The organism is Streptomyces sp. NBC_00086, assembly GCF_026343255.1.
Classification (GTDB): domain Bacteria; phylum Actinomycetota; class Actinomycetes; order Streptomycetales; family Streptomycetaceae; genus Streptomyces.
On record NZ_JAPELZ010000001.1, the window covers coordinates 5,920,718 to 6,035,271 of the forward strand.

Here is a 114,554-nt window from a genome sequence, read left to right on the forward strand (position 1 = left end):
CCGGCACGAAGTCGGCCTCCTGGAGGTCGTGGACCCCGTACGCGAGCACGCCCGCGGCGACCACGACCAGCATGCCGCCGGTCCACGTGAAGAACTTCGACAGGTTGATCTTCAGTGCGCCCCGGTAGAACAGCCAGCCCAGGACGATCGACGACCCGATGCCGAGCAGCACGCCGATCAGCGGGCCCGCGCCGTCACCGGCCGCGTGCACCGAACGCCACACGAACAGCGAGGTCTCCAGGCCCTCCCGGCCGACGGCCAGGAACGCCGTCGCCACCAGGGCGCCGGTGCCCATCGCGAGCGCCGCGTCGAGCTTGCCCTGGAGCTCGGCCTTCAGGTGCCGCGCGGTGCGCTTCATCCAGAAGACCATCCAGGTGACCAGGCCGACCGCGACGATCGACAGGGTGCCGCCGATCGCCTCCTGCGCCTTGAAGGTCAGTTCCTGCGTGCCGAATTCGAGGCCCGCGCCGAAGGCCAGGGACAGGGCGGCGGCCAGGCCGACGCCCAGCCACAGGGCTCCCAGCCTGTCCTTGTTCCCGGTCTTCACCAGGTACGCGATGAGGATGCAGACGACGAGGCTGGCTTCGAGCCCCTCGCGCAGTCCGATCAGATAGTTGCTGAACACTTCGGTTCTCCCCGTCCCCTACGCGAACAGCGCCCGGCCCCACCAGTCGTCCTTGTCGCGGACTCCCGGCGGGACGGCGAAGACGGCCGAACCCACGTGCTGGATGTATTCGTTGAGGACGTCGGACTTCGCCAGCCTGCGCTGGATCGGCACGAAGCCCGTGCGCACGTCGCGCTGGTAGGCGAGGAAGAACAGGCCCGCGTCGAGCCGGCCCAGTCCGTCCGTGCCGTCGGTGAAGGAGTAGCCGCGGCGCAGGATCGTCGCACCGTCGTTGGTGTCCGGGTGCGCGAGGCGGACGTGCGCCTCGGGCTTCATCGCCTTCAGGAACGGCTCGTCGCGCTCCTTGGACTTGCCCACGGGGGCGCCCTCGCCCTTGTCGCGGCCGAAGATGTCCTCCTGCTCGCCCAGGGGCGTGCGGTCCCACGTCTCGATGTTCATCCGGATCCGGCGCGCCACGAGGTACGAGCCACCGGTCAGCCAGTCGCTGCCGTCGCCGGCGCCGACCCACACGTGCTTGTCCAGGGCGGCCTTGTCGGTGCCCGAGATGTTCCGGGTGCCGTCCTTGAAGCCCATCATGTTGCGCGGGGTCTGCTCGTCGGGCGTGGTCGAGGAGGTCTTGCCGAAGCCCAGCTGCGACCAGCGCACCGCCGTCTTGCCGAAGCCGATGCGGGCGAGCTGGCGGATGGCGTGCACCGCGACCTGCGGGTCGTCCGCGCAGGCCTGGACGCACAGGTCGCCGCCCGAGCGGGCCGGGTCGAGGTTGTCGCCGGGGAAGAGCTCCAGGTCGATGAGGGCGCCGGGGCGCTTGCCCTCCAGGCCGAAGCGGCCCTTGGCGAACAGGCCCGGCCCGAAACCGATGGTCAGGGTGAGGCGGGAGGCCTTGAGGCCCAGCGCCTCGCCCGTGTCGTCCGGCGGGGCCTCGGGGAGGCCGCCGTAGCCGCCCTCGCCGACCGGCTGACCGGCCGTCATCAGGCGGGCGGCCTCGGTCCAGTCCTTGAGGAGCTGGATCAGCTCGCCGCGGTCCTTCGTCTTCACGTCGAAGGCGGCGAAGTGCAGGCGGTCCTGGACGGCACTGGCGATGCCGGCCTGGTGCTCGCCGTGGAACGGCACGGCCGCGCCGGCCGCGGCCGCCGAGACCATGTCGGGGCCCGAGCCCAGGGCGATGGCCGTACCGCCGGCCGCCGCGGCGCCGAGCGCGAGGCCCGCGCCGCCCCAGCCGAGGACGGCCCGGCGCGAGGGCGCACCCGGCCCCGCCTGCTCCGGGGCGCCGTCGTGCGCACCGTCGGGTGCGCCATCCTGCTCGGACACCGACTCGCTCATGTGAGGATCTCCCGCCTGCTCTGCTGTTCCGGAGTTACTTCGCGACCGCGGCGGCCAGCTTCGAGAGCGGCTCGGCCAGCGCGTTGACGCCGTCGGAGAGCTCCTTGCGCTCGGGCTCGCCGACCTTGTCGTACGAGGTGAACTCGTACGCGGCCTTGTTCGGGCGGTACTTCTCCAGCAGGTTGTTCAGCGCGGCGAACTGCTTGTCCAGCTCGGCGGTGAGCGCGGGGTCGGTCTTCGAGGTGACCGGCTTGAGCAGCTCGTACGCCTTCTCCGCGCCCTCGACGTTGGCCTTGAAGTCGACCAGGTCGGTGTGGCTGTAGCGCTCTTCCTCACCCGTCACCTTGCCGGTGGCGACCTCGTCGAGGAGCTCCTTGGCGCCGTTCGCCATCGAGGTGGGGGTGATCTCCGCCTGGCCGACCTTCTTCTGCCACACGGCCAGGTCGGCCATCAGGGTCTCGGCGAGCTTCTTGTCCGCGTCGTCGATCTTGTTGTCGGCGAAGAGGGACTTCTCCAGCTTGTGCCAGCCGGTCCACTCCTGGTTCGGCTCCAGACCGTCCTCGCGGACGTCGACCTTCGGGTCGATGTCACCGAAGGACTCGGCGACCGGCTCGGTGCGCTCCCAGCCGATGCGCGAGGGGGCGTACGCCTTCTTCGCGGCCTCGACGTCGCCGGCCTTGACCGCGTCCGCGAAGGCCTGCGCCTTGGGGATGGTCTCGTCGGCCTGCTCCTGCACGTACTTGCGGTATGCGGCGACCGCGGCGTCGGCCTCGGGGCTGCGCTTCTCCACGGTGCCCGCGCCGGTGGCCTTGACCGCCTGGCGGATGCCGTCGCCCTTCATGCCGGGCTTGCAGGCGATCTCGTAGTCGCCCGCCTTGAGCTCGGCGGTGATGGTGGCCTTGGTGCCGGGGCCGATGTTCTCGCGCTCGGTGACGATGCGGTCGTCAGGGAACAGCACGTAGAGCTCGGTGACCTTGGAGCCCTTGTTCTCGACCTCGATGGTGACCTTGCCCGCCGGGAACTCCTTCGTGGACACCTCGCAGGCCGAGTCGGAGGCCGCCACCTTGATGGTGCCGTCGCCGGACGCGTCGCTCTTCTCGGAGCAGCCGGTGACCGCGGTGAGGGCGGCCACCACGGCTGCCGCGGTGACGACGGTGAGGCGGGCGGGGCGCATAGGGGGCTCCTGGCAGTCTGGCGTTCGGCAGACGACCGCCCCGATCGGGTGGGGGCGGCCGGTGAGGCGGACCTAACTTAACCGAGGCTTACCTGACCCATACCCGTACGTCCAGTGATTCAGCCCACACCTTCGAGACCCGGACACGGGGCCATTACGGGCGCCCCACGCCGGGCCCATGGCCAGGTCAAGCCGAGGTCAAGCCCGGGTGACCGTTCCGTACGGCGGAACCCGCTCCTCCGGGAGCCCCGCTCCGGCGTCCCGTACGGGGACCACCAGCGGCGCCCCGGTGCGCGGGTGCGGGAGGACCTCCACCGGCTGGCGGTAGACCCGGCTCAGCAGCCCGTCCTCGAACACCTCCGCGGGCGGTCCGTGCACCGCGATCCGGCCTTCGTGCAGGACGGCCACCCGGTCCGCGTACGCCGCCGCCAGGCCCAGATCGTGCAGGACCACCACGACCCCGTCCCCGGCCGCCGCCCGCTCCCGGCAGATCCGCAGCACCAGCTCCTGGTGGCGCAGGTCCAGGGCCGCGGTCGGCTCGTCGAGCAGCAGCAGCGGGGCCCGCTGGGCCAGTACGCGGGCCAGCGCGACCCGGGCCCGCTCGCCGCCCGAGAGCGCCGAGAACGGGCGGGCCGCGAAGCCCGTCACCTCGGTGGCGGCCATGGCGACGGCCACCGCCTCCTCGTCGGCGTCGGCCAGCTCGGTGCCCACCCAGGGGGCGCGGCCCATCCGTACGACGTCCTCCACCGGAAAAGGGAAGGCCAGTGCGGCCGATTGGGGGAGCACCGCCCGGCGCAGGGCCAGCTCGGGGGCCCGCCAGTCGCCCACCGGACGCCCGTCGATCCGGACCTCCCCGCCGTCCGCCGGCAGGTCCGCGGACAGGGCCGCCAGCAGGGTGGACTTGCCCGCGCCGTTCGGTCCGACCAGGGCCAGCACCTCCCCGGCCCGCACGGTCAGCCCGATCCCGGCGAGCACCTCGCGCCCACCGAGCCGTACGCGCAGGTCCGTGACCTCGGCGAGCGGCGCGCCGGGGGCCGGACGGGCGGGGAGGGCCTGCTTGCTCCCGCGCAGCGCGGCGAGGCGGGAAAGCAGCCGGACGCTCATGCCCAGCCTCCTTGCTTGCGGCGGGTGCGGCGCAGCAGCCAGAAGAAGAACGGGCTGCCGAGCAGGGCGGTCAGCACCCCGAGCGGCAGTTCGGCGGGCTGGGCGAGGGTCCGCGCGGCCAGGTCCCCGGCGACGAGCACCACGGCTCCGGCGAGCGCGCTGCCGGGCACCAGGAACCGGTGGCCCGGACCGTTGGCCATGCGCAGCAGGTGCGGCACGAGCAGCCCGACGAAGCTGATGATCCCTGCCACGGCGACGGCCGCCGCGGTGAGCAGCGCGACGAGCAGGATCAGCGCGAGGCGCAGCCGCTCCACGTCGACACCGAGGTGGCGGGCGGGGCGCTCGCCGAGGGCCAGCAGGTCCAGCTTGCGGGAGTAGAAGGGGGCGACGGCCAGGCCGGCCAGCGCGCAGGGCAGGACGGCGAGCACCTTGGGCCAGGTGGCCTGGGCGAGGGAGCCGAGCTGCCAGAAGGTGATCTGGTTCACCTGGCCGCTGTCCGCGAAGAAGATGAACAGGCCGATCAGGGCGCCCGCGAAGGCGTTGACGGCGATGCCGGTGAGGATGAGGGTGACGACCTCCGTCTTCCCGCCGTTGCGGGAGAGCAGGTAGACGGCGCCGACGGTGACCAGCCCCGCGACGAACGCGCAGGCGGTGATGGTCCAGTTGCCGAAGAAGGTCAGGCCCAGCCCGATCGCGGCGACCGCGCCGACGGCCGCGCCCGCCGAGATCCCGATGACCCCGGGCTCGGCCAGGGGATTGCCGAACACCCCCTGCATCAGCGCCCCGGCGCAGCCAAGGCCGGCCCCGACGAGCAGGGCGAGGACCACGCGCGGCAGCCGTACGTTCCACAGCACGCTCTCCCCGACCCGGTCGAGGGCGGCGCCCCCGAGCCCGAGGCGGTGCTGCACCGACCCGACCACGTCCGCGAGCGGGATCTCGTAGGCGCCCACTCCGGCGGAGACCAGCGCGAGCAGGACGAGTGCGGCGGCCAGCGCGCCGGTGAGCCAGGCGGAGCCCCACCGCCGCCGGGGCGGTGCGCCGGCGGCGGTGGGGGCGGCCCGGGACGCCGTCGGCTCGGGAGCGGGAAGGGGATCCGCTCCGGGTGCTCCGGGCGGCGTCCCGGGGGCTTCGTAGGAGAGGGACACGTCAGGAGGCCTTGCCGTAGAGCTGGGTGATGAGGGAGGTCAGGACCTGGTCGGTGCGCGGGCCGTAGTTGAGCAGGACCCCGTCGTCGACGGTGATCACCCGCCGGTCCATGCCGGCCGGGGTCTGGGCCACGCCGGGGATCTTGACCAGCCCGTCCACGCCGCCGACGGACTCCAGGCCCTTGGACATGACGAGGATCGCGTCGGGCGCGGCCGCCGCCAGGGCTTCGCTGGTGATCGGGGTGAAGTCCTTGCCGAGCCCCGACTCCGGGCCCGTGTCGAGCGCCCCGGCCGCTTCCAGCAGGGAACCGGCGCCGGAGTCGGAGCCGCCCATCAGGTACACGGAGGCCGTGCCGCGCAGGTAGAGGAAGGCCACGCGCGGCTTCTTGCCCGAGGCGGGCAGGGCCCCCCGGGCGGCGGCGATGCGGTCGGCGGTGCGCTGGTTCAGCTGCGCGCCGGCCTCCTTGACGCCCAGTGCGGCGGCCACCGCGTCGGTCCGCTTCGCCACGTCCTCCAGGGACTTGGCCGGGGCCACCACCAGCAGCGGGACACCCGCGTCGCGGATCTGCCGGATCGCCTCGGCGGGGCCCGAGGTGGTCTCGGCCAGTACCAGGGTCGGACGCAGCGACAGCACGCTCTCGGCGGAGACCTCGTGGCCCCGCGTCACCACCGGGAGCTCCGCCGCCTGTTCGAAGGTGGCGGTGATGTCCTTGGCGACGACCTTGGGGCCGAGTCCCAGGGTGTACACGATCTCGTTGAGGCCGCCCGTCAGCGGCACCACCCGGTCCGCCGAGGTGACGGTCACCCGGGCGCCGTCCGCCGAGGCCACGGTCGCCGGAAGGACGGGTACGGGCGTCTGGGCGAGCGGTTCCACCCGGTCCGGCACGGCCGGGGCGCCCGCTCCGGTGGCGGGGGAGGGGGCAGCCGTACCTCCGCAGGCGCTCACGCCGAGGGCCAGGACCACGGAGGTCAGGGCGACGGCGAAGCGGGACATGCGGGTTGACGCGGCGGGCGTAGGCACGAAGGCACCGTCCTGATCGTCCGACTGGGGTGGTGGACCCGGTTCGCTGGGGGTGGGGTCCCGGTTCGAGGTTCCGGGGGCCAGGGGGTTTCACACCCGGCCGAACGTAGCTTAGGTTAGCCTAACCTCGCTCGCTAGACCCTGGAGGGGACATTCATGTCCGCTGGATCCATCCGTGCGTCCGCCGTCGCCCTGCTGGCGACCCTGGCGGCTCTGGGAGCCGTCCTGCTCCCGGCGACCGCCGCCCAGGCCGCGGGCCGCACCGTGGACGGGGGCCGGCTCGACTGGGGCATCAAATCCTCCTTCCAGAGTTACGTCACCGGGCCGGTGGCGAAAGGTGGGTTCAAGCTGAAGAACGGAGCCGCCACGGCCGGCGGCAGCCTGTTCCGCTTCCACTCCGCCAGCGGCTCCTACGACCCGGACAGCGGCTCCCTGCAGGCCTCCTTCAGCGGCGGCGTCTCCTTCCAGGGCCACCAGAAGGCGGACGGCACGTACGAGCTGGACATGAGCGTCAGCCGCCCCACCGTCAAGATCAGCGGTGGCAGCGGCACCCTCTACGTGGACGTCTCCAGCAAGGCCAAGGAGGGCGGAGCGGTCACCACCGCCGCCCAAGTGCCCTTCGCCAAGCTGGGCCTGGGCGGGGTGAACATGAAGGGCGGCGGCAGCCCCGTCGCCCTCGCCAACATCCCGGCCACCCTCACCGAGCAGGGTGCCAAGGCCTTCGCCGGCTACTACGCGGCCGGCGCGCAGCTCGACCCGGTCTCGCTGTCCGTGGACGTCAAGGCCGTGGCTCCGGCTGCCGAGCAGCCCGCCTCTTCCTCGCCCTCGTCCTCGCCGGCTGAGGGGGCCGCTTCCCAGTCCCCGCAGGCCGCCGGGCAGTTCGCCGACGCCGCCGTGGACTGGGGGGTGCGGCGCACCTTCCGCGAGTACGTCTCCGGCTCCATCGGCCAGGGCAAGTGGGAGCTGGCCGAAGGCGCCCAGGACGGCGGCGCGCTGTTCCGCTTCCCGCAGGGCAAGGGCGCGTACGACGGCGCGAAGGGCACCCTCGACGCCGCCTTCGCCGGGTCCGTGCACTTCACCGGGGCCCACCTCGACCTGAAGCTCGCGAAGATCACGGCCAAGGTGGAGAACGGCAAGGGCGTGCTGTCCGCCGACGTCACCACCGGCGCGGACACCAAGACCGCGGTCCCGCTCGTGGAGTTCGACGCCAAGGCCCTCAAGACCGAAGGCGGCCTCGCCACCCTCACCGAAGCCCCCGCCACCCTGACCGAGGGCGGAGCCCAGGCCTTCAACTCCATGTACAAGGCCGGCACCGAGATGGACCCCGTCTCCCTCGCGGTCGCCCTCGACGCCACCGCGAAGCTCCCGGCCCTCCCGAACCTCGGCTCGACGGCCACCCCGGCGGCCCCGCCGGCCCCTGCTCCGGCGGCGGCCGTCGCCGCGAAGGAATCCTCGAACACCGGCCTGTACGCCGCCCTTGCGGTGGCCGTGCTCGTCCTCGCGGGCGGAGCGGCCTTCCTGGTCCTCCGCAGCCGCCGCAAGGAGCCGATGCCGACGGCGACGCCGGGCATCGAGACCACGAGCCCCGACTCTCCGGCCTCTCCCGCGTCTTCCGACTCCGGCGACTCCGCCGACCCTTCCGACTCCTCCGGGACCGACGGGGCCGCTCCGCGCGGCTGACCCGCTCCCCGAACCGGAACCGCCCGGCCCGCAAGCCCCGTACCGGCACTCACCCGCAAGCCCCCGTACCGCACTGACCCGCAAGCCCCGCCGGGACCCTCAGGGCCCCGTACCGCCGGGGCTCGGCTTCGCCCTGCCCTCGCAGGGCACCACACCCCCTTACGCCCCTCCTCCACCCCCCCGTTCAGGAGCACCGCCATGTCTTCGATCAGCCGTCCGCTCGCCCTCGCGGCCGCCGTGGCCACCGCCGCGGCGATCGGCGCCACCGCGTTCGTCCTGCCCGCCACCGCGGCGGGCGGCGCACCGGCCGTCTCCGCGGCGCAGGGCGCCCCCGCGACGATCCCGGTCGTCGGCGGCACCCTCGACTGGGGTGTCCTGGAGAGCTACCGCACCTACGTCACCACCATCGCCCAGGGCGAGATCACCGTCGCGGACGGCGCGAAGAAGACCGGCAAGGGCTTCACCTTCGGCTCGGCCACCGGTCAGTACGACCCGGCCACCCACCTCGTGACCGCCGCCTTCAAGGGCAGCGTCACCTTCAAGTCGGCCGCGCACCGCTTCGAGGTGAAGCTCGCGAACCCGCGCATCGACACCGGCACGAAGACGCTGGTCATCGACGTCACCCGGGACGGCGTCCTGACGAAGGACGTCGGCTTCGCCAAGGTCGCCTTCACCGGGCCGTCCATGGCCAACCTGTCCACCACCCTGACCGCGGACGCCGCGAAGCTCCTCGGGTCGGACGGCTACAAGGACAAGGCGGGCGACCCGCTGACGGCCGTACTGGAGTTCCCGCCGCCGCCCAAGCCCAGCCCCTCCCCGTCCGCCTCGGCCTCCGCCTCCGCCTCCGCCTCCGCCTCCGCCTCCGCCTCGCCCTCGCAGAGCGCGTCCCCGTCGGCGTCCGTCCCGGCGTCCCCCTCGCCGTCGAAGCCGGCCTCCCCCTCCGCCTCCACCAGCTCCCCGGCCGCCGAGGGCCCCCGGCAGATCCTCGACGGCAAGCTGGCCTGGGGCGTCAAGGAGTCCTTCCGCAAGTACGTCCAGAGCGCGGGCGGCACCGTCACCCCCGCCGGCGGCGCGGTCGCCAACGGCGACAGCTTCGCCTTCGCCGGCGGCAAGGGCGCCCTCGACACCAAGGCGCGGAAGCTGACCGCCACCTTCGCGGGCAACCTGCGCTTCCAGTACGCGGCCCACGGCATCGACATGACCTTCGGCAACGTCCGCATCACCACCGAGGGCGCCAAGGGCACCCTGGTCCTGGACGTGAAGACGGCCGCCGGGGTCAAGGCGAACGTCCCCTTCGCCACGCTCGACCTCTCGAACGCCGAGTACAAGACCAAGGACGGCGTGCTCACCCTGAACGCGGTGCGCACCGCGCTCACGGCGGAGGGCTCCGCCACCTTCGCCAACGACACCACCGGCTCCATGTACCCGACGGGCACCCGGGCGGACGACGTCAACCTGACCGTCTCCGTGGACAAGGGCGCGGTCCTGCCCACGCCCCCGGCCGGTACCGGTGGTACCGGCACCACGGGCGGCACCGGCACCACCGGAGGCGGCGGCACCGTCGGTGGCAACCTCGCCGCCACCGGCGCCGAGATCCCGGCCGACGCGCTGCTCGGCTCCTCCGCGCTCATCGTCGCCGCGGGCGCGGGTGCGGTCTACGTGGCACGCAGGCGGCGTACGGCCCAGAACTGACCCGTGCTTCAATTCGCGCGTGAACGATCTGGACGTGCTCAAGGTCTTCTGCGCGGGTGACGGCAGCCACGGCAACACGCTGGGCGTCGTACGCGACGGCCGGTCCTGCCCCGACGATGCCTCCCGGCAGGCGCTGGCCGCCGAACTGGGCTACAGCGAGACGGTGTTCGTCGACGATCCCGAGCGCGGGATCGTCGACATCCGCACCCCCGGCACCCGGATGTCCTTCGCCGGGCACCCGTTGGTCGGAGTCGCGTGGCTGCTCGACATCGAGGAGCTCCAGCCCCCGGCGGGAGCCGTATGGGCGCGCGACGACGGGGAGTTCACCTGGATCACCGCCCGCCCCGAGTGGGTCGAGGGCAAGCGCACCGAGCAGTACGCGGACGCCGCCGAGGTGGACGCGCTGCCCAGCCCGCCGCCGGGCGAGGGCTGGCTGTACGCCTGGGCCTGGGAGGACGAGGCCGCGGGCAGGATCCGGGCCCGCGGCTTCCCGCGCCGCCCCGACGGCGTGATCGCGGAGGACGAGGCCACCGGCTCGGCGGCGATCGTGCTGACGGCCGAACTGAACCGCGCCCTGAACATCACCCAGGGCAGGGGCTCCCAGATCCTCACGGCCCCGGCCCCGGACGGCACCGTGGAGATCGGCGGCCGCGTCCGCTTCGCGAGATCCGGCCTCGCCGGCGCTTGAGGCGCGGGGTCCGGGGCTGAGCCCCGGGGAGCGGGAAGCCCGGAAGGGGGGCGGGCCCATCGGGCCCACCCCCCTTCCCCGTTCAGCCCGCCGCAGGCGTCACGCGCTCAGCGGGAACTGCCGGCCCAGCTCGCGGAAGACCGCGCCGTTGTAGTCGAAGGCGCGCTTGCACTCGTCGATGATGCGCTGCTTCTCCAGGTCGTCCGCGGCGATCGTGTCCAGCAGCTCGCGGTAGGTCCGCTTGAAGGCGGCCGGGTTGGAGATGTCCGCGAAGACGTAGAAGCGGACGCCGTCGCCCTTGCGCTCGAAGCCCCAGGTCCGCTCGGCCTTGTCGCGGATGATCTGGCCGCCGGAGAGGTCGCCCAGGTAGCGCGTGTAGTGGTGGGCCACGTACCCGCCCGGCCAGGATTCGGCGCACTCGGCCACGCGGGCCGCATAGGCCTCGGTGGCGGGCAGCGCGACCAGGGTCTCGCGCCATTCGGGACCCCGCAGGTGGGCCAGGTCCCGCTCGATCTCGGCGAGGCGCATCAGCTCGGGCTGGATGAACGGGCCGGCCACCGCGTCGTCCCTGAGGGCCTCGGCGGCGTCCTCCAGGGCCTTGTAGACGAACCACAGCTGCTCGGTGTAGCGCGTGTACGCGTCCACCCCGAGCCGGCCGCCGAGCAGGTCGCTCATGAACGTCGAGGTCTCTGCCTCGGTGTGCTGCTCGTGCGAGGCGACACGGATGACGGTGGAGAAGGCGTCCAAGGCGGACCTCCGAGAGATCGGAAGGAAAAGGGGGAGCCGGGTACGGCGGCCGTGCCGCCACACCCGATCCTCCTGCTTAGGCTTACCTAAGTCAATGCGTTGCCGACGCCTTGTCGGTAAAAACCTCCGCGAGTCGATTTCCTCGGTTCGGGGTCAGGGGAGCGTCAGGATCTCCGCCCCGGTGTCCGTGACCACCAGTGTGTGCTCGAACTGCGCGGTCCGCTTGCGGTCCTTCGTGACCACGGTCCAGCCGTCCTCCCACATGTCGTACTCGTGGGTGCCCAGGGTCAGCATCGGCTCGATGGTGAAGGTCATCCCGGGCTCGATGACGGTGGTGGCGTGCGGGCTGTCGTAGTGCGGGACGATCAGGCCGGAGTGGAAGGACGAGTTGATCCCGTGACCGGTGAAGTCCCGGACGACGCCGTAGCCGAAGCGCTTCGCGTACGACTCGATGACCCGGCCGATGATGTTGATCTGCCGGCCCGGCCTGACGGCCTTGATGGCCCGGTTCAGGGACTCGCGGGTGCGCTCGACGAGCAGCCGCGACTCCTCGTCCACGTCCCCGCAGAGGTACGTGGCGTTGTTGTCGCCGTGCACCCCGCCGATGTAAGCGGTCACGTCGAGGTTGACGATGTCGCCGTCCCGCAGGACGGTCGAGTCGGGGATCCCGTGGCAGATGACCTCGTTGAGCGAGGAACACAGGGACTTGGGGAAACCGCGGTAGCCCAGCGTCGAGGGGTAGGCACCGTGATCGCACATGAACTCGTGGGCGACCCGGTCCAGCTCGTCGGTGGTCACCCCCGGTGCGATCAGCTTGGCGGCCTCTTCCATCGCCTGGGCGGCGATCCGGCCGGCGATGCGCATGGCCTCGATGGTCTCGGGCGTCTGCACCTCCGGTCCGGTGTACGGAGTGGGCGCGGGCTTGCCCACGTACTCGGGCCGGCGGATGTTTCCGGGAACGGAACGGACGGGAGTGAGCTCGCCTGGTACGAGCAGCGACTGGCCAGACATACGAGCGAGTGTATCGAGCGGGTATGGGGCAGCATGGCGACAGAGAGAGGAGCCTGACGATGGCCCTGTTCAAGAAGCGCCAGGTGGGCAAACCCGGCGAGTGGTACTACTGCCTGGTCCACAAGAAGGTCGAGGAAGGCCCCGAGTGCCCGGCGAAGGACCGTTTCGGCCCCTACGCGACACCCGAAGAGGCGAACCACGCCATGGAGACGGCGCAGGAGCGCAATCTCGAATGGCAGAACGACCCCAAATGGAACGACAAGACCCGCGAGACCGAAGAGGGCACCGGAACCCCTTAGGGACTCCGTAGGCCCCCGTAGCCTCCGGCCGGCGCTCCGGCTACCAGCGGCTGGGCGGCGGCGCGGCCAACTGGTCGGCCAGCCGCGCCAGCCGGTCCCGGAACCGCCTCGGCCCGCGCTGCACCGGCAGGCTGTTCTCCCCGGCCGCCGCGCTGACCAGGTGCTGCACGGTGTCCAGGTCCAGCTCGGCGGCCCCGTCCGGTACGGACAGCACCTCGTGCGCGAGCGTCCCGAGATCCGCGTCCCCGCCGTCCATGGACAGTACGGTCGCCCCGGCGCGCCGGGCGTCGTGCACCCGCTCCAGCAGCCCGCCCCCGGGCCGCTCCGGAGCCACCACCAGCAGCGTGTGACCGCGCCGGGCCGCCTCCAGCCGGCTCAGCCCGACCGACAGGTGCGGGGCGTCACCGGGCAGCACCTGGTGGCGTACGAGCGTGGGCGCCAGCTCCGGCAGCCCCGACCAGGCGGCCTCGTCGACCAGGTGCGCCGCCAGGTGCCAGGGCTCGTACTGCTCGGTCCCGACCAGCAGCAGGTTCCCGCCGGCCGGCACCACCGACCGCCGCAGCGTCCCGGCGAACCGGCGCGCGGCACCGGGCCACTGCGTACCGGCGAGCACCTCGCGCAGCAGCGCGACTCTCACGGCGTCCATACCCGGCATCCTGCCGCATGGAAGGGACAAAGAGGAGCGGTTCCCCCCATCTCCCACCCCATCTCCCACCCCGCCCCACCCCCCGTCTCCCCGGGCATCTCACACCGTCCGCGCATTCGCCTCTGACGATCTCGCCGCTACCCTCGCCCCCATGACCTCCACAGACAGCACGCAGCAGCCCGCGAAGGCCCCGGCCAAGGCCCCCGCCAAGGACCCGTGGGACCTTCCCGACGTCTCCGGCCTCGTCGTCGGCGTCCTCGGCGGCACCGGCGACCAGGGCCGTGGCCTCGCCTACCGGCTCGCCCGCGCCGGCCAGAAGGTGATCATCGGCTCCCGCGCCGCCGACCGCGCGCAGACCGCCGCCGACGAGCTCGGCCTCGGCGTGGAGGGCGCGGACAACGCCGAGTGCGCGCGCCGCAGCGACATCGTGATCATCGCGGTGCCGTGGGAGGGCCACGCCAAGACCCTGGAATCGCTGCGAGAGGAGCTCGCCGGCAAGCTCGTGGTCGACTGCGTCAACCCGCTCGGCTTCGACAAGCAGGGCGCGTACGCCCTCCAGGTCGAAGAGGGCAGCGCGGCCCAGCAGGCCGCCGCCCTCCTCCCGGACTCCCGCGTCACCGCCGCCTTCCACCACCTCTCGGCGGTGCTCCTCCAGGACGAGTCGATCGACGAGATCGACACCGACGTGATGGTCCTCGGCGAGGTCCGCGCGGACACGGACATCGTCCAGGCCCTCGCCGGCCGCATCCCCGGCATGCGAGGCGTCTTCGCGGGCCGCCTGCGCAACGCCCACCAGGTCGAATCCCTGGTGGCCAACCTCATCTCCACCAACCGCCGCTACAAGGCCCACGCGGGCCTGCGCATCACGGACGTCTGAGCGGACGGATCCCACCGCCGATCCCGCCACCGGGCCCACCCGTCACCGCAGGACGGGCGGGCCCGTGTCCGGACCCTCAGCCGCGGCGGCCGCCGCGCGGCTCGATCGGCCCCAGGTGCGCCACGACGCCGTGGTAGAAGCGCTCCACGGCATCGTCCACGCTGCGGATGAACCCGGACTCCGTGTTCCCCCGCGTGCTCCCCATTCCCTTGAGCAGCGACAGCCGGAAACCGACGACGGTCGAGCCCTCCGCGGGCAGCAGATCGCCCGGCTCGGGCCGCAGCCGCTCCAGCGTGCCGCGCGGCCCGCTCCCCGGACCCGCCCCGGCGCCCGGCCCGGCATCGAGGAGGCTCTCCACGTGCAGGTCCGCCGGAGCCTCGGCGAGCAGCTTCAGCAGCCGTTTCACCATGACCAGCGGGTACGCGCCCTCCGGGGCCGGCACGTCGACGGTGGTGCGCACCTTGGAGGTCCTGAGGTCGGCGCTCACCGCGATGACACTGGTGGTCCCGTCGACGCGCAGCTCGGCGAAGAGCTTCCCGTCCGCACACAGCCGGTCCGCCGCCGCGACCCGCCGGGCCTGCGGATCGCTGCCCCGCCGGGCCCGCTGCACCGGCAGCGCCTTCTGCCCGAGCTCCCCGCCGAGACGCAGGCAGACCTGACGGATCAGCCGCTCCCAGCTCTCCACCACCTCCACGGTCCGGGCGTCCCCGTGGCCGAGGGTTTCGTCCTCGATGCCCTTGCGTACGGGCACCCAGGCCGCGCCCATGTTCTGGAACCCGTGGCAGCCCGACTGCTCGTGCCGCAGGTACTCCAGGAGTTCCTGGAGGAGCCAGGCGTGTGCGGCGTTGCCCACGCCCTCGTGGCGGATCAGCATCTGCGCCTGGTGGGCGACCTCGGCCCAGGACAGGTGCCAGAGGCTGACCTTGTGCTTGCGCCGGCCGTCCACCTTCACCTCCACCATCGGGCGGCCCTCCAGGGCCACGTCGTTGGAGAGGGTGATCACGGCCTCGTAGCCGCGGCGCGCGGCAATGTCCATGTACGCCTGGACCTGCTCCGCCTTGAGCGGGTTGCCGTTCGTCTTCGTCTCCACGAGCGCCGTCCACAGCTTGCCCGCGCGCTCCACCCGGATCACCCCGTCCGGGCGCCGGGGCGTGTCCCCGTGGGGGAGGGAGACCTCCGTGAAGGTCTGCATCCGGCCGGCGGGCGCGCCGAACCCGGCGGTGAGGCGGCGGCCGAACTCCGGCACCTGCGCCATGACCGACAGCAGCACCGAGGTGGCGCGCACCTCCCGCTCCCTGTCGCTCTTCAGGGAGGGGACGGGGAACAGGCGGGCCGGGCTCCACGAGTCGTTCTCGGCCAGGGACTTCTTGGCCACCTTGGGCAGGGTGACCTTCTTCCTGGTCGTACGGGGACCCCGGCCGCGGGTCTGTGCCGGTACGGCGACGGGAGCGGCCGCCCCGTCGGGCTCGGGCTGGGGCCTGGTCCCGTCGACGGGCTCGGCGGCGGGTTCGGGGACGGGTGGGGCGGCCGGGAAGGCCGCCGCCGCATCGGCCGTTCCGAGGCCCTGCGCGGCCTGCGCCGGGTCAGCGAGCTCCTCCGGCTCCCGCTCACCACCGAGCTTGGCCTCTTCGGCCTCTTCGGCCTCCTCGGGTCCCTCGGATTCCTCCAGCACCGGGATGCCGAAGTCCGTGGCCAGCCCCGCCAGGCCGGTTTCGTACCCCTGGCCGACCGCGCGGAACTTCCACTCCTCGCCCCGCCGGTACAGCTCGCCGAAGATGAAGGCGGTCTCCACGCCCGCGTCGTCGATGGAGTAGCCGACCAGCGGTTCCCCGGAGCGGTCCGCGACCGTCATCCTCAGGTCGTCGAGGTCTCCGAAGCGTGCGCCTGCGTACCGGCTGGCCGCCACGACGATCCGCGCGACACCCTCCGGTACAGCCGTCAGGTCCACGCTGATGCGGTCCTCGTCGCCGTTGTCGGTCGGCACCTTGCCCAGCAGCTGCACGCTTCCGTCGGCGGCCGCCGGGTTGTTGTAGAAGTAGAAGTCGTTCTCGTCGCGGACCTTGCCGTTCTCGTCCAGCAGCAGCACCGAGACGTCGGCGTCGCCCGCCCCCGAAGCGCTGCTCCAGCCCAAGCTCACGACGACGGCCCCGGCGTCCTCGCTGAGGGCGGTCAGGCTGACGTTCGCGCCCTTCGGGATCTCCTGCATGTTTCCCCCAGATCCTTCCGCACCCCCCTGCGCGGTGCGTCTCCGGCGAACCGTAGCGGCGGGCGGAGGAAAAGATCACGGGATGGGGGAAATCAACCGGACGGGAGCACGCCGGGGCATGGGGGACACTGGAGGGGCTTGAACCGCTTCAGTGTCTTCGAGGAGCCCTCGCCATGCCCCGCCTTGCCGTGTTCGCCGTCGTCCTCTGCGTCCTCGCCACTGCCGCCGCGGTGGTCTCCTTCGTCGAGGGCAGTCTGCTCGGGATCGTGTGGGTGCTGATGGCGGGCATCACGTCGAACATGGCGTGGTTCTACGTGCGCAAGGCGAAGGTCGAGAAGGCCGCGGCAGCGGCTCGCGCCGCGGGCTGAGCCGGAGCCCGGCCCGGGTGGGCCCTAGGCGTTCCGTCCCGGGAGGTTGTGGACGGGTGGAACTCGATCTTGGCCTGCCGAGTGCCTGACGGTGTCGGGGATCTCGGCGATGACGGTCGGCCATGCCCTCGACATCCCAGTCTCCAAGATCCCCGACCTCGTCACCCGCGATCAGCTCTGCGTCTCCTCGCGGCGTCCCATAGCGGCCGCATCGAGTACGACGAGCAGCTTGCCGGTGGTACGCCGCGCCTCCAGATCGCTGTGGGCCTGGGCAGCCTCGGACAAGGCGTAGCGGCCCGTCACGGTGACCTCAAGCGCCTTGGAGCGCACCCACTCGAACACATCGGCGGCCCGTCGGAGCAGTTCGGACCGATCGGCGATGAAGTCCCCGAGGCTGGGCCGGATCAGGGTCAGCGAACCGCCGTGGGCGAGCCGAATCGGATCAAACGGCGGCACGGCACCGCTTGCCGCGCCGAAGAGCACGAGATGGCCGCGGGTTCGCAGGCTGGCGAGGCTCGCATCGAAGGTGTGCGCGCCGACGCCGTCGAAGACGACCGGCAGTCCCTGACCGCCGTTGAGCCGCCTCACCTCGGCTGCGAGATCGTCGACTGCGGAGGAAAGGATCACCTCGGCGGCCCCGGCACGCTTCGCCAGCTCGGCCTTAGCCGTGGTCGACGTCGTGCCGATCACCCTGCCGCCGAGATGGGTGATGAGCTGGGTCAAAAGCAGCCCCATGCCACCGGCAGCCGCATGCACGAGCACCGTGTCGCCCCCCTGAACCGGATAGGCGTCCTTGACGAGATAGTGCGCGGTCATGCCTTGGAGGAGCACGGCGGCGGCTGTCTCGAAGCCGATGTCGTCGGGCAGCGGCACCAGCCGGGAGGAGTCCACGACGGCCCGCTCGGCATACGTGCCGGGAATCTCCACCCAACCGACCCGGTCCCCGACTGCGACGTCGGCGACGCCGGGTCCGACTTCGACGACCGTGCCGGCGCCCTCAGAGCCCGGGGTGAAGGGCAGCGGGAGGCTGTACCGGCCTTCGCGGTGGTAGACGTCGAGGAAGTTGACCCCGGATGCGGCGACCTCCACGACCGCCTCGCCCGGACCCGGCCGCGGCTGGTCCACCTTGACCTCCCGCAGCACCTCGGGACCGCCCACTTCGTACACCTGAATCGCTCGCATGGCTCTCCAATAACGGCTCATCCCCACCAACCCCGTTGATGGCGATCAACGGTTCATCCCCCACCAACCCCGTTGACGGCGATCCGATTCCCGGCAAGCAGACCGGCCCGCCGCCCCCGCCGAGAGCTGAGACGCCTGCTCAACGCCAGCGGCAGGGCCAGCTGATCTCCCTCCGCGTCCATCCGCTCCGCCGCCCACGCCGCCTCCTCCCGCGTCGGCGCGAAGACCAGATGCAGCCCATGCGCACTGACCCACCGAAAGGCCCTCGTGCCCCCGCGTCCTGACCCGCTACCAGCTGGCCCGGCCCTACCGGCCCCAGACCAACGGCAAGGTCGAACGCTTCGACCGCACCACCTAGGGCGCCTGGCAGAGGCCGTTGGTGTCCTGCCAGAACTGGTAGAGGTCGCGGCCGCAGTAGGACTCCAGCTCGCCGACGCCCAGGGCCGACAGGACGCCGTACACCGCGTCGAAGAAGTACGCGTTGATCTCCGGGATCCACAGCAGCGCGAAGACGGCCAGCAGGCCGAACGGTGCCAGCGGTGCCACCTCGCGGCGGACCTTGTGGGAGAGCCAGGGCTCGATGATGCCGTAGCCGTCCAGGCCCGGGACCGGCAGGAAGTTCAGGATCGCCGCCGAGACCTGGAGCAGCGCCAGGAAGCCGAGCGCGAAGCGGAACGCCGTCGGGACCCCGTCCAGGGCGTTCAGCCAGAACGGGGCCGTGCAGACGGCCGCGAAGGCGACGTTCGTCAGCGGACCCGCCGCCGAGATGAGGCTGTGCCGCCAGCGGCCCTCGATGCGGTCGCGCTCGATGTACACCGCGCCGCCGGGCAGGCCCACTCCGCCCATGATCACGAAGAGCACCGGCAGGATGATGCTGAGCAGCGCGTGCGTGTACTTGAGGGGGTTCAGCGTCAGGTAGCCCTTCGCGCCGACGCTGAGGTCGCCGCTGTGCAGGGCGGTACGGGCGTGCGCGTACTCGTGCAGGCACAGGGAGACGATCCACGCCGCGGTGACGAAGAGGAAGACGGCCAGCCCGGTGCTGGTCGAGTACCCCGTCCACACGGCCCACCCCGTCACCGCCATCACGGCGAAGATGCCGAGGAACACGGGACTGATCTGCCGGTCGCCGCGATCGTGAGTGCGGTGGTGGTGGCTGCGGTTCGGACTGCCCTGGGGACCCATACGGCGAACCTATCCCGGAGGCGGCGCCCGGGGGAGCTCCGGGCCGGAGACAATGGGCCGGTGCGTTACGCGATGCTCGGCACCACCCAGGCCATCCGCGACGACGGGAGCACCGTGCCCGTCGGCGGAGCGCGGCTGCGCGCGCTCCTGACGGCGCTCGCGCTGCGGCCGGGCCGGGCGGTCCCGGCAGCTTCGCTCATCGAAGAGGTGTGGGACGGCGACCCGCCCGCCGACGGCCCCGCGGCGCTCCAGGCACTGGTGGGCCGGCTGCGCAGGGCGCTGGGCCGCGAGGCGGTGGGGTCCGGGGAGGGCGGCTACTGGCTCGTCGCGGCCCGGGACGACATCGACCTGTACCGCTTCGAGCGGCTCGCGCGGGCGGCGGCACAGACCACCTCGCCGGCGGAGGCGGCCGCCCTGTACGACGAGGCCCTCGCCCTGTGGCGGGGCGAGCCGCTGAGCTCCCTGCCGGGCTCCGGGACCGGGCCGGAGGCCGCCCGCTGGGAGGCGCTACGGCTCGACGCGCGCCGGGGCCGCCTGCACGCGGCGCTGGAGCTGGGGGAGGCGGAGCGGGTCCTGCCAGAGCTGACCGCGCTGTGCGCGGGGCTTCCGCTGGACGAACTCCTGCAGGCCCTGCGGATCCGCGCGCTGCGCGACGCGGGCCGCCCGGCGCAGGCACTGGCCGCCTACGAGGAGGTCCGCCGCGACCTGGCCGGCCGCCTGGGCACCACCCCGGGCCCCGCCCTCCGCGCCCTCCACGCGGCCCTGCTGGCCGACCCGACGGCGGGCCCCCACCGGCCCGGCCCGACGGCGACACCCGGGCGTTCCGCCCCGCTGACCGGACCCGGGTACCCGGCGCCGAGCGGTCCGGACCGGGCGGCGCCGACGGCCGGGACCGGCTGGACCAGCCGTACGGCCCTGACCGACCGGCCCGACCGGACGGGGCAGGTCGGATCCGCTTCCGACCCGGGGCCCGGCCACCCCGCCGAGGCCTCGCGAGGCCGGGCGGGTCAGGCGGGGGCCGACGCGACCGCCGGGACCGCCGGGATCGTGCAGGGCTCCTCTGCCGCTCCGGACGGACCCGGCGGGCCCGGGCTGGGCCCGGGCCATGACGGCCGGCCCGGCACCCCGTCCGAGCCGCACGGGTCCTTCCCGGCTCCGTCCGGGATCGCCGCCGCCCCGGCGCCGTACGGGACCGCCACCGCGATCCCGTCCGGTCCCGACCGGGCGGACTCCGGCTCCATGCCCGGACCTGACGGCTCCGGCCAGGCGACCGGTCCTGCCGGCGCGGGCTCCGCCTACGCGACCGGTCCTGACGGAGCGCGCTCCGCCCACGCGACCGGACCCGACCGACCAGGCTCCGCCCACGCCGACGGGCCGGGCCGGGCCGGTCCCGCCGGGACCGGGAGCGGGGATCCGTACAGCGCCGGTGCCGGGGCCGGTCACGTGCCGCCGCCCGGGCCGGGCGCGGGCAACCTGCGGATGCGGCTGACCACCTTCGTCGGGCGGGAAGAGGACATCCGGGTCATCGGCGACGACCTCGCCCGGTCGCGGCTGGTCACCCTGCTCGGACCCGGCGGCGCCGGCAAGACCCGGCTGTCGCAGGAGGCCGCCGAGGCACACGCCCGCGCAGGCCGCGGCACACCGGACGCACGGCCCGCCGGCCCCGGGCACCCGTCGGCCGGCCACGCCTCCACCCGTGGCGGGCCCGGCTCCGCCCCCGCCTGGGCCGACGGGGTCTGGTTCGTGGAGCTGGCCCCCGTGGACGATCCGGAGGACGTCGCCGAGGCCGTGCTCGCCGCGCTCGGGGCGCGGGAGACCAAGCTGCGCGGCGGCTCCGCCGAGGAGATGCGGGTGCTGACCGAGCGCGGGGACCGGCCCCTCGACCGCCTCGCAGAGCATTGCGCGCGGCGCCGGATGCTCCTGATCCTCGACAACTGCGAGCACGTAGTCGACGCCGCCGCCCGCCTCGCCGAGGAAGTGCTCGCGCGCTGCCCCGGCGTGCAGATCCTGGCCACCAGCCGCGAACCCCTCGGCGTGCCCGGGGAGACCCTGCGCCCGGTGGACCCGCTGCCCGACCCGGTCGCGCTGCGGCTGTTCGACGACCGCGGGGCCGCCGCCCGGGCCGGGTTCACCGTGGACGAGGACCCGGCCGCCGCCGTGGAGATCTGCCGGCGCCTCGACGGGATGCCGCTGGCCATCGAGCTGGCCGCCGCCCGGCTGCGGCTGCTCACCCCCCGCCAGATCGCCGACCGGCTGGACGACCGGTTCAGGCTGCTGACCGGCGGCTCGCGCACCCACCTGCCCCGCCAGCAGACCCTGCGCGCGGTGGTCGACTGGTCCTGGGACCTGCTCGACGAGCCCGAACGGGCCGTACTGCGCCGGCTGTCCGTCTTCGCCGGCGGCTGCGACCTCGCCGCCGCCGAGGCGGTCTGCGCGGACGGTGGATACCTCGATGGCGCCGACGTCGCCGACCTGCTCGGATCCCTCGTGGACAAGTCCCTCGTCGTCGCCGCCCCCGACGGCCCCGCCGGGATGCGCTATCGCCTTCTGGAGACCGTCGCCGAGTACGCGGCCGACCGCCTCGCCGAAGCCGGCGAGGACCGGGCGGAGACCGAGCAGCGCCATCTCACCCACTACCGCGAACTCGCCCGCACCACCGAGCCGCTGCTGCGCGGCCACGGCCAGCGCGCCGCCGCGGACCGGCTGGCCACCGAGTACGAGAACGTGCGCACCGCCCTGCGCCGCGCCGTCGCCGCCAAGGACGTGGGCGAGGTGCTCTGCCTCGTGCACTCCCTCGGCTGGTACTGGCACATGCACGATCTGCGCGCCGAGACCCGCCACTGGGCGGGCGCCGCCGCAGCCCTCGGCCCGGACCCCTTCGCCGCGCCGGTCGTCCCCGCCCCACCCGTCTACGAGCAGATCGTCGACACGCCCCCGCCCTACGAGGGTGAACTGCTCACCGAGGCCTGGCGCGGCATCCAGCTGTTGTGTCTGGTCGCCCGCGACCAGATCAGCTCCACCTGGTCCACCCCCGAGGTCCGCGCCCAGGCCGAGGGCGTGGTCGCCGCCTACCGCCCGGGGCTGCCGCAGACCTGCCGGGCCCCTTCCTTCCTGTGGATCTACGCCGTCATGATCTCCGGGGACGCCGAGCTGCTCCACCGCGCCACCGAGGAGACCGTGGAGACGGCCCGCGCGCTCGGCTACCGCTGGGAGCTGGCCTCCGCCCTCCAGCTCCGGGCCAACGTCCTCGCCAACCGCGCCGACGGGGCCGGCGACGCGTCGCGCGACGCCGAGGAGAGCCTCGCCCTCTACGCGTCCCTCGGCGACGACTGGGGCTGCGCCGAAGCCCTCTCCGCCCGCGCCGAGGCCCGGGAGAAGCGCGGGGAGTACGCCCTGGCCGCCCAGGACTACCGCGCCGCGATCGAGTACGCCGGGCGGCTCGGGGCCAAGGCCCAGGTCACGATGATGCAGGTGCGCATGGCCGGGACCCTCGCCGAGGACGGCCACCTGGAGGAGGCCGAGGAGCTCCTCACCGGCCTGCTCGCCGGCGCCATCCACCAGTTCGGCAACGAGGCGTTGCCCGCCGCCCAGATGTTCCTCGCCTGCATCTACGGCCGCACCGGCCGCCTCCCCGAAGCCCGCGCCCGGCTCCAGTCCCTGCGCGAGGAGTTCGCCGTCGGCGCGTTCGCCATGTTCGACGGCTTCCTGCTCGGCCTGCTGGCCTGGGTCGACAACGAGGAGGGCCGGTACGAGGACGCCATCGCCCGGCTCCGCCAGGCGATCGAAGCCGTCCGGGACCCCCTCTCCATGATGCTCGCCCCGCACCTCCCGGCCGCGTACCTGATCACCGGGGCCCGCTCCCTCGCGCAACTCGGCGGCCGGGTCCGGGCGTACGACGCCGCGCGGCTCATCGGCGCCTACCGCGCGCTGCTGCCGCCCGCCCACTTCCCGGTCACCACCGAGCGCGCGGACGCCGAGCAGGCCGAGCGCCTGGCCCGGGCCGCGCTCGGCGACGCCGCGTACGAGGCGGCGTACGCCGAAGGCGGCGGCCTCACCCTGGAGGAGGCCACCGCCTTGGTGTGACCCGTGCGGGTCCGCCCGGGACGCGATCCGGAACGGACCGGTCCGCGGATCAGGTCTTCTGGCGGAACTTCCGCACAGCGAGCGGCATGGTCACCAGCGTGATGCCGACCGACCAGGCCAGCGTGATCCACACGGAGTTGCCCAGCGGGGTCCCGTTGATCAGGGCGCGGGCCGCGTCGGCCAGGTTGGACAGCGGGTTGACGTCGGTGAAGCTCTGCAGCCAGCCGGGCATCGTCGTCGGCGGGGCGAAGATCGAGCTGCCGAACTGCAGCGGCATCAGGACCAGCATCGCCATGCCCTGGACGGCCTGGGGGGTCTTCATGGCGAGACCCAGCAGGATGAAGATCCACATGAGCGAGGAACCGAAGACCGCCGCCAACCCGATGGACAGGAACAGGTCCAGCACCGAGCCCTTGATCGACAGGCCGAGCAGGAAGCCCATGCCGAGCAGGATCGCGATGGCGACCATCATGCGGCCGAGCTCGACCACGATCTTGGCGATGAGCACCGAGGAGCGGGCGATGGGCATGGACCGGAAGCGGTCCATCACGCCCTTCTTGAAGTCGTCGTTGACACCGGTGCCCACACCCATGGCGATGTTCATGCCCATCATCGCCATCAGGCCCGGGACCACGTAGTTGACGTACTCGTCCTGGTTGCCCTTGCCGGAGATCGCGCCGCCGAAGACGAAGACGAACAGCAGCGTGAAGATGATCGGCATGAACAGGACGTCGAACATCGACTCCGGGTCCTGCTTGATCTGCAGGACGTTGCGCCGTGCCAGGGCGCCGATGTGACGCAGGTTGCCCCGCAGGCCGATCCGGCCCTCGTCCGCCCGGACGGGCCCGCCGGCCGGGGCGGCCGCGGTGGGGCTGGGCTTCGTCGTGGTTACGGTGCTCATGCCGCGACCTCCTCGGTCTGCTGGTTGGGGATGGAGTCCGAGACGGTCGGCTTCTGCCCGGTGATGGACAGGAAGACCTCGTCCAGGCTGGGCAGGTAGGTGCTGATGTCGGAGATCCCGTACCCGCGGGCCGCCAGCAGGCCCACCACGGCGGTCAGCTGCTCGTCGGCCAGGATCGGCACCAGCAGGGCGCCCTCGTCGGGGACGGCCTGGGAACCGGCGACCCCGTCCAGACCGGCTTCCGCGAGGGAGCGGGCCATGCCCGGCAGGTCGGCCGGGTCGGTGGGGCGGATCCGCAGGGTCCGGCCGCCGACGCGGGCCTTCAGCTCGTCGACCTTGCCCTTCGCGATGACCTTGCCCTTGTCGATGACCGTCAGCTCGTTCGCGAGCTGCTCGGCCTCCTCCATGTACTGGGTGGTGAGCAGGACGGTGGCCCCCTCGGCGACCATCCGCTGCACCTCGTCCCAGACCTCGTTGCGGGTACGGGGGTCCAGACCGGTGGTCGGCTCGTCCAGGTACAGCACGGCCGGGCTGCCGATCATCGAGGCGGCCAGGTCGAGCCGGCGCCGCATGCCGCCGGAGTAGGTCATCACGGCCTTCTTGGCGGCGTCCGTGAGGGAGAAGCGCTCCAGCAGCTCGTCGGCGCGGCTGCGGGAGTCCTTGCGGGACAGGTCCAGCAGCCGGCCGATCATGTAGAGGTTCTCCCAGCCGGAGAGCTTCTCGTCGACCGAGGCGTACTGGCCGGTCAGGCCTATGGTCCGGCGCAGCTGCCGCGGCTGGCGGACCACGTCGAAGCCGGCGACCCGGGCGGTGCCGGCGTCGGGGGTGATCAGGGTGGAGAGGATGCGGACCAGGGTGGTCTTGCCCGCGCCGTTGGGGCCGAGGACCCCGAGGACGGTTCCCTCGCGGACATCGAGGTCCACACCGTCGAGGGCTTTGGTCTCGCCGTAGTGCTTGACCAACCCCCGGACCTCTACGGCGTGCGAGCCGTTCAGGGGATTCTTGTCGTTTCGCGTCATGTCCACCATGGGACCAGACGGCACTGACAACCCACCGACAAACAACCGACAGCGCGCGCACAGAGCACCGACAGAACATCAGCGGGGTCCGCGGGCGCGCCGTCGGCCGGCCCTCCGCTCAGTGGAAGGCGTGCTCTTCCTGCGGGAACGTTCCGCCGACCACGTCCTCGGCGAAGGCCTTCGCCGCGTCGCCCATGGTCGCGCGCAGGTTCGCGTACTGCTTGACGAACTTCGGCATCTTTCCGCCGGTCAGCCCCATCATGTCCGTCCACACCAGCACCTGCGCGTCGCACTCCGAGCCCGCGCCGATGCCGACCGTCGGAATGTGCAGGGAGCGGGTGACCTCGGCGGCCAGCTCGGCCGGGACCAGCTCCAGCACCACCGCGAAGGCGCCCGCGTCCTGCGCCGCCTTCGCGTCGCGCAGCAGCCGGTGCGCGGCCTCGTCGCCGCGGCCCTGCACCCGGTAGCCCATGGCGTTCACGGACTGCGGGGTCAGGCCCAGGTGGGACATGACCGGGATGCCCGACTGCACGATCAGCTCGGTCTGGGCCAGCGAGCGCTCGCCGCCCTCCAGCTTCACCGCGCCGACCCCCGCCTCCTTGACGAGCCGGGTGGCACTGCGCAGGGCCTGTACGGGGCCCTCCTGGTAGGAGCCGAAGGGCAGGTCGCCGATGATCAGGGCCCGGCTGGTGCCGCGTACGACGGCCGCCGACAGCAGGGTCATCTCGTCCATCGTCACCGGGACGGTGGTCTCGTAGCCGAGGTGACAGTTGCCCATCGAGTCGCCGACGAGCATGACCGGGATGCCGGCCTCGTCGAACACGGACGCCGTCATGGCGTCGTAGGCGGTGAGCATGGGCCACTTCTCGCCGCGTTCCTTGGCGAGGGTGAGGTCGCGGACGGTGATGCGCCGGGTGCCCGTGCCTCCGTACAGGGTGGGGGAGGCGGCTTCGCGGGCAGGCGAAACGGCATGCGTCATTGCAACTGCTCCTTGATGTTCATCTCGAGGCACCCTTACGGCGTCCCCGGACTCCTCACCATGGTGGCACTCTCCGGGCCGTGGCGGGAAGTGGCACGGGACACGCTTCGCCGCGGCGGCCGCGCCGCGGGGCAATGTGCGCGTTTGGTGACAAGCGGAACCCCGGCCGCAGGGCCGTTCGTCCTCCCGGACGTACGGCCGACGCAATCGGCACGGATCGCTCCGCATATCGCCTAGGGTCAAGAGGCGGGGACGGAGCGCGAGCACGGCAGTGAGGGCAGCGGCATGGCACAGGCGTACATGACGGAGACGGGGAGCGACGGTTCGGAGCCCGAGCCCTCCCGAGAGGGTCTCCGGCGCCGGCTGGCCGAGCTGCGGAGCGATCCGGGCATCTGGCGCCGGGGGATCGTGCTCGCCGCGCTCGCGGTGCTGATCTCGCTCGTCATGATCTTCCACGCCGAGCTGCCCAACGACATCGGCAACCTCGGCAGCCTCACCGAGACCTTCCTGCCCTGGCTGGGCCTGGCCGTCCCGGTGCTGTTCGCCGCCGCGCTCTTCCGCAAGTCCGCGACCGCGCTGATCGCGATACTGCTGACCGCCGCGGTCTGGGTGAACCTCTTCGGCGGCCTGGTCACCGACAAGGCGCACGCCGGCGGCAACCTCACCGTCGCCACCCACAACGTCGACGCCGACAACACCGACCCCGCGGGCACTGCCGCCTCGGTCGCCGGGGCGGGGGCCGACGTACTGGCCCTGACCGAGCTCAAGGGCAGCGCCGTCCCCGTCTACGAGAAGGCCCTCGCGGGGACGTACAAGTACCACTCCGTCGAAGGCACCGTCGGGCTCTGGAGCAAGTACCCGCTGGTCTCCAGCAAGCCCGTCGACATCAAGATGGGCTGGACCCGGGCCATGCGCGCCACCGTCAAGACCCCCCACGGCGAGGTGGCCGCCTTCGTGGCCCACCTCCCCTCGGTCCGCGTCAAGCTCAACGCCGGCTTCACCGCCAACCAGCGCGACAACAGCGCCGACGCCCTCGGCGCCGCGCTCGCCGCCGAACCGCTGCAGCGGGTCATCCTGCTCGGCGACCTCAACGGAACCGTCAACGACCGGGCCCTGTCCGAGGTCACCTCGCAGCTGCGTTCCACCCAGGGCGCGTCCGGCGACGGCTTCGGCTTCAGCTGGCCCGCGCAGTTCCCGATGGCCCGCATCGACCAGATCCTGGTCCGCGGGGTCACCCCCGAAGCCTCCTGGACCCTGCCCCGCACCGGCAGCGACCACCTGCCGATCGCGGCCCGCGTCACCGTGAAGCCGTAGGCCGGGACCGGGACCGGGCCGGGAGTCGTTGTCGGCTCCCGGCCCGGTCCGGCCCCACCCGGCCCGCTCCTACGCCTGCTCGCGCCAGCCGTTCGTGATGGGCAGCCGGCGGTCCTTGCCGAAGCCCTTCGCTGAGATCTTCGTGCCCGGCGGGTACTGGCGCCGCTTGTACTCGGCCGTGTCCACCATCCGCAGGGTCTTCGCGACCAGCTCGGGCTCGTAGCCCGCCGCGACGATCGCCTCCAGGCCCTGGTCGCGGTCCACGTACAGCTCCAGGATCCCGTCCAGCACGGGGTAGTCCGGCAGCGAGTCCGTGTCCACCTGCCCCGGGCGCAGCTCGGCGCTCGGCGGCTTCACGATGGAGTTCTCCGGGATCGGCGGGGTCTCGCCGCGCTCGGCCGCCGCCCGGTTGCGGTACTCGGCCAGGCGGAAGACGTCCGTCTTGTAGACGTCCTTGATGGGGCCGTAGGCGCCCACGGAGTCCCCGTACAGGGTGGAGTAGCCGACGGCCAGCTCCGACTTGTTGCCCGGGGCCAGCACGATGTGGCCCTCCTGGTTGGAGAGCGCCATCAGCAGGGTGCCGCGCAGCCGGGACTGCAGGTTCTCCTCGGCGAGCCCGGTCAGGCCGAGCGCGCCCATGTACGCGTCGAACATCGGCTCGATCGACACGGTCCGGAAGTTCAGGCCGGTCCGTGTCGCCAGCTCGGCCGCGTCGCCGCGGGAGTGCTCCGAGGAGTACTTGGAGGGCATCGAAACGCCGTACACGTTCTGCGCGCCGATCGCGTCGCAGGCGATCGCGGCGACGAGCGCGGAGTCGATCCCGCCGGAGAGGCCGATCAGGACCGACCGGAACCCGTTCTTCCGTACGTACGCGCGCAGACCCACGACCAGGGCGTCGTAGATCTCCTCGTCGTCGTCCAGCCGGTCGGCGTAGCCGCCCGTCACGACGGGTTCGTACGGCTCCACCGGCTCCTCGGTGAGGATCACGCGGTCGATGCGCAGTCCGTCGTCGACGGTGCCCTCGACGGGGGTGGCCGAGGCGGCCGGCAGGTCGAGGTCGACCAGGACGCAGCCCTCGGAGAACTGCGGGGCGCGGGCGATGACCTCGCCGGCGGAGTCGACGACGATCGAGTCCCCGTCGAAGACCAGCTCGTCCTGGCCGCCGATCATCGCCAGGTAGGCGAGGGTGCAGCCGGCCTCCTGGGCGCGCTTGCGCACCAGCTCCAGGCGGAGGTCGTCCTTGTTGCGCTCGTACGGGGAGGCGTTGACCGAGATCAGCAGCCCGGCCCCGGCGGAGCGGGTGGCGGGGACGCGCCCGCCCTCCTGCCAGAGGTCCTCGCAGATCGCCAGGGCCACGTCCACGCCCCGCACCCGGATCACCGGCTGGGTGTCGCCCGGCACGAAGTACCGGAACTCGTCGAAGACGCCGTAGTTGGGGAGGTGGTGCTTGCCGAAGCGCAGGACGACCTGCCCGCCGTACAGCACGGCGGCCGCGTTCTCCGGGGACCCCGCCGGGCGGCCGAGCCGGGGCGCGGCCTTCTCCGTACGGTCGAGGTAGCCGACGACGACCGGGAGGTCCCCGAAGCCCTCGGCCTCCAGGCGCCGTGCGAGTTCCAGCAGGGCCCGGCGGGACGCTTCGACGAAGGAGCCGCGCAGGGCGAGGTCCTCGACGGGGTACCCGGTCAGCACCATTTCCGGAAACGCCACCAGGTGGGCGCCCTGTTCGGCGGAGTGCCGGGTCCAGTGGACGACCGAGTCGGCGTTGGCGGCGATGTTGCCGACCTGCGAGTCGATCTGATTCAGAGCGAGGCGTAGTTGAGGCACGCGGCCCAGTCTAATCGTCTTTCTGACGCGATGTCCTGGGAGTTGCCGGAGTCGCCGTGTCCGCAGGGGGCGCGGCGGCGCCGCCGGAGTCGCCGGTTCAGCCGATCGGGCCGCTCCAGATCGCGTCGTCGTACTCGATGCCGGGCGAGATCTCGAAGTGCAGGTTCTTGGTGCCCTTGGGCACGACGAAGGCGAAGGTGCCGGTCATCGACTCGCCGGCCATCACCGAGCCCTTGAACATCTTCGGCACGGTGCCGTCGAAGGCCATGTCGGCCTCGGTGCCCTGGTCGCCGCGGGCGTGCGGCAGGGCCAGGCTGACGTCGAGCGCGGCGTCACTGTTGTTGACGATCTTCACCGTCACCTTGACCGCGTTGCCGTTGCGGGCCTCGGGCGGGTAGGCGGTGGACGAAGGCTTGTACGGGACCGCGCGCTGCACGGTGACCTGGACGCCGTCCTCGTAGGTGTAGGGCGCGCCCCAGGCCAGGGCCGAGGTGATGCCCGGGATGTCGGAGGGCGAGGGCTTGGGTGTCGGGCTCGCCGGGGCGCTGGGGGTGGCGGAGCCGTAGCCGTCGTAGCCGTCGTAGCCCTCGTCGTTGTAGTCGTAGATGTCGCGCGAGCGGTTGTCGGCGACGGTCTTGTCGATTTTGTCGATGACGGTCCCGGTGATGAACCAGCCACCCAGGGAAGCACCCAGGCCGAGGACGCCGAGGACGGTGCCGATCGCGGCCATCGTGGCGCGGGGGGCGCCGCGGCGGGACTTGACGACGGCTCCGATGCCGAGGCCGGTGCCGGTGAGGGCGAGGAGGGCGCCGGCCCAGAAGAAGAAGGGGACGAGGCCGACGAAGATGCCGAACAGGCCGAGGACCAGGGCCGCGACGGCCAGGCCGTTCGTGTCGGCCGGCGCCGCCGGGAAGCCGTGCCCCTGCGGGCCGCCGGGGTAACCGCCGCCGTATCCGCCGGAGGGCGCGGCCCAGGGGTTGGCGGGTACGGGGGCGCCGGGGGCGCCGGGTGCGCCCGGGGCGCCGTACGGGGCTCCCCACGCGGCCGCCGGGGGAGCGGCGGCGGTCACCGGGGCGGGGGCGACCGGAGCGAAGGAGCCGGGGGCGGCGGGAGCCGGGGCGGCGGGCTGCGGCGCGGCGGCGGCCTCCGGAACCGCTGCCGGTACGCCTGCTCCGGCGCCGGCCGGGGCCGCGTCCGAGGGCTGCGCGGGGACGGCATCCGCGGGCTGCGCCGGGACTGCGTCCGCTGGCTCGGCCCGGGCGGCTTCCGGTGCCGGGTCCGAGGGCTGCGCGGGGATCGCTGCGGGTACGCCCGCTCCGGCGGCGGCCGGGACCGCGTCCGAGGGCTGCGCCGGGACCGCGTCCTCAGGCTGCGCCGGAACCTCATCCTCAGGCTGCGCCGGAACCTCATCCTCAGGCTGCGCCGGCACCGCGACCTCGGGCTGCGCCGGGACCGAGTCCGCTGCCTGCGCCGGGGCCTCGGTCAGGGTCGGGGCGGGGGCCAGGGGCCGGGACGGTGCGAGGGCCGGGGGCTTGTCGAGGGACAGGGGCTGCGCGGGCGCCGGTATGGGAGCCGCCTCGGGTACGGGGGTGCCCGCGGGCTCCGTCGGCGGGCCGGACGGGGTGCTGGGCGGGTTCGGCGGGGTGCTCATACCGGCGGGGAATCCTTCAGGTCGCAATCGGCGCGTGACGATCAACAGCCTGTCATGGAATTCGGCCTCCCGGCCGGGCATTTTGGCCCCCCACGGCGGCCCCGCAAGCCCCCACGCGCCGCCGCGACCGCCCGCGTCCGGCCCGGCGGCGCGCGTGGCAAGGCGCGCCGCCGGGCCCCGTCCGGGGTGGGATCCGGCTAGCGCAGGTAGCCCAGCACCGTCATCATCCCGGCCTCCGCGTGGAAGACGTTGTGGCAATGCACCATCCACAGACCGGGGTTGTCGGCGTCGAAGTCCACCGTCAGCTTCCCGTTCGGAAGGACCACCGCGGTGTCCTTGCGGGCCCCGCCCGGCCGGCCGCCGAGGGCGAAGGTGTGCCCGTGCAGGTGGAGCGGGTGCCACATCGTCGTGGAGTTCTCGAACTCCAGCCGGACCCGTTCCCCCGCCTTCACCGGGTGCCGCTGGTCCGGGGCGTACGGCTTGCCGTCGAAGGCCCAGTCGTACTTCGCCATCCCGCCGGTCAGTTTGATCCGCACCGTGCGGTCCGGTTCGCGCGCCGCCAGTGCCACCGGCTCCGCCGCCTTCAGGACGTCCGCCGTCAGCGGGCGCCCGGTCAGCTCGGCGGGCCGGGTCGCGCCGGTCGGCGCCGCCCCCGAACCGGTGCGCAGCACCGCGAGCGCCGACGCGGAGTCCCCCTTGCCCTCGGCGAGCGCGGTCAGCGGGAACACCCCGTCGCCCGCCGTCACCAGGACGTCGTAGCGCTCGCCCATGCCCAGCAGCAGCGAGCGGGCGGTGGCGTGCTCGACGGGGAAGCCGTCGGTGTGGGTGACCGTCAGCTCGTGGCCGCCCAGGGCGATGCGGAAGGCGGTGTCCCCGCCCGCGTTGATGATCCGGAGCCGGATCCGGTCGCCGGGCCGGGCGGTGAAGACCGAAGGGTCCTCGGCGGTGCGCCCGTTGACCAGGTAGTACGGGTACGCGACATCGCCCGGGTCCTTGCCGAGGACCTCGCTGACTCCGCCCATGAGGACCCGGGAGGGGCCCCCGCCGGCGGCGGGCGCGGGGGTGCCCATGGCTCCGGAGCCGGAGCCGTGGCCCGCGTGGCCGCCGCCGCTCGCGCTCATGTCCATGCCCTTGCGGAGTTCGGCGAGCACGGCTTCGGGGGTGGAGCCGTCCACCCCGTCGAGCCAGTCGTCGAGTACGACCACCCACTCCTTGTCGTAGGAGAGGGGCTCCTCGGGGTCCTCGACGATCAGCGGCGCGTACAGGCCGCGGTCCTGCTGGACGCCGGAGTGCGGGTGGAACCAGTACGTCCCGGGGTGCGGGACGGCGAACTTGTACGTGAACGAGCCGCCCGGGGCGATGTCCCGCTGGGTCAGCCCCGGCACCCCGTCCATGTCGTTGCGCAGGGCCAGGCCGTGCCAGTGCAGGGAGGTGGCCTCGGGGAGGTTGTTGGCCAGGGTCAGGGCGAGGGTGCCGCCCGCGGTGACCCGTACCTCTTGGCCGGGGAGCTCGTCCCCGTACGCCCACGAGCGGACGGAGCGGCCGGCGCCGAGGTCGAGCGGGGTGGCGGTGGCCGTCAGCCGGACCTCGGTGAGCGGGCCGGCTGCCTTGCGGGCGGCCTCGGCGGCCCGCACCTCGGCGCCGGCCGGGTCCACGTAGCCGCCGGCGGCGGGGGAGGCGGACCCCTTGCCCGTGGAGCCGGCGCCGTGGTCCATGCCGGCCATGCCGGAGCCGCCCGAGCAGGCGGCGAGCAGCCCGGAACCGGCGAGGGCGGCGCCGGCGCCGAGGAGCGCGCGGCGGGACGGCTTCGAGGGAGAGGGCGGAGAGGGCGGGGAGGGCGGGGAAGCGGGGGAGGAGGAAGCGGAAGAGCGCATGGTGGAACACCTCGTGATGGTGTGAGGCAGGCAGGTGGGCACCGTCTGCCGCCGCCCCGAAGGCATGCGGGGGCGACGACGGAGCCCGGCCTATACGCGCAGCACCGTCAGCAGGGTGAGGAGTTCGCGGGGTGGCGGCGGGTCCGGCCCGCCGGACCGGCCCGGCGCGCGTGCCGCACCCCCGAGCGGCGCGGCACGGCGCGGGCCGGCCAGTCCGGCTCCGAGGACCAGCAAGGTGAGGGCGCCGAGCACGGCGAGACACACGGACATGGGGTCCATGCCGTGGTGCTGCGGGCGCGGGGCCTCGACGGTGGCCACCTCGACGGTGGTGGCGGCTGCGGCCGCCAGGTCCCGCGCGGCTGCCAGGTCCGACGGGGTCACCGTGTCCGCCGTGTCCGCCGGGGCCGGGTCCGGCGCCCCGACCGGTCGGCCGCCGTGCCCCGCCCCGGACGGCGCATGGCCGCCCCGGGGAACGAAACGGGCCGACGGCACGTCCTCCATGGCGTGGGCCGGAGTCGGATGGCCCAGCGTGTGCATGCCCGCGATGCCCAGCAGCAGCGCGGCGAACAGCAGCAGCCGGGGCCACCGGACTGCTGGTCGCCGAGTGCGCGAGGTGGGGCGGGTCATGCGCGGAACCCTACCCGGGGTGGGTATCCGATCGGAGGACCGGGCCCGGCCGCGTTTAGGATTAGTCGCATTATGTCCACAAAAGACCCGCCGCTTCCGCCGCCCCCTCCGCGCCCGTCGCGGGCTCCCCGGAACCCGGGGGACCCCCTCAAGCACGTGAAGCCCGTCGAGTCCCGGAGATCCTGGAATTCCGTGAACAGCCCCTCCATCGCGACGGGTCCCGCCGCCACGGCCGGGACCGGTGTCCGCTCCGTGGCCCTCCTCATCGGGCTCGGCGCCGCCGCCTACACCGCGTGGGTCCTCGAAGTCGTCCTCTCCACGGGCCTCAATCCCATCGAGACGTACGTCAGCGAGCTCGCGGCCCAGGACCAGCCGCTCGGCGGTCTGTTCCGGGCCACCGACTTCACCGCCGGCCTCCTCGTCTTCCTCGGCGGCCTCCTGGCCCTGGTCCGCCTCGGCAGGCGCGTCGAACCCCGCCGCCTCTGGTCCGTCGCAGGCTGGTCCGGGATCACCCTCTTCGGCGCCGCCACCGCGGCGGACGCCTGGCTGCCGCTCAGCTGCACGCCGACCGTGGACCCCGAATGCGCCGCGCGGGAGACCGCCGGGCTGGTCCCCGCCACCCATCAGGCGCACGCCGTCAGCAGCAGTCTCGCCATGACGGGAGCGCTCGTCGGGATCGTGGCCCTCACGCTTGCCGCCCGCCGCTACCGGCGCCTCGCCCCGCTCGCGCGGTTCGGGCCCGTGCTCGTCGTACTCGAACTGCTCGCCACCGCCTGGACCCTGGTCTCCATCGCCCTGTTCACCGCCGGGCACGGCACCTGGGCGCTCGGCGCCGGGCAGCGGCTCCAGGTGCTGTTCGTGGCGGTCTGGCTGGGCCTGCTCGCGTACTCCGTCCACCGCGAACGCCGCACATGAGCGGGTCCGGGGCCGGGGCCGCTCCCGGGAGGTTCGTCCGACTCTCCGGGGGCCCCGCGGCCGACGGGGTGCCCCTGCACGTCCTCGTGGAGGGCTCCGGGCCCCCGGTCGTCCTCAGCGCCGGGCTCGCCATGGCCTGGTTCGACTGGGACCCCGTGGCGGAGCTGCTCGTCGCCGCAGGCCGTACCGTCGTCCGCTTCGACCGCCCCGGGCACGGGCTGAGCGCCCCCGCCGTGCGTCCGCCGTCCGCGGCGGGGGAGGCACACCGGATCGCCGGGCTGCTGGACGCGCTGGGTCTGGGCGCCGAGCGCGTCACGGTGGCCGGGCACTCCATCGCCGGGTTCCACGCCGAGGCCTTCGCCCGGCTGTACCCCGGGCGCACCGCGGCCCTGGTGCTCGTCGACGGCAGCGTGGAGGAGCGGCCCCGTACGGCCCTGCCCGGGCTGCGCACCGGCGCCGCCCGGCTGCTCGGCCGGGCCGTGACCGCCGCCGGGCTGCCGGCCGCGCTGGGCCCCTGGGCCCGTAGGACGGCCGTACGGGCATCCCGCGCGGGCGGCGCGGACCCGGCCGCCCGGGACCTCGTACGCCGCTGCTACCGGACCGGCCGGGTCTGGCGCGGAGCCCTGCTGGAGAACTCCCGCTACCCCGACACGGCCGCCGAGGTGCGGGCGCTGCGCGCGGAGCTGCCGCTGACCGCGCCCGCCACCGTCCTGGCCGGCCACGACCCCGGCGCGCGCCGCCCCGACCTGGGCTGGCCGGCCCGCCAGGCGGCGCTGGCCGACGCGCTGGGCGCCCGGTTCGAGGTGGTGGAGCCGGCCGGACACCTGGTCATGCTGGACCGCCCGCACCACGTGGCGCGGGCGGTCCTGTACGCGGAGACCTGGACGGTCTAGCCGCGGGCGTAGACCTTCTCCGCCCAGCCGGCTATCTGCTCCTCCGAGAGGTGCCGGGCGAGGTCGGCCTCGCTGATCATGCCGACCAGCCGCTTGTCCTTGATGACGGGGAGCCGCCGGATCTGGTGGCTCTGCATCTCCTCCAGGACCTCGGAGACGTCCGAGCCCGCGTCGATCCAGCGCGGGGTGCCCTGGGCCATGTCGCCGGCCGTGATCTTCGACGGGTCGTGCCCCTTGGCCACACAGCCGATGACGATGTCGCGGTCGGTCAGGATGCCGCAGAGGCGTTCGTTGGAATCGCTGATGGGCAGCGCGCCCACATTGAGCCGGCTCATCAGCTGGGCGGCACGGTCCAGGGTCTCGGTGGCGGGGATCCACTGGGCCCCGGGGTGCATGATCTCTCCGGCGGTGGTCATCGCGTAAACCTCCTGAGCACGCCGTAGCGGCCGGGCGCGGGTGCGCCCGCCTCGGCGTCCTCATCCTCATTCGCCCGTTCGGCCCCCGCGACTCCACACGGGTGAGAGGGGGCCGTACGGGTGACCCCGCGGGTGCGGACCCCTGCGGTGCGGGGGGCCCTGCGGGGCTGGTCCCCTACCCGCCCTTCCACCGTTCCCCGGGCTCCGCCCGGACCCGGTCCTCAAACGCCGGACGGGCTGGAAGATGCCGCGCAGCGGCAAATCCAGCCTCGCCGGCGTTTGAGGCGCGGGGTCTGGGGCGGAGCCCCAGGGTCACCCCGCCGGCGGCTGCGCCCCGCGCTGCTTCAGCATGTCGGCCAGCAGCTGGAGCTCCGCCTGCTGGGCCTCCACCATGCCCTGGGCCAGCGCCCGCTCGGTCGGGTTGCCGCACTGGGTGGCACACCCCTGGGCCATCGCGACGCCACCCTTGTGGTGGTCGGTCATCAGCCGCAGGTAGAGCACCTCGGCGTCCCGGCCCTCGGCGGAGCCGAGCTGTGCCAGCTCCTCCTTGGTGGCCATGCCGGGCATCAGCGCGCCGGGCTTGGTGACGACCCCGGCGTCGCCCATGGCATGGCCCTCCATGCCGTGCGCGGCGCCGTCGGCCCCCATCCAGGACATCGGCGGCTCGTCCGCCACCACCTTCGGCAGGCCCCACATGTCCAGCCAGCCCAGCAGCATGCCGCGCTGGTTGGCCTGGGTGTTGGCGATGTCGTAGGCGAGGGTGCGCACCGGCTCGTCCTGCGTGCGGTCGCGCACGATGAAGGACATCTCCACCGCCTGCTGGTGGTGCACCGCCATGTCCCGGGCGAAGCCCGCGTCGGCGGAGTAGAGCCCCGGTGTACGGGAGGCCGCGGGAGCGGAATCCGATCCCCCCGCGGTGGCGACCGTGGCCCCCACCGCGAAGAGCAGCGCCAGGCCCACGGCCGAGCCCGCGGCCCAGTAGGTACGGGTCACGGAGCCGCGACCGGACGTACGGGTCACTTGTCGGCCAGCCCGTTCGTGCAGGCCGCGCCCGGCTCGGGGGTCTGCTCGCCCTGCACGTACTTGGTGAGGAACGCGGCCACCCGGGCGTCGTCCGCGTTGTCGACGGTCAGCTGCTTGCCCCACGCGCTGAGCATGATCGCGCCGGACTGCTCCTTGACGGGGCTCATCAGCGTGTACGGGCGCTTGGACACCGTGGCGGCGAGCTTCTCCACGTCGGCCGGGGCGGCCTTCTCGTTGTACGTCACCCACACGGCGCCGTGCTCCAGCGAGTGGACGGCGTTGATCTCGGGGATCGGGTTCTTGTAGACGTCGCCGTCGCAGTTCATCCAGCGGGGGTTGTGGTCCCCGCCGACCGGCGGGTTCATCTCGTACTTCACCGGGGTCTCGACGTGCTTGCGGCCGAGCGTCTTGGCGTCCCAGGTCTGCTCACCGGCGACCGGCGCCTTGCGGAGGGCCTCCTTGGCCTCCTTGTCGTTCTGCTGGTCGATCATCACCCACGCGCCGAAGCCGATGAGCGCGGTGACGATGGCGGCCGACGTGGTGATCGCGATGGCCTTGTTGCGCCGGTCGCGCGACCGGTCGGCGCGCCGCATCTCGGCTATTCGCGCCTGGCGGGAGTTGTTGGTTTCGGAGTTCCTGCTGGCCATGGCCCTGAATCCTTTTTGCTGAGGGGGGTGGGGTGGAGAACGCGCTGCCTGAGCGCCGTCGAACCGGGACCGGTCAGGTCCGCAGCACCTGGAGGGCGTACAGGTCGGGGCCGCGCGCGAGCGCCGAGGGGGGCCGGACCCGCCCCGCGGGCGCGGGGCCCACGGCGGGCACGGGCGCCCCGCGGGCCACCAGGGCCGCGGGTGGCGCCGGGGGCAGCAGGCCGGGGAGGACGTGCGAGAGCGGGGAGCAGCCGGGCCGGTCGTGCGGCGCCGCGCAGACGACGCGCTGCGCGCCGGGCCCGTGGGCGGAGTGCCCGGCCCGCGCGACCGTCCCCGCGGCGGCCGGCTGCCCGGCCCCGGCCCCTGCGATCCGGCACAGGAACGCCGCGCCGGCCAGTACCCCGAAGGCCATCAGGAGGACGGCATGGCGGAGCAGCGGACGTGTCCGACGTCCCCGCTCCTCCTGCGCATGGCCCCCCATGGGCGCCGATGGTAATGCTCATGACCGGCCCAAGGTCAGTGCGGGGGTGCCACCGGCTTTCCGGGGTGCGTAATCTGGCGGAAACCACCGCTGGCGATACTGGGCCGGCCCGACTGTGCCCTTGCCCTCGCGGCAGTGGTGCACAGGCCGCCTGAACTGCGAGGATGAAGCCATGGACAAGCAGCAGGAATTCGTCCTCCGGACGCTCGAGGAGCGCGACATCCGCTTCGTGCGCCTGTGGTTCACCGACGTACTGGGCTTCCTGAAGTCCGTCGCGGTCGCGCCGGCGGAGCTGGAACAGGCCTTTGACGAGGGCATCGGATTCGACGGCTCGGCGATCGAGGGGTTCGCGCGGGTCTACGAGTCCGACATGATCGCCAAGCCGGACCCGAGCACCTTCCAGATACTGCCGTGGCGCGCGGAGGCCCCCGGAACGGCGCGGATGTTCTGCGACATCCTGATGCCGGACGGCTCGCCCTCCTACGCGGACCCGCGGTACGTCCTCAAGCGCATCCTGAACAAGACCTCCGACCTGGGCTTCACCTTCTACACCCACCCGGAGATCGAGTTCTTCCTGCTGAAGGACAAGCCGCTGGACGGCACCCGGCCCACCCCGGCCGACAACTCGGGCTATTTCGACCACACCCCGCAGAACGTCGGCATGGACTTCCGCCGCCAGGCGATCACGATGCTCGAATCCATGGGCATCTCGGTCGAGTTCAGCCACCACGAGGGCGCCCCCGGCCAGCAGGAGATCGACCTGCGCTACGCCGACGCCCTCTCGACGGCCGACAACATCATGACCTTCCGCCTGGTCATGAAGCAGGTCGCCCTGGAACAGGGCGTCCAGGCCACCTTCATGCCGAAGCCCTTCTCGGAGTACCCCGGTTCGGGCATGCACACCCACCTCTCCCTCTTCGAGGGCGACCGCAACGCCTTCTACGAGTCGGGCGCCGAGTACCAGCTCTCCAAGGTCGGCCGGTCCTTCATCGCGGGCCTGCTCAAGCACGCGGCGGAAACGGCCGCCGTGACCAACCAGTGGGTCAACTCCTACAAGCGCATCTGGGGCGGCTCCTCCCGCACCGCCGGTTCCGGCGGCGAGGCCCCCTCGTACATCTGCTGGGGTCACAACAACCGCTCGGCCCTGATCCGCGTCCCGATGTACAAGCCGGGCAAGACCGGCTCCTCCCGCGTGGAGGTCCGCTCGATCGACTCCGGCGCCAACCCCTACCTCACGTACGCCGTCCTCCTGGCGGCGGGCCTCAAGGGCATCGAGGAGGGGTACGAACTCCCGGCCGGCGCCGACGACGACGTCTGGGCCCTCTCCGACGCGGAACGCCGCGCGATGGGCATCGAACCCCTCCCGCAGAACCTCGGCGAGGCCATCGCCCTGATGGAACGCAGCGAACTGGTCGCCGAAACCCTCGGCGAGCACGTCTTCGACTTCTTCCTGCGCAACAAGAAGCAGGAGTGGGAGGAGTACCGGAGCGAGGTCACGGCCTTCGAACTCCGCAAGATGATGCCGGTCCTGTAGCGGCAGCAGCACTGATCAGGGCGCACGAACGCCTACGGCCGGCCCCCTCAGTCATGAGGGGGCCGGCCGTGTGGCGTTACGGGGCACGTCAGGCGCGCAGCACGCGGCCCGCCTTGTCGGTGCGGTCGTCCTTGACGAGGAACAGGATGCCGTCGATCAGGGCCCAGAAGCCGAGGCCGCCGCAGGTGAGCAGCTGGGCGATGGCCATGCCGGTGTGGCCGGTGTAGAAGCGGCCGATGCCGAGGCCGCCGAGGAAGATCTGCAGCAGGCCGGCCACCAGCTTGGACTTGTCGGAGTACGGCTGGCCGTTCGGGGCGATGTTCTGGGACATGCAAAAGCTCCTTGCGAACTGCTATCGATGGGGACGAGTGCTGCGACTTGCAGGTCGCAGCGGAACTATGACCGGCGACGGCAGTGCAGGGTTGCCCTGGGGTCTACAACGTGATCACACCGTGATCAACTGGCCGCATTGCGAACGACCGCCCAGGTCAGAGCCACCCCAATGATGGCCGCCTGTCCCCGGATTCCGATCGCCGGGTGGTACTTCCGCCCGCGCAGCCCTTCGGTGGCCCAGCGGGCGTAGAGGAAGAGGGCGAGCGGCAGTCCCAGCAGGAACAGCACCGCGTTGTCGTGGAAGGCCGCGGCGAGGTCGCCGTGCAGGATGTCGTAACACATCCGGGTGGCACCGCAGGCCGGACAGAGCAGGCCCGTCAGCCAGTTGAAGGGGCAGCGGGGAAGCCAGTGGCCGGGCTCGTGCGGATCGGTGCCCCAGAGGTACGCGGCTCCCGCGCCCAGCACCACGAGCGAAGCGAGCGGGGCCGTCGCCGGGCGGCGGAGCAGCGGAGCGTGCGACATGGGTGCTCCCCCTCCTTCTTGACGTACCCGCACCTGGGCGTGCGTGAGCAACCGGAGGGTCATCCTCGCACCGGGGCTCCGCCCGTCGGCCGGCGGCTACTCCTTCGGCACCGCCCGGTGCCAGGTGGTGCGGGTGGGGGTGGGGAGGGACGCGGCCACGTGGAGTTCGGCGTCCAGGCCCAGGACCGCCGCCGTCAGGGCGCCGCCCGGCTCCTGGACGGCCGCCGGGGTGCCCGCGTAGAGCATCCGGGACTCCGTCCACGCCGGCGGGCCGCCGAGGCCCGTCGTGCCGACCGTGCCCGAGGTGGCGCGGCCCGCTATGAGGCGGCCCGCCGCGCCCACCGCGCCGTAGCCCGCCCGGCCGCCGGCCTCCGTGACGCTGGAGACCTGCGGTGGTACGCCGTCGGCCGCGGCCGTGACCACGGCGGTGCGTACGACCCCCGAATCGGGGCGCCGGAAGTACAGACGGACGCCCGCCCCCTCCGGGACCGCGGTGAGGGGGACGGTGGTGGCCGGGAGCCGGGTCGGGAAGGGGCCGGCCAGCGGGGCGCCCGGGGCGGGCTGGATCCAGACCACCACCGACTTCGCCGTGGCGGCGTAGACGTGGCGGCGCCCGGCGGAGTCGGTGACCGCCACCGGGTCGGACTCGAGGTCCGTTCCCCCCAGCTGCTGCCAGCCGCCGAAGGCCCCCGAGGGCTCCTGGGTGCGGGAGTGCAGGGTGCGCCGGGAGTGGCGGACGTACACCGTCAGCCGCCCGTCAGAGTCGGAGACGGCCGAGGGGGCGCTGATCAGGGAGGTGTCGGCATCGTCCCCTCCGGTATCCGGGGAGCCGAGCGAAACCCACGCCCCGAACGGACCGCCGGGCACGGACTGGGCGGTGTACACGATCTCGCGCCGGTAGTCCGCGGGCCGGTCGCCGAAGACGGTGCGGGTGCCGAGGACGGCGACGCGCCCGTCTGGGAACCGGGCGGTGGTCGCGCCCGGATCGATGCCGGTTCCCGGCAGCAGTGCCGGGCCCTGCCAGGCGGCGCCGGGTCCGGTGCCGGCGCCGCGGTTCCAGACGGCCATCTGGCCGTCGAGGACGGAGAAGGCGTACAGCACGCCGGGAGTGCCCTGCACCAGCCAGGAGGAGTGGTCGCCTCGCGCGTACCGCAGCGACTCGGACCAGCCGCCGTTCTTCGGGTTGCCCGCCACGTTGCGGTCTCCGCAGCCCGAGGGCGAGCCGCAGTAGTTCTGCTTGTCGGACCAGGCGTACGTCTTCAGGAAGCCCAGCTTCGTCTCGGCCGTCTGCGGGTCCAGCGAGTGCGGCAGGGCGTTGTTGTGGTAGCCCAGGTAGCTCTGGACGGTGAAGTGCGGCCGCTGCCCGAACGGGACCCGCGCGGCGTACGCAGCGGCCCCGGCCTGCGCGAACCGCGCCGCGTACGTGTGGTCCTGATGGTCGGTGAACTTGCCCCCGGCCTTCCGGCCGGGCGTGGGGTCCAGCATCCGTATCGTCGTCGGCTTGTACTGCGCCAGGACCCCGGATATCGCCGCTATCAGATGGTCCTTGGTGTACGTGGGCGGCTGTGTGACGGGAGTGCCGGCGGTGAGCACCGTCGGGAGCGCCGGTATCCACCCGTTCCACAGGCTGCGCAAGCTGTTCGGGTCCTTCAGGGTCTTCGGGTCCTTCAGGCCCTTCGGGTAGTCGGAGACACGGGCCTCGCGCATCTGCAGCCAGACCAGTTGGACGTGCGGCTTCGCCACCAGGACGTCGAGCTCGGCGTGACCTCCGCCCGCGGTGGGGATGACCGAACGGGTCCACGGGCTGGTGCGGTCGCCGGTGATCATCTGCGCGTAGGCGGCGCGTATGCCGTTCTGGCGGGCTTCCGCGTAGTGGGGCCGGTCCGCGACCTGCACGGGGTCCCTGGCTTCGATGCCGTTGGCCCGGTTGCTGCCGTTGGATTCGCCCGAGGTGAGGTACAGGGTGGTGAGCGGGGTGCCGGCCCTGAGGGAGAGGCTGAGGTCCGGGTTCATGAAGTACAGGTCGTCGTCGGGGTGGGCGACGATCTGGACGATCGAACCGGAGGTGTCGCTCACCGGGGTGGCCGGGGAGCCGGCATCCGGGACTCCCTCGGCCGCGGTCTGCTGGCCGGAGCCGACGGTGAGCACGCCGGCCACCCCGAGGGCCATCATCGGGACCGCGGTCGCGAAGAGGAAACGTCGGCGGGATACGGGCATCGTCTACGCCTTGGAGTCGTTCCGGCAGGAAGAACCGCGTGGTGCTGTCGGTCGGTCAGTGAGAGTCCGATCCGAGCGAGTTGGTTCACCCGGATCGCCGATTCCTTCCGAATTCGTGGAAACCGCCGCCCCGGCACGGCTCGTTCGGGCGTTTCGTACGTGTTTGCGGTCACAGGGAGGCCGAGCCGCGTGGCGCAGCCGCGCGCCGCCACGGGCGGACCCGCCCGCCGGCTCCCGCGCCACACGTCCGCCAAAAATCCGACAATCCGCCCCACCGGCCGTGCGGTGAGTCGAACGCCTGCTCCGGCTAGGCTCTCCCCGGGCCACGAGCGCGGACCCTGCCGACGGCGACACCCGCCGAAGGCGGCGCCCCGCGGATCCGCCCGGCCAGGGCAGAGGCAAGGGCAGGCCGACGTACGCGGGAGGCGGCGGGATGACAGTCCCGGGACGCAGGAGCAGTACCTTCAGCCGGCTGCTGCGCAGCGGGTTCACCGACCCCTCGGCCGCCGCCCGGCTGCTCGACACCGACGCGCTGGCCGCCGTACGCGCCGATCCGGTGCTCCTCGACGCCCTCGGGGCCACCGCCGACCCCGACCTCGCCCTCCTCGGGCTGGTCCGGATCGCAGAGGCGCAGGCCCCCGAGGAACTGCGCGTGCTCCTCGACACCCTCGTCAGTGCCAAGCCCCTGCGCGACCGCCTCCTCGGCGTGCTCGGCGCCTCCGAGGCCCTCGGCGACCACCTCGCCCGCCATCCCCGCGACTGGCAGGCCCTGGTCACCTACGAGGCGGCCGATCTGCACCCGGGGCTGCCCGAGTTCGAGCAGGGCCTGGCCGGCGCCCACGACCCGGTCGACCTGCGCGTCGCCTACCGCCGCTGCCTGCTCTCCATCGCCGCCCGCGACGTGTGCGGGACCATAGACGTAGCCCAGACCGCCGCCGAACTCGCCGACCTGGCCACCGCCACCCTGCGCGCGGCCCTGCGCATCGCGACCGCCGCCGCCCCCGAGGACGCGGCCGTCTGCCGGCTCGCCGTCATCGCCATGGGCAAGTGCGGCGGCAACGAGCTGAACTACGTCTCCGACGTCGACGTCATCTTCGTCGGCGACGCGGCCCCCGGCGCGGACGAGGGCAAGGCCGTGCAGGCCGCCGCCCGGCTCGCCTCCCACCTCATGCGGATCTGCTCCGAGACCACCGTCGAAGGCACCATCTGGCCCGTCGACGCCAACCTCCGCCCCGAGGGCAGAAACGGTCCGCTCGTCCGCACCCTCGCCTCCCACCTCGCCTACTACCAGCGGTGGGCCAAGACCTGGGAGTTCCAGGCCCTCCTCAAGGCCCGCGCCGTCGCGGGCGACGAGGCGCTCGGCGCCGAGTACATCGCCGCCATAAGTCCCCTCGTCTGGCAGGCCGCCGAGCGTGAGAACTTCGTCCCCGACGTCCAGAAGATGCGCCGCCGCGTCGTCGACAACATCCCCGCCGCCCAGGTCGAGCGCGAGCTGAAGCTCGGCCCCGGGGGCCTGCGCGACGTCGAGTTCGCCGTCCAGCTCCTCCAGCTCGTACACGGCCGCTCCGACGCCACCCTGCACTCCGGCACCACGCTCGACGCGCTCACCGCCCTCGCCGCCGGCGGCTACGTCGGGCGCGCCGACGCCGCCCAGCTGCACGACGCGTACCGCTTCCTGCGGGCCATGGAACACCGCATCCAGCTCTACCGGCTGCGCCGCACCCACCTCGTCCCCGAGGACGAAGCCGACCTGCGGCGCCTGGGGCGCTCGCTCGGCCTGCGCACCGAACCGGTCGCCGAGCTCAACAAGGCCTGGCGCCGGCACGCCTCCGTGGTGCGCCGCCTGCACGAGAAGATCTTCTACCGGCCGCTCCTCGACGCCGTGGCCCAGCTCGCCCCCGGCGAGACCCGGCTCTCCCCGCGCGCCGCCGGCCAGCGCCTCGAAGCCCTCGGGTACGCCGACCCGGCCGCGGCCCTGCGCCACCTCGAAGCCCTCGCCTCCGGCGTCACCCGCGCCGCCGCCATCCAGCGCACCCTGCTGCCCGTGCTCCTCGGCTGGTTCGCCGACTCCGCCGACCCGGACGCGGGCCTGCTGAACTTCCGCAAGGTCTCCGACGCCCTCGGCAAGACCCCCTGGTACCTGCGCCTCCTGCGCGACGAGGGCGCCGCCGCGGAGAACCTCGCCCGGGTGCTCTCCGCCGGACGCCTCGCCCCCGACCTCCTCATGCGCGCCCCCGAGGCGGTGGCCCTGCTGGGCGACCCCGAGGGCCTGGTTCCCCGTACCCACGAGGCGCTGGAGCAGGAGGTGCTCGCCGCCGTCGGCCGCGCCGAGAACCCGGAAGCCGCCGTCGCGGCCGCCCGCGGAGTCCGCCGCCGCGAGCTGTTCCGCACCACCGCCGCCGACATCATCGGCTCCTACGGTACGGAGGAGAACCCGGCCGAGGAGGACCACGGAGCCCTGGTCGACAGGGTCGGCCGCGCCGTCTCCGAACTCACCGCCGCCACCGTCGCCGGAGCCCTGCGCGCCGCGGTCCAGGGCCACTGGGGAGACACCCTGCCCACCCGGTTCGCGGTCATCGGCGTCGGCCGCTTCGGCGGCCACGAGCTCGGCTACGGTTCCGACGCCGACGTCCTCTTCGTCCACGAGCCGCGCGAGGGCGTCGACGAACAGGAAGCCGCCAAGGCCGCCCAGCACGTCGTCTCCGAGATGCGCAGGCTCCTCCAACTCCCCACCGCGGACCCGCCGCTGCTCATCGACGCCGACCTGCGCCCCGAAGGCCGCTCCGGCCCCCTGGTCCGCACCCTGCCCTCGTACGCCGCCTACTACCGCCGCTGGTCCCTGACCTGGGAGTCCCAGGCCCTGCTGCGCGCCGAACCGGTGGCCGGCGACCTCGAACTGGGTCAGCGCTTCATCGACCTGATCGACCCGCTGCGCTACCCGGTGGAAGGCCTCGGCGAGGACGCCGTCCGCGAGATCCGGCGCCTGAAGGCCCGGATGGAATCCGAACGCCTGCCCAGGGGCGCCGACCCGACCCTGCACACCAAACTCGGCCGCGGCGGCCTCAGCGACGTGGAGTGGACCGTCCAGCTGATCCAGATGCGGCACGCCTGGGCGGAACCGGGCCTGCGCACCACCCGCACCCGCGAGGCCCTGGCCGCCGCCCACGCGGCCGGCCTGATCCCGACCGAGGAGGCGCAGATCCTGGACGAGGCCTGGGTGCTGGCCACCCGGGTCCGCAACGCCGTGATGCTGGTCCGCGGCCGCGCGGGCGACACCTTCCCCTCGGAAGCCCGCGAACTGGGGGCGGTCGGCCGCTACCTCGGCTACGCGGAGGGCACGGTCGGCGACATGCTGGAGGACTACCGCCGCATCACCCGCCGCGCCCGGGGCGTGGTGGACGAGCTGTTCTACGGGGCGTAGCAGGACGCGGGCGGGCGTGCGCGGCACGCCCGCCGGTGCGGCAACTGCCATGAGTCAAGCGGCTGTTGCTCATGTCACGTTTCGCCGAACTCCGGCCAGGGGACCGATGACCCCCGGAGCGGGCTCAAATCCGAGCAGAACGCCCTGAATGCGATGATTCCAAGCCGTCTCGCATGTCGGGATGTCCGTAGAGCGCGTCAGCGGCGATCCGTAGCGTCCTTGGCAGTAGAGCCCACGCCCAAAGGGGAATCCATCAGCCCGTTTCGTCGCCCTCGGTGCGTCGGCGGCTTCGGGGATCCGTGCACGACCATGGGAAACACGGGGGAGAGTCAAGATGAAGGTACTTGTGGTCAGCCCGCCGAACTCCAACACCGTCCTGGACGGTGTTTCCTGCACGGTCACCCGGCCGGAGGAGCACACCGACTGGTCCGACTTCCCCAACCTGGGGATCCTCACCCTGGCCTCCGCGCTGCAATCAGTCCCCGACGTCGAGCCGGTGTACATCGACGGGACCGTGATGCCCTGGCCGGAGGTGCTCGCCTACGTCGAGGACAACGCGGGCGACATCCTCGCGCTGTGCGTCAGCGCGCTGACCGCCACCTACGAGGCCGGCCTGCACTTATGCATCGCCGCCAAGCGCGTGAACAGCGGGATCGTCACGATATTGGGCAACGACCACGTGACGGCGCTCACCCGCGAGTGCCTGTCCTCGCAGCGCGGCGTGATCGACTACGCGTTCGTCGGGAACGAGGTCGTCGGCGGGCTCGTCGATCTCATAGCGACCCTCGGCAGCGGCGGTGAGGTGGCGGGCGGCGTCTATCCCGGCCTCGCCAGGTTCGACGGCACCGACGTGACGGTGCAGCCGCAGCGCAGCGAACCCCTCCACACCCGGATCGACTACTCCCTGATCGACGCCGTCTTCGCTCACTCGTCCCTGTACGACGGCAATTTCGGCAGCCGGGTCGTACCGACCTTCGAGCACTTGACGGGCCGCAGGGTGACCGCGGGGATGCCCGTCGAGATCGGCCGGGGCTGCATCAAGTTCGCCCGGAACGACGCCTGCTCCTTCTGCTCGATCCAGTTCGGCGGCATGTGGCGCAACTCCGTCCCCGACGCGGAATCCGCCTGGGAAGTGATCCGCGCGGCGCACGCCTCCGGCTACGACTACCTCTACCTGACGGCTGACGAACTGCCCCTGACCTTCGGCAGGCTGCTGCGGGAGATGGTCGCCTCGCCGCCCGGATGGTGGGCGGACCTCCCCGAAGACGACCGCCCGGTGATGGTGGGCTACGCGCGGGCGGACGGCCTGTCCGACGAGCGGCACGCCGCCAACTTACGCGCCCTCGGCGTACGGCAGCTCATGGTCGGGCTCGACGCGGGGACCCCCGTCTCGCTGCAGGCCATGCGCAAGCCCCTGGTGTCGATCCGCGAGAACGACTCCAGGTTCCGCGCCGAGAAGATGTTCGATCACAACGTGAAGGCGCTCCAGTCGGCCAAGAACAACGGCCTCCTCCTCAAAGTCGGCTTCGTCATCGGCCATCTGGGCATGGACGCCGCGCTGATGCGGGAGAACATCGACTCCATGAAGGCGCTGCTGGCCTCGGGGGCCGGCGCCATCGCCTCCCTCGACGTCGAAGTGCTGTCCCCCGAGCCGGGATCCCTGGACTTCAAGATGCTGCTCGACCCGGAGCTGGCCCGCGCGAACGCCGACGAGCTCAAACTGTCGATGCCCAGCCGGCGCGAGCACGAGCTGCGCGCCAGGAAGTGGCGGGGCAAGGACATCATCGACAGGGAGGAGGCGATGGCGGACTACGTGGAGTCCGTGATGCCGGGCCTCACCCTGGACGACCTTGCCGGGGCCAGGGCCGAAGTGCGCGACTACGGAAAACAGCTCGGCGTCACGGTGGGCGGCTGACGGAAAGGGCCTCCCGGCGATGAGTCTCACCCTGCTGACGGGATTCGCAGGACTCTGCCTGCTCCTGGCGATCACGCCGGGGCCGGACACGTTCCTGATCCTCAGGTACAGCCTCTCCGGAGCCCGCTACGGGGTCGCCGCCGCGTTCGGATCGGGCATCGGCTCGCTGTTCTGGGCCGCGATGGTGGCGCTCGGCCTGGGGGCCGTTCTCGAAAGGTCCGCAGCGGCCTTCTTCACGGTCAAGGTGGTGGGCGGCCTGTACCTGCTCTACCTCGGGGTCAGCGGATTCATCGGGTTCATCCGAAGCAACGACGCCTCCGGTACCGCTCCGATGGCCTCGGGCAGCGCTCCGGTACGGGACGGCCCACCGCCTCCACCCAGCACCCGGGCGGCCCTGAACTCCGGACTGTTCTCGTGCATGCTGAACCCCAAGGTGGGCCTGTTCTTCCTCGCGGTCGTACCGCAGTTCCTGCCCGCCGATGCCGTCGGCTTCGGCTCGATCATGGTCCTCGGCGTCATCGACGGCGTGGTCGCGGTGGCCTGGCTGGTGCTCCTCGCGAAGGCGGCCGCCCATGCGGTCGTATGGCTGCAGAGGCCGAAGATCACCCGCACGATGGGGTGGATCAGTTCGGGCATCCTGGCGCTGCTGGGCGTCGGCACCCTGGTGACGGCAGGCATGTAGCAGCCCGGAGGAACGTCACGCGGCTTTGGCGGCTCAGGCGGCTCCGGCGGCTCCGGCTGCTCCGGCTGCTCCGGCGGCGCTGCAGGAGGTGCAGCGGCGCCGCCGGAGCCGCAGAAGGTGACGGCCCGGCGGCCGCCGGGCCCGGGCTCAGCCCGCGCTGCGTGCCGAGGCCACCGCTTCCGCGACCGTCAGGGCCATCGGCGTCGTGGGGCGGCCGATCAGGCGGGACAGGTCGCCGGAGGTGCCGGCCAGGCGGCCGCGCTCGATGGCGAGGTCCACGTCGACCAGGATCTCGGCGAACGGCGCCGGGACTCCCGCGCCGGTGAGGACCGCGTGGTGGGCCTCGGGGGTCACGGCGTTGTACGTGATCTCCCGCCCGGTCGCCTCCGCCACGGCCGCCGCGTACTCCGCGAAGGACCACGCCACGTCGCCGCTCAGCTCGTACGCCCGGCCGAGGTGGCCGTCCCCGGTCACCACGGTCGCGGCGGCCGCCGCGTAGTCGGCCCGCGCGGCCGAGGCCACCCGGCCCTCGCCCGCGTTGGACAGGACCGCCCCGTGCGCGAGCACCGGAGCCAGGTTGCCCGTGTGGTTCTCGGTGTACCAGCCGTTGCGCAGGAAGGTGTACGGCAGGCCCGAGGCGAGGATCAGCTCCTCGGTCGCCCGGTGCTCGGCGGCGAGGTCGAAGTCCGCTTCCGGCCCGCCCAGGATGCCGGTGTACGCGAACTGCGCCACCCCGGCCTCCTTCGCCGCGTCGATCACGGCGGAGTGCTGGGCCACCCGCTGTCCGACCTCGCTGCCCGAGATCATCAGGACGCGGTCGCCGGAGCGGAAGGCCCCGGCGAGGGTCTCGGGCACGTTGTAGTCGGCGATGCGCAGTTCGACGCCCCGGGCGGCGAGCGGGGCGGCCTTCTCCTTGTCGCGGACCACGGCGGCGACCCCGGCGGCGGGGACGCCCCGGGCGAGCAGCTCGTCGATGACGAGACGGCCGAGGGCTCCGGTGGCTCCGGTGACGACGATGCTCATGACGGGTTCACTCCTGGTTCTGGGCCTTGCTCCCCGTTTCCGGGCTGTGCACTCACCGTACGGCGGGCACTAACCAAACGACAGTACCCACTTTGAAGTAAGGTACTGGCATGGGAGTAAGTGAGATGCGCGAGAAGTGGACCCAGGCCGAGGCCATGTGCCCCCACCGGCTCGTCCTGGAGCACGTCACCAGCCGCTGGGGCGTCCTCGTCCTGGACGCCCTGCTCGACCGCTCGTACCGGTTCAGCGAACTGCGCCGGGAGATCGCGACGCTCGCCAAGGTCAGCGAGAAGATGCTGACCCAGACCCTCCAGACGCTGGAGCGCGACGGCTTCGTGGACCGCGACGCCAAGCCCGTCATCCCGCCCCGCGTCGACTACTCGCTCACCCCGCTGGGCCGCGAGGCCGCCGAGCGGGTCCGCGCCCTCGCCCACTGGACCGGCCTGCGGATGGAAGAGGTGCAGCGGGCGCGGGAGGCGTACGACGAGGCGAAGGACCGGGAGGCGGCCCTGAAATAGCGGGACCCCTACGCGCCGATCCGCACCAGCGCGAGCGTGATGTTGTCGGGGCCCCCGGCCTCGATGGCGGCCCTCCAGAGCTCGAAGGCGGCCTTGCCGTCGTCGTGCGCCCGCAGCACCTCCTCGATGACCTCGTCGGGGACCGGGTCGGTCAGCCCGTCGGTGCACACCAGGTAGCGGTCGCCCGTGGACAGCGGGAAGGTCGCCACGTGGGGGGTGAGGACGTGCTCGGCGCGGCTCCCGCCGAGGGTCTGCGTCACCGCCGACGTGGTCCGCTGCCCGGGCGGGAGCGGCGGGCTGTCGTCCACGCTGACCTGGCGCAGCCCGTCCTCCGCCACCCGGTAGACCTTGCTGTCGCCGACGTTGAACGCCAGCAGCGACTCCGGCAGGACCAGGGCTCCGGCGACCGTGGTCCCCATGTCGGTCAGCTCAGGACGGCCTTCGGTGGCGGAGTGCACCGCGCGGTTGCAGAGGTTCAGCGCGCCCTCGATCGCCTCGGCGCCGTCCAGCGTGGGTCCGAGCAGGGCGAGTTCCCGGACGGCCAGCTCGCTGGCAACCTCGCCGGCCGGCTGCCCGCCGAGCCCGTCGGCCACGGCGACGACGAGCGGTCTGCCGAGCGGGAAGAGGAGCGTCTGCGGGCTCCGTGTCGTGGTCCCGCACAGCGTCCACGGCCCGATGACCAAGCTGTCCTCGTTGTGCTCGCGGACCAGCCCGACATGACTCAGGGCGGTCACGGCTATGTACTCGACCACGAGGTCCCGCCTCTCCACGACGGCAGACGCGTCCTTCCCCGCCCCATTCTCCTCTTCTCCTGCGGGGTCCGTCCCGCGGCGCCCGCCGTGCGCCCGCGGTGCGCCCGCCGTGCGCCCGCTGAGTACGCCTGCGCACCCCGACGTCTTTCCCCTACGCGTCCGCCCCCGCCCCGCCGCGCAGGCCCCGCCCGTACGCCAGGAACGCCGTCAGGCCCACCTCGAAGGCGGCCTCCGCGCGGCCCGGGCCCTGCGCGGCCAGGGCCTGTGCGAGCAGGGGGGTGCCCGGGGTCGGCTCCCACATGGCGTCCGGGGCCGCGAGGTCCAGGGCCGAGCCCAGCACCAGGTTCTCCAGGGCCGTGAGCAGCGGCATCACCTGCTCGGCGGCGAAGCCGGCCCGCAGCAGGAGGGCGACCGCCCGTTCGTACTGCGCGAGCACCGCGGGCGCCCGTACCGGGGTGGTCATCAGCAGCGGGATGGCCCGCGGGTAGGCGGCGAAGGCGGCCCGGTACGAGCGGGCCCAGGCCTCCAGCGCCCGGTCCCAGGGCTCCGCGGAGGACAGCGGGCCGCCGTCGATCCGGGCGCACACCCGCTCGCGGATCAGCTCGATCACCCCGGCCCGGCCGTCCACGTGGTGATACAGCGACCCGGTCTGCACCCCGAGCGCACGGGCGATCTGCGGGACGCTGAACTCCCCCTGTTCAGCTAGCAGTTGCAGGGCGGCAGCGCCGATCCGCTCCCGGTCGAGCAGTGGGGTGCGTGGCCGCGCCATCGTATTTCTCCCGCCGTCAGGTCTTCCCGTACGCCAAAACCGGAGGCTACATTGCCGCAAACCGAAAGCCTTTAGGTTTTCGGGTTCCCGCCGCCTGCCGTTCGCAGAAGGGTGCTCCCGCATGCCCGAAACAGCCGAGCCGCCCCAGCCGCCCGAGCCGCCGAGATCCGGCACCGGATCCGGCGCAGGAACCGGTACCGACCTGCGCCGCGGCGCGCTCGGTACCGCCGACATCTCCTTCTTCGTCGTCTCCGCCGCCGCCCCGCTCACCGTCATGGCCGGCGTCGCCCCCGTGGCGATCCTCCTCGGCGGCGTCGGAGCCCCCGCCGGCTACCTCCTCGCCGGTCTCACCCTCGCGGTCTTCGCCGTCGGCTTCACCGCCATGAGCCGCCACGTCCGCAGCGGCGGCGCCTTCTACGCCTACATCGCCCGCGGCCTCGGCAAGCGCGTCGGCATCGGCGCCGCCCTGCTGGCCCTCATCGGCTACAACGGAATGGAGATCGGCGTCTACGGGCTCCTCGGCACCACCACCGCCGACACCGGCCGGGCCCTCGCCGGCCTCGACATCCCCTGGCTGCCCGTCTCCCTCGCCGGCCTCCTGCTCATCTGGTACGGCGGTTTCCGCTCCATCGACTTCGGCGCCAAACTGCTCGGCGTCCTGCTCGTCGCCGAGACCGGCATCCTCGTCCTGCTCGCGGGCGGCGTCCTGCTGGAGGGCGGCGCCCACGGCCTCTCCGCCGGCTCCTTCGCCCCCGGCGCGGTGCTCGTCCCCGGCACCGCCGCCGTGCTGGCCTTCGCCTTCGCCGCGTTCACCGGCTTCGAGTCCACCGTCATCTACCGCCGCGAGGCCCGCGACCCCGACCGGACCATCCCGCGCGCCACCTACATCGCCGTGGCCTTCCTCGGCCTCTTCTACGCCTTCATCGTCTGGACCGTCATCCAGGCCTTCGGCTCGGAGGAAGTCCTCGCCGCAGCCGCCGAGGACCCCGCAGGTCTCTTCTTCACCGCCATCACCACCTACGTGGGCCCCTGGGCGGCCGACCTGATGCACGTCTTCATCGTCACCAGCGTCATCGCCTCCCTCCTCGCCTTCCACAACGCCATCAACCGGTACGCGCTCGCCCTCGCCGAGGAAGGCGTCCTGCCCGCCGCCCTCGGCCGGATCCACCCGCGCCACGGCTCCCCGTACCTCGCGGGCGCGGCGCAGACCGCCCTCGGCGCCGTCGTCGTCCTCGGCTTCGCCCTCGCCGGAGCCGACCCGTACCAGCAGCTCCTGCTCTGGGTGAACACCCCCGGCATGATCGGCCTCATGGCCCTGATGCTGCTCGCCGCCATCGCCGTACCCGTCTACTTCAGCCGCGTCCGGCACGACGAGGGGCCCTGGCGGACCCTGATCGCACCCGTCGCCGCCGCCGTACTGCTGGCCGTCGCGATCTGCCTGGTCGTCTCCAAGGTGGCCCTCTTCACCGCGGCCTCCACCTCCGTCAACACCGTCCTCGTGGCCCTGGTCCCCGCCGTCTTCCTCGCCGGGCTCGCCCTCGCCCAGCGCCTGAAGACCCGCCGGCCCGAGGTGTACGCGCGGTTCGCGGAGGAGCCGGCCGGGTCAGCGGCGCCCGCGGTGCACGCAGCGCCCGCAACGCCGGTAGCGAGCCCATAGCCCGCAGCCCGCAGCACCCGTACGGCCCGACCAGCCCGAACCCCCGCAAGGAGCAGAACCGTGCCCGCTGCCGACACCATCCTCACCGGAGCCCGCGTCCGCACCCTCGACCCCGCCCGCCCCGAGGCCCAGGCGGTGGCCGTCCTCGGCGGCGAGATCGTCGCCGTCGGCGACGAGGCCGACGTCCGCGACTGGCGCGGCCCCGGCACCGAAACCGTCGACCTCGGCGGAGCCACCCTCACCCCCGGCCTCACCGACGCCCACAGCCACCCCGTCTGGGGCATCGAGATGGCCGGCGGTACGGACCTCTCCGCCGTCACCGACCTGGAGCAGCTCCGCGCCGCCCTGCGCACCGCCGAGCGGGGCCCCGGCGGCTGGGTCACCGGCTTCGGCCTCGACCACAACGCCTTCGGCGGCCGCCCCGTCGACAAGGCCCTGATCGAGGAGGCCCTCGCCGGCGCCCCCGCCTTCCTGCGCCTCTACGACGCCCACTCCGCCCTCGTCTCCGGTGCGGCCCTGGCCGCCGCCGGCATCACGGGCCCGCGCTCCTTCGCCCAGCGCTCCGAGATCGTCTGCGACACCGACGGGCGCCCCACCGGCCACCTCGTCGAGCACGCCGCGATGGACCTGGTCGGCGCCCTCGTGCCGAAGCTCACGTCCGCCGAGCGCCGCGAGCGCCTCACCCGGCTGCTCGCCGACATGGCCACCACCGGCCTGACCGCCGCCCACGTGATGGACCTCGGCGACGGAGACGTACCGGCCCTGCTCGCGACGGCGGAGTACGAGGGCGACCTGGCGCTGCGCCTGAACCTGTCGCCCTGGTGCATGCCGGGCGTCGGCGCGGACGACCTGGACGAGCTGATCGGGCTCCAGCGGCTCGCCGGCCGCCACTGGAAGATCGGCGGGGTGAAGTTCTTCATGGACGGCACCGTCGAGGGCGGCACCGCCTGGCTGGAGCACGCCGACTGCCACGGCCAGGGCACCGAAGCCTTCTGGCCCGACCCGCAGGCGTACAGCGAGGCGGTACGGGTCCTCGACGCGGCCGGGGTGCGCACCGCGACCCACGCCATCGGCGACGCCGCCGTCCGCCACGTCCTGGACACCGTGGCCTCGCTGGGCGGGCGGGGGCGCATGCGGCACCGGATCGAGCACATCGAGACGGTCCCGGACGGCCAGCTGAAGCGGTTCGCGGAACTCGGCGTGATCGCCTCCATGCAGCCGCCGCACACCTCGTGCACCCGGGCCGACCACAGCGACGAGTGGTCCACGCGGCTGGGGGAGGAGCGGGCCGGCCACGCCTGGCGCTGCCGGGACCTGCGCGAGGCCGGCGCGGTGCTCGCCCTCGGCTCGGACTGGCCCGTCGCGCACTACGACGCCCGCCAGGTACTGGCGGACGCCCGCAGCCCGCACGGCGCGGCCTCGGCCGGTACGGGGGCCTGGACCGGGGCGGCCCTGACCGGGCTGATGGCCCTGGAGGGCATGACCTCGCACGCCGCGCTGGCGGCGGGGGAGGGAGCGGTGGCGGGCCGGATCGCGGCCGGCTTCCGGGCGGACCTGACCGCCTTCGGCCTGGACCCGGTGGAGGCTCCGGCGGACGAGCTGGCCGGGGCGCCGGTCCGGCTCACCATGTCGGGAGGCCGGATCACCCACCGGGAGGGGTGAGGGGGCCGGGGCTCAGCGCCGGAAGCGGCCCAGCGCCGGATGGTTCAGGACGGCCGCCGCCACCGGGTGGCGGCCGGTCTCCTCGGGCCGGCGCGGCAGCCGGTGCGGGAGGGAGCCGTACCAGGCGCGGGAGACGGTGTAGCCGAAGGCCAGGCAGAGCATGCCGCCGACGGCGTCGAGCCAGAAGTGGTTGGCGGTGGCCACGATCACGACCAGCGTCGCCGTCGGGTAGAGCAGGCCCAGGATCCGGGCCCAGGGGGCGGAGGCGACCGCGAAGATCGTCAGCCCGCACCAGAGCGACCACCCTATGTGCATGGAGGGCATGGCGGCGTACTGGTTCGACATGTGCTTGAGGTTCCCCGAGGCCATGGAGCCCCAGGTGTGGTGGACCAGCACGGTGTCGACGAAGTTCTGCCCGTTCATCAGCCGGGGCGGCGCGAGCGGGTAGAAGTAGTAGCCGACCAGGGCCACGCCCGTGGTGGCGAAGAGGACGAGCCGCGTCGCCGCGTAACGCCCGGGATGAAAGCGGTAGATCCAGACCAGCACGCCGATGGTCACGACGAAGTGGAGGGTGGCGTAGTAGTAGTTCATGCCCACCACGAGCCAGGTCACCGCATTGACGGCGTGGTTGACCCTCTCCTCGACGGCGATGCCGAGCGCCTGCTCCGCCTTCCAGATCCAGTCGGCGTTCGCGAGCGCGGCCGCCTTCTGCTCGGGCACGGCGTTGCGGATCAGCGAGTAGGTCCAGTAGCTGACCGCGATCAGCAGGACCTCGAACCAGATCCGGGGTCGCCGGGGGACGCGCATCCTGGAGAGCAGTGCACGCTCGGACGACGCCGGGCGGTCATGGCTCTCGGTCACGGGGGGTGACGAGACGTCCGTCCGGGTATCCAGTGTCTTCACGCTCGCTTCACCCATAGGAAAAGAGTCTGCCAGACGCGGACTCGCCTCCGATCATCCCTTGGGACGGTCTTGGCCGCAGCCCCTCCGCCTCGGGGACGAGGGGAGGCCTTGTGTCCCTAGGGGAAACGGCAGGGGCGCCCTCAGGGGCGTGCGGTCCCGCGGCCCTGCTGGGGGCCCGAAGCGGTCGAACCGCGGACGACCAGCTCGGGCAGGAACACGAACTCGCTGTGCGGGGCCGGCGTACCGCCGATCTCCTCCAGCAGGGTCCGTACCGCGGCCTGGCCCATGGCCTGCACGGGCTGGCGGATGGTGGTCAGCGGCGGATCCGTGAACGCTATGAGCGGGGAGTCGTCGAAGCCGACCACCGACACGTCCTGCGGGACCTTGAGCCCCTGCTGGCGCGCCGCCCGGATCGCCCCGAGCGCCATCATGTCGCTCGCGCACACCACCGCGGTGCAGCCGCGCGAGATCAGCGCGGCCGCGGCGGCCTGGCCGCCCTCCAGCGTGTAGAGGGAGTGCTGGATCAGCTCCTCGACCTCTTCCTCGCCGAGCCCGAGCCGCTCCTTCATGCCGAGGCGGAAGCCCTCGATCTTGCGGAGCACCGGCACGAACCGCTTGGGCCCGACCGCCAGCCCGATCCGGGTGTGCCCGAGCGCGGTCAGGTGGGTCACCGCGAGCTGCATCGCGGCCCGGTCGTCGGGGGAGACGAAGGGGGCCTGCACCTTGTCGGAGAAGCCGTTGATGAGGACGTACGGGACGCCCTGTCCGCGGAGTTGGTCGTAGCGGCCCATGTCGGCCGTGGTGTCCGCGTGCAGCCCGGAGACGAAGATGATCCCGGAGACCCCGCGTTCGACGAGCATCTCCACGAGCTCGTCCTCCGTGGACCCGCCGGGCGTCTGCGTGGCCAGCACCGGGGTGTAGCCCTGCCGGGTCAGCGCCTGGCCGATGACCTGGGCGAGCGCCGGGAAGATGGGGTTGTCGAGCTCGGGGGTTATCAGGCCGACGAGTCCCGCGCTGCGCTGGCGCAGTCGTACGGGGCGTTCGTAGCCGAGCACGTCGAGGGCGGCCAGCACGGATTCACGGGTGCCTGCGGCCACACCGGGCTTGCCGTTGAGCACGCGGCTGACTGTGGCTTCGCTGACCCCCGCCTGGGCTGCGATGTCGGCTAGCCGTGCGGTCACGGGATTGGACTGTACCGGTCGGACGTTCACAATGACCACCACGTGCACGAATCCGGGGGAAGCCGGACGGTGCGGCCGTCCGTCTCCACCGGGGCACTGGACAGGACGGGGCGTCCGGGCGAGGGCATTTCGAGCGGGACCGGGCGTGTGTTGAGCGTGCACGCGAAGCCGGGGCGGGTGAAGAGCAGCGCCCCCTCGGGCGCGGGCAGCCACTGCATCCCCGGCTCCGCGGCCCCTTCCTGCGCCCCGCCCCCTTCCGCGTCCGGGAGCCCCGCCTCCGGTGCCCCGAGGCCCGGCATCGCGCGGCGCAGTTCCAGGGCTGCGCGGTAGAGCTCCAGGGTGGAGTGGGGGTCGCCGGTCTGCGCGGCGACGCTGAGCCCGCCCCAGCCGGCCGGCTGCGGGAGCCAGCTCCCGGCCGGCCCGAAGTCGTACGGGGGCTCCTCGCCGGACCACGGGATCGGCACCCGGCAGCCGTCGCGCAGCCCGTCCTGCCCGGCGCTGCGGGTGAAGGCCGGGTCCCGGCGGGCGGAGTCCGGGAGGTCGGTCACCTCGGGGAGGCCGAGCTCCTCTCCCTGGTAGACGTACGCCGATCCGGGCAGGGCCAGCATCAGCAGCGCGGCCGCCCGCGCCCGGGCCAGGCTGCCGTAGCGGGTGCGGTGCCGTACGACGTCGTGGTTGGACAGCACCCAGGTCGTCGGGGCGCCGACCGAGGCGGTGGCGGCGAGGGACTCGTCGATGACGGTCCGCAGTGCGGTGGTGTCCCAGGGGCAGTTCAGGAAGCGGAAGTTGAAGGCCTGGTGCAGTTCGTCGGGGCGGACGTAGAGCGCGAGCCGCTCGGAGGTGGGCGCCCAGGCCTCGGCGACCCCGATGCGCGGGACCTCGTAGGAATCGAGCAGCCGCCGCCAGGAGCGGTGGATCGCGTGGACGCCGTCCTGGTCGAAGAAGGGGAGCGGCTCGATGCCGATGAGGGTGGCCTGCGCGCCGCGGCCGATGTCCGGCAGGCCCGGGGCCTTGACCATGCCGTGCGCCACGTCCACCCGGAACCCGTCGACGCCGAGGTCGAGCCAGAACCGCAGGACGGCGGAGAATTCCTCGGCGACCTCCGGGTTCTCCCAGTTCAGGTCGGGCTGCTCGGGGGCGAAGAGGTGCAGGTACCAGGCGCCGTCCGGGGTCCGGGTCCAGGCGGGGCCGCCGAAGACCGACTCCCAGTCGTTGGGCGGGAGCTCCCCGGCGGGCCCCCGGCCCGGGTGGAAGTGGTAGCGGGCCCGGGCTCCCGGCTCCCCGGCCAGCGCCGCCCGGAACCAGACGTGCTGCTCGGAGGTGTGGTTCGGGACCACGTCCACGATGACCCGCAGCCCCAGTGCGTGTGCGGCGCGGATGAGGTCGTCGGCGTCGGCGAGGTCACCGAAGAGCGGGTCGACGGCCCGGTAGTCGGCGACGTCGTAGCCGCCGTCGGCCTGCGGGGAGACGTAGAAGGGGGTCAGCCACACCGCGTCGACCCCGAGCCGGGCCAGATGGGGCAGGTGCTCGCGGACCCCGCGCAGGTCCCCGATCCCGTCGCCGTCGCTGTCGGCGAAGGAGCGGACGTATACCTGATAGATGACGGCATCGCGCCACCAGCCGCCGCTCGCGGTGGCGTTGCTGGAAGCGCTTGCAAGCCGGGAGGCGGTCAACTCGTGGGTCATATCGGGTCAACGCGTGTACACACCCCCTGGTTGCGGGCCCGGACAGTCGAAGAGGGTTCGAACTAACAGCAAGCTGCGGCAACCGTCCGGACACGCAGATGTAACGATCACCCCTTCTTGCAGAAAGTTCCCGCAAGGTCTTTCGGTCGGCTTTCAGGCTTGTTACGTTCTCGGCAACTCGGAACCGCGAGGCGCGGCCGGGATCATCGAAGGAGTTCATATGCGGCGTGGCATAGCGGCCACCGCGCTGGTCGCGGCTCTGGCGCTCGCGGCGACGGCTTGCGGCGGTGACACCAAGGACGGCGGCAACAGCGGCGCCAAGGCCGACGGGGAGCTCTCCGGCACGGTCACGTGGTGGGACACCTCGAACGACGCCGAGAAGGCGTCCTTCCAGAAGATCGCCGAGGCGTTCACCGCCAAGCACCCCAAGGTGACCGTCAAGTACGTCAACGTTCCGTACGGCGACGCGCAGAACAAGGTCAAGAACGCCTTCAGCAGCGGCTCCGAGGCCCCCGACGTGATCCGCGCCGACGTGGGCTGGGTCGCCGACTTCGCCTCCCTCGGCTACCTCGCCGAGGTCCCGGCGGACACGGCCAAGAAGGTCGACGCCGACTTCCTGCCCCAGGCCGCGGCCAGCGGCAAGTTCGAGGGCAAGACCTACGCCGTCCCGCAGGTCATCGACACCATGGGCCTCTTCTACAACAAGAAGATGCTCGCCGACGCCGGCGTCGAGCCCCCGAAGACGCTGGAAGAGGTGAAGACCGCCGCCGCGGCCATCAAGGCCAAGACCGGCAAGGCCGGCCTCTACCTGCGCGGCGACGACTCCTACTGGTTCCTCCCCCTCATCTACGGAGAGGGCGGCGACCTCGTCGACGCGAAGACCAAGACGGTCACCGTCGACAACGCGGCGGGCGTCAAGGCCTTCAAGACCGCCCGCGACCTGGTCACCTCGGGCGCGGCGATCACCAACGCCACCGACGGCTGGGCCAACATGCAGACCGCCTTCAAGTCGGGCGAGGCCGCGATGATGATCAACGGTCCCTGGGCCGTGGCCGACAGCTACGCGGGCGACCAGTTCAAGGACAAGGCCAACCTCGGCATCGCCCCGGTCCCGGCCGGCTCGGTCAAGGCGGGCGCCCCGCAGGGCGGCCACGACCTCGCCGTCTACGCGGGCTCCAAGAACATCGCCGCCGCGAACGCCTTCGTCGACTACATGACCTCGCAGGAGGTGCAGGTCCAGTCCGCCAAGGAGCTGAGCCTGCTCCCGACCCGGACGGCCGCCTACGAGCAGCCCGAGGTCAAGGCCAGCGAGATGGTGCAGTTCTTCAAGCCGGCCGTGGACAAGGCCGTCGAGCGCGCCTGGATCCCGGAGAACGGATCCCTCTTCGCGCCGCTCCAGGTCGAATACACCAAGGCGATCACCGGGGCGTCGAGCCCGGAGGACGCGGCCAAGGCGGCCGGCGTCGAATTCCGCAAGATCCTCAAGGGCTGGAAGTAACGAAACCATGGCTGCTCACACCAGCCAGTCTGTGGCGAAGGCCGCGGGCGGCGAGACCGGTCCTGACACCGGTCCCGCCGCCCGCGGCCGGAGCCGCAGGACTGACAACAGGAACCGTCCCGGGTTGAAGCGGGCCCTCGCCACGCACTGGTACGCCTGGGCCATGATCACCCCCGTGGTGCTCGTGCTCGGCGTGATCATCGGCTGGCCCCTGGTCCGCGGCGTCTACCTGTCGCTGACCGACGCCACCGAACGCAACGTCAGCCGCACCATCGGCGCGAACCACATCGAGGCGACGTACGAGTTCATCGGACTCGACAACTACGCCGACGTCCTCGCCGACCCGGTGTTCCTGCAGCGGCTGGTGTGGACGGTCCTGTGGACCGTCGCCTGCGTCTCGATCACCTTCGCGCTCGGCCTGGGCCTCGCCACGGTGCTCAACCGCGAGTTCAGGGGACGCTCCGCCTACCGGATGGCACTCATCCTGCCCTGGGCCGTACCCGGATTCGTCTCCGTCTTCGCGTGGCGGTTCCTCTTCAACCGCGACAACGGCATCCTCAACAAGATCCTCGAAGGCGGCGGCATCTCCGCCGTCCCGTGGCTCGACGACCCGACCTGGGCCAAGATCGCGGTCATCTCCGTCAACGTCTGGCTCGGCGTCCCCTTCATGATGGTCGCCCTGCTCGGCGGCATGCAGTCCATCCCCGGCGAGCTCTACGAGGCGGCCGAGATGGACGGGGCGACCCCCTGGCAGCGGTTCCGCCACATCACCCTGCCGGGACTGCGCACGGTCAGCATGACCGTGATCCTGCTCTCCACCATCTGGACCTTCAACATGTTCCCGGTGATCTTCCTGCTCACCCGGGGCGGCCCGGGTGACTCCACCGAGATCCTGGTGACCCAGGCCTTCCGCGAGGCGTTCGTGTCGAGCCCGCGCGACTTCGCGGTCTCGGCGACCTGGGGCGTACTGATCCTCCTGCTGCTCACGATGTTCGCGCTGGTTTACCGGCGCTCGCTGCGCAAGCAGGGAGAGGTGTGGTGACCGTGACGACCAACTCCGCGAGTCCCGCGAGTTCCGAGAAGTCCGCGAGTGCCGCGAGTGCCGTGAAGGCGGCCTCCGTCCGCCCGCGCGGCAAGCGTTCCCCGCTCGCCTCCGCCGGGCTGCACGCCACCCTGGCCGTCGCCGCCGTGATCGCCGTCTTCCCGGTGCTGTGGGTCCTGCTGACCTCGCTCAAGCCCGCGAAGCACGCCATCTCCACGGACTTCGTCAAGGAACCCACCCTCGACAACTACAGCTACCTGCTGGAGTCGACTTCCTTCCTGTCCTGGTTCGGCAACTCCGTCCTGGTCGCCGGCATCACCACCGTCCTCGGGGTGTTCATCGCCGCCACCACCGGATACGCCGTCAGCCGCTTCAAGTTCCCCGGAATGAAGCCGCTGATGTGGACCCTGCTCATCACGCAGATGTTCCCGATGGCCATCCTCATCGTCCCGCTCTACAACCTCATGGGCGACCTCGGGCTGCTGAACCAGCCGCTCGGCCTGGTGATCACCTACCTCACCATCGCCGTGCCGTTCTGCGCCTGGATGATGAAGGGCTTCTTCGACACCATCCCGGTCGAGATCGACGAATCCGGCCGTGTCGACGGGCTCAACCCCTTCGGCACCTTCTGGCGCCTGATCCTGCCGCTCGCCAAGCCCGGCCTCGCCGTCACCGGCTTCTACGCCTTCATCACCGCCTGGGGCGAGGTCGCGTACGCCTCCGCCTTCATGGTCGGCGAAGAGAACCTCACGCTGGCCGGCGGCCTGCAGACCTTCGTCACCCAGTACACCTCCAACTGGGGCGCGATGAGCGCGGCTTCCATCCTCATCGCCATCCCCGCGGCCTTCTTCTTCCTCTTCGCCCAGCGTCACCTCGTCGCCGGGATGACGGCAGGCGCGACCAAGGGCTGACCAGCCCCGCGCGCACGGGCCGACCACCCGGTGCCTGCCCCCTCTCACCCCCGGCCCGATCTCCCAAGGACGACATGACCCAGCACCTCGCCGACGCCTTCCCCACCTCCACCGGCACCCAGCCCGGCTGGTGGAGAGAAGCGGTGATCTACCAGGTCTATCCGCGCAGCTTCGCCGACTCCAACGGAGACGGCATGGGGGACCTCGAAGGCATCCGCAGCCGACTGCCCTACCTCAAGGAACTCGGCGTCGACGCCGTGTGGCTCAGCCCCTTCTACGCCTCCCCGCAGGCCGACGCGGGCTACGACGTCGCCGACTACCGGGCCATCGACCCGATGTTCGGCAGCCTCCACGACGCCGACGCCGTCATCCGCGAAGCCCACGCGCTGGACCTGCGGATCATCGTGGACCTGGTCCCCAACCACTGCTCCGACCAGCACGAATGGTTCAAGCAGGCGCTGCGCGAGGGCCCGGGGTCCCCGCTGCGCGAACGCTTCCACTTCCGCGCGGGCCAGGGCGACGGCGGCGCCCTGCCCCCCAACGACTGGGAGTCCATCTTCGGCGGGCCCGCCTGGACCCGAGTCGCCGACGGGGAGTGGTACCTGCACCTCTTCGCCCCCGAGCAGCCCGACTTCAACTGGGAACACCCCGCCGTCCAGGACGAGTTCCGCTCGATCCTGCGCTTCTGGCTCGACCTCGGCGCCGACGGCTTCCGCATCGACGTGGCCCACGGCCTGGTCAAGGCTCCCGGCCTGCCCGACCTCGGCCGCGGCGAACAGCTCAAGCTGCTCGGCAACCAGGTGCTGCCCTTCTTCGACCAAGACGGCGTCCACGAGATCTACCGCTCCTGGCGCCGGGTCCTCGACGAGTACGCCGGCGACCGCATCGGCGTGGCCGAGGCCTGGACGCCGAGCGCCGACCGGACGGCCATGTACCTGCGGCCCGACGAACTGCACCAGGCCTTCAACTTCCACTACCTGAACACCGGATGGGACGCGAAGGCGCTGCGCGCCACCATCGACGAGTCCCTGGACGCGATGCGCCCGGTGGGCGCGCCGACGACGTGGGTGCTGTCGAACCACGACGTCGTACGCCACGTCACGCGCTACGGCGGCGGGGCCGAGGGCCTGGCCCGGGCGCGGGCGGCCGCGCTGCTGATGCTGGCCCTGCCCGGTTCCGCGTACGTCTACCAGGGCGAGGAGCTCGGCCTGCCGGAGGTGCTGGACCTGCCGGACGGGGTGCGGCAGGACCCGGCCTTCGCCCGCGGCGCCGGGCAGGACGGGCTGCGCGACGGCTGCCGCGTACCGATCCCGTGGTCGGGCACCGAGGCCCCGTACGGCTTCGGCGAGGGCGGCAGCTGGCTGCCGCAGCCGGCCGAGTGGGCGGGCCTGAGCGTGGCCGCGCAGACCGGCGACCCCCACTCCACCCTGGAGCTCTACCGCGCCGCGCTGCGCCTGCGCCGTTCGCACCCGGAGCTGGGGGCCGGCGACGCGGTGGAGTGGCTCCAGGCTCCGGCCGGCGTCCTGGCCTTCCGCCGGGGGGACTTCACCTGCACGGTCAACACCACGGCCGAGCCGGTACGGATGCCCGCGCCGGGCACCGTACTGCTGGCGAGCGGGCCCCTGCCCGACCCGTCGGAGCTGCCGGCCGACACGGCGGTGTGGTGGCGGGGATGACCTCCCCGCTGCGGCTGACGGACATCGCCGCGCAGGCCGCGGTCAGCGAGGCGACCGTCAGCCGCGTGCTCAACGGCAAGGCGGGCGTGGCGTCCGGCACCCGGCACAAGGTGCTGGCCGCCATGGACCTGCTGGGCTACGAACGCCCGGTCCGGCTGCGCCGGCGCAGCAACGGGCTGGTGGGCCTGCTGACCCCGGAGCTCACCAACCCGATCTTCCCGGCGTTCGCCCAGGTCATCGAGCAGACCCTGGCGGGCCACGGCTACACCCCGGTGCTGTGCACGCAGACCCCTGGGGGAGCCACCGAGGACGAACTGGTGGAGCAGCTGGAGGAACGCGGGGTCACCGGCATCGTGTTCCTGTCCGGGCTGCACGCGGACTCCTCGGCGGACCCTTCGCGCTACCAGCGGCTGGCGGCGCGGGGGGTCCCGTTCGTGCTGATCAACGGCTTCAACGAGCAGGTCCAGGCCCCCTTCATCTCCCCGGACGACCGCGCGGCGGCGGAGATGGCGGTCCGCCACCTGGAGGACCTGGGCCACCGCAGGATCGGCCTGGCCATCGGCCCTACGCGGTACGTGCCGTCGGCGCGGAAGGAAGCGGGTTTCATCGCCGCCCTCCCGTCGGCTGCGGCCGAAGGCCTGATCCAGCGCACCCTGTTCACGGTCGAGGGCGGCCACGCGGCGGGCGGAGCCCTACTGGACCGGGGCTGCACGGGCATCGTCTGCGGCAGCGACCCGATGGCCCTGGGCGTCATACGAGCGGCCCGCGAGCGGGGGCTGCGCGTCCCGGAGGACATCTCGGTCGTCGGCTTCGACGACTCCCCGCTGATCGCCTTCACGGACCCCCCGCTGACGACGGTCCGCCAACCGGTCCGCGCCATGGCCACGGCAGCGGTGGGCGCCCTCCTGGAGGCGGTCGCCGGCACCCCGGTCCAGCGGACCGAGTACGTGTTCCAGCCGGAGCTGGTGGTCCGGGGGTCCACCGGGCAGGGGCCGGGGGAGTAGGGGAGGGGGGCTTGTGCTGCGGGTCGGTTGGGCTGCGGGCTGGGCGGTGGCTGCGTGGGGTTCCGGGGGGCGTCCCGGCAGTCCAGTGTCCTTTCGGTGTGGGCCGGTCCCTCAAGGGCGCTCCCTGCGGTCGCGTCGCTTCGCGATGGCCTTCGGCCACCCTTGACCGACCGACCCACACCGAAACGCCACAAGACTTCCGGGATCCCCCCGGGGAATGGCCGGGGGAGGACCTTGGGAGGGGCGGCCTCGTCTGAGTTGCGCAGCCCCCTTTGGTCGGTGGGCATCTGTGCACGGATCCGGCAGGACCGTGAGCTCAGCCGGTACGGAGGCGCGGGGCGATCGGAGCATCCAGGGCCGGGCGTCTGGACACCCTTCCCGTGACCGTCGACCGCCACCCCGAGCGCAAGGACGCTCACAAGCCCCTCAGGGCCGGTGGGCGCGACAGATCGCTACGTACTCTCGCTCGGCTTAGCGACTAACGACCGTCTGTGGCTGATCTGGAGAAGGTTCGAGGTCCGGGCGGACGAGGTGGTTGTGACAGCATTGCGCGAGTGCTGAGCATAGAGATCAACGGTCTGCCCGCAGAGGTTGAGGACGTGCACCGGGTCGCGACGTGGAACTACGGGCACTTCACGTCGATGCAGGTCCGCGAGGGGGCGGTGCCGGGGCTGGAGCTCCACCTCCGACGGCTGGCCGGTGCCTCTCTGGAGCTCTTCGGCGAGGCGGCCGAGCAGGACGACGTCCGGATCCGCGCACTCATCCGGCACGGGCTCGGCGACCGGTCTGATGCGTCGGTGCGGGTGAGTGTCGTTCCCGCCGTCGGCTCAGCGGGTCGTACGGACGTCATGGTGTCGGTCTCGGACGCCGTGGCCGACAGCCCACGGCCGGCACTGCGCGTTCGCACGGCGACGTATGAGCGCGACCTGCCGCACCTCAAGCACGTGGCGACGATGGGGCTCACCTACGGGAGGCTCCAGGCCCGCGAGGCGGGTTTCGACGATGTCCTGTTCGTCGGCCGGGACGGGTTCGTCCGCGAGGGCTCGGTGTGGAACGCGTCGTTCTGGGACGGGGAGCAGGTGCTGTGGCCCGAGGCCCCCGTGCTGCCCGGCATCACCATGCAGCTGCTCCAGGCCGGCCTGACCCGTATCGGTGCCATGTGGTCGACCCGTCGGCTGACAGTCGACGACTTTCCGGCACTTCGAGCCGCCGCAGCGAACAACTCTCATTGCCCCAGCCAGCCTCTGGCCTCCATCGACCAATTCGTCTTCTCCGACGAGGGTTCGGTCCTGACCGATGTCCTCAACAGGGCCTGGGCCTCGGTCCCCTGGGACGTCATCTGACAGCCGTATCGTCGTCCCCACGTCGTCAGACCGACCACCACAGCCAAGTACCCATGCCCCCGTCTAGATCAGCCACAGACGGTCGTTAGTCGCTAAGCTGAGTGGGACTGTGTAGCGATCTGTCGCGCCCACCGCCCCTGAGGTCCTTCTCGTCCACCTTGCGCTCTGGGTGGCGGTCGACGGTCACGGGAAGGGTGCCCAGACGCCCGGCCCTGGATGCCCGCATCGCCCCGCGCGTCCGTACCGGCTGAGGTCACGGTCCTGCCGGATCGGTGTCCAGATGCCCTCCGGCCGGAGGGGGCTGCGCATCTCAGACGAGGCCGCCCCTCCCCTCTCCTCCCCCCGGCCATTCCCCGGGGGGATCCCGGAAGTCTTGTGTTTTTCCGTGGTGGGACGGTCCGTCAAGGGTGGCCGAAGGCCATCGCGAAGCGACGCGACCGCAGGGAGCGCCCTTGACGGACCGTCCCACCACGGAAGGACGCTCGACTGCCGGGACGCCGCCCGGCACCCACGCAGCCAAGGACCGGCCCGCAGCCCAACCCACCCCCCACCCCCCGACCCCACCCGGAAACAATTCTGCAATCTCTTGCGCAAGGTCTTGCAGCGCCCCCGTCCGGCACCTACGGTCGCTGCAATCCCCAACTCGGCCGTGACCGGTCCCCACCCGGTCCTGCGCCTCTCCGCCAGGAGGAACACCCCATGCCCACCCGTGCCCGCGCCGCCAGAGCCGCCGCCGCGCTGCTCTCCGTATCCGCCGTCACCGCCGTGACCGCCCTCGCCCTCGTCGGGGGGTCCGCTCCCCAGGCCATGGCCGCCGCCCCGGGTGAGAAGGACGTCACCGCCGTCATGTTCGAGTGGCGGTTCGACTCCGTGGGGAAGGCCTGCTCGCAGAGCCTCGGGCCCGCCGGGTACGGCTACGTCCAGGTGTCGCCCCCTCAGGAGCACATCCAGGGGGCCCAGTGGTGGACCTCGTACCAGCCCGTCAGTTACAAGATCGCCGGACGGCTCGGCGACCGGACCGCCTTCAAGGCCATGGTCGACGCCTGTCACGCCGCCGGTGTGAAGGTCGTCGCCGACTCCGTCATCAACCACATGGCGGCCGGCGACGGCACCGGAACGGGCGGGAGTTCGTACACGAAGTACAACTACCCGGGCATCTACTCCGGCGCCGACATGGACGACTGCCGGTCCTCGATATCGAACTACCAGGACCGCGGGAACGTCCAGAACTGCGAGCTCGTCCAGCTCGCCGACCTGGACACCGGCGAGGACTACGTGCGCGGGCGGATCGCCGGCTACCTCAACGACCTGCTCTCCCTCGGTGTCGACGGCTTCCGCATCGACGCCGCCAAGCACATGCCCGCCGCCGACCTGGCCAACATCAAGTCGCGGATGACGAACCCGAACGCCTACTGGAAGCAGGAGGCGATCCACGGCGCCGGCGAGGCCGTCTCGCCCTCCGAGTACCTCGGCAGCGGAGACGTGCAGGAGTTCCGCTACGCGCGGGACCTCAAGCGGGTCTTCCAGAACGAGAACCTCGCCAACCTGAAGAACTTCGGGGAGGCCTGGGGGTACATGTCCTCCGGGCAGTCCGCCGTCTTCGTCGACAACCACGACACCGAGCGCGGCGGTGACACCCTCAGCTACAAGAACGGGTCCGCCTACACGCTCGCCAACGTCTTCATGCTCGCCTGGCCCTACGGCTCCCCGGACGTGCACTCCGGCTACGAGTGGACCGACCGCGACGCCGGCCCGCCCAACGGCGGCACCGTGAACGCCTGTTACACCGACGGGTGGAAGTGCCAGCACGCCTGGCAGGAGATCTCCTCCATGGTCGGCTTCCGCAACTCCGCGCGCGGCCAGGCCGTCACGGACTGGTGGGACAACGGCGGCGACCAGGTCGCCTTCGGGCGCGGTGCCAAGGCCTACGTGGCGATCAACCACGAGGGCTCGGCGCTGACCCGGACCTTCCAGACCTCCCTCGCGGGCGGCGACTACTGCGACGTGCAGAGCGGCCGCACCGTGACCGTGGACTCCTCCGGGCGGTTCACCGCCACCCTCGGGGCCGGGACGGCCGTCGCCCTGCACGTGGGTGCCCGCAGCTGCGGCAGCGGCACGCCGAGCCCGACGCCGACCCCCACCACGACCCCCGCCACCGCCGGTGCCTCCTTCGCCGTCAACGCCACCACCGTCATCGGCCAGAACATCTACGTCACCGGTGACCGCGCCGAGCTCGGCAGCTGGAACACCGGCGCCGCGCTCAAGCTCGACCCGGCCGCCTATCCCGTCTGGAAGCTCGACGTCACGCTCCCGCCCGGCACCGTCTTCGCCTACAAGTACGTCCGCAAGGACGCCGCCGGGAACGTCACCTGGGAGAGCGGAGCCAACCGCTCCGCCACGGTCCCCGCCAACGGCAAGGTCACGCTGACCGACACCTGGCGCAACTGACCCTCCCGCCCCACCCCGTCCCGCACCCGAGGAGATCCGCCTTGATACGCCCCGCCCTCGCAGGCGCCGCGCGAGTGCTCGCAGCCGCCCTGGCCGTGACGCTCCTGCCCGCCCTTCCCGCCGCCGCGGCGGCCGCCGCCAAGGCGCCACCGGCCCCGCCCTCGGACGCCAAACTGGCGGCCGAGTCCGCACGGCACGACCTGACCCGGGAGCAGTTCTACTTCGTGCTCCCGGACCGGTTCGCGAACGGCGACCCGCGCAACGACCGGGGCGGTCTGACCGGCTCCCGGCTGGAGACCGGCCTGGACCCGACGGACAAGGGCTTCTACCAGGGCGGGGACCTCAAGGGGATCACCGACCGGCTGGACTACATCAAGGGGCTCGGCACCACGGCCATCTGGATGGCGCCGATCTTCAAGAACCAGCCGGTGCAGGGGACGGGCAAGGACGTCTCCGCCGGCTACCACGGGTACTGGATCACCGACTTCACCCAGGTCGACCCGCACTTCGGGACCAACGCCGATCTGGAGCGGCTGATCGACAAGGCGCACAGGAAGGGGATGAAGGTCTTCTTCGACGTCATCACCAACCACACCGCCGACGTCGTCGACTACCGGGAGGCGTCCTACGGATACCTGTCCAAGGGCGCCTTCCCGTACCTGACCAAGGACGGCGTGCCGTTCGAGGACTCCACTGGGTTCGATTCAGGAGCGGCCTCCGGGGGCCAGGGGAAGTTCCCGAAGACCGACACGGACTCCTTCCCCCGCACCCCCTTCGTCCCCGCGGCGAAGAAGAACCTGAAGGTCCCGGCCTGGCTCAACGACCCGACGATGTACCACAACCGGGGCGACTCCACCTTCGCCGGGGAATCCTCCGACCAGGGTGACTTCTTCGGCCTCGACGACCTGTGGACCGAGCGTCCCGAGGTCGTGGAGGGGATGGAGGAGATCTACGAGAAGTGGGTCGAGGAGTTCGACGTCGACGGCTTCCGGATCGACACCGTCAAGCACGTCGACACCGGCTTCTGGACCCAGTGGGCCACCGCCCTCGACGCGTACGCCGCCCGGCAGGGCCGCAAGGACTTCTTCATGTTCGGCGAGGTCTACTCCGCCGACACCGCGATCACCTCCCCGTACGTCACCCGGGGCCGCCTGGACGCCACCCTCGACTTCCCGCTCCAGGAGGCGATCCGTTCGTACGCCGCCCAGGGCGCGGAGGCCGGCCGGCTGGCCTCGGTCTTCGGCGACGACTACCGGTACACCACCGACAAGGCGAACGCCTACGAGCAGGTCACCTTCCTCGGCAACCACGACATGGGCCGCTTCGGGACCTTCCTGAAGCAGGACCGGCCGGGGGCGGGGGAGCAGGAGCTGCTGGACCGCTACCGGCTGGCCAACGAGCTGATGTTCCTCTCCCGCGGCAACCCGGTGATCTACTCCGGCGACGAGCAGGGCTTCACCGGCGCGGGCGGGGACAAGGACGCCCGCCAGCCGCTCTTCGCCTCCAAGGCGGCCGACTACCTGGACGACGACCAGCTCGGAACAGCGCGCACACACGCGAGCGATGCTTACGATCCGGAGCACCCGCTCTACAAGCAGATCAGTGCTCTCGCAAAGCTGACGAAGGACCACCCGGCCCTCCGGGACGGCGTCCAGAGCGAACGTTTCTCCAACGGGTCGGCCTACGCCTTCGCCCGCACCGACACCCGCACGCGCACCGAATACCTGGTCGCCGTCAACAACGCCGCCGAGTCCCGCACCATCGAACTCGACGCCCCGGCCGGCACCCAGTACCGCACCCTCTACGGCGGCACGGCCCTCCTGCGCGCCTCGGCCGCCGGCAAGCTCACCGTCCCCGTCCCGGCCCTCGGCTCCGTCGTCCTCCAGGCGATCGCCCCGGCCGCCAAGCCCACCACCCAGCCCACCCTCACCCTCAAGGCCCCGGCCCCCGGAGCCACCGGCACCGTCGAGCTCTCGGCCGAGGTCGCCGGCGACCCCCTGAGCCGGGTCGTCTTCGCCGCCCAGACCGGCACCGGCAAGTGGCAGGTCCTCGGCTCCGCCGACCACGCCCCGTACAAGGTCACCCAGTTCATCGACCCGGCCACCGCCGCCGGCACCCCGCTGCGCTACAAGGCCGTGGTCGTCGACTCCGCCGGCCGCACCGCGAGCGCCCTCGCCGCGTCGGCCACCGGGCAGACCCCGCCCGCCGAGGTCCCCACCGCCACCCAGCGCGACTACGCGGTCGTCCACTACAACCGCCCCGACGGCGACTACACCGACTGGCGCCTCTATGCCTGGGGCGACCTCGCCGAGGGCGAAGCCACTCCCTGGCCCGCCGGCCACGACTTCACCGGCCGCGACGCCTACGGAGCCTTCGCCTACGTCAAGCTCAAGCCCGGTGCGAGCAGCGTCAGTTACCTCGTCATCGACAAGAACGGCACCAAGGACGTCGCCACCGACCGCACCATCGACGTGACGAAGACCGGCGAGATCTGGCTGGAACAGGGCAAGGAGCCCGTCCGCACCGAACGGCCCGCCTACCCGCCGCAGGACCAGTCGAAGGCCGTCCTGCACTACCAGCGCCCCGACGGCGCCTACGAGGGCTGGGGCCTGCACGTCTGGACCGGAGCGGCCGCGCCCACCGACTGGTCCAAGCCGATCCTCCCCACCCGCACCGACTCCTACGGCGCCGTCTACGAGGTCCCCCTCGCCGCCGGAGCCACCAGCCTCAGCTACATCCTCCACAACGGCGACGCCAAGGACCTCCCCTCCGACCAGTCGCTCGACCTGAAGAGCAACGGGCACGAGGTGTGGATGCTCGGCGGCAAGGAGAAGTACCTCCTCCCGCAGCCCGCCGGCAGCGCCGCCGCCCTGGACCTCGCCAAGGCCCAGGCCGTCTGGATCGACCGCGACACCGTCGCCTGGAACGCCCCGCCCGCCGCCGCCTCGCTCCAGCTCCTCGCCTCCCGCGAAGGAGCCGTCAAGGCCGAGAACGGCACCCTGACCGGCCGGGCCCAGTGGCTGCGCCTGGCCAAGACCGAGCTGACCGCCGCCCAGAAGCAGAAGTACCCGCACCTGGCCGCGTACGCCGCCTACACGGTCGACCCGCGCGACCGGGACCGCGTCCGCGAAGCCCTGCGCGGCCAGCTCGTGGCCAGTGCCCGCGCCGCCAACGGCGCCGTCCTCGCCGCCACCGGGGTCCAGCTCGCCGGGGTCCTCGACGACCTCTACGCGACCGGTGCGGAGAAGGCCGCCCTGGGCCCCGTCTTCAAGGACGGCCGCCCCACCCTCTCCGTGTGGGCCCCGACCGCCCAGCAGGTGAGCCTCGAACTCGACGGCCGCACCGTCCCGATGCGCCGCGACGACGCCACCGGCGTCTGGTCGGTGCGCGGCGACCGCGACTGGACCGGCAAGCGCTACCGCTACGCCGTCACCGTCTGGGCCCCGAGCACCGGCCAGGTGGTCCGCAACCTGGTCACCGACCCGTACTCCACCGCCCTGACCACGGACTCCGCGTACAGCCTGGCCGTGGACCTCGCCGATCCGAAGCTGGCCCCGGCCGGCTGGCGCGAGCTGAAGAAGCCCGCGCCCGTCCCCTTCACCTCCGCGCAGATCCAGGAGCTGCACATCCGCGACTTCTCGGTCGCCGACACCACCAGCACCCACCCCGGCCAGTACCTGGCCTTCACGGACACCGCCTCGGCGGGCATGCGCCACCTGCGCGAGCTGGCCGCCGCCGGCACCTCGTACGTCCACCTCCTGCCCGCCTTCGACATCGGCACCATCCCCGAGAAGCCCGGGGACCGCACCGAGCCCGCCTGCGACCTGAAGGTCTACGCCCCCGACTCCGAGGAGCAGCAGGCCTGCGTGGCCTTCGCGGCCGCGAAGGACGCGTACAACTGGGGCTACGACCCGCTGCACTACACGGTCCCCGAGGGCTCGTACGCCAGCGACCCGAACGGCACGGCCCGCACGGTGGAGTTCCGCCGCATGGTCCAGTCCCTGAACGGCGCGGGCCTGCGCACGGTCATGGACGTGGTCTACAACCACACGGTGGCCGCAGGGCAGTCCGACAAGTCGGTGCTCGACCGCATCGTCCCCGGCTACTACCAGCGGCTGCTGGCCGACGGCTCCGTCGCCAACTCCACCTGCTGCGCCAACACCGCCCCCGAGAACGCCATGATGGGCCGCCTCGTCGTGGACTCGGTGGTCACCTGGGCCAAGCAGTACAAGGTCGACGGCTTCCGCTTCGACCTCATGGGCCACCACCCCAAGGCCAACATCCTGGCCGTGCGCGCCGCCCTCGACGCGCTGACGCTCCAGAAGGACGGGGTCGACGGGAAGAAGATCGTCCTCTACGGCGAAGGCTGGAACTTCGGCGAGGTCGCCGACGACGCCCGCTTCGTGCAGGCCACGCAGCAGAACATGGCCGGCACCGGCATCGCCACCTTCTCCGACCGGGCCCGCGACGCGGTCCGCGGCGGCGGCCCCTTCGACGAGGACCCGCGCGTCCAGGGCTTCGCCTCCGGCCTGTTCACCGCCCCCAACGCCTCCCCGGCGAACGGCACCGCGGAGCAGCAGCGCGTCCGGCTCCTGCACGACCAGGACCTGATCAAGGTCGGGCTGACCGGCAACCTCGCCGCGTACGCCTTCACGGACTCCACCGGCCGAGCGGTCAAGGGCTCCGAAGTGGACTACAACGGAGCCCCGGCCGGGTACGCGGCGGCTCCCGGCGACGCGCTCGCGTACGTCGACGCCCACGACAACGAGACGCTCTTCGACGCCCTGGCGTTCAAGCTCCCCGAGGGCACCTCCACGGCCGACCGGTCCCGCGCCCAGGTCCTGGCCATGTCCGTGGCGGCCCTCTCCCAGGGCCCGGCCCTCTCCCAGGCGGGCACGGACCTGCTCCGCTCCAAGTCCCTGGACCGCAACTCCTACGACAGCGGGGACTGGTTCAACGCCATCCACTGGGACTGCAAGGACGGCAACGGCTTCGGCCGCGGCCTGCCCCCGGCGGCCGACAACCGCGCGAAGTGGCCCTACGCGAAGCCCCTGCTGGCAGCGCCCGCACCCGGCTGCGCGGAGATCGGCGGCGCCTCGTCCGCGTACCGGGACCTGCTGAAGATCCGTACGACGGAACCGGCCTTCGCCCTCACCACCACCGCGGCGGTCCAGGCGAAGCTGGCCTTCCCCCTGTCGGGACCCGAGGAGACCCCGGGCGTGATCACGATGACCCTGGGCGACCTGGTGGTGGTCTTCAACGCCGCCCCCACCGCCCTGACCCAGCGTGTTCCGGCCCTCGCGGGCACGGCCTACGCCCTGCACCCGGTCCAGGCCTCGGGTACCGATCCGGTGGTCCGCCAGGCGGCCTACGACCCGGCGAAGGGAGAGTTCGCCGTCCCGGCCCGCACGGCTGCGGTCTTCAAGCGGGGCTGAGTCCGGCGGAGTGAGCCGGCCGGGTGAGCCCGGCCGGCAGGCGGCTCAGGCCGAGTTGACCAGAGTGAGCTGGTCCAGCCGCTTCTCCAGCAGGATCACCCCGTACACCCGCCCGTCCTTGCCCTCCTTGTGGGGGAACTCCCCGACCACCCGGTAGCCCGCGGACTGGTAGTACGCGACCAGCCGGGGGTTGGTGGAGACGCAGTCCAGCCGCGCCCGTTCGCGGCCGGCCCTGGCGATGCGCCGCTCGAAGTGTTCGAGCAGCCGCCGGCCGGCCCCGGCGGGCGCGGCTTCGCGTTCGACCATGAGCCGGTGCACGTAGCCGGCCACGGGCGGCTGGATGCCCCAGGCGTCCTCGTCGGACCACCACAGCTCGTACGCCCCGACGGCGTGCCCGTTGCCGTCCGAGGCGAGCCACACCTCGCCCTCGCGCATGACCGCCCGGAAGTGCGCCGGGTCCTTCTCGCCGGGCTTCCACTGCTCGATCCCGTGCGCGGCCATCCAGCGGGCGGCCTGGTCGTACAGCGCCACCAGCGTGCCGGCGTCCTTCTCCTCGGCCTGCCGGAGCACGATCCCGTCGTCAATGATCACGCGGGCATTATTGCGCGTTATTCGATCAAGGACGATCCATCAACGCGGACCGGGCACCGAGGGGCCGGATCCCGTGGGAACCAGGGCCACCAGCCGCCCCACCAGCTCCCCGAACGGCCCGTCGGCCGGCTCGTCCACGAGGATCCGTACGAGGATTCCCGCCATCTCCGCGTCGTAGGCGGCGCTCACCGCGGCCAGCGCCGCGAAGTCGTGCACCAGCTGCAACTCCAGCTCGGCGCGCGGGATCCGCCGGCCGTCCAGCCAGATCAGCGCCGTCGACTCGGCCAGCGACACCCACGAGCGCACCACGAGTTCCAGCCGCGCGGGCGGGGCCTGCCGGTCGAGGCCCAGGTGCGAGAGGATCTGCTCGTACGCCGCCTGCCGCACCTCGTCGATCATCGCGTTGGCCCGGCTGCTGCCGACCGCCGGACCGCCCCGCATCAGGGCCGAGAAGCCGGGCCCGTGGTCGTCGACGAAGGCGAAGAACCGCCCCATGACCCGGAGCAACCGGGCTCCGAGCGGCCCCTCCCGGGGCTCCACGAACCGCAGCGCGAGCTCGTCGGCGGCCCGCCGCAGCGCAGCCTCGTAGAGGCTCAGCTTGCCGGGAAAGTAGTGGTAGACGAGCGGCCGCGATATCCCCGCGGCCGCCGCGATCTCGTCGATGGACACGTCGTCGGGCGACCGGTGGCTGAACAGCTCCAGCGCCACCCCGATCAGCTGCTGCCGCCGCTCCTCGACACCCATCCTGCGCCGCACCCCGGTTGTCATGCGGACACCCTACTGCGCAGCCCCTCGGCGGCCCCCTACAGGTCCAGGACCAGGCGCTCCGAGGCCGCGCGGGAGACGCACAGCAGCATGGAGTCCTCGCGTTCGCCGTCGGTGAGGAGGGTGTCGCGGTGGTCGATGTCCCCGGCCAGGACCCGGTGTTGGCAGGTGCCGCAGAAGCCCTGCTCGCAGGAGTACGGGGTACCGGGCAGCTCCCGGCGGACGGCGGTCAGGACGGATTCCGTCGCCGCCACCTCCACGACCCGCCCCGAGCGGTGCAGTTCCACCGTGAAGGCCTTCGCGTCCCCGCCCGCGGCCGCCGGGGAGAAGCGCTCCAGGTGGACCGGGGTGCCCGCCGGGGCGGCCGCCTCGACCGCCGCCATCAGGGGGGCCGGGCCGCAGCAGTAGACCAGGGTCCGCGGGCCCAGGGCGCCGAGCACGCTCAGGTCGGGGAGGCCCGCCTCGTCCTCGGGGACGACCGTGACCCGGTCCCCGTACCGGGCGAGTTCGGCAAGGAAGGGCATCGAGGCCCGCGAGCGGCCCCCGTAGAGCAGGGTCCAGTCCGCGCCGGCCGCCGTCGCCGCCCGGAGCATCGGCAGGACCGGGGTGATGCCGATCCCGCCCGCGACGAAGGCGTAGGACGGGGCCGGGACGAGCGGGAAGCGGTTGCGGGGCGGGCGGACCGGGAGCTCCGCGCCCTCCACCAGCTGGGCGTGCGCCTCGCGCGAGCCGCCGCGGCCGTCCTCGACGAGCCGGACCGCGATCGTGTAGCGGCCCAGGTCGGAGGGGTCTCCGCACAGGGAGTACTGGCGGACCAGCCCCGAGGGGAGCTGCACGTCCAGGTGCGCGCCCGGGGCCCACTCCGGGAGGTCCGCCGATTCCAGGGTCAGGGACAGCACCCCGTCCGCGGGCTCCGTACGGGAGACGATCAGTGCCGGGATCCACCGCCGCGGCGAGTACCCCGAGACCGGGGTCTCCAGCGCGGGCAGCGGCCAGAGGGGCGATCCGGAGTCGATGCGCCGGCCGATCGCCCGCTTCGCCAGCCATGCGGCGCCCGCGAGCGCGGTCACCGTGAGGGCGCGCCTCATCCGCGGGCACCGCCGTTCGGGCCGTGGGAACCGCCGTTGGCGCCGGGCGAGGAGGCCAGGTAGGCGACGGCCTGCGCCGTGGAGCCCTCCTGCGAGGGGTGGTACGTACGCGAGAGGTAGGTCGGTATCGACTTCAGCATCGCGCCCGTGGACGGCAGGGTCCCCTTGCGGCCCGAGCGGTAGAACTGGCCCACCGAGGCCTTGGACCCGGGCGGGAGTCCGGGGTCGTGTTCCATGAAGTAGCGCGATCCGCGCTGCCACAGGAAGACCAGCGCGGTGAAGGCCGTGGCCCAGGTGCGCGCCCGGCGGCGGTAGTTGCCGTCCAGGTGCATGAACAGGTCGAAGGCCACCGACCGGTGCTCGACCTCCTCCGCGCCGTGCCAGCGCAGCAGGTCCAGCATCATCGGGTCCGCGCCGCGCCGGTCCAGCTCGTCCGCGTTGAGCACCCAGTTGCCCAGGAAGGCCGTGTAGTGCTCGATCGCGGCGATCATCGCCACGCGCTCCATCAGCCACCACTTGCGGGGCTTGCCGGGCGGCAGGGTCCGGTCGCCGAGCATCTTCTCGAAGAGCCAGTCGATCTGCGCCGTGTAGGGCGTCGGGTCCAGACCCAGCCGCTTGAGGTGGGGGAGCACGTCGTCGTGCGCGCTCGCGTGCATGGCCTCCTGGCCGATGAACCCGACGACGTCCTCGCGCAGTCGCTCGTCCGTGATGTACGGGAGCACCTGCTTGTAGACGTGCACGAACCAGCGCTCGCCCGCAGGGAGCAGCAGGTGCAGCACGTTGATGGTGTGGTTGGCGAAGGGGTCGCCGGGCAGCCAGTGGAGCGGGGTGTCCTCCCAGGAGAAGGACACGTTGCGGGGCTTGAGATCCATGGGTGGAGACGCCACGGGGGCGGGCGACGCGGGCGGCGTATTAGACATGGCGTCAATGTACTGATGGGTAGAGGGGAGGGAAACCCCTCTACCGCCACTTCCTGCCGGCACCGGGCCGGGCTGGGAGCCGGGCCGGTGCCGGGCCCGTGCACGGGCCCGGTGCGGGGATGGGCGCGGGGATCGGCACGGGGCCGGGACTACCTCAACACCCCTGCCTTCGAGCCGTCCGTGAGCTTCCCCGTCAGCTCCACCTGCGCCCCGGCCGGAGCCTTCACCGCCAGCCGGTTGCCCACCGCGACCCCGCTCACCTGTCCGCCGCCCACGGTCAGCGAAGCGAACTGCGCACTGCCCGCCGCCAGTACGTACCACTGCCCGGCCTTCGACTTCCAGAGCACCCCGGCCAGCACCCGCGGCTCCCGCGGCCCGCACGCCGGCGAGCCCTCGGCCTTCGCCGCCTGCGCCGCCAGCGGCGCGCCCGGGGCCAGGAACTGCGCCTGCACCCGGTCCGCCGTGCCCTGCCAGGTCTCCGCACGGGTGCACAGCCAGGTCGCCGTGCCGTCGCCCTCCGGCAAGGGCTGCTTCGCGTACGTCCACGCGTTGACCGTGCGCACCCCGTGCGAGCGCACCGAGGGCAGCAGGCACGCGATCCGCGACCAGTCGCCGAGCTCCGCGCCCTCCGTCACGTTCCGCTCGGCGCCCGGCGCCCCCGAGGTCAGCCGGGCCGGGGTCAGCTCGCCCAGGTCGGTGATCAGCCGGGTCGAGCCGTCGCCGGTCACGGCCAGGGCGTTCCAGCTCGTACAGGTGCCGTCCGGGGCGGGGCTCGGCACCGGCGGAGTGACCCCCTGCGGCGTCAGCTCCAGTCGGGTCGGGGCGTCCGCCGGCTTCAGCAGGTCCCGCCGGGTCACGCCCTTCACCCACGGCGCCGCCAGATAGCGGACGTTGCCGTCGACCCGGCTGAGCACCAGGGCCGCCGCCGTGTCCGCCGAGGCGCCGTCGGTCCGGGCGAAGTCGAGGGCGGCGATATCGGTGCCGGAGAGCGGTTCGGCGTACCGCGCCACGCGCAGGCCGTCGTAGAGGAGCACCACGACGGCCTGGTCCACGGTCCCGGCGAACAGCAGCTGCGGGGGCCCCATCGGCGGCCCGGACGGGGTGCCCGGGGTGGCCGAGACCACGACCGAGCGGCCCGGCCGGGCCCAGACGGCCAGCGCCCGCCGCAGCAGCGCGGCATCGTCGACGCGGTCGCCGCGCGCGGGCCAGCCGGAGTAGTCGGTGCGGGAGGAGGTGCCCCAGACCGTGGGGGCGACCCGGACCAGCTGCCCGGGGTCCAGGGCCTGCTCCGCCGCCGCGTTCCTGGCGTAGAGCGGTGCGGCGGCCCCGTCGGACCCCCACCCGCCGCCGGGCAGCGCGAGCAGGACCCCGCACACGGCGAGGGCGACCCCGGCGGCGATCCCGGCCCGCACGAGCCGGCGGCGGCGCAGCAGGTCGGTGGGCCGGGCCTGGAGCACGCAGGGGTCGAACTCGGGGGAGGCGAACAGCTCGTCGGTCGACGGATCCCCCGACTCCGCGACGGCGGCGGCCGGATTGGCCACGCCCGCCTCGGTCAGCACCCGCAGCACCTCGGGCTCGGGCAGCCGCTCCAGCGCCCGCAGTACGCACGCGGCGCGGCCCGGCCCGTCGAGGGTGGCCAGCCACTGGTCGAGCGCCAGCTCCTCGGCCCCGCCCGAGCGCGGGAACAGCCGCAGCCCCCACACCTGGGGCAGCAGCGGAGGCAGTTGGGCCCGCCGGGGCAGCGCGCGGAACGTGACCGGGATCCCGGCTTCGAGGGCGGAGCGCAGCACGCGCAGCCGCACGTACGCGTACCCGGACTCGGGCCCCGCCCCACCCCGCTGCCCCGGAACCCCGCCCTGCACCGCCGCCTGCGCGGCCGCCCCGTCCCGCCGCCCGCGCGGCAGGGCGCGCTGGGCCAGCGAGTGGGCGGTGAGCACCCGCCGGTTGCGGCCGAGGGCGGGCGGCAGCACCAGATAGGCCAGCCGCACCAGCCGCGGATAGTGCTCGACGATGGCGGCCTCGGCCTGCTCGACATCGGGCGGGAGGGGGCGGGTGGCGGTATCCGGCGCAGTCACGTTCAGCAGAACGAGCGAATGGTCGGATGGTCACCGGGTCCCAGCGCGCGTGTTCGGACCGGCTCTCCCGGCGCGGCCGGGAGGATCCCGCCGGAAGGCTCAGACGATGAGGCGGGCGCGCAGGGCCTCGACCGTTTCGTCGGGGACGCCGAGGCCCTCGCGCACGTACTTCTCCATCGAGCCGTAGCGCGTGTTCACCTCGTCCAGCGCGGCCTCCAGGTAGGAGGGGAAGACGCCGATCAGCGCCAGCGCGATGTCCGGGTCGCCGCCGGCCGCCGTGAAGCCCTCGATCATCGGGGCGAAGGCGATCCGCACCGCCGGGTTGACCGACAGGTACTCGCTCATCAGCGTCTCGTCGTCGGCGCCGAGCAGGGACAGGACCACGGTCGCGCCCCAGCCCGTACGGTCCTTGCCCGCCGTGCAGTGGAAGAGCAGCGGCCCGGACCGCGGATCGGCGAGCTCGGTGATCAGCAGCCGGTACGCGGCCTGCGCGGAGGCGGAGCTCACCAGGGAGCGGTAGATGCCGGCGAACAGGGCCTGCGCCTTGCCGCCGCCCAGGTGCTCCTCCGCCACCACCGGGTCGGACAGGAGGTCCTTGAGCTGGGCGGCGGGAATCTTCCCCGGTCCGCCGTCGCCGGTGCTGTCGGCCGAGATCTTGTCGGCCAGGGCGTCGGCTATGAGCACCCGGGCGCCGGCCGGTATCCGGTCGGGGTGATCGCCGCGCTCGACGGCGGAGCGGAAATCGACGACGGTGCCGATGCCCAGGGCGGCCACGGCCCGGTCGACGTCGAGGTCGAGCCGGTCGAGCTGGCCGGAGCGCAGCGCCAGGCCCGGGCGGACCCTGCGGCCGTCGGCGAGCGGGGTACCGCCGAGGTCCCGGAGGTTGGCGACGGTCGTGGCGGGGGTGGCGGTCATCGTGGCGGCTCCAACTGATCGGAGAAATCTGATCAGAGAATCGAATGATCAGAGAAATGGATGGCTCAGGACGAAGTGCGCTGGGTGACGCGTGTCATCCCTATGATTTTCGGAGATTTCGCTCCGGAAAGGTAATCGGCGGCCAGCGAGACCCCGAGGCCGAGCCCCAGTGCCACCAGGTGCCCGGCGTCGGTGAAGCTCCGCTCCCGCCGCAGTACCGGCCGGACGGCGAGCGCCAGCAGCCCGGCCCGGGCGGTGGTGCGCACCGGCCCGCGCGGGAGCGCCGAGGTCAGCGCCCCGAGCACGGTGTTGAAGCCGTAGCTGGTGCCCACGTCCACCGCTCGCCGGGTCCGGGGGCCGGCCGTCCGGCGGAGCACCCCGTAGACCAGGAGGGTGGCCGTGACGTGCCCGAACAGGAAGGCGGCCGCCGTCCACCAGGCACCGTAGGCGTACTCGGCGTACCCGAGGACGGCCGCCAGCAGGAGCGCGTACGCCAGCGGCATCGGCTCCTCGACGAGGAAGGCGCTGGCCGCCAGGGTCTCCCAGCGGCCGGCGTCCAGGTTCTCGGCGTTGGTGGAGCAGCGGCGCAGCAGCCGCTCCCGCGCCGCGGGATCCAGCCGCTCCAGGGCGTACGCCCCGAGCTGGACCGCGCCCGTGTACACCGTGCTCATCGGGACCGTCAACGGCAGGGGGCTCATCGGACCATGATCGGCCACGGGGGCGCCCTTTTGCGAGGCGGGGGGCCGTGGCAACATTCCCAGGTCATGTCACACAGCCCCGCGCCGATGCGCGCCACCCGGGCCGCGGTATTCGCGGCGGTGGCCGTCGCACTGGGTGCGGCGGGGCATTCGTACATGTCCGGTACGGACCTTCCCGCGCTGGTGCTTCTGTCCGCATTCGGGCTGACCGGAGGGCTCGCCTGGCTCTCCGCCGGGCGCCGGCGCGGACCGCTCCCCATCGCCGCGTCGCTGCTCGCCGTACAGGCGGTCCTGCACCTCCTGTTCTCCTCTTCCCCGGCCGGTGGACGGCATCGGGCGGATGCGGATGCGGGCGCGGGTATGGACATGGGCGCGAGTGCCGGTGCCGGCAGGGAGGCCGCCGACGCCCTGCACGGCGTGCACTCCGTGAGCGGCATGGAGGGCATGAGCGGTATGGCCGGCATGGGTGACGTGGCCGCCGGCCACGCCCATGACGGGCTCGGCATGATCGCCGCGCACGCCCTCGCCGGGCTGTTCTGCGCGCTCTGGCTGGCCTGGGGCGAGGCCGCCGTCTTCCGGCTCGCCGCCGCCCTCGCGGCCGGGGCGCTGCTCGCCGCCCGGCCGCTCTCCCGGGTCCTCGCCCTACTCCGGGCGCGTGCGATCCCCGTACCGCCGGCGCGGGCGTTCCCGCCCGCCGGGTACGAGCGGCCGCGCACCCTGCGCGGTGCCGTGCACGCGCACACCGCCGAGCGGCGCGGGCCGCCCGCGCGCGGACGGATCCGCATCACGGCCCCCGGCCGTCCTGCCCGCGCCTGACCGAACGGCGCACCCCTGACCGGGGAGGCGAGACCTGGGGCCCCTCACCCATGTCTTCGCCAACACCTAGGACACCCATGTCTCTCGAAGAGGTCGGGGAACTCCGCGCAGCGGACCCCGACGCCCCCGAAACCCCCCTGGCCGCGGCAGAACCAGCCCCCGCCCGGACGCCCGGAACCTGGGCGGCCCTGCGGCCACTGCTCCTGCGCCTGCACTTCTACGCCGGGCTGCTGATCGCCCCGCTCCTGCTCGTCGCCGCCACCACCGGGTTGCTCTACGCCGGCTCCTGGCAGGCCGAGAAGATCCTCTACTCCGACGAGCTGACGGTCGACCGCGTCGGCGCGAGCGCGCAGCCGCTCGGCGCGCAGGTCGCCGCGGCCGTGAACGCCGCGCCCCAGGGCAAGGTGACGGCCGTATGGCCCGCGCCCGAGGCGGACGCCACCACCCGGGTGATCATGGAGAGCCCGGGACTCGCCGAGGGCGAGACCCTCACCGTGTTCGTCGATCCGTATACGGCCGAGGTCCGCGGGAAGCTCACCACCGTCGGGGACGCGCTGCCGCTGCGGGCCTGGCTGAGCGAGTTCCACTCCAGCCTCCACCTGGGGGAGTTCGGCCGGAACTACAGCGAACTCGCCGCGAGCTGGCTGTGGGTGGTCGCGCTCGGCGGGCTCGCGCTGTGGATCGGCCGCAAGCGTGCCCGTAAGGCCGCCCTCGTAGCGCCCGACCGCACGGCGACCGGCCGCCGCAAGACCCTGTCCTGGCACGGCTCCGTCGGCGTCTGGATCGCGGTCGGCCTCGTCGGCCTCTCCGTCACCGGCCTGACCTGGTCGAGGTACGCCGGCGAGAACATCGGGGAACTCAAGGACGGCCTCGGCGGGGGCACCCCGGCCGTGGCCGCCAAGCTTCCCGGCGCCCCGGCCGCCGACGCGGGCGGCGAGCACGCCGGGCACGGCGCGGCCGGCGGTGACCAGGCGGCGATGCCCGCCCCGGTCGATGTCATCGGCATCGACGGAGCGGTGGCGGCGGCCCGGTCCGCCGGAGTCACCGAGTCGCTGCGGATCAGCCTGCCCACCCCGGGCAAGGGGTACGTGGTCAAGGAGCAGGACAAGCAGGTGCCGGTGCACCTGGACGCGGTCTCCGTGGACCCCGCAGACGGCCGGGTCATGGACGAACTCCGCTTCGCCGACCACCCGCTGCTCGCCCAGCTGACCCGCTTCGGCATCGACCTGCACATGGGCCTGACCTTCGGGCTCGCCAACCAGCTGGCGCTGGCCGCGCTGGCGGTCCTGGTGATGTTCATGGTCGTCTGGGGCTACCGCATGTGGTGGCTGCGCCGCCCGACCAAGGAGCGCACGCTCTCGGCCGGCCGCCCCCAGCCGCGCGGGGCGTGGCGGAAGCTGCCGGTGACGCTGCTGCTGCCGCTGGCCGCGGCGACGGCCGTCGTGGGCTGGTTCGTACCGATGCTGGGCATCAGCCTGCTGGTGTTCCTCGCGGGGGACCTGGCACTGGGCTTCGTCGCGTCGAGGCGCGGGGCCGGGGCCGGGGCCGGCGCCGAGGTCTAGATCACCGTTCGTGGGCCCGGGCCTCCTCCCGAGGAGCCCGGGCCCACGGCGTCAGCCGATCTTCCAGAGGGTGAGTGCGGTGACGTAGTCGGGCACGGGGCGGAAGCCCCCCTTCTTGGGCACCACCTCGGTGATGCGGAGCATCGCCAGGTTCCCGTCGCTGGTGACCGTGCACAGCACGGTGCCCTTCGTGAGCTCCTTGCCCCGCTCGAGCTGGTCGCTCGTCAGCTTGGAGGCCAGGGCGTTGGTGGCGACGGCGTCCTTGCACTCCTCCGGCGCGCTGCCCGTGCTCTTGCCCGTGGCCGTCTGGAAGACCAGGCCCGCGTCGCTCCAGTCGTGGTAGGTGAGCTCCATGTCCCGGTCCTCGCCGATCTCCCCGTTGGGAATGACCTTCGGAGCGTCCAGGTCGACGTGGGTTCCGGTGCTGGAGGAGGGTGCGCGCAGCGTCAGGGGCTTGTCCTGGAAGACCACCGTGTACGCGGTCTTCGGCGGGGCGGAGGCCGAGGGCGAGGTCTTCGGCGCGGAGGAGGCCTTGGCCGGATCCGGTGATCCGGGCACGGGAGCGGCCGGGGTCTCCTGCCGGGCGGCGGGTGCCTTCGCGTCGTCCTTGGAGTCGTCCTCGTCCAGCAGCCAGACCGTGCCGGCTCCCGAGAGGACGGCCGCGACGAGGGAGGCGGCGACGAGCCCGCCACGGAAGCCCTTCCGAGCCGAAGCCGAAGCCGAAGCCGGAGCCGAAGCCGGAGCCGAAGCCGGAGCCGCGACCGAGACCGGCGGTACGGGCGTCGGGTGGCCCGGCCGCGGCGGCCCGGCGGGCCGGGGCGGCGCGAAGGCCGTGTCCGCGTCGTGGACCCCGCCGAAGGCACCGGAGGTCCCGGTCCCCGGTCCCGTACCGGCCGGGCCGAAGGCGCCACCACCACCGGCGGCCGCCGCCGCACCCGAGTCCGCCACCGTCGGCACCGGCGGATTCGCCGCGGCCTGCACCCGGCGGGCGATCTCCTGCCCGACCGGCTCCGGGAGCCAGCCGTCGAAATCGTTCAGCGGCCGTTTGGCGAACAGTTCGCACAGCGCGGCGAGTTCGTCCGTGCCGATCCGCTCCGCCGGATCCGCCGTCAGGCAGCGCTCCAGCAGCGGCCGCAGTTCCAGCGGGTAGCCGCTCAGGTCCGGGGGCAGCCGGTCGGTGTTGGCGATCCGCACGCCGAGGGCGGTGGCCCCGCCCTCCCCGTAGGGATGCCGCCCGGTGGCCGCGACGGCGGCGATGAGCCCGACCGAGAACAGGTCGCTCGCGGTGGTGACCTCGCCGCCCAGCGCGTGTTCGGGGGACATGTACTGCGGGGTGCCGATGACCCCGCCGGTGCGGGTGAGCTGCGTACTGTCGGCGGCCCGGGCGATCCCGAAGTCGATGACGTAGGGCCCAGCCGCGCCGAGCAGCAGGTTGGCGGGCTTCAGGTCGCGGTGCACGACCCCCGCGGCGTGGATGGAGCCGAGGGCCCGCGCCGTGCAGCCGATCAGCTGGAAGACGGCGCCCAGCGGGAGCGGACCGTAGGCGTTCAGGGTGTCGTGCAGCGACAGTCCCGGTACGAACTCCGAGGCGAGCCAGGGCAGGGCGCCCGTGGTGTCGTGGTCGAGGACCGGCACGAGGTGGTAGCCCTGCACCCGGCGCGCGGCCCGCACCTCCTGTTCGAACCGGCTCCGGAAGTCCGGGTCCTGCCCGAACTCCCGGCGGATCAGCTTCAGTGCGACCGGCTGCCCGCCGCGGGTGTGCGAGAGGTAGACGGTTCCCATGCCGCCCTCGCCGATCCGGGCGGTCAGCCGGTAGCCGGCGGTCTCGCGGGGGTCCTGGGGCTCAAGTGGGGCAAGTACGCTGCCGGTTCCGATGGTCACGACGGAAAAGCCTACGTCAGGGACCGGGCCTGATCAGCACGGATGTGCGAGGAAATCCCCTTTGTGATGGCCCGAGTTGGCCCGGTCCGGGCCGCGTGGTCCACCCCGCCCGGGCCGGGCCCGTACTCCCCCTCGTCAGTACGGGCCCGCCGTCGTCCCGGTCAGGGGGCGTACTTGTACCCCACGCGGCGCACGGTCTGGATCGCGCCGCGGTGGGCGGCGCCCAGCTTGCGGCGCAGCCGCGCGACGTGGACGTCGACCGTGCGGCCGTCGCCGACGTGGCCGTAGCCCCAGACGGTGGTCACCAGCTGGTCGCGGCTGTGCACCCGGTGCGGGTGCGCGACCAGATGGGCCAGCAGCTCGAACTCCAGGTACGTCAGGTCCAGAACCTCGCCGTCCACCTCGGCGGTGCGCTGCGCGGGGTCGATGCGGACCAGGGCGTCGCCGGTGACGGCCGCCGCGCCGGGGGTCGGGGCGGCGGGAACGGACTGCGGGGAGAAGGCGATCGGCGGCTGCTGGTCGGCCGGTACGAGCACCAGGTAGCCGACCATCGGCGGCTGGCCGGGGAGGGCCGGCAGGGTGTGCTGGGGAGCGGGCAGCCAGGTGGCGCCGGGCGGCAGGAAGTCCGCTACGCGGGCCACCTCATCGCGGTCCACGGCCCGCAGGCGGTGGCGCGGACTGGGCGGGAAGCTCGGGTAGGTCAGGGGAGAGGTCGCAGCGGAGGAGGCGGAAGCGAAGGAACGGGTGTTCGCCATGAGTGGTCAGCTCTTTCACGCGGAGTAGTCGGCAGGAGACGTACGTAAAGGCGTCGTCTTGTGTCGTACCGCGCAGACCGAAGGCCTGGGGGAGGTCGTTTTCGAGGTCCCGGAGGCTTTAGAGGGCCGGCGCGTTCTTCGCGCGGCAACACACCCGGTCGAAATCGTGATCCTGACGGGAAGGCCAGAACGGCTCGAGGTCGCTGCGACCTGTCGAGGTGTACGAGTAACTGGCCATGGCCCCATTCAAGCAGATGCGCGGCCCCCGGGGCAGGCCCCGTCTCACTCTATGGATCGGAATCCCATATTCCGTGATCATGGCGTGAACGGACCATTGCAATCCCGACAATCCGTCACCCGGCCAGCCGCTTCCTCCAGTCCATCTCCGTCACCCGTATCGCATCATGGGCGGATCCGTCCCACGACCAGGTCAGCCCCACCGCGTCCAGCGCCCGGGTGACCTGCCGGCCCACGGCGGCGGTGAGCTCCTCGCCCGGCGCGAAGCCCCCGTAGAGCAACCACAGGTCGCCCCCCGCCGCCGCGCCCTCGGTGCACTGCGAGTGGAAGAAGACGAAGCCCCGGGCGTCCTCCCGGCCCGCGGCCCGGATCTCCGCGAGGCCGCAGTTGCGGCAGCACGCGAAGTTCTCCCGCGCGGTGATGCCGGCGGCATCGAGCGAGGCGAAGGCCCGCGCGAGCCGCTCGGGGTCGGTCTCGCCCACCCAGTGCGCCTGCTCCGCCAGCCGCTCCCGCCAGAGCCGGTCCACCAGGTGCTCGGCCTGCGCGCGCGACACCGGCCGGACCCCGCCCGAGACGAGGTACTCCTCGGCGTGCTCGCTCAGCACCGCCCGGTCGTCGTAACCGCACCGGAGCCCGTCCCGTACGAGCTCGGTCAGCTCCTCCTCCACCTCGGGGGCGAGCGGGGCCGGCTCCTCCACCGGAAACTCCAGTCGCTCCCAGGCCGGACCGAGGTCCCAGCCCTTCTCCTGGCGGGCCCAGCGGGCCATCACGTCCACCACCTCGGCCGCCGTGCCGACGAACGCCTGGAAGTGCCGGTCGGGGGCGCCGTCGCGGTGCTCCAGCTGGTAGTCCCCGCCGGTCTCGTGCCAGACCTGGGCGAACACATCCGGTTCGTCCGGCAGTCGCTCCACGATGAGGAAGTGGTCGCCGTCGGCGCCGATGCGCCCGACGAGTTCGGACAGCAGGGGCAGCGCGGGCCGGCGGTAGGTCTCGGCGGGCTCGGTGCGCAGGGTGACGGGCAGCATGGTCCACACGATGGCAGGCGCCACCGACAGCGCGGCGCCCGCCCTCCCCGAGGGGGGAGGACGGGCGCCGGGGTGCTGTCAGGGGTGGCCGGCCGTGGTCAGACCAGGCCGTCCTTCTCCAGGGCGGTGCAGCAGGTGTCCGTGATGAGGCGGGTCACCACGTACGGGTCCACGTTCGCGTTCGGGCGGCGGTCCTCGATGTAGCCCTTGCCGTCCTTCTCCACCTGCCACGGGATGCGGACCGAGGCGCCGCGGTCCGAGACGCCGTAGCTGTACTCGTTCCACGGGGCCGTCTCGTGCAGGCCCGTCAGGCGCTCGTCGATGCCCGCGCCGTAGTTCTTGACGTGGTCCAGCGGCTTGCTGCCCTCGCCCAGGGACTCGGCCGCGGAGATGATCGCGCGGTAGTCCTCGCGCATCGCCTTCGTGGAGAAGTTGGTGTGCGCGCCCGCGCCGTTCCAGTCGCCCTTGACCGGCTTCGGGTTCAGCGTCGCGGAGACGTTGAAGTCCTCGGCGGTGCGGTAGAGCAGCCAGCGCGCGATCCACAGCTGGTCGGAGACCTCCAGGGGGCCGACCGGGCCGACCTGGAACTCCCACTGGCCGGGCATGACCTCGGCGTTGATGCCGGAGATCGCCAGGCCCGCCGCGAGGCAGTGGTCCAGGTGCTTCTCGACGATGTCGCGGCCGAAGATCTCGTCCGAGCCGACACCGCAGTAGTAGCCGCCCTGCGCGGCCGGGAAGCCGTTGACCGGGAAGCCGAGCGGGCGGGTGCCGTCGAAGAAGGTGTACTCCTGCTCGATGCCGTAGATCGGCTCCTGAGCGGCGAACTTCTCGGCGATCGGACGCAGCAGCGCGCGGGTGTTCGACTCGTGCGGGGTCATGTCGATGTTCAGGACCTCGCACAGGACGAGGACGTTGTCACCGCCGCGGATCGGGTCCGGGCAGGTGAACACCGGCTGCAGCACGCGGTCGGAGGCGTGGCCCTCGGCCTGGTTGGTGCTCGAACCGTCGAAGCCCCAGATCGGCAGCGCGCCGCCGTCCGCCATGATCTTGGTCTTGGAGCGGAGCTTCGCAGTCGGCTCGGTTCCGTCGATCCAGATGTACTCAGCCTTGTAGCTCACGGGCCCCATCCTTCGGTGCGTCGCTCCGGCGCAGACTCTGCGGGTGCTGCGTTGCGTCCTGCGGATCGCGTACGGCGGTTCACGTCCCTGTGGCTCGCGTACTGCGAATTCGTTCTGCGGTGTAGACCGCAGCGTGCCCGCTCGCGATTTCTCTTCCGTTGCCCGTATGTGAACCCCGTGTTACCGAGGTTTACTCCGCAGGTGGGCGCGGTCGAGAGGGTTGGCGTCAGAGCGCCCGTCCGGGTGGGGCAGACTGGGCGGGTGAGCATTTCGTACGATTTGACGTCCGCCGGAGATGCCGCCGCAGAGGCCGCTTCCGGGCCCCGCCCCCGGGTCGGCCTGCTGGGCACCGGCCCCTGGGCCCACCGCACGCACGCCCCCGCCCTCGCCGCCCACCCCGGCTCCGAGTTCGCCGGAGTCTGGGGCCGGCGCCCCGAAGCCGCGGCCGAACTGGCGCGCGAGTACGGGGTGAAGGTGTACGAAGACCCCGACGCGCTGTTCGCCGACTGTGACGCCGTGGCCTTCGCGCTCCCGCCCGACGTGCAGGCCCCGCTCGCCGTGCGCGCGGCCGCCGCCGGCTGTCACCTGCTGCTCGACAAACCCGTCGCCACGACCCCGGCCGACGCCCGCGCGGTCGCCGAGGCCGTCGCCGAGCACCGGGTCGCCTCCGTCGTCTTCCTCACCCTGCGCTTCGCCGAGCCGACCGCCGGCTGGGTGGAGGAGCAGGCGGAGCGCACGGGCTGGTTCACCGCCGCCGCGCACTGGCTCGGCGCGGTCTTCCCGCCCGACGGCGAGCCCAGTGCCTACGCGGACTCGCCCTGGCGCAAGGCCAAGGGCGGACTGTGGGACGTGGGCCCGCACGCCTTGTCCGTACTCATTCCGGTCCTCGGCGACGTCACCGAGGTCAGCGCCACCCGCGGCCCCGCCGACGTGGTCCAGCTGGCCCTGCGCCACAGCTCCGGCGCGGCCAGCACCGCCGTGCTCAGCCTCGGCTCCCCGCGCGCGGCCGCCGGGGTGGGACTGGAACTGCGCGGGACCGCCGGGGTCTTCGGCCTGCCGGAGTGGAGCGACGTACCGGGGGCCTACGGCCGCGCCCTGGACGCACTCCTCACCTCGGCCCGCACCGGGGTGCCGGACGTACGGGGGGCGGAGTTCGGAGCCCGGCTCACGGAGATCCTGGCGGAGGCGGAGGGGCAGCTGCCCCGATAGCGCCCGACGCCCTCGGGCACCCGGGTCCGGGTGACGCCCCCGCCGTGCGCGGCGGGGGCGTCACTTGATCACCGCGTTGGCCACGATGATGGCCAGCCCGATCGTGGCGTCGGCGACCCCGATGAGCAGCGCCGAGCCGAGCTTGTAGCCGACCCGGAGGGCCACGAAGGCGCCCCAGGCGAACAGCAGCGCGGTGTTCACGCCGAGCCCGATGGCAGTGACCCCGTGCGAGTCCCAGTCGGTGAGCCCGGCGACGAGCAGGAGCAGCACCGTGGGCAGGGTGGCCGCGATCATGGGCCACTCGTTCCACAGCGCCCGGCCCAGGATCCGCCACCGGTGGCCCGCGGAGCCGGCCTGATGGGTGCTCATGTGGTGCGAGTACCCGTGCGCGAGCCCGGCCGTGGCGGCGGTGACGAGCACCCAGCTGGCATCGTAGAAGGGGGTGTACTCCCCGCCCTTCTGGTCGAGCGCGGCCAGCAGCCCGGACGCCAGGACGGTCCCGTACACCCCGCCGAACATCCAGTCGGCGCCGCGGCGGGGCGGGGGGAGCGGGGGGAGCGCGGGCACCGGGAGCTCCGGCGGCACCGGCGGCACCGGAGCCTCGCCGGGCATGGTGGGCCTCGGGTGCTGCTGCTCGTTCACGATGGATCCTTTGGTGCGGTACGTCCCCTTTGTGCTGGACCCACCCTACGAGGCGCGGGGTGGGGCCGAGGTGAAGGGGTGGGGCCGCGACGGTCGCGGGGACGCCTCGCCGCCGGTGGCGCAGCGGCGGAATACCCCGGATCGCGGGCGACTTGAACCCCGCATGGCAACTCTTGGACTCATCGGAAGCGGCAATATCGGAAGCACCCTCGCGCGGCTCGCCGTGGACGCGGGGCTGGACGTGGTCCTCAGCAATTCCAGGGGACCGGAGACGCTGGACACCCTGGTCGCCGAGCTCGGCCCGCGGGCCCGGGCCGCCACCCCCGCCGAGGCGGCCGCGGCCGGCGACTGGGTCGTGGCCACCATTCCGCTCAAGAACTACCGCGAGCTGCCCGCCGACGTCCTGGCGGGCAAGGTCGTGCTCGACACGCTCAACTACTACCCGCAGCGGGACGGGGTCTTCCCCGCCCTGGAGGCGGAGGAGACCACCACCAGCGGGCTCGTCCAGGAACACCTGTCCGGGGCGCAGGTCGTCAAGGCGTTCAACAACATCTACTTCAAGCACCTGCTCTCCCTCGCCCGCCCGGCCGGCTCCCCGGACCGCTCGGCCCTGCCGATCGCGGGCGAGGACCCGGCCGCCCGCGCGTCCGCCACCCGCCTCCTCGACCTGCTCGGCTACGACGCGGTCGACGCGGGGACGCTCGCCGAGAGCTGGCGCTTCCAGCGCGACACGCCCGTGTACGTCCTCCCGTACGCCGAGGACACGGACGGCCCGGGGGGATTCCGCGAGGCTCCGGGGGCCGTTGCCGGTGCGGCGTCCGTCCGCGCCGCCCTGGCCGAGGCCGTCCGGCCCGCGGGCGGCGCCGGATGAGGATCCTGACGGTCGGAGCCGGAGCCGCGGGCGGCTACTTCGGCGCGCGCCTCGCCCGGGCCGGCCGGGACGTCACCTTCCTGGTGCGCCCCCGGCGGGCCGAGGCCCTGCGGGCGCGCGGGCTGCGGGTGAGCGGGCCGGGGGAGGAGATCGCCCTCGACCCGCAGCTCGTGACCGCCGACGCGCTGGCGCCGAAGTACGACCTCGTCCTGCTGTCGGTGAAGTCCACCTCCCTCGAAGCGGCCGTCCGGGACCTCGCCCCGGCGGTCGGTCCCGGCACGGTGATCCTCCCCCTGCTCAACGGGATGGCCCACCTCGACCGCCTCACGGACCGGTTCGGGGAGGCGGCGGTGCTCGGCGGGGTGGCCAAGGTGGTCACCACCCTGAACGAGCACGGCGACATCCTCCGGCTGGCCCCGCCCACCGTGCTGCTCACCGGCGAACTCGACGGCCGTCCCTCGGCGCGGGTGGACGCCGTGCGCGAGGTGCTGGCCGGGGCGGGCATCGACACCCCCGAAGTGCCGGACATCGTGGGCGCCATGTGGCACAAGTGGGTCTTCATCACCAGCCTGGTGGCGGTCACCTCCCTGGCGCGCGGAGCCGTCGGAGAGGTCAACGCCGTACCCGGCGGGACCGAGTTCGGCCTCGCGGTCCTCTCGGAGGCGGCCGCCGTGTCGGCCGCCGCCGGGCATCCGGTGCCGGAGTCCGAACTCGCCTTTACCGCACGGACGCTGGCCGCGCCGGGCTCGCCGCTGACCCCGTCGATGTACCGGGACCTGGTCGCCGGTCACCCGACCGAGGTCGAGCACGTGCTCGGCGACCTGACCGCCAGGGCCCGCGGCCTCGCCGTACCCACGCCGCTCCTCGATCTCGCGGCCCTCCAGCTGCGGGTGCACCAGCGCCGGGTGGCGGGGGCGTAGGGCGGAGGGGGCGGAGGGGGTGTAGGGCTGTGGCCGGCAGGCCTCAGGGTCTGCCCACCCGGCCCCTTCGGGGTGGCCTCGGGGTGGGGTCAGGGTGATCACCGATGGGCAACGCGCGGTGGCTGGAGGAGTGTTGGTGTCAGAGCCCACCGAGCCGCCTTCTCCAGGAGCCACCGATGAACGCACGCCCCCGCACCGCCCGCAGGATCGCCGTCACCGGCATCGCCTTCGCGGTCCTTGCCGTGGGTGCGGGTGCCCCGGCCGCACTGGCGGCGACCGGCGGGTCCGACGGCTCCGCCGCCACCCCGGCGTACGCCCGGCAGGCGGTCACCCGCGATCCCGCCGCACTGCGGGCCTTGCTGGTCTCCCTGCCCGACGGGATCTCGACGGGGGCCCTGGTGCGGCTGTCCGGCGAGGGGCTGCGCACGCCGTGGACCGGGACCGGCGGGCCCGTCGCCGCGGACGCGGAGGTCCCGATCGGCAGCGTCACCAAGCTGTTCACGAACGCCCTGGTGCTGCGGCTCGTCGCGGAGCACCGGATCGAGATCGACGCGCCGGTGCGCCGCTACCTGCCCGACCTGATACCCGAGGCCTACGCCGAAGTCACCGTCCGGCAGCTCATGGACCACACCGCCGACCTGCCGAAGGCCGGCAGCGATTCCGCCGACCCGCGCACCCTCGTGCTGGAGACGTTCGCGACGGAGGCGGCCACCGGCTCGGGCCGCACACCGGCCCCGGGCACGGTCCAGCAGTACAACGGGACGAACACCTTCGTCGCCGGCCTGCTCGTGGAGCGGATAACCGGCCGGACCTACGCGGAGGAGCTGCAGCGCCGCATCCTGCGCCCCCTGGGGCTGCGGCAGACCCGGATGTCGACGGATCCCCGGATGGCCAGGTTCTGGGCGGAGGGCGGCCTGGTCTCCACCGCGGCCGATCTGGACCGCTTCATGGGCGCACTGCTGGGCGGCCGACTGCTGCCGCCCGCCCAGCAGCGGCACCTGTACGAGGTCCCGGACGTGCCCAACGCCGCGGAGAACAAGTGCCTGTCGCCGAAGGCCTGCTTCAGCGCGGCCGGCTTGATGCGCCACGAGACGGCCGGCACCACGGTCTGGGGCAAGACGGGCTTCGGCCCCGGCTGGTCGACCGGGGTGTTCGCGACCGAGCACGCCGGCCGCCGGCTCGTCTTCGCCCACAACCCGGTGCCCGGTACGACCGGGAAGCAGCAGACGGGGCGCGCCGTGGAGTTCGTGAACGCGGGCCTCGCGGGTCTCGCGGGCTAGAGCGTGCGCGAGAGGGCTTCGCGGACGGCCTCCTCCGAGCGGGCCACCACCGCCGTGCCGTCCTCGGCGGTGATGATCGGGCGCTGGATCAGCTTCGGGTGCGCCGCCAGGTGGCTGATCCAGGCCCCGCGGGCCTCTTCGGTCTCCTCGCGCGGCAGGTCCCGTACGCCGGTCACCTTGGCCAGGGGATCCGAGGTGCGGGTGATGTCCCAGGGCTCCAGGCCGAGGCGGCCCAGGACCTCGCGGATCTCGGCTTCGGAGGGCACGTCCTCCAGGTAGCGGCGGACGGTGTACTCGGCGCCCTCCGCGTCCAGGAGCGTCAGCGCGCTACGGCACTTCGAGCAGGCGGGATTGATCCAGATCTCCATGCTCGAAAGCTTAGCCAGGTGCTGTCTGGCCAGGTCCTTTGTCAGTGGTCGCCGGTAAAATTCAAGGAGAAGGACAGGACGCCAACTTGCCTTTGGGAGGCTGTAGATGGCCACTGCCATGACCCTGCGCACCATCGATCCCGTCAAGAAGAAGCCGCTGCCGGCGGGACTGCCGCGCGAGTGGTACGAGAGCCACAACCGGCGGCTGAAGGCCATGCGACTGGCGATATCGCTGCTCGACTCGGGTACGTATGACGCTCAGCGCGCCACCAACCGCAAGATCCGCACGATGGCCGTCCGGACGGGCATCCGCCGGCCGTCGAACGTGACCTGCAAGCTGGTCCGTTCCTTCATCCGCGACGCCGGGTAGGCGCGGCGGGCGGGGGGCGGGCCGGGCGGGCCGGCGGGTCTCAGCCTCAGCCCGCCTCGGGGATCTTGGGGAAGCTGAAGCCGTAGCCCTGCTCCTTGAGCCACGGCAGCAGCTTTTCGAGGGCCTCGACGGACTGGGAGCGGTCGCCACCCCCGTCGTGCATGAGGATCGTCGGCCCCTTGGTCTTCAACTGGTCCTGCACGGTGCTGACGATCCTGTCCGCGCCGGGCCGGTTGAAGTCGCCGGGGTCGACGTTCCAGCCGAGGTTGGCCATGCCGTTGCGGGCGGCGATCTCGCGGCTCTCGGGGGTGAAGGCGCCGCCGGGGGCGCGGTAGTACCAGATGCGGGCGGAGCCGCTCGCCTCGTCGATCATCCGCTTCGCGTCCATGATCTCCCTCTCCTGGTACGCGACGTCTTTCTTGTTCATGGCCGTGTCGTGGCTGACCGCGTGGTTGCACAGGCGGTGGCCGGCCGAGGTGATCTCCTTCACCAGGTCCGGGTGCTTCTTCGCGTTCGGCCCGGTCAGGCAGAAGGTGGCCTTCGCGCCGTGGGCCTTGAGGAGTCCGAGCGCCTTCGGGGTCCACCTCGGGTCCGGGCCGTCGTCCAGGGTGAGGTTGACGACCTTGCCCCCGTCCTCGGCCGCGCGCACCAGGGCCGAGCCCACCTGGAGCGGGGCGGGGGCCTCGATCTGCTGGTGCTGCGCCGAGTCCGGGTCCGCCGCCGCCTCTTCCCCGGCCAGGCCCACCACGATCGCACCGGTGATCAGGGCGACGGCTCCGGCCGCCGCGATGATCGCGCTGATCCGCTGGTTGTGTTTGTACGGTGCGCGCATCGTAGGGGCCTCGATTTCCGTGCTCGGGGGGCTGGAAAACCCGAGCAAAACACGGAAATTGACCCAAATGGGCGATGGTCATCGTTTGGTCACGTGATCAGTACTGCGTGGTCACCGGGCCCCGGGGACCTCACCCGTCGCCCCCTCCGGCTCCGGTGACAGGGACAGCACCAGCAGGGCCACGTCGTCGCGCGGCCCGCCCCCGCTGAAGGACCGCAAGTCCCGCCACACCGCCGAGGCCAGGCCCGCCGGATCCGTCGCCAGTGCGGGCACGCGCGCGGCCAGCGGGTAGAAGTTGCCCGCCGCGTCACGGGCCTCCGTCACCCCGTCCGTGTACATCACCAGCCGGTCCCCGGGCAGCACCCGGAGCTCGGCCGGCACGGCCGGGGTGGGGCCGGCCAGGCCCAGGCCCAGCGGAGGCCCCGGGTCCACCTCGACTTCCGAGACCGTGAAACCCCGTAGCAGCAGGGGCGGGGGATGCCCGCACGACACGATCCGTACGAGGTCCAGCCCGGGCGGGAACTCCAGCAGCACCGCCGTCGCGAAGAGCTCCGCGTGCGCCACCGACTCGGCCGCCGAGTCCGCGAGCAGCCGCCGGTCCAGCCGGGCCGCCACCGTCGTGAGCTCCGCGTCGTCCAGGACCCCCTCCCGGAAGGCGCCGAGCAGCGAGGCCACGGTGCCGACGGCGGCCAGGCCGTGGCCCTGGACGTCGCCGACCAGCGCGCGCACGCCGTAGGGCCCGACCCGTACGTCGTACAGGTCGCCGCCGACCAGGGTGCCCTGCTGGGCCGCCCGGTAGAGGCCCGCGCAGCCGACCGCGCCGACCCGTTCGGGGACGGGCGGCAGGACCGCGAGCTGCGCCGCCTCCGCGACGGTGCGCACGCTCACCAGCTGGGCGTCGCGGCGTTTTCGGACCCAGGCGACCACCACGCTGAGCAGGCCGATCACGGCGACGGTCGCGAGGTCGGAGCCCCGGGCATGGGCGATCCCGAGCGTGGGCAGGCCGATGAGGACCAGCACCACCGCGGCGAAGACGGCCGTCCCGGCGGCCCCGTAGGCGAAGGCGGCGACCGGGGGGAGTCCGGCCAGGAAGTAGCCCAGCTCGACGTCGCCCGGGGTGATGCGCTGGACGAACACCAGCACGACGAGGGCCACCGCGGGCGCGAGGCGGGCCCAGCGCGGCGGCGGCGCCCCGCGCAGCCAGCCCGGCTCCTCGCGTCGGCGTCTCACCCCTCCACCCTGATCCCGGCACCGAAGGCGCGCACGCCGGGTGGCTCCGTAGGGCTGGGGCCGCCACAGTGGTGGCGTGACGGAAGCGGATGGTGCGGCGGGGCAGAGCGCGGCGATCAGTACCCGGCTGAACTGGCTGCGCGCGGGGGTGCTCGGCGCGAACGACGGGATCATCTCCACGGCGGGCCTGGTCGTCGGCGTCGCCGGGGCCACGACCTCGCGCACGGCGATCCTGGCGGCTGGCGTCGCCGGGCTGCTGGCGGGCGCGCTGTCGATGGCGGCGGGGGAGTACGTGTCGGTCAGCTCCCAGCGGGACTCGGAGAAGGCGGCGCTGGACCTGGAGCGGCGCGAGCTGGAGGAGTCGCCGCAGGAGGAGCTGGAGGAACTGACGGGGCTGCTGGTCGGCAGGGGACTGAGCGAGTCGGTGGCCCGGGAGGCGGCGGAGCAGCTGACGGAACGGGATGCGCTGCGGGCGCACGCGCGGGTGGAGCTCGGGATCAACCCCGACGAGCTGGCCAACCCCTGGCACGCGGCGGCGGCGAGCCTGGTGGCGTTCACGGTCGGGGCGCTGCTGCCGCTGCTGGCGATCGTGCTGCCGGGGGCGTCCTGGCGGGTCCCGGTGACCGTGGTCGCGGTCCTGCTGTCCCTGACCCTGTGCGGGGTGCTCAGCGCACGGCTGGGCGGGGCGCCGGCGGCCCGGGCGATCCTGCGCAACGTCGCCGGCGGAGCCCTGGCCATGGCGGTGACCTACGCGGTGGGCACCTGGCTGGGCACCGCCACCTGACGGCCGGGCCCCCTGACGGTCCGCCCGCGGCTCGGGCGCCGGTACGCTCCTGCGGCCTGACGGGCCCGGGGCCCGACGGGCCCGGCCGCCTGACGGTCCCGCCCGCCGGTCCCGCCCGCCCGCCGGTCCCGCCTGCCGCCGGTCCTGCCTGCCGCCGGGCGGGCCTGCCACCGGCACCGCCGGCCACGACCTGCGGCGCGCCCGCCACCTGAGGCGTCCGCCGCCTGACGGGCCAGTCGTCCGAGGGGCCTGCCGCCGCTGCCCGGGCCTGCCGCAGGCCGCCCGGGCCCGCTGCCGACGCCTCCGGCCCGCGGCCGAGCCACCTGCGGCCGGGGGAGCCCCCGCCGCGAAGATCAGGGGTCCCCTACCCGCCCTTCCTCCGTTCCCCGGGCTCCGCCCGGACCCGGTGTTCACCCACCGGACGGGCCGACGGCACGGCCTTCGGGGCTCGCCCGCGCGGGCCCGGCGGTGCGCGTCCCGTGACGGTGCGGCCCGGCGGCCCCGGCCCGGGAGCGCGCGGTCTGGAGGTACGCGCGCCCGGGACCGTGCGGCCCGCGGCCCCGGCCCGGGAGCGGAAGTGCGCGGCCCTGGACCGTGCGGCCGGCGACAGGGCGGCCGGGAAAGCGTGCGGCCCGGGTCGCCGGGGCCGTCGGTGCGGGGGCGCTGCCAAGATGGGGCCATGCGTATCGCAGTCACGGGGGCCACTGGGCTCATCGGCAGCGCCCTCGGGCGGTCACTGAAGGCCGACGGACACGAGGTCGTCCGGTTCGTGCGGCGGGAGCCGGCCGGGCCCGGCGAGGCGCGGTGGGACCCCGCGCGCGGGTACGTGGACCCGGCCGGGCTCGCCGGCTGCGGGGCCGTAGTGCACCTCGCCGGGGCCGGAGTCGGAGACCACCGCTGGACGGCCGCCTACAAGCGGGAGATCCGCGACAGCCGGGTCAAGGGCACGGCCGCCATCGCCTTTGCCGTCGCCGCCATGGACGAGCCGCCCGCGACGCTCGTCTGCGGATCCGCCATCGGGTACTACGGGGACACGGGAGACCGGACGGTCGACGAGGATTCCCCGGCCGGGGAAGGGTTCCTCCCGGAGGTCTGCGTGCAGTGGGAGGCGGCCGCCGCGCCCGCCCGGGACGCCGGGGTCCGGACCGTGTTCGCCCGTACGGGACTGGTCGTCGCCGCCGAAGGCGGGGCCTGGGGGAAGCTGTTCCCGATCTTCAAGGCCGGCATCGGCGGCCGCCTGGGCAACGGCCGACAGTACTGGTCGCACATCTCGATGCACGACGAGATCGCCGCCCTGCGCCACATCATCGACACCTCCGCCCTGACCGGGCCGGTGAACCTGACCGCCCCCGAGCCCCTGACCAACCGCGAGGTCACCGCCGCGATGGGCCGGGTCCTGCACCGCCCGGCGGTGTTCGCCGTGCCCGCGCCGGTCATGCGCGTGGTGCTCGGGGAGTTCGCCCAGGACGTGCTGGGCAGTCAGCGGGTGCGTCCCGCGCGGCTGCTGGAGTCCGGGTTCGTCTTCCGGTACCCGGGGATCGAGGAGTCGATCAGGGCCGCGCTGGAGGCCTGAAACGGCCCGGCGCTCCGGGCCTGAAAGCCCCGGGGCTCCGGGGGAGCGCCCCGGCGCACGCGCGCGACCGTTCGTGAGCCGAATGCGACCGCCGTGCGACCGGAGTTGACCGCATTACCCGTAAAGGCACGTGCAACTCGGGTTCCGCCGGACCGCGTTGGGGGAAGGAGGTTCCCCACACAGCCGGGCCGACCTCGGGGAGGGGCACGTGCTCAACAGCGCACACGCACACCATGCGGACGTGGTCATCGTAGGAGCCGGAGTCTCCGGACTCGCGGCAGCGCACCACCTCATCGCGGCCGGAGTCACGGTCATCGTCCTGGAGGGCGCCGACGATCCGGGCGGCCGGATGGCCACCGAGACCGTCGACGGCTTCCGGCTCGACCGGATCGGCCAGCTCCTCAACACCGCCTACGCCGAACCGGCCCGTACCCCGGGCCTCGAAGGCCTGGTCCTCAAGCCCTTCGCGCCCGGCGCCCTCGTCCACAGCGACGGCAGAACGCTGCGCGCCGGCGCCCTTACCCCCGCCCGCGCCCTGACCAGCGGCTCCCTCGACCAGGCCAGGGTCGGCGCGGCGCTCGCCCGCCTCGCCGCACTGCCCGAGGAACGCCTCCTGGCCCGCCCCGAGCGCACCGCGCACGCCGCCCTGAGCTCCAGGAGCCTCGGTACGACGCTGCGCCCGCTCCTCGCCGCGCTCCTGCGCGACCCCGCACTCACCACCTCCAGCCGCGTCGCGGACCTGGCCCTGCGCACCTTCGCGCGCGGCCGCCTCGCCGTACCCGAGGGCGGCGCCGCCACCCTGCCCGGACTGCTCGCCGCCGCGCTGCCGCCCGGCACCGTACGGACCGGGGTCCGGGTCCGCTCCCTCGCCACCAACCTGGTCACCACCGAGGGACACGGCGACTTCAGCTGTCGCTCGGCGGTCCTGGCCACCGGCGCCCGGGCCGCCGCCGAACTGCTCCCGGGCCTGCGCGTGCCCGCCTTCCACCAGGTGACCGTGATGCACCACGCCACCACCACCCCGCTCGCCTGGGACGGCTCGCTGCTCCTGGACGGGGACCCGGACTGGCCCGTCGCCCACACCGCGGTGATGAGCGCGGTCGACCCGACGCGCGCCCCCGCCGGCCGCAGCCTCGTCACCACCACCGTGCTCGGCCCGCCGCCGCCCACCCGGACGGTCGCCTCGCGCCTGGCCCGGCTCTACGAGACCGCGACCCGGGACTGGGAGCTGCTGGCCGTCCACCACACCCCGGAGGCCGTCCCCGCCATGCCACCGCCGCAGGACACCCGGCGCACCGTCCGGGTCCTGGCCGGCCTCTACGTGTGCGGCGACCACCGGGACACCAACACCGTCGAGGGAGCCCTGCGCTCGGCCCGCCGCGCCGCGGCCGCGCTCCTGCGCGACTTCGGCATCCCGGTCCCGGCCACCCGGAAAACCGCCCTCCCGGTGGCGGCCTGAGCCAACCACCCACCCGGACCGGCAGGACAGCGCCGCCCTGCGGGCAACCACCCACCTCGGGGGTGGTTGCCCGCAGGGCAACATCAACCCGGCTGGGAACACCCGCAGCCAACATCAGCCCCGTCGGCGTTTGAGGCGCGGGGTCCGGGGCGGAGCCCCGGGAGCGGACCCGCAGGGGCACCACGGCGCGGCCCCCCACCGGGCCCGGGGGCCGACACCGCAGCCGACCCGCAGGGTCACGACAAGGCGGCCACCCGGTCCCGGTACCCCCGCACCGCAGACGCGTCCCGGTACGGCTCCAGCCGCCGCTCGAAGTCCCGTACGTACTCCACCGCCCGCACCGACCGCATCTCCATCGCCTGCTGCGCCGCCTCCGCGCCCAGCGCGCACGCCTGGTCCAGCTCGCCCAGCCCCAGCCGCGCCGTGGCCAGCACCACCCGGCAGAACAGCCGCGAGCGCGCGTACGAGGGCGCCCGCAGCTGCAGGGACCGCTCGGCGTGCTGCGCCGAGGCCCGGTACTGCTGGAGGTCCCGGTGGCAGTGCCCGAACTCGTCCGCGAGCTGCGCCTCGTCGTAGTCCCGCGCCCAGTGCGGTACGTCGTCCCCCGGCCGGGCCGCTCCCAGCGCCCGCTCGGCCCGCACCAGCGAGGCCGTCGACGCCCGGACCTCCCCGAGCACCGCGTGCCCCCGCGCCTCCGCCGAGTGCAGCAGCGCCTGCACCACCGGCGGCGGCCCGGAGCCGACGCCCTGCTGGGCCACCCGGGCCAACTGCACCGCCTCCCGGCCGTGGCCGAGGTAGACCGCCTGCCGGCTCATCGTGATCAGCACGTACGCCCCGTACGGCCGGTCCCCGGCGGCCTGGGCCAGCCGCAGCGCCTGGACGAAGTACCGCTGGGCGAGCCCGTGCGCGGCGATGTCGTACGAGGTCCAGCCCGCGAGCCGGGTCAGATCGGCGGCGGCGGAGAACAGCCGGCGCCCGGTGGTCTCCCCGTAGGTGCCGCGCAGCATCGGCTCGGCCTCGTGCTCCAGGTACCGCACCAGGGCCTGGCGGGCATGGCCGCCCCCGTAGGCGTGGTCCAGGGTGCGGAACAGCTCGCCCACCGATCTGAGCGCCGCGATGTCACCGCCCGTCACCCGCTGCCCGGGACCGCGGTCGATCTGCCGCTGCCGGGGCACCGAGGCCCGGCCGGGCAGGGGGCGGCCCAGCTCGGGACGGCCCGGCTCGGGACGGCCCAATTCGGGACGGCTCTGCTCAGGCACCCGCGAGGCCGCCTGCTCCGCGCCCCGGCCGACCCGCTCGTCGGCGCGCCCGATCAGCCAGTCGCGGCTGGGCACCACCAGCCCGGCCGGGGTGAAGGCGATCTTGCGCAGCTCGGCGTGCGAACCGGAGTCCTTGCGCCACAGCCCGCTCGCGATGTCGACGGCCTCCTCGGGGGTGGCCGCGAACTCCAGCCCCGCGTACACCGGGGCGCACGCGTCCAGGCCCAGGTCCTGGGCGGACAATCGCCGCCCCAGGCGCCGGGTGAACACCTCCGCGATCAGGGCCGGGGTGGTGCCGCGCGGCTGCTGCCCGCGTAGCCAGCGGGTCACGGAGGTCTTGTCGTACCGCAGATCCAGACCGTGCTCCAGACCGAGCTGGTCGACACGGCGGGCGAGCCCGGCGTTGGAGAACCCGGCCTCGGCGATCAGTGCCGAGAGCTGCCGGTTGGGGACACGCTGGGCAGGTCGTTCCGTCATCGGCTCCACGGTCTCCTGACGTGACGGACCGGAGTCCCGGCCCTGTGAACGGCGTGAATGTAGCGGCGAACCTCGCCCGTACCGCCCTCTCTGTCCCACATTCATCCGATCGTGTGCAGAACCGGTGGGTCTCTTTACGGACCGACCCCCTCCACCCGCGTACGCTGCGCCCCATGACCCGCCGGCCCACCGGGGAACCTCCCCCCGGCAGCTGCGAGCGCCCCGACGGCGACGGCAGCCACGCAGAGTCCTCCACGGCCCCGCCGTACGTGCCCGAGCTGGCCGCGCCCGAGCTGACCGAGGCGGAGTGCCGGCGGTGCGGGACCTACATCGCGGGGCTCGACGGGCGCTACGCGTGCGGGGTCTGCGGCTGGGTGAACGACCACTCCGAAGGCCACCGCCGGCTGCCCCGGGCGGATGAGGACCCGGACCGGCCGCCGAAGGGCCGCAGGCGGCCGAAACAGCTCCCGGGACCCCCGGATCCAGGTCTCTGGGCGGTGTCCGGGACGGGCGCCTGACGGGGCGCGCGGGGGCCGCCGTACCCTTGCCTGGTGCGATAGGTGCACACAGCAAGTTCGTCGGCAGGTTCAACGAGGAGGCGCCGCGGTGGCTGAGCTTGGGTTTGTCCGCATGGGCTTCGGCCCGGAAGCCGTCGAGTACACGGTGGCCTGGGAAGAGCAGCGCCGGGTGCACGCGGCCCGCTTCGCGGACGAGATCGAGGACACCTGCCTGCTGCTGGAGCACCTTCCGGTCTACACGGCCGGCCGGCGCACCGCCGAGAACGAGCGCCCCCTCGACGGCACGCCCGTCGTGGACGTGGACCGCGGCGGCAAGATCACCTGGCACGGCCCGGGCCAGCTGGTCGGCTACCCGATCATGAAGCTGCCCCGCCCCGTGGACGTGGTCGCCCACGTCCGCCGCCTGGAGGACGCGCTGATCCGCACGGCCGCCGAGTTCGGCCTGGAGACCACCCGCGTCGAGGGGCGCAGCGGGGTCTGGGTGCTCGGCGACCCGGTGGAGGAGCGCCCGAAGATCGGCGGGCTCTCGCTGGACTTCGACCCGAGGCTGCACGACGAGGAGTTCGACCCCCGGCTGAACGGCCCCGAGTACGCCCCGTCCAACGCCGGCCAGCGCCGCGAGGACCGCAAGCTCGCCGCCATCGGCATCAGGGTCGCCAAGGGCGTCACGATGCACGGCTTCGCGATCAACGTGAACCCCGACAACACCTGGTTCGACCGGATCGTCCCCTGCGGGATCCGCGACGCCGGTGTGACCTCGCTCTCGTACGAGCTGGGCCGCGAGATCACCATCGCCGAGGTGCTGCCGGTGATCGAACGGCACCTGAAGGACGTGCTGGAGCAGGCGGAGCCGAAGCCCAGGGAGATAGAGCCCGTCGCGGGCTAGTTCGCGCGGGAATGGGTCGGGCCGCCCGCAGGTTGGCCGACGTAAGAGCGTATGAAATTACGGGCGTACCCTGGTGGGCGCCGAAGAATCGAAGTCACAGGGAGCCGGTCGTGTCCGCAGTCGCACCCGACGGACGCAAGATGCTGCGCCTAGAGGTCCGTAACGCCCAGACGCCCATCGAGCGCAAGCCCGAGTGGATCAAGACGCGGGCCAAGATGGGTCCCGAGTACACCAAGATGCAGGCCCTGGTGAAGGGCGAAGGACTGCACACGGTGTGCCAGGAGGCCGGATGTCCGAACATTTACGAATGCTGGGAGGACCGCGAGGCCACCTTCCTCATCGGTGGCGACCAGTGCACCCGGCGCTGTGACTTCTGCCAGATCGACACGGGCAAGCCCGAGGCGCTGGACCGCGACGAGCCCCGCCGCGTCGGCGAGTCCGTCGTCACCATGGACCTGAACTACGCCACCATCACGGGCGTCGCGCGCGACGACCTGGCGGACGGCGGAGCCTGGCTCTACGCGGAGACCGTGCGCCAGATCCACCAGCAGACGGCGGGCCGCGAGAGCGGTCACACCAAGGTCGAGCTGCTCGCCCCGGACTTCAACGCGGTCCCGGAGCTGCTGGAAGAGGTCTTCGCCTCCCGCCCCGAGGTCTTCGCCCACAACATCGAGACGGTGCCCCGCATCTTCAAGCGGATCCGCCCCGGCTTCCGCTACGAGCGCTCGATGGACGTCATCACCCGGGCCCGCGCCTACGGCCTCGTCACCAAGTCCAACCTGATCCTGGGCATGGGCGAGGAGCGCGAAGAGGTCAGTCAGGCGCTGAAGGACCTCCACGAGGCGGGCTGCGAGCTCATCACCATCACGCAGTACCTGCGGCCCTCGCCGCGCCACCACCCCGTCGAGCGCTGGGTCAAGCCGGCCGAGTTCGTGGAGCTGGCGCAGGAGGCCGAGGAGATCGGCTTCTCCGGAGTCATGTCCGGTCCGCTGGTCCGGTCCTCGTACCGTGCCGGCCGCCTCTACCAGCAGGCGATGGAGAAGCGCGCGACGGTCTGAACGCGCGCGGAGTGACGCGTGGTGCGGGAGGTATGTGAACTCGCGCACAAAGTCTTACTTACGGGTAACACCGCATTGATGCGGCCCCTAGGCTCTTTCCAGTAAGAGTCCTGGTGGGCCGCATCAAGGTTTCATCACTGTTTGACCAGTCGGTCATGCCCTGGTAACACCAGTCAGTGACGATTGTTCGACGCACCGCACACACGCTTGGCAACCCCCGACGTGAGCTCCGTGAAAGGGTCGACACCATGCAGGCCGCGCCCGTACGCGCCATCGCCATCCCGTCCTTCACCGACGCCGTCCGCGGCCTGGAGTCGCTGCTCATGAGCGGCGCCCGCCGCAACGCCTGGACGGCCGTCCTCGAAGACCGCCGCAGGGCCCAGGACCGGGTCGAAACCGAGCACGTACTCGAGGCCGCGGCGACCCGGACCGAGAAGGCCACGTAAACTTCGCTGCATGGCGAGGAAGTCAAACGCAGAGACTGCTGCGAACCCCGGGCGACTGAAGCAGATCGCCCTGACGTACAAGATGACGCGCAAGGCCGACCCGAAGGTCGGTCTGATCGTCGCGGGCGTGGGAATCGTCACCTTTGGTGTCTTTCTTGCGATCGGCTTCCTGATCGACCACCCGGTCTACCTGGGCATCCTGGGCTTCCTGGTGGCGTTCCTGGCGATGGCGATCATCTTCGGACGGCGAGCCGAGACGGCCGCCTTCGGACAGATGGAGGGACAGCCGGGCGCGGCCGCGGCCGTACTGGACAACGTGGGTCGGGGCTGGACCACCACCCCCGCCGTCGCGATGAGCAAGCAGCAGGACATCGTCCACCGTGCCGTGGGCAAGGCCGGCGTGGTCCTGATCGCCGAGGGCAACCCGAACCGGGTGAAGCCGATGCTCGCGAACGAGAAGAAGAAGCTGGCCCGGATCATGCCCGACATCCCGGTCCACGACTTCATCGTGGGCAAGGGCGAGGGCGAGGTGCCGCTCAAGAAGGTCCGTACGACCCTGATGAAGCTGCCCCGCGTGCTCTCCGGGCCCCAGATCACCCAGGTCAACGACAAACTGCGGGCCATGGGCGACTTGCTGAGCAACATGCCGATCCCGAAGGGCCCGATGCCCAAGGGGATGCGCATGCCGCGCGGCGGAAAGATGCGCTGATCCGCTTTTCGTATACGACACGTGCGACACAGAGGGGCGCCCCGGGCCGATGGCCCGGGGCGCCCCTCTGTGTGTTCGTTCCTTCGTCTCAGATCCTGACCTGTACGGCGCGGCTGAGGCGGTCGTGCAGTCCGCGGCCGTCGCGGTCCCAGACGAGGGCCGGGATCAGCAGGGCGAGCAGGGCGGTGCGCAGCACCACGCGGCCGAAGCCGAGCCGGCCGCCGTCCTGCGAAACGACCCGGAGGCCCAGCATCCGCTTCCCGGGGGTGAAGCCCACGGTGCCGACCGTCAGGATCACCAGGGCGACGAAGACCGCCAGCGTCCAGTTCCCCGAACCGTTCCAGTCACGGCCCGTGATCAGGCCGTACGCGATCAGCTGGCAGCCCAGCCAGTCGATGGCCACGGCGCCGAGCCGGCGGCCGAAACGGGCCACCGAGCCGGGCCCCTGCTGCGGCAGGCCGAGCTGTTTGCCGGGGTACCCGAAGTCGGCACCCATCTCCTCGGCGGCCTCGCGGGGGCCGGAGAGCCAGGATCCGATTGCTTGCCTCTTGTCCACCCGAACACGGTACCCGTGCCGCTCGGCGCCGTTCCGGCGGGACCCTGGTTAACTTGTGCGAAACAAATGGGTCATGCTTGAGAAACCCCGTCTGCTTATGGTCGGGTCAGCGTGCGGCACCGCACTGACGCACCACTAGCTATAAAGCCCGCCCTGCCCCGGGGTCGGGAGTAGGAGGAGTTGGATGTTCAAGAACGCCGACGAAGTGACGCAGTACATCCAGGACAACGACGTCAAGTTCGTAGACGTCCGCTTCTGCGACCTGCCTGGTGTGATGCAGCACTTCACCATCCCGGGGCGCGTCTTCGACCCGAACGAGGAGCTGGCGTTCGACGGCTCCTCGATCCGCGGCTTCCAGGCGATCCACGAGTCCGACATGGCGCTGCGTGCCGACATCACCACCGCGCGCCTGGACCCGTTCCGCAAGGACAAGACGCTCAACATCAACTTCTTCATCCACGACCCGATCACGGGCGAGGCCTACAGCCGTGACCCGCGCAACGTCGCGAAGAAGGCCGAGGCGTACCTGGCCTCGACCGGCATCGCCGACACCGCGTTCTTCGGCCCCGAGGCCGAGTTCTACGTGTTCGACAGCGTGCGCTTCGCGACCACCGCGAACGAGAGCTTCTACCACATCGACTCCGAGGCCGGCGCCTGGAACACCGGTTCCGAGGAGAACAACCGTGGTTACAAGGTCCGCTACAAGGGTGGTTACTTCCCCGTAGCCCCGGTCGACCACTTCGCCGACCTGCGCGCCGAGATCTCCCTCGAGCTGGACGCCCAGGGCCTCCAGGTCGAGCGTCAGCACCACGAGGTCGGCACCGGTGGCCAGGCCGAGATCAACTACAAGTTCAACACGCTGCTCGCCGCGGCCGACGACCTGATGCTCTTCAAGTACATCGTGAAGAACGTCGCGTGGAAGAACGGCAAGACCGCGACCTTCATGCCGAAGCCGATCTTCGGTGACAACGGCTCGGGCATGCACGTGCACCAGTCGCTGTGGGCGAACGGCGACCCGCTGTTCTACGACGAGGCCGGCTACGCGGGTCTGTCGGACATGGCGCGCTACTACATCGGCGGCATCCTCAAGCACGCCCCGTCGCTGCTGGCCTTCACCAACCCGACGGTGAACTCGTACCACCGCCTGGTCCCGGGCTTCGAGGCGCCGGTCAACATGGTGTACTCGCAGCGCAACCGCTCCGCCGCGATGCGCATCCCGATCACGGGCTCGAACCCGAAGGCCAAGCGCGTCGAGTTCCGCGCCCCGGACCCGTCCTCGAACCCGTACCTGGCGTTCTCGGCCCTCCTGCTGGCCGGCCTCGACGGCATCAAGAACAAGATCGAGCCGATGGAGCCGATCGACAAGGACCTCTACGAGCTCTCCCCGGACGAGCACGCGAGCGTCCCGCAGGTCCCGACCAGCCTTGAGGGCGTCCTCAAGGCCCTGGAGGAGGACCACGAGTACCTCCTGGCCGGCGGTGTCTTCACCCCCGACCTGATCGAGACCTGGATCGACTACAAGCGCACCCACGAGATCGCCCCGATCGCGCTGCGCCCGCACCCGCACGAGTTCGAGCTCTACTTCGACCTCTAAGCCGTGCCGCGGTCGTGCTGACGCACTGATCGAACGAAGCCCCGCCCCCTTCATCGAGAGGGGGGCGGGGCTTCTGCGTGGGGCGGCCCCACCGTGATGGGCGCGCTCAGCGCATCAGCGGCATCGCGCCCGTGAGGTCGCGCAGGCAGCGGACCGCGAGTTCCGCGGGGGAGCCGGGGCCCGAGGGCGGGGTGTCCGTGGTGGACCACAGCTCCAGGGAGATGCGGATCGCGTCCGTGGCCGCCGCCGCGAGGAGGCGGACGGCGAGGGGTTCGGCGTCCGGGCCGGCGAGCCGGGCGACGACCGGGACCAGGCGCTCCTCGGAGTCCTGGTTGACCCGGTACCAGACGGCCCGCAGGGCCTCGTCGGTCGTGGCGGCGCGCAGCAGGCCGCGGGTGACCCCCAAGCCCTCCTCGAGGGCCTGGGGGTCCGTGAGGGAGCGGGTGACGGCGCGCTCCAGGGCCTCGGTCAGCGGGGTGCCGGGGTCCTCCTCGGCGAGCAGGGCGCGCCAGGCGTCGCCGCCGCCCGCGAGCAGGGGGGCGACGGCCTCCTGCTTGTTGCGGAAGTAGCGGTAGAACGTGCGCAGCGCCACGCCCGCGCGGTGGGCGATGTCCTCGGCGGTGGTGCCGTCGGGGCCGTGCTCGGCGAAGAGTTCGCAGGCGGCGCGGGCGATGTCGAGCTGGGTGGCCGCCTTGCGGCGCTCGTTCAGCGACTGGGCTCCGGGGCCGGCCTGGGGAGAGTACGGACGAGGGGATCTCACCGGGGAAGGATACCCCGGCCCCCAGAGCGAAATGCATGTTTTGACAGGGTGGCAAAACGTGTCATCGCGGGAGTACGCTCCCCCCATGAACCGTTACGAAGGACGTCGCGTCCTCATCACCGGCGGCGGCTCCGGCATCGGCCAGGCCACCGTCCACCGCATCCTCTCCGAGGGCGGCCGCGTCCACACCGTGGACGTCAACGAAGCCGGTCTCAAGGCCACCGCCGACCAGGCCGCCGCAGACGGTCACGCGGACCGCCTCACCACCGCGGTCCTCGACATATCCGACGAGGCGGCCGTCAAGACGGGCGTGGCCGCCGCGGTCGACGCCCTCACCGGAATCGACGTACTGGTCAACGCCGCGGGCATCCTGCGCTCCGCGCACACCCACCAGACCACGCTCGAATTCTGGAACAAGATCATCGCGGTGAACCTGACCGGTACGTTCCTGGTCATCCGCGAGTCGCTCCCGGCGCTGCTGGCGGGCGACCAGCCGGTCGTCGTCAACTTCAGCTCCACGTCGGCGTCCTTCGCGCACCCGTACATGTCCGCCTACGCGGCCAGCAAGGGCGGCATCCAGTCCATGACCCACGCGCTCGCCGCCGAGTACAGCAAGCAGGGGCTGCGCTTCGTCGCCGTCGCGCCGGGCTCCATCGAGAGCGGCATGACCACCGGCACCGGCCCCGGCCTGCCCGAGGACACCGACTGGAGCCTGTTCGCCAAGCTCGCCCCGGCCCTCGGCCAGGGCTTCGCCGGCCCGCAGACGGTCGCCGGCGTCGTCGCCATGCTGGGCTCCGAGGACGGCGCCTTCATCACCGGCACGGAGATCCGTATCGACGGCGGCACGCACTACTGACGCGACGGCGGGGGCCTCAGCCCCTGAAGCGGTCCCACAGCCGGGGGAAGCGCTCCGCGAGCACGGCTTCGTTCTCGAAGTCCAGCGCAGCGCCCTCCGGCTCCGCCGCCTGCAGCGGGATCCCCAGATCCGGCGCCACCGACCCGGTCAGCTGCTCGTACGCCTCGTCCGCCGCGTACCCCAGCTCCTCGCCGTCCCCGTCGATCTCCTCGTCGAACTCGTCGAGGAGCTCCGCGAGCTGGTCCGGATCGTGCACCCCGCCCTCGAAGACCTCCCGGCCCTGGCCGATCAGCCAGCACCGGAAGTAGTCGAACGCGTCGTCGCTGGCCCCGTCGAGCAGCACCCACGCCGCGCCCCACAGGTCCCAGGTGTACGCCCGGTTGTACCGCGACTCGAAGTGCCGCGCGAAGTCCAGGACGGAGTCCGGGTCGAGCTGAGCCAGCCGCTCCACGAGCAGCTCGGCGTGTTCCTCGGGGTCGCCCTCGGCGGCCTCGCGGGTACGGTCGACCATCTCCCAGAACTCAGTCTCGTCCATCACCGCTCCAGCATCACGGGTCCACCCCCTCGCCGCCACCGCGCATGCCGCGAAAGGCCGGTGCACGCCCCCGCACGGCCGCATCCTCGGACCGGGAGCCGGATCGCGCAGCCGTCGGGGTGGGGGCAGGGGTATGCGGGGAGAACTACTCGAAGGCCGGTACCGGCTGGAGGAGCGTCTGGGCGCCGGCGGCACGGGCGAGGCCGGGGCCGGCGAGGACGTACGGATGCACGTAGGGGCCGGGGAAGTCCCCGGAAGCCGCAACGCCGTGAGGCGGCCCGCCCCCGAAGGAGCGGACCGCCTCACGGTCGCCGAAGAACGCGGGGCCTACAGGCCGTAGCGCTCCCGGGCCTCCTTGATGGAGGACGCCGGGACCTCGCCGCGGCGGGCGAGCTGGGCCAGCGCGGCCACCACGATCGACTGGGCGTCGACACCGAAGTGGCGGCGGGCGCCCTCGCGGGTGTCGGAGAGGCCGAAGCCGTCCGTGCCCAGCGAGGTGTAGTCCTGCTCGACCCACTGGCTGATCTGGTCCGGGACCTGACGCATCCAGTCGGAGACGGCGAGCACCGGGCTGGTGACGCCCTCCAGGGCGCGGGTGACGAACGGGGTGCGCATCTCCCCGCGCAGCAGCGCCTCGTCGCACTCCAGCGCGTCGCGGCGCAGCTCGCCCCAGGAGGTGGCGGACCAGACGTCGGCGGCCACGTTCCAGTCGGCGGCGAGCAGCTTCTGCGCGTCCAGCGCCCAGTGGATGGCCGTACCGGAGGCCATCAGCTGGATCTTCGGGGCGTCTGCGGCCGGGGTCGCCTCCGCGAGGTCCGCCGCCGTGTTGAAGCGGTAGAGACCGCGCAGGATGCCCTCTTCCACGCCTTCCGGCATGGCGGGCTGCGGCTTCGGCTCGTTGTAGACCGTCAGGTAGTAGAAGACGTCTTCCGGCTTCTCGCCGTACATCCGGCGCAGACCGTCCTTGACGATCACCGCGATCTCGTACGCGAAGGCCGGGTCGTAGTTGAGCGACGCCGGGTTCGTGGACGCGATCAGGTGCGAGTGGCCGTCCGCGTGCTGCAGGCCCTCACCCGTCAGGGTGGTGCGGCCGGCGGTGGCGCCGACGATGAAGCCCTTGCCGAGCTGGTCGGCGAGCTGCCACATCTGGTCGGCGGTGCGCTGCCAGCCGAACATCGAGTAGAAGATGTAGAACGGGATCATCGGCTCGCCGTGCGTCGCGTACGACGTACAGGCGGCGATGAAGTCGGCCATGGCGCCGGCCTCGGTGATCCCCTCGTTGAGGATCTGGCCGTCCTTGGCTTCCTTGTAGTACATGAGCTGGTCGCGGTCGACCGGCTCGTACGTCTGGCCCAGCGGCGAGTAGATGCCGGCCGACGGGAAGAGGGACTCCATACCGAAGGTGCGGGCCTCGTCGGGGACGATCGGCACCCAGCGCTTGCCGGTCTCCTTGTCCCGCATCAGGTCCTTGACGAGCCGGACGAAGGCCATGGTGGTGGCCATCTCCTGCTTGCCGGAGCCCTTGAGCAGCGGGGCGAAGGAACGGTCCGCCGGAGCCGGCAGGGCCACGTGCTTGACCTTGCGGGCCGGGGCCGGGCCGCCGAGCGCCGCGCGGCGCTCGTTCAGGTACTGGACCTCGGGGCTGTTCGCGCCCGGGTGGCCGTACGGGACCTGGCCGTCGGCGAAGGCGCTGTCCGGGATCGGGAGGCCAAGGAGGTCACGCATGTCCTTGAACTCGTCGATCGTCAGCTTCTTCATCTGGTGGTTCGCGTTCTTCGACTCGAACCCGGCGCCCAGCGTGTAGCCCTTGACGGTCTGCGCGAGGATGACCGTCGGAGCACCCTTGTGCTCCAGGGCGGCCTTGTACGCGGCGTAGACCTTGCGGGGCTCGTGGCCGCCGCGGGAGGTGTGGAAGCACTCGGCGATCTTCGCGTCGGAGAGCACACCGGCCAGCTGCACGAGCTCGGCGTTGGCGCCGAAGAAGTGCTGGCGGATGTAGGCCACGTCGCGGGTCGCGTACGTCTGGAACTGCGCGTCGGGTACCTCGCGCAGGCGGCGTACCAGGGCGCCCGTGGTGTCGAGCTGGAACAGCTCGTCCCAGGCGGAGCCCCACAGCGACTTGATGACGTTCCAGCCGGCGCCGCGGAACTGGGCTTCCAGCTCCTGCACCACGCGGAAGTTCGCGCGGACCGGACCGTCGAGGCGCTGCAGGTTGCAGTTGATGACGAAGGTCAGGTTGTCGAGCTGCTCGCGCGAGGCCAGGGCCAGGGCGGCGGTCGACTCGGGCTCGTCCATCTCGCCGTCGCCCAGGAAGGCCCAGACGTGCGAGTTGGCGGTGTCCTTGATGCTCCGGTTCTGCAGGTAGCGGTTGAAGCGCGCCTGGTAGATCGCGGAGAGCGGGCCGAGGCCCATGGAGACCGTCGGGAACTCCCACAGCCACGGCAGGCGCCGCGGGTGCGGGTAGGACGGGAGACCGTTGCCGCCGGCTTCCTGGCGGAACTTGTCGAGCTGCTGCTCGGAGATCCGGCCGTCGAGGAAGGCACGGGCGTAGATGCCGGGGGAGGCGTGGCCCTGGATGTAGAGCTGGTCGCCCGATCCGTCGGCCTCCTTCCCGCGGAAGAAGTGCTGGAAGCCGGTCTCGTACAGCCACGCGGCGGAGGCGAAGGTGGCGATGTGGCCGCCGACGCCGTACTTGGAGCCGCGGGTCACCATGGCGGCCGCGTTCCAGCGGTTCCACGCGGTGATCTTGGCTTCCATCGCCTCGTCGCCGGGGAACTCCGGCTCCGCGGCGGTGGGGATGGTGTTGACGTAGTCCGTCTCAAGGAGCTTCGGCAGCGCGAGGCCGGCGGCCTCGGCGTGCTGAAGGGTGCGACGGAGCAGGTATTCGGCGCGGCGCGTACCGGCGGCCTTGGCGACGGCGTCGAGCGAGGCCGCCCATTCGGCGGTCTCCTCGGTGTCGCGGTCCGGGAGCTGGTCGAGCTCGCTCGGAAGCTTTCCTACGGGGTCGGACATCGGTGTGCGCCGCCTTCCGGACAAAGGAGAGGTGGTGAAGAAATCCCTGACGGGCAGGACAGGGTCGTTGGACCCGGGTGGGGTCCGCGGATGACTGTAAGGCGCTGATCGATGATCGATCAAATGAAAGTGACGAAGAAACGTCAATCTGACAAAAGTCGGCACCGGGTGCCATGAAAATAGGCACCCAGTGCCGGGCAAATCGGGACGAGACGGGCGGCCCGGCGGGTCTCGAAGGGCGAGATCAAGCCCGCGGCGCGCAGCCCAGAACGTGCCGCTTCACGAGCAGACCGATGTCCGGGTCCTGATTGCGGAAGGCGTCCACCAGGGCCTCGTGCTCTTCGGCGTAGGACTTTTGGACGGTTCCCAGCCACCGGATGGACAGGGCCGTGAAGACCTCGATGCCCAGGGATTCCCAGGTGTGCAGCAGCACGCTGTTCCCGGCGGCCCGCACCATCTCCCGGTGGAAGCCCACGGTGTGCCGCACCTGGGCCGTGCCGTCCGCGCTGCGGTCGGCGTCCCACAGGCCCGCCACGTGCGGCTCCAGGGCCGAGCAGTCGGCCGCCAGCCGGGGCGCGGCCAGCTCGGCCGCGATCTGCTCCAGGCCCGCCCGGACCGGATAGATCTCCTCCAGGTCCGCCGCCGACAGGTTCCGTACGCGCACGCCCTTGTTCGGCGCCGACTCGATCAGGCGCAGCGTCTCCAGCTCGCGCAGGGCCTCGCGCACGGGCGTCTGGCTGACCTCCAGCTCCACCGCGATCCGGCGCTCCACGATCCGCTCACCGGGCTTCCAGCGCCCGCTGACGATCCCCTCCACGATGTGCTCGCGGATCTGCTCGCGCAGCGAGTGCACGACGGGTGGGGTGATCATCGGGGCTTCATCTCCTGGGGGGTGTGCAGGGGTATGCGGGGCCTTGATGCGTAGACAATACGGCGGCTCCGCTCGTCGCGATGCGTTCCTGGTCAGAGGCGCAGCGTGAGGCTGGTTACAGCCGCCGACCGAGGGGGCCAGGGTACGACGACGGCGCCCCCGCCCGGGACGTGCATCCCGGGCGGGGGCGCCGTGCGCGGCAGTCGTGAACCGCTGCCGCGAAGAGCCTTACAGGCCGAGCTCGACCTCGAACTCGCCGGCCTCGAGGATGCCCTTGACGGCCGAGAGGTACCGGGCCGCGTCCGCGCCGTCCACCAGGCGGTGGTCGTAGGACAGGGTCAGGTACGTCATGTCGCGGATGCCGATGTTCGTGCCCTCGGCGGTCTCGATGACCACCGGGCGCTTGACCGTCGCGCCGATGCCCAGGATGGCGACCTGGTTCGGGGGCACGATGACCGTGTCGAACAGCGCACCGCGCGAGCCGGTGTTGCTGATGGTGAAGGTCGCGCCCGACAGCTCGTCCGGCGTGATCTTGTTGCCGCGGACCTTGGAGGCCAGGTCGGCGGTCGCCTTGGAGATGCCCGCCAGGTTGAGGTCACCGGCACCCTTGATGACCGGGGTCATCAGGCCCTTCTCGGAGTCCACGGCGATGCCGATGTTCTCCGAGTCGAAGTAGGTGATCGTGCCCTCGTCCTCGTTGATCCGGGCGTTGACGACCGCGTGGGCCTTCAGCGCCTGGGCCGCGGCCTTGACGAAGAACGGCATCGGGGACAGCTTGACGCCCTCGCGGGCGAGGAAGCCGGCCTTGGCCTTCTCGCGCAGCTTCATGATCTTGGTGATGTCCACCTCGACCACGGAGCTGAGCTGCGCCTGCGAGTGCAGGGCCTTCATCATGTTGTCGCCGATGACCTTGCGCATGCGGGTCATCTTGACGGTCTGGCCACGCAGCTCGGACACCGCGGCGGCCGGAGCCTTCGCGGCCGGAGCGGCAGCAGCAGCCGGCGCGGCAGCGGCGGCCTTGGCGGCCTCGGCGGCGGCCAGGACGTCCTGCTTGCGGATGCGGCCACCGACACCGGTGCCCGAGACCACGGACAGGTCGACGCCGGACTCCGTGGCGAGCTTGCGCACCAGCGGGGTCACGTAGGCACCCTCGTCGCCGGCGGAAACCGGGGCGGCGGGGGCGGACGGAGCCACGGGGGCGACCGGAGCCGGAGCGGCGACCGGGGCCGGAGCGGCCACGGGGGCGGCCACGGGCGCCGGAGCGGCCGCGACCGGAGCCGGGGCGGCC

General features: G+C 72.5%; 97 protein-coding genes (2 of these 97 running past the window's edge). 43 read left to right on the forward strand and 54 right to left on the reverse strand.

Annotated elements, in window-relative coordinates:
• The 6 genes from efeU to OG276_RS26905 form a co-directional block, all read right to left on the reverse strand.
• On the reverse strand, positions 1-625 hold the 5' portion of the coding sequence (efeU, locus tag OG276_RS26880) for an iron uptake transporter permease EfeU (protein WP_266909272.1). It extends 236 nt beyond the left edge of the window; the window shows 625 of its 861 coding nt (coding positions 1-625); its start codon is at positions 623-625; its stop codon lies beyond the left edge, outside the window.
• An 18-nt stretch (positions 626-643) separates the two neighbouring features.
• Positions 644-1,945 carry an iron uptake transporter deferrochelatase/peroxidase subunit gene (gene efeB / locus OG276_RS26885; protein ID WP_266909273.1) on the reverse strand — a complete coding sequence of 434 codons (1,302 nt, stop codon included), beginning with the start codon at positions 1,943-1,945 and terminating at the stop codon, positions 644-646.
• 34 nt (positions 1,946-1,979) lie between these two features.
• Positions 1,980-3,119: an iron uptake system protein EfeO gene (efeO, locus tag OG276_RS26890; RefSeq protein ID WP_266909274.1), complete on the reverse strand. Its 1,140-nt coding sequence runs from the start codon at positions 3,117-3,119 to the stop codon at positions 1,980-1,982.
• A gap of 198 nt (positions 3,120-3,317) precedes the next feature.
• Positions 3,318-4,223: a heme ABC transporter ATP-binding protein gene (locus tag OG276_RS26895; RefSeq protein WP_266909275.1), complete on the reverse strand. Its 906-nt coding sequence runs from the start codon at positions 4,221-4,223 to the stop codon at positions 3,318-3,320.
• Positions 4,220-5,368 (reverse strand): iron ABC transporter permease, encoded by a 1,149-nt coding sequence (locus OG276_RS26900; RefSeq protein ID WP_266909276.1) that lies wholly within the window; start codon positions 5,366-5,368, stop codon positions 4,220-4,222. The genes OG276_RS26895 and OG276_RS26900 overlap by 4 nt, the downstream gene beginning before the upstream one ends.
• Before the next feature lies 1 nt (position 5,369).
• Positions 5,370-6,362: a hemin ABC transporter substrate-binding protein gene (locus tag OG276_RS26905; RefSeq protein ID WP_266913127.1), complete on the reverse strand. Its 993-nt coding sequence runs from the start codon at positions 6,360-6,362 to the stop codon at positions 5,370-5,372.
• Positions 6,363-6,545: 183 nt separating this feature from the next.
• On the opposite strand from OG276_RS26905, the gene OG276_RS26910 reads away from it, so the two are divergent.
• From OG276_RS26910 to OG276_RS26920, 3 genes are all read left to right on the forward strand, one after another.
• The gene (locus OG276_RS26910; RefSeq protein WP_266909277.1) at positions 6,546-8,069 is read left to right on the forward strand and encodes an HtaA domain-containing protein; all 1,524 of its coding nucleotides are present in this window, start codon (positions 6,546-6,548) and stop codon (positions 8,067-8,069) included.
• Positions 8,070-8,267: 198 nt separating this feature from the next.
• Positions 8,268-9,761 carry an HtaA domain-containing protein gene (locus tag OG276_RS26915; protein WP_266909278.1) on the forward strand — a complete coding sequence of 498 codons (1,494 nt, stop codon included), beginning with the start codon at positions 8,268-8,270 and terminating at the stop codon, positions 9,759-9,761.
• Positions 9,762-9,780: 19 nt separating this feature from the next.
• A complete protein-coding gene (locus tag OG276_RS26920; RefSeq protein WP_266909279.1) occupies positions 9,781-10,449 on the forward strand; it encodes a PhzF family phenazine biosynthesis protein in 669 nt (222 codons plus the stop codon).
• A gap of 99 nt (positions 10,450-10,548) precedes the next feature.
• On the opposite strand, the gene OG276_RS26925 is transcribed toward OG276_RS26920, so the two are convergent.
• Together OG276_RS26925 and map are read right to left on the reverse strand one after the other, a co-directional pair.
• Entirely contained in the window at positions 10,549-11,196 is a 648-nt protein-coding gene (locus tag OG276_RS26925; RefSeq protein ID WP_266909280.1) for a heme oxygenase (biliverdin-producing), read from the reverse strand.
• Between the two features lie 153 nt (positions 11,197-11,349).
• Positions 11,350-12,207: a type I methionyl aminopeptidase gene (gene map, locus OG276_RS26930; RefSeq protein WP_266909281.1), complete on the reverse strand. Its 858-nt coding sequence runs from the start codon at positions 12,205-12,207 to the stop codon at positions 11,350-11,352.
• Positions 12,208-12,266: 59 nt separating this feature from the next.
• On the opposite strand from map, the gene OG276_RS26935 reads away from it, so the two are divergent.
• Positions 12,267-12,506, forward strand: coding sequence for a hypothetical protein (locus OG276_RS26935; protein ID WP_243329646.1), 240 nt, complete (start codon positions 12,267-12,269; stop codon positions 12,504-12,506).
• A gap of 40 nt (positions 12,507-12,546) precedes the next feature.
• On the opposite strand, the gene OG276_RS26940 is transcribed toward OG276_RS26935, so the two are convergent.
• On the reverse strand, positions 12,547-13,152 hold the full coding sequence (locus OG276_RS26940; RefSeq protein ID WP_266909282.1) for a hypothetical protein: 606 nt from the start codon (positions 13,150-13,152) through the stop codon (positions 12,547-12,549).
• Between the two features lie 151 nt (positions 13,153-13,303).
• Here OG276_RS26940 and npdG point away from each other — a divergent pair, with 151 nt between their 5' ends.
• Positions 13,304-14,029, forward strand: a complete 726-nt coding sequence (npdG, locus tag OG276_RS26945) for an NADPH-dependent F420 reductase (protein WP_266909283.1) — start codon at positions 13,304-13,306, stop codon at positions 14,027-14,029.
• 76 nt (positions 14,030-14,105) lie between these two features.
• Here the strand turns inward: npdG and OG276_RS26950 are convergent, their stop codons facing one another.
• Positions 14,106-16,226 (reverse strand): TerD family protein, encoded by a 2,121-nt coding sequence (locus tag OG276_RS26950; protein WP_266913129.1) that lies wholly within the window; start codon positions 16,224-16,226, stop codon positions 14,106-14,108.
• Between the two features lie 182 nt (positions 16,227-16,408).
• On the opposite strand from OG276_RS26950, the gene OG276_RS26955 reads away from it, so the two are divergent.
• Complete coding sequence (locus OG276_RS26955) at positions 16,409-16,603, forward strand: hypothetical protein (RefSeq protein WP_266909284.1); 195 nt, start codon at positions 16,409-16,411, stop codon at positions 16,601-16,603.
• Positions 16,604-16,774: 171 nt separating this feature from the next.
• Here OG276_RS26955 and OG276_RS26960 read toward each other — a convergent pair whose 3' ends face one another.
• Together OG276_RS26960 and OG276_RS26965 are read right to left on the reverse strand one after the other, a co-directional pair.
• The gene (locus OG276_RS26960) at positions 16,775-17,785 is read right to left on the reverse strand and encodes a quinone oxidoreductase (RefSeq protein WP_266909285.1); all 1,011 of its coding nucleotides are present in this window, start codon (positions 17,783-17,785) and stop codon (positions 16,775-16,777) included.
• Between the two features lie 354 nt (positions 17,786-18,139).
• Positions 18,140-18,967: a site-2 protease family protein gene (locus OG276_RS26965; protein ID WP_266909286.1), complete on the reverse strand. Its 828-nt coding sequence runs from the start codon at positions 18,965-18,967 to the stop codon at positions 18,140-18,142.
• Positions 18,968-19,039: 72 nt separating this feature from the next.
• Here OG276_RS26965 and OG276_RS26970 point away from each other — a divergent pair, with 72 nt between their 5' ends.
• Positions 19,040-23,050 (forward strand): BTAD domain-containing putative transcriptional regulator, encoded by a 4,011-nt coding sequence (locus tag OG276_RS26970; RefSeq protein ID WP_266913131.1) that lies wholly within the window; start codon positions 19,040-19,042, stop codon positions 23,048-23,050.
• 49 nt (positions 23,051-23,099) lie between these two features.
• On the opposite strand, the gene OG276_RS26975 is transcribed toward OG276_RS26970, so the two are convergent.
• From OG276_RS26975 to panB, 3 genes are all read right to left on the reverse strand, one after another.
• Positions 23,100-23,951 carry an ABC transporter permease gene (locus tag OG276_RS26975; RefSeq protein WP_266909287.1) on the reverse strand — a complete coding sequence of 284 codons (852 nt, stop codon included), beginning with the start codon at positions 23,949-23,951 and terminating at the stop codon, positions 23,100-23,102.
• On the reverse strand, positions 23,948-24,979 hold the full coding sequence (locus OG276_RS26980) for an ATP-binding cassette domain-containing protein (protein WP_266909288.1): 1,032 nt from the start codon (positions 24,977-24,979) through the stop codon (positions 23,948-23,950). Before OG276_RS26980 ends, OG276_RS26975 begins: the two co-directional genes overlap by 4 nt.
• Before the next feature lie 109 nt (positions 24,980-25,088).
• Positions 25,089-25,949 (reverse strand): 3-methyl-2-oxobutanoate hydroxymethyltransferase, encoded by an 861-nt coding sequence (gene panB, locus OG276_RS26985; RefSeq protein ID WP_266909289.1) that lies wholly within the window; start codon positions 25,947-25,949, stop codon positions 25,089-25,091.
• 285 nt (positions 25,950-26,234) lie between these two features.
• Here panB and OG276_RS26990 point away from each other — a divergent pair, with 285 nt between their 5' ends.
• Positions 26,235-27,263 carry an endonuclease/exonuclease/phosphatase family protein gene (locus tag OG276_RS26990; protein WP_266909290.1) on the forward strand — a complete coding sequence of 343 codons (1,029 nt, stop codon included), beginning with the start codon at positions 26,235-26,237 and terminating at the stop codon, positions 27,261-27,263.
• 69 nt (positions 27,264-27,332) lie between these two features.
• On the opposite strand, the gene OG276_RS26995 is transcribed toward OG276_RS26990, so the two are convergent.
• The 4 genes from OG276_RS26995 to OG276_RS27010 form a co-directional block, all read right to left on the reverse strand.
• Complete coding sequence (locus tag OG276_RS26995) at positions 27,333-29,087, reverse strand: NAD+ synthase (protein WP_266909291.1); 1,755 nt, start codon at positions 29,085-29,087, stop codon at positions 27,333-27,335.
• Between the two features lie 97 nt (positions 29,088-29,184).
• Positions 29,185-30,738, reverse strand: a complete 1,554-nt coding sequence (locus tag OG276_RS27000) for a DUF4352 domain-containing protein (protein ID WP_266909292.1) — start codon at positions 30,736-30,738, stop codon at positions 29,185-29,187.
• Positions 30,739-30,935: 197 nt separating this feature from the next.
• On the reverse strand, positions 30,936-32,612 hold the full coding sequence (locus tag OG276_RS27005) for a multicopper oxidase family protein (RefSeq protein ID WP_266909293.1): 1,677 nt from the start codon (positions 32,610-32,612) through the stop codon (positions 30,936-30,938).
• A gap of 90 nt (positions 32,613-32,702) precedes the next feature.
• Positions 32,703-33,239 carry a hypothetical protein gene (locus OG276_RS27010; protein WP_266909294.1) on the reverse strand — a complete coding sequence of 179 codons (537 nt, stop codon included), beginning with the start codon at positions 33,237-33,239 and terminating at the stop codon, positions 32,703-32,705.
• A 207-nt stretch (positions 33,240-33,446) separates the two neighbouring features.
• Between OG276_RS27010 and OG276_RS27015 the strand changes: the two genes are divergently transcribed.
• Both OG276_RS27015 and OG276_RS27020 read left to right on the forward strand, forming a co-directional pair.
• Complete coding sequence (locus tag OG276_RS27015; protein ID WP_266913133.1) at positions 33,447-34,154, forward strand: DUF998 domain-containing protein; 708 nt, start codon at positions 33,447-33,449, stop codon at positions 34,152-34,154.
• Positions 34,151-35,047, forward strand: a complete 897-nt coding sequence (locus OG276_RS27020) for an alpha/beta fold hydrolase (protein WP_266909295.1) — start codon at positions 34,151-34,153, stop codon at positions 35,045-35,047. Before OG276_RS27015 ends, OG276_RS27020 begins: the two co-directional genes overlap by 4 nt.
• Here OG276_RS27020 and OG276_RS27025 read toward each other — a convergent pair.
• The 4 genes from OG276_RS27025 to OG276_RS27040 form a co-directional block, all read right to left on the reverse strand.
• Positions 35,044-35,463, reverse strand: a complete 420-nt coding sequence (locus OG276_RS27025) for a CBS domain-containing protein (protein WP_266909296.1) — start codon at positions 35,461-35,463, stop codon at positions 35,044-35,046. The two genes, OG276_RS27020 and OG276_RS27025, sit on opposite strands and share 4 nt — an antisense overlap.
• A gap of 312 nt (positions 35,464-35,775) precedes the next feature.
• Positions 35,776-36,456 carry a DUF305 domain-containing protein gene (locus OG276_RS27030; RefSeq protein ID WP_266909297.1) on the reverse strand — a complete coding sequence of 227 codons (681 nt, stop codon included), beginning with the start codon at positions 36,454-36,456 and terminating at the stop codon, positions 35,776-35,778.
• Positions 36,457-36,479: 23 nt separating this feature from the next.
• Complete coding sequence (locus OG276_RS27035; RefSeq protein ID WP_266909298.1) at positions 36,480-37,133, reverse strand: DUF3105 domain-containing protein; 654 nt, start codon at positions 37,131-37,133, stop codon at positions 36,480-36,482.
• A 73-nt stretch (positions 37,134-37,206) separates the two neighbouring features.
• Positions 37,207-37,614 carry a hypothetical protein gene (locus OG276_RS27040; RefSeq protein ID WP_266909299.1) on the reverse strand — a complete coding sequence of 136 codons (408 nt, stop codon included), beginning with the start codon at positions 37,612-37,614 and terminating at the stop codon, positions 37,207-37,209.
• Positions 37,615-37,786: 172 nt separating this feature from the next.
• Here OG276_RS27040 and glnA (OG276_RS27045) point away from each other — a divergent pair, with 172 nt between their 5' ends.
• Positions 37,787-39,148, forward strand: a complete 1,362-nt coding sequence (gene glnA, locus OG276_RS27045; protein ID WP_243329674.1) for a type I glutamate--ammonia ligase — start codon at positions 37,787-37,789, stop codon at positions 39,146-39,148.
• Positions 39,149-39,236: 88 nt separating this feature from the next.
• Here the strand turns inward: glnA (OG276_RS27045) and OG276_RS27050 are convergent, their stop codons facing one another.
• From OG276_RS27050 to OG276_RS27060, 3 genes are all read right to left on the reverse strand, one after another.
• Positions 39,237-39,479 carry a TM2 domain-containing protein gene (locus OG276_RS27050; protein WP_266909300.1) on the reverse strand — a complete coding sequence of 81 codons (243 nt, stop codon included), beginning with the start codon at positions 39,477-39,479 and terminating at the stop codon, positions 39,237-39,239.
• Positions 39,480-39,604: 125 nt separating this feature from the next.
• Positions 39,605-40,003 (reverse strand): DUF2752 domain-containing protein, encoded by a 399-nt coding sequence (locus tag OG276_RS27055; protein ID WP_266909301.1) that lies wholly within the window; start codon positions 40,001-40,003, stop codon positions 39,605-39,607.
• A 96-nt stretch (positions 40,004-40,099) separates the two neighbouring features.
• On the reverse strand, positions 40,100-42,220 hold the full coding sequence (locus tag OG276_RS27060) for a PIG-L family deacetylase (RefSeq protein ID WP_266909302.1): 2,121 nt from the start codon (positions 42,218-42,220) through the stop codon (positions 40,100-40,102).
• Between the two features lie 433 nt (positions 42,221-42,653).
• On the opposite strand from OG276_RS27060, the gene OG276_RS27065 reads away from it, so the two are divergent.
• From OG276_RS27065 to OG276_RS27075, 3 genes are all read left to right on the forward strand, one after another.
• Complete coding sequence (locus OG276_RS27065) at positions 42,654-45,641, forward strand: bifunctional [glutamine synthetase] adenylyltransferase/[glutamine synthetase]-adenylyl-L-tyrosine phosphorylase (RefSeq protein ID WP_266909303.1); 2,988 nt, start codon at positions 42,654-42,656, stop codon at positions 45,639-45,641.
• Between the two features lie 334 nt (positions 45,642-45,975).
• Positions 45,976-47,556: a radical SAM protein gene (locus OG276_RS27070; protein ID WP_266909304.1), complete on the forward strand. Its 1,581-nt coding sequence runs from the start codon at positions 45,976-45,978 to the stop codon at positions 47,554-47,556.
• 19 nt (positions 47,557-47,575) lie between these two features.
• Positions 47,576-48,238 (forward strand): LysE family translocator, encoded by a 663-nt coding sequence (locus OG276_RS27075; protein WP_266909305.1) that lies wholly within the window; start codon positions 47,576-47,578, stop codon positions 48,236-48,238.
• 147 nt (positions 48,239-48,385) lie between these two features.
• On the opposite strand, the gene OG276_RS27080 is transcribed toward OG276_RS27075, so the two are convergent.
• A complete protein-coding gene (locus tag OG276_RS27080) occupies positions 48,386-49,261 on the reverse strand; it encodes an SDR family oxidoreductase (RefSeq protein WP_266909306.1) in 876 nt (291 codons plus the stop codon).
• Positions 49,262-49,371: 110 nt separating this feature from the next.
• On the opposite strand from OG276_RS27080, the gene OG276_RS27085 reads away from it, so the two are divergent.
• Positions 49,372-49,779, forward strand: coding sequence for a helix-turn-helix domain-containing protein (locus tag OG276_RS27085; protein ID WP_266909307.1), 408 nt, complete (start codon positions 49,372-49,374; stop codon positions 49,777-49,779).
• 8 nt (positions 49,780-49,787) lie between these two features.
• Here the strand turns inward: OG276_RS27085 and OG276_RS27090 are convergent, their stop codons facing one another.
• Together OG276_RS27090 and OG276_RS27095 are read right to left on the reverse strand one after the other, a co-directional pair.
• Complete coding sequence (locus tag OG276_RS27090; RefSeq protein WP_266909308.1) at positions 49,788-50,549, reverse strand: PP2C family serine/threonine-protein phosphatase; 762 nt, start codon at positions 50,547-50,549, stop codon at positions 49,788-49,790.
• Between the two features lie 133 nt (positions 50,550-50,682).
• Positions 50,683-51,300 (reverse strand): TetR/AcrR family transcriptional regulator C-terminal domain-containing protein, encoded by a 618-nt coding sequence (locus tag OG276_RS27095; RefSeq protein WP_266909309.1) that lies wholly within the window; start codon positions 51,298-51,300, stop codon positions 50,683-50,685.
• Between the two features lie 121 nt (positions 51,301-51,421).
• Here OG276_RS27095 and OG276_RS27100 point away from each other — a divergent pair, with 121 nt between their 5' ends.
• On the forward strand, positions 51,422-52,957 hold the full coding sequence (locus OG276_RS27100) for an APC family permease (protein WP_266909310.1): 1,536 nt from the start codon (positions 51,422-51,424) through the stop codon (positions 52,955-52,957).
• Positions 52,958-53,017: 60 nt separating this feature from the next.
• Positions 53,018-54,619: an amidohydrolase gene (locus OG276_RS27105; RefSeq protein WP_266909311.1), complete on the forward strand. Its 1,602-nt coding sequence runs from the start codon at positions 53,018-53,020 to the stop codon at positions 54,617-54,619.
• 12 nt (positions 54,620-54,631) lie between these two features.
• Here OG276_RS27105 and OG276_RS27110 read toward each other — a convergent pair whose 3' ends face one another.
• The 3 genes from OG276_RS27110 to OG276_RS27120 form a co-directional block, all read right to left on the reverse strand.
• Positions 54,632-55,537 (reverse strand): phosphatase PAP2 family protein, encoded by a 906-nt coding sequence (locus OG276_RS27110; RefSeq protein WP_266909312.1) that lies wholly within the window; start codon positions 55,535-55,537, stop codon positions 54,632-54,634.
• Positions 55,538-55,662: 125 nt separating this feature from the next.
• Positions 55,663-56,703 (reverse strand): LacI family DNA-binding transcriptional regulator, encoded by a 1,041-nt coding sequence (locus tag OG276_RS27115; RefSeq protein ID WP_266909313.1) that lies wholly within the window; start codon positions 56,701-56,703, stop codon positions 55,663-55,665.
• A 26-nt stretch (positions 56,704-56,729) separates the two neighbouring features.
• Entirely contained in the window at positions 56,730-58,388 is a 1,659-nt protein-coding gene (locus OG276_RS27120; protein ID WP_266909314.1) for a glycoside hydrolase family 13 protein, read from the reverse strand.
• Between the two features lie 220 nt (positions 58,389-58,608).
• On the opposite strand from OG276_RS27120, the gene OG276_RS27125 reads away from it, so the two are divergent.
• From OG276_RS27125 to pulA, 8 genes are all read left to right on the forward strand, one after another.
• A complete protein-coding gene (locus OG276_RS27125; RefSeq protein WP_266909315.1) occupies positions 58,609-59,886 on the forward strand; it encodes an extracellular solute-binding protein in 1,278 nt (425 codons plus the stop codon).
• A 7-nt stretch (positions 59,887-59,893) separates the two neighbouring features.
• Positions 59,894-60,928, forward strand: coding sequence for a carbohydrate ABC transporter permease (locus OG276_RS27130; RefSeq protein ID WP_266909316.1), 1,035 nt, complete (start codon positions 59,894-59,896; stop codon positions 60,926-60,928).
• 62 nt (positions 60,929-60,990) lie between these two features.
• Positions 60,991-61,839 (forward strand): sugar ABC transporter permease, encoded by an 849-nt coding sequence (locus tag OG276_RS27135; protein ID WP_266913135.1) that lies wholly within the window; start codon positions 60,991-60,993, stop codon positions 61,837-61,839.
• A gap of 74 nt (positions 61,840-61,913) precedes the next feature.
• Positions 61,914-63,515 carry a glycoside hydrolase family 13 protein gene (locus tag OG276_RS27140; protein WP_266909317.1) on the forward strand — a complete coding sequence of 534 codons (1,602 nt, stop codon included), beginning with the start codon at positions 61,914-61,916 and terminating at the stop codon, positions 63,513-63,515.
• Positions 63,512-64,519 (forward strand): LacI family DNA-binding transcriptional regulator, encoded by a 1,008-nt coding sequence (locus tag OG276_RS27145; protein WP_266909318.1) that lies wholly within the window; start codon positions 63,512-63,514, stop codon positions 64,517-64,519. The genes OG276_RS27140 and OG276_RS27145 overlap by 4 nt, the downstream gene beginning before the upstream one ends.
• A 554-nt stretch (positions 64,520-65,073) precedes the next feature.
• Entirely contained in the window at positions 65,074-65,862 is a 789-nt protein-coding gene (locus OG276_RS27150) for an aminotransferase class IV (protein ID WP_266909319.1), read from the forward strand.
• 807 nt (positions 65,863-66,669) lie between these two features.
• Positions 66,670-68,310: a carbohydrate-binding module family 20 domain-containing protein gene (locus OG276_RS27155; RefSeq protein WP_266913137.1), complete on the forward strand. Its 1,641-nt coding sequence runs from the start codon at positions 66,670-66,672 to the stop codon at positions 68,308-68,310.
• Positions 68,311-68,405: 95 nt separating this feature from the next.
• Entirely contained in the window at positions 68,406-73,745 is a 5,340-nt protein-coding gene (gene pulA / locus OG276_RS27160) for a pullulanase-type alpha-1,6-glucosidase (RefSeq protein ID WP_266913139.1), read from the forward strand.
• Positions 73,746-73,790: 45 nt separating this feature from the next.
• Here pulA and OG276_RS27165 read toward each other — a convergent pair whose 3' ends face one another.
• The 7 genes from OG276_RS27165 to OG276_RS27195 all read right to left on the reverse strand — a co-directional run bounded on the left by OG276_RS27165 (position 73,791) and on the right by OG276_RS27195 (position 80,797).
• Positions 73,791-74,336 (reverse strand): GNAT family N-acetyltransferase, encoded by a 546-nt coding sequence (locus OG276_RS27165; protein ID WP_266909320.1) that lies wholly within the window; start codon positions 74,334-74,336, stop codon positions 73,791-73,793.
• Between the two features lie 39 nt (positions 74,337-74,375).
• Complete coding sequence (locus OG276_RS27170) at positions 74,376-75,104, reverse strand: TetR/AcrR family transcriptional regulator (RefSeq protein ID WP_266909321.1); 729 nt, start codon at positions 75,102-75,104, stop codon at positions 74,376-74,378.
• A 35-nt stretch (positions 75,105-75,139) separates the two neighbouring features.
• A complete protein-coding gene (locus OG276_RS27175; protein ID WP_266909322.1) occupies positions 75,140-76,189 on the reverse strand; it encodes a PDR/VanB family oxidoreductase in 1,050 nt (349 codons plus the stop codon).
• A complete protein-coding gene (locus OG276_RS27180; RefSeq protein ID WP_266909323.1) occupies positions 76,186-77,109 on the reverse strand; it encodes a metal-dependent hydrolase in 924 nt (307 codons plus the stop codon). The genes OG276_RS27175 and OG276_RS27180 overlap by 4 nt, the downstream gene beginning before the upstream one ends.
• Positions 77,110-77,258: 149 nt before the next feature.
• Positions 77,259-79,184 carry a hypothetical protein gene (locus tag OG276_RS27185; RefSeq protein WP_266909324.1) on the reverse strand — a complete coding sequence of 642 codons (1,926 nt, stop codon included), beginning with the start codon at positions 79,182-79,184 and terminating at the stop codon, positions 77,259-77,261.
• Between the two features lie 99 nt (positions 79,185-79,283).
• Positions 79,284-80,099 (reverse strand): tyrosine-protein phosphatase, encoded by an 816-nt coding sequence (locus OG276_RS27190; protein WP_266909325.1) that lies wholly within the window; start codon positions 80,097-80,099, stop codon positions 79,284-79,286.
• A gap of 65 nt (positions 80,100-80,164) precedes the next feature.
• On the reverse strand, positions 80,165-80,797 hold the full coding sequence (locus OG276_RS27195; RefSeq protein ID WP_266909326.1) for a rhomboid-like protein: 633 nt from the start codon (positions 80,795-80,797) through the stop codon (positions 80,165-80,167).
• A 66-nt stretch (positions 80,798-80,863) separates the two neighbouring features.
• Between OG276_RS27195 and OG276_RS27200 the strand changes: the two genes are divergently transcribed.
• Positions 80,864-81,613 (forward strand): hypothetical protein, encoded by a 750-nt coding sequence (locus OG276_RS27200; RefSeq protein WP_266909327.1) that lies wholly within the window; start codon positions 80,864-80,866, stop codon positions 81,611-81,613.
• A gap of 77 nt (positions 81,614-81,690) precedes the next feature.
• Positions 81,691-83,175 (forward strand): PepSY domain-containing protein, encoded by a 1,485-nt coding sequence (locus tag OG276_RS27205; RefSeq protein ID WP_266909328.1) that lies wholly within the window; start codon positions 81,691-81,693, stop codon positions 83,173-83,175.
• 51 nt (positions 83,176-83,226) lie between these two features.
• Here OG276_RS27205 and OG276_RS27210 read toward each other — a convergent pair whose 3' ends face one another.
• The 4 genes from OG276_RS27210 to glnII form a co-directional block, all read right to left on the reverse strand.
• The gene (locus OG276_RS27210) at positions 83,227-85,056 is read right to left on the reverse strand and encodes a serine/threonine-protein kinase (protein ID WP_266909329.1); all 1,830 of its coding nucleotides are present in this window, start codon (positions 85,054-85,056) and stop codon (positions 83,227-83,229) included.
• A 161-nt stretch (positions 85,057-85,217) separates the two neighbouring features.
• Positions 85,218-85,811, reverse strand: coding sequence for a winged helix-turn-helix domain-containing protein (locus tag OG276_RS27215; protein WP_266909330.1), 594 nt, complete (start codon positions 85,809-85,811; stop codon positions 85,218-85,220).
• A gap of 353 nt (positions 85,812-86,164) precedes the next feature.
• On the reverse strand, positions 86,165-87,073 hold the full coding sequence (locus OG276_RS27225; RefSeq protein WP_266909332.1) for a hypothetical protein: 909 nt from the start codon (positions 87,071-87,073) through the stop codon (positions 86,165-86,167).
• 98 nt (positions 87,074-87,171) lie between these two features.
• Positions 87,172-88,191, reverse strand: a complete 1,020-nt coding sequence (gene glnII / locus OG276_RS27230; RefSeq protein WP_266909333.1) for a glutamine synthetase — start codon at positions 88,189-88,191, stop codon at positions 87,172-87,174.
• 267 nt (positions 88,192-88,458) lie between these two features.
• Between glnII and OG276_RS27235 the strand changes: the two genes are divergently transcribed.
• Complete coding sequence (locus OG276_RS27235) at positions 88,459-89,400, forward strand: Gfo/Idh/MocA family protein (RefSeq protein ID WP_266913141.1); 942 nt, start codon at positions 88,459-88,461, stop codon at positions 89,398-89,400.
• Between the two features lie 60 nt (positions 89,401-89,460).
• Here OG276_RS27235 and OG276_RS27240 read toward each other — a convergent pair whose 3' ends face one another.
• Positions 89,461-90,042 carry a hypothetical protein gene (locus OG276_RS27240; protein WP_266909334.1) on the reverse strand — a complete coding sequence of 194 codons (582 nt, stop codon included), beginning with the start codon at positions 90,040-90,042 and terminating at the stop codon, positions 89,461-89,463.
• 163 nt (positions 90,043-90,205) lie between these two features.
• On the opposite strand from OG276_RS27240, the gene OG276_RS27245 reads away from it, so the two are divergent.
• From OG276_RS27245 to OG276_RS27255, 3 genes are all read left to right on the forward strand, one after another.
• A complete protein-coding gene (locus tag OG276_RS27245) occupies positions 90,206-90,913 on the forward strand; it encodes an NADPH-dependent F420 reductase (RefSeq protein ID WP_266909335.1) in 708 nt (235 codons plus the stop codon).
• Positions 90,910-91,833: a ketopantoate reductase family protein gene (locus OG276_RS27250; protein ID WP_266909336.1), complete on the forward strand. Its 924-nt coding sequence runs from the start codon at positions 90,910-90,912 to the stop codon at positions 91,831-91,833. The genes OG276_RS27245 and OG276_RS27250 overlap by 4 nt, the downstream gene beginning before the upstream one ends.
• A 176-nt stretch (positions 91,834-92,009) precedes the next feature.
• Complete coding sequence (locus OG276_RS27255) at positions 92,010-93,113, forward strand: serine hydrolase (RefSeq protein WP_266909337.1); 1,104 nt, start codon at positions 92,010-92,012, stop codon at positions 93,111-93,113.
• Here OG276_RS27255 and OG276_RS27260 read toward each other — a convergent pair.
• The gene (locus OG276_RS27260; RefSeq protein ID WP_266909338.1) at positions 93,110-93,481 is read right to left on the reverse strand and encodes an ArsC/Spx/MgsR family protein; all 372 of its coding nucleotides are present in this window, start codon (positions 93,479-93,481) and stop codon (positions 93,110-93,112) included. The two genes, OG276_RS27255 and OG276_RS27260, sit on opposite strands and share 4 nt — an antisense overlap.
• Positions 93,482-93,587: 106 nt before the next feature.
• On the opposite strand from OG276_RS27260, the gene OG276_RS27265 reads away from it, so the two are divergent.
• Positions 93,588-93,851: a hypothetical protein gene (locus OG276_RS27265; RefSeq protein ID WP_266909339.1), complete on the forward strand. Its 264-nt coding sequence runs from the start codon at positions 93,588-93,590 to the stop codon at positions 93,849-93,851.
• Between the two features lie 46 nt (positions 93,852-93,897).
• Here OG276_RS27265 and OG276_RS27270 read toward each other — a convergent pair whose 3' ends face one another.
• Both OG276_RS27270 and OG276_RS27275 read right to left on the reverse strand, forming a co-directional pair.
• A complete protein-coding gene (locus OG276_RS27270) occupies positions 93,898-94,683 on the reverse strand; it encodes a polysaccharide deacetylase family protein (protein ID WP_266909340.1) in 786 nt (261 codons plus the stop codon).
• 111 nt (positions 94,684-94,794) lie between these two features.
• Entirely contained in the window at positions 94,795-95,913 is a 1,119-nt protein-coding gene (locus OG276_RS27275) for a PP2C family protein-serine/threonine phosphatase (protein ID WP_266909341.1), read from the reverse strand.
• Positions 95,914-95,989: 76 nt separating this feature from the next.
• Here OG276_RS27275 and OG276_RS27280 point away from each other — a divergent pair, with 76 nt between their 5' ends.
• From OG276_RS27280 to OG276_RS27290, 3 genes are all read left to right on the forward strand, one after another.
• Positions 95,990-96,697 (forward strand): VIT family protein, encoded by a 708-nt coding sequence (locus OG276_RS27280; RefSeq protein ID WP_266909342.1) that lies wholly within the window; start codon positions 95,990-95,992, stop codon positions 96,695-96,697.
• Positions 96,698-97,376: 679 nt separating this feature from the next.
• A complete protein-coding gene (locus tag OG276_RS27285) occupies positions 97,377-98,270 on the forward strand; it encodes a TIGR01777 family oxidoreductase (protein ID WP_266909343.1) in 894 nt (297 codons plus the stop codon).
• A 208-nt stretch (positions 98,271-98,478) separates the two neighbouring features.
• A complete protein-coding gene (locus OG276_RS27290) occupies positions 98,479-99,729 on the forward strand; it encodes an FAD-dependent oxidoreductase (RefSeq protein ID WP_266909344.1) in 1,251 nt (416 codons plus the stop codon).
• 236 nt (positions 99,730-99,965) lie between these two features.
• On the opposite strand, the gene OG276_RS27295 is transcribed toward OG276_RS27290, so the two are convergent.
• Positions 99,966-101,465: a regulator gene (locus OG276_RS27295; protein WP_266909345.1), complete on the reverse strand. Its 1,500-nt coding sequence runs from the start codon at positions 101,463-101,465 to the stop codon at positions 99,966-99,968.
• Positions 101,466-101,638: 173 nt separating this feature from the next.
• On the opposite strand from OG276_RS27295, the gene OG276_RS27300 reads away from it, so the two are divergent.
• The 5 genes from OG276_RS27300 (at position 101,639) to OG276_RS27320 (ending at position 105,082) form a co-directional block, all read left to right on the forward strand.
• Positions 101,639-101,983 carry a hypothetical protein gene (locus OG276_RS27300; RefSeq protein ID WP_266909346.1) on the forward strand — a complete coding sequence of 115 codons (345 nt, stop codon included), beginning with the start codon at positions 101,639-101,641 and terminating at the stop codon, positions 101,981-101,983.
• 88 nt (positions 101,984-102,071) lie between these two features.
• Positions 102,072-102,869, forward strand: a complete 798-nt coding sequence (gene lipB / locus OG276_RS27305; RefSeq protein ID WP_266909347.1) for a lipoyl(octanoyl) transferase LipB — start codon at positions 102,072-102,074, stop codon at positions 102,867-102,869.
• 110 nt (positions 102,870-102,979) lie between these two features.
• Positions 102,980-103,927, forward strand: a complete 948-nt coding sequence (lipA, locus tag OG276_RS27310) for a lipoyl synthase (protein WP_254383412.1) — start codon at positions 102,980-102,982, stop codon at positions 103,925-103,927.
• A gap of 248 nt (positions 103,928-104,175) precedes the next feature.
• Positions 104,176-104,373, forward strand: coding sequence for a hypothetical protein (locus tag OG276_RS27315; RefSeq protein ID WP_266909348.1), 198 nt, complete (start codon positions 104,176-104,178; stop codon positions 104,371-104,373).
• A 10-nt stretch (positions 104,374-104,383) separates the two neighbouring features.
• Positions 104,384-105,082, forward strand: a complete 699-nt coding sequence (locus OG276_RS27320) for a DUF4191 domain-containing protein (protein WP_250743562.1) — start codon at positions 104,384-104,386, stop codon at positions 105,080-105,082.
• A gap of 88 nt (positions 105,083-105,170) precedes the next feature.
• On the opposite strand, the gene OG276_RS27325 is transcribed toward OG276_RS27320, so the two are convergent.
• Positions 105,171-105,638: an RDD family protein gene (locus OG276_RS27325; protein ID WP_266909349.1), complete on the reverse strand. Its 468-nt coding sequence runs from the start codon at positions 105,636-105,638 to the stop codon at positions 105,171-105,173.
• Positions 105,639-105,822: 184 nt separating this feature from the next.
• On the opposite strand from OG276_RS27325, the gene glnA (OG276_RS27330) reads away from it, so the two are divergent.
• Positions 105,823-107,232 (forward strand): type I glutamate--ammonia ligase, encoded by a 1,410-nt coding sequence (glnA, locus tag OG276_RS27330; RefSeq protein WP_266909350.1) that lies wholly within the window; start codon positions 105,823-105,825, stop codon positions 107,230-107,232.
• A 106-nt stretch (positions 107,233-107,338) separates the two neighbouring features.
• Here glnA (OG276_RS27330) and OG276_RS27335 read toward each other — a convergent pair whose 3' ends face one another.
• On the reverse strand, positions 107,339-107,992 hold the full coding sequence (locus tag OG276_RS27335; RefSeq protein ID WP_266909351.1) for a TetR/AcrR family transcriptional regulator: 654 nt from the start codon (positions 107,990-107,992) through the stop codon (positions 107,339-107,341).
• An 85-nt stretch (positions 107,993-108,077) separates the two neighbouring features.
• On the opposite strand from OG276_RS27335, the gene OG276_RS27340 reads away from it, so the two are divergent.
• Positions 108,078-108,848 carry an SDR family NAD(P)-dependent oxidoreductase gene (locus OG276_RS27340; protein WP_266909352.1) on the forward strand — a complete coding sequence of 257 codons (771 nt, stop codon included), beginning with the start codon at positions 108,078-108,080 and terminating at the stop codon, positions 108,846-108,848.
• A 16-nt stretch (positions 108,849-108,864) separates the two neighbouring features.
• On the opposite strand, the gene OG276_RS27345 is transcribed toward OG276_RS27340, so the two are convergent.
• A complete protein-coding gene (locus OG276_RS27345; protein ID WP_243330439.1) occupies positions 108,865-109,383 on the reverse strand; it encodes a DUF4240 domain-containing protein in 519 nt (172 codons plus the stop codon).
• A gap of 133 nt (positions 109,384-109,516) precedes the next feature.
• On the opposite strand from OG276_RS27345, the gene OG276_RS27350 reads away from it, so the two are divergent.
• Positions 109,517-109,723, forward strand: a complete 207-nt coding sequence (locus OG276_RS27350; protein WP_266909353.1) for a hypothetical protein — start codon at positions 109,517-109,519, stop codon at positions 109,721-109,723.
• Here the strand turns inward: OG276_RS27350 and aceE are convergent.
• The 3 genes from aceE to sucB all read right to left on the reverse strand — a co-directional run.
• Positions 109,711-112,395, reverse strand: coding sequence for a pyruvate dehydrogenase (acetyl-transferring), homodimeric type (aceE, locus tag OG276_RS27355; protein WP_266909354.1), 2,685 nt, complete (start codon positions 112,393-112,395; stop codon positions 109,711-109,713). The genes OG276_RS27350 and aceE overlap by 13 nt on opposite strands.
• Before the next feature lie 244 nt (positions 112,396-112,639).
• Complete coding sequence (locus OG276_RS27360; RefSeq protein ID WP_266913143.1) at positions 112,640-113,263, reverse strand: GntR family transcriptional regulator; 624 nt, start codon at positions 113,261-113,263, stop codon at positions 112,640-112,642.
• Between the two features lie 231 nt (positions 113,264-113,494).
• On the reverse strand, positions 113,495-114,554 hold the 3' portion of the coding sequence (gene sucB / locus OG276_RS27365) for a 2-oxoglutarate dehydrogenase, E2 component, dihydrolipoamide succinyltransferase (protein WP_266909355.1). Its footprint extends 686 nt past the window's final position; the window shows 1,060 of its 1,746 coding nt (coding positions 687-1,746); its start codon lies off the right edge, out of view — the gene reads right to left on this strand; the stop codon is at positions 113,495-113,497.

Coding starts and splice junctions, on each gene's coding strand:
- efeB (WP_266909273.1), bottom strand. CDS start 1,945: ATGAGCGAGTCGGTGTCCGAGCAGGATGGCGCACCCGACGGTGCGCAC.
- efeO (WP_266909274.1), bottom strand. CDS start 3,119: ATGCGCCCCGCCCGCCTCACCGTCGTCACCGCGGCAGCCGTGGTGGCC.
- OG276_RS26895 (WP_266909275.1), bottom strand. CDS start 4,223: ATGAGCGTCCGGCTGCTTTCCCGCCTCGCCGCGCTGCGCGGGAGCAAG.
- OG276_RS26905 (WP_266913127.1), bottom strand. CDS start 6,362: ATGTCCCGCTTCGCCGTCGCCCTGACCTCCGTGGTCCTGGCCCTCGGC.
- OG276_RS26910 (WP_266909277.1), top strand. CDS start 6,546: ATGTCCGCTGGATCCATCCGTGCGTCCGCCGTCGCCCTGCTGGCGACC.
- OG276_RS26915 (WP_266909278.1), top strand. CDS start 8,268: ATGTCTTCGATCAGCCGTCCGCTCGCCCTCGCGGCCGCCGTGGCCACC.
- map (WP_266909281.1), bottom strand. CDS start 12,207: ATGTCTGGCCAGTCGCTGCTCGTACCAGGCGAGCTCACTCCCGTCCGT.
- OG276_RS26935 (WP_243329646.1), top strand. CDS start 12,267: ATGGCCCTGTTCAAGAAGCGCCAGGTGGGCAAACCCGGCGAGTGGTAC.
- OG276_RS26940 (WP_266909282.1), bottom strand. CDS start 13,152: ATGGACGCCGTGAGAGTCGCGCTGCTGCGCGAGGTGCTCGCCGGTACG.
- npdG (WP_266909283.1), top strand. CDS start 13,304: ATGACCTCCACAGACAGCACGCAGCAGCCCGCGAAGGCCCCGGCCAAG.
- OG276_RS26955 (WP_266909284.1), top strand. CDS start 16,409: ATGCCCCGCCTTGCCGTGTTCGCCGTCGTCCTCTGCGTCCTCGCCACT.
- OG276_RS26960 (WP_266909285.1), bottom strand. CDS start 17,785: ATGCGAGCGATTCAGGTGTACGAAGTGGGCGGTCCCGAGGTGCTGCGG.
- OG276_RS26965 (WP_266909286.1), bottom strand. CDS start 18,967: ATGGGTCCCCAGGGCAGTCCGAACCGCAGCCACCACCACCGCACTCAC.
- OG276_RS26970 (WP_266913131.1), top strand. CDS start 19,040: ATGCTCGGCACCACCCAGGCCATCCGCGACGACGGGAGCACCGTGCCC.
- OG276_RS26975 (WP_266909287.1), bottom strand. CDS start 23,951: ATGAGCACCGTAACCACGACGAAGCCCAGCCCCACCGCGGCCGCCCCG.
- OG276_RS26980 (WP_266909288.1), bottom strand. CDS start 24,979: ATGGTGGACATGACGCGAAACGACAAGAATCCCCTGAACGGCTCGCAC.
- panB (WP_266909289.1), bottom strand. CDS start 25,949: ATGACGCATGCCGTTTCGCCTGCCCGCGAAGCCGCCTCCCCCACCCTG.
- OG276_RS26990 (WP_266909290.1), top strand. CDS start 26,235: ATGGCACAGGCGTACATGACGGAGACGGGGAGCGACGGTTCGGAGCCC.
- OG276_RS27000 (WP_266909292.1), bottom strand. CDS start 30,738: ATGAGCACCCCGCCGAACCCGCCCAGCACCCCGTCCGGCCCGCCGACG.
- OG276_RS27005 (WP_266909293.1), bottom strand. CDS start 32,612: ATGCGCTCTTCCGCTTCCTCCTCCCCCGCTTCCCCGCCCTCCCCGCCC.
- OG276_RS27010 (WP_266909294.1), bottom strand. CDS start 33,239: ATGACCCGCCCCACCTCGCGCACTCGGCGACCAGCAGTCCGGTGGCCC.
- OG276_RS27020 (WP_266909295.1), top strand. CDS start 34,151: ATGAGCGGGTCCGGGGCCGGGGCCGCTCCCGGGAGGTTCGTCCGACTC.
- OG276_RS27025 (WP_266909296.1), bottom strand. CDS start 35,463: ATGACCACCGCCGGAGAGATCATGCACCCCGGGGCCCAGTGGATCCCC.
- OG276_RS27035 (WP_266909298.1), bottom strand. CDS start 37,133: ATGGCCAGCAGGAACTCCGAAACCAACAACTCCCGCCAGGCGCGAATA.
- OG276_RS27040 (WP_266909299.1), bottom strand. CDS start 37,614: ATGGGGGGCCATGCGCAGGAGGAGCGGGGACGTCGGACACGTCCGCTG.
- glnA (WP_243329674.1), top strand. CDS start 37,787: ATGGACAAGCAGCAGGAATTCGTCCTCCGGACGCTCGAGGAGCGCGAC.
- OG276_RS27050 (WP_266909300.1), bottom strand. CDS start 39,479: ATGTCCCAGAACATCGCCCCGAACGGCCAGCCGTACTCCGACAAGTCC.
- OG276_RS27055 (WP_266909301.1), bottom strand. CDS start 40,003: ATGTCGCACGCTCCGCTGCTCCGCCGCCCGGCGACGGCCCCGCTCGCT.
- OG276_RS27060 (WP_266909302.1), bottom strand. CDS start 42,220: ATGCCCGTATCCCGCCGACGTTTCCTCTTCGCGACCGCGGTCCCGATG.
- OG276_RS27065 (WP_266909303.1), top strand. CDS start 42,654: ATGACAGTCCCGGGACGCAGGAGCAGTACCTTCAGCCGGCTGCTGCGC.
- OG276_RS27070 (WP_266909304.1), top strand. CDS start 45,976: ATGAAGGTACTTGTGGTCAGCCCGCCGAACTCCAACACCGTCCTGGAC.
- OG276_RS27075 (WP_266909305.1), top strand. CDS start 47,576: ATGAGTCTCACCCTGCTGACGGGATTCGCAGGACTCTGCCTGCTCCTG.
- OG276_RS27080 (WP_266909306.1), bottom strand. CDS start 49,261: ATGAGCATCGTCGTCACCGGAGCCACCGGAGCCCTCGGCCGTCTCGTC.
- OG276_RS27085 (WP_266909307.1), top strand. CDS start 49,372: ATGGGAGTAAGTGAGATGCGCGAGAAGTGGACCCAGGCCGAGGCCATG.
- OG276_RS27095 (WP_266909309.1), bottom strand. CDS start 51,300: ATGGCGCGGCCACGCACCCCACTGCTCGACCGGGAGCGGATCGGCGCT.
- OG276_RS27100 (WP_266909310.1), top strand. CDS start 51,422: ATGCCCGAAACAGCCGAGCCGCCCCAGCCGCCCGAGCCGCCGAGATCC.
- OG276_RS27110 (WP_266909312.1), bottom strand. CDS start 55,537: ATGGGTGAAGCGAGCGTGAAGACACTGGATACCCGGACGGACGTCTCG.
- OG276_RS27120 (WP_266909314.1), bottom strand. CDS start 58,388: ATGACCCACGAGTTGACCGCCTCCCGGCTTGCAAGCGCTTCCAGCAAC.
- OG276_RS27125 (WP_266909315.1), top strand. CDS start 58,609: ATGCGGCGTGGCATAGCGGCCACCGCGCTGGTCGCGGCTCTGGCGCTC.
- OG276_RS27130 (WP_266909316.1), top strand. CDS start 59,894: ATGGCTGCTCACACCAGCCAGTCTGTGGCGAAGGCCGCGGGCGGCGAG.
- OG276_RS27140 (WP_266909317.1), top strand. CDS start 61,914: ATGACCCAGCACCTCGCCGACGCCTTCCCCACCTCCACCGGCACCCAG.
- OG276_RS27145 (WP_266909318.1), top strand. CDS start 63,512: ATGACCTCCCCGCTGCGGCTGACGGACATCGCCGCGCAGGCCGCGGTC.
- OG276_RS27155 (WP_266913137.1), top strand. CDS start 66,670: ATGGCCGCCGCCCCGGGTGAGAAGGACGTCACCGCCGTCATGTTCGAG.
- OG276_RS27170 (WP_266909321.1), bottom strand. CDS start 75,104: ATGACAACCGGGGTGCGGCGCAGGATGGGTGTCGAGGAGCGGCGGCAG.
- OG276_RS27175 (WP_266909322.1), bottom strand. CDS start 76,189: ATGAGGCGCGCCCTCACGGTGACCGCGCTCGCGGGCGCCGCATGGCTG.
- OG276_RS27180 (WP_266909323.1), bottom strand. CDS start 77,109: ATGTCTAATACGCCGCCCGCGTCGCCCGCCCCCGTGGCGTCTCCACCC.
- OG276_RS27190 (WP_266909325.1), bottom strand. CDS start 80,099: ATGACCGCCACCCCCGCCACGACCGTCGCCAACCTCCGGGACCTCGGC.
- OG276_RS27195 (WP_266909326.1), bottom strand. CDS start 80,797: ATGAGCCCCCTGCCGTTGACGGTCCCGATGAGCACGGTGTACACGGGC.
- OG276_RS27200 (WP_266909327.1), top strand. CDS start 80,864: ATGTCACACAGCCCCGCGCCGATGCGCGCCACCCGGGCCGCGGTATTC.
- OG276_RS27205 (WP_266909328.1), top strand. CDS start 81,691: ATGTCTCTCGAAGAGGTCGGGGAACTCCGCGCAGCGGACCCCGACGCC.
- OG276_RS27215 (WP_266909330.1), bottom strand. CDS start 85,811: ATGGCGAACACCCGTTCCTTCGCTTCCGCCTCCTCCGCTGCGACCTCT.
- OG276_RS27225 (WP_266909332.1), bottom strand. CDS start 87,073: ATGCTGCCCGTCACCCTGCGCACCGAGCCCGCCGAGACCTACCGCCGG.
- OG276_RS27245 (WP_266909335.1), top strand. CDS start 90,206: ATGGCAACTCTTGGACTCATCGGAAGCGGCAATATCGGAAGCACCCTC.
- OG276_RS27250 (WP_266909336.1), top strand. CDS start 90,910: ATGAGGATCCTGACGGTCGGAGCCGGAGCCGCGGGCGGCTACTTCGGC.
- OG276_RS27255 (WP_266909337.1), top strand. CDS start 92,010: ATGAACGCACGCCCCCGCACCGCCCGCAGGATCGCCGTCACCGGCATC.
- OG276_RS27260 (WP_266909338.1), bottom strand. CDS start 93,481: ATGGAGATCTGGATCAATCCCGCCTGCTCGAAGTGCCGTAGCGCGCTG.
- OG276_RS27265 (WP_266909339.1), top strand. CDS start 93,588: ATGGCCACTGCCATGACCCTGCGCACCATCGATCCCGTCAAGAAGAAG.
- OG276_RS27270 (WP_266909340.1), bottom strand. CDS start 94,683: ATGCGCGCACCGTACAAACACAACCAGCGGATCAGCGCGATCATCGCG.
- OG276_RS27285 (WP_266909343.1), top strand. CDS start 97,377: ATGCGTATCGCAGTCACGGGGGCCACTGGGCTCATCGGCAGCGCCCTC.
- OG276_RS27295 (WP_266909345.1), bottom strand. CDS start 101,465: ATGACGGAACGACCTGCCCAGCGTGTCCCCAACCGGCAGCTCTCGGCA.
- OG276_RS27300 (WP_266909346.1), top strand. CDS start 101,639: ATGACCCGCCGGCCCACCGGGGAACCTCCCCCCGGCAGCTGCGAGCGC.
- OG276_RS27315 (WP_266909348.1), top strand. CDS start 104,176: ATGCAGGCCGCGCCCGTACGCGCCATCGCCATCCCGTCCTTCACCGAC.
- OG276_RS27320 (WP_250743562.1), top strand. CDS start 104,384: ATGGCGAGGAAGTCAAACGCAGAGACTGCTGCGAACCCCGGGCGACTG.
- glnA (WP_266909350.1), top strand. CDS start 105,823: ATGTTCAAGAACGCCGACGAAGTGACGCAGTACATCCAGGACAACGAC.
- OG276_RS27340 (WP_266909352.1), top strand. CDS start 108,078: ATGAACCGTTACGAAGGACGTCGCGTCCTCATCACCGGCGGCGGCTCC.
- OG276_RS27345 (WP_243330439.1), bottom strand. CDS start 109,383: ATGGACGAGACTGAGTTCTGGGAGATGGTCGACCGTACCCGCGAGGCC.
- OG276_RS27350 (WP_266909353.1), top strand. CDS start 109,517: ATGCGGGGAGAACTACTCGAAGGCCGGTACCGGCTGGAGGAGCGTCTG.
- aceE (WP_266909354.1), bottom strand. CDS start 112,395: ATGTCCGACCCCGTAGGAAAGCTTCCGAGCGAGCTCGACCAGCTCCCG.